Origin of the sequence: Bacillus sp. FJAT-29814 (genome assembly GCF_001510715.1) — a bacterium.
Taxonomy (GTDB): domain Bacteria; phylum Bacillota; class Bacilli; order Bacillales; family Cytobacillaceae; genus Neobacillus.
Window position 1 is genome coordinate 229,766 of the sequence record NZ_LMTJ01000002.1, and the last position, 115,343, is coordinate 345,108.

Annotated in this window: 113 protein-coding genes, 1 riboswitch and 1 other annotated feature (2 of these 115 running past the window's edge); of the genes, 34 read left to right on the forward strand and 79 right to left on the reverse strand. The window is 42.8% G+C overall.

What is annotated here, in order from left to right; all coding sequences use genetic code 11:
* A protein-coding gene (locus tag AR334_RS05050) for a long-chain fatty acid--CoA ligase (protein WP_066306202.1) crosses the window boundary here: on the reverse strand, nt 1-1,035 show its 5' portion. It extends 846 nt beyond the left edge of the window; 1,035 of the gene's 1,881 nt are visible here — the first part of the coding sequence; its start codon is at nt 1,033-1,035; its stop codon lies off the left edge, out of view.
* 60 nt (nt 1,036-1,095) lie between these two features.
* Nucleotides 1,096-1,461 (reverse strand): SCP2 sterol-binding domain-containing protein, encoded by a 366-nt coding sequence (locus AR334_RS05055; protein ID WP_066306205.1) that lies wholly within the window; start codon nt 1,459-1,461, stop codon nt 1,096-1,098.
* A gap of 255 nt (nt 1,462-1,716) precedes the next feature.
* On the opposite strand from AR334_RS05055, the gene AR334_RS05060 reads away from it, so the two are divergent.
* The gene (locus AR334_RS05060; RefSeq protein WP_066306208.1) at nt 1,717-2,319 is read left to right on the forward strand and encodes a TetR/AcrR family transcriptional regulator; all 603 of its coding nucleotides are present in this window, start codon (nt 1,717-1,719) and stop codon (nt 2,317-2,319) included.
* Nucleotides 2,320-2,374: 55 nt separating this feature from the next.
* Here the strand turns inward: AR334_RS05060 and AR334_RS05065 are convergent, their stop codons facing one another.
* Nucleotides 2,375-3,391 (reverse strand): 4Fe-4S binding protein, encoded by a 1,017-nt coding sequence (locus AR334_RS05065; protein ID WP_066306211.1) that lies wholly within the window; start codon nt 3,389-3,391, stop codon nt 2,375-2,377.
* A 252-nt stretch (nt 3,392-3,643) separates the two neighbouring features.
* Nucleotides 3,644-3,887: a binding site (T-box leader), on the forward strand.
* Nucleotides 3,888-3,942: 55 nt separating this feature from the next.
* Here AR334_RS05065 and brnQ point away from each other — a divergent pair.
* Entirely contained in the window at nt 3,943-5,277 is a 1,335-nt protein-coding gene (gene brnQ / locus AR334_RS05070) for a branched-chain amino acid transport system II carrier protein (RefSeq protein ID WP_066306218.1), read from the forward strand.
* Nucleotides 5,278-5,488: 211 nt separating this feature from the next.
* Entirely contained in the window at nt 5,489-7,144 is a 1,656-nt protein-coding gene (locus AR334_RS05075; protein ID WP_066306221.1) for a glutamine--tRNA ligase/YqeY domain fusion protein, read from the forward strand.
* 35 nt (nt 7,145-7,179) lie between these two features.
* Here AR334_RS05075 and AR334_RS05080 read toward each other — a convergent pair whose 3' ends face one another.
* From AR334_RS05080 to AR334_RS05170, 19 genes are all read right to left on the reverse strand, one after another.
* Entirely contained in the window at nt 7,180-8,199 is a 1,020-nt protein-coding gene (locus tag AR334_RS05080) for a sensor histidine kinase (RefSeq protein ID WP_066306228.1), read from the reverse strand.
* Between the two features lie 19 nt (nt 8,200-8,218).
* Nucleotides 8,219-8,668: a GAF domain-containing protein gene (locus AR334_RS05085; protein ID WP_066307664.1), complete on the reverse strand. Its 450-nt coding sequence runs from the start codon at nt 8,666-8,668 to the stop codon at nt 8,219-8,221.
* Between the two features lie 13 nt (nt 8,669-8,681).
* Complete coding sequence (locus AR334_RS05090; protein WP_066306231.1) at nt 8,682-9,335, reverse strand: response regulator transcription factor; 654 nt, start codon at nt 9,333-9,335, stop codon at nt 8,682-8,684.
* A gap of 21 nt (nt 9,336-9,356) precedes the next feature.
* A complete protein-coding gene (locus tag AR334_RS05095) occupies nt 9,357-10,004 on the reverse strand; it encodes a sensor histidine kinase (RefSeq protein ID WP_066306239.1) in 648 nt (215 codons plus the stop codon).
* 50 nt (nt 10,005-10,054) lie between these two features.
* Nucleotides 10,055-10,330 (reverse strand): hypothetical protein, encoded by a 276-nt coding sequence (locus AR334_RS05100; protein ID WP_253701185.1) that lies wholly within the window; start codon nt 10,328-10,330, stop codon nt 10,055-10,057.
* On the reverse strand, nt 10,317-10,628 hold the full coding sequence (locus AR334_RS05105; protein ID WP_066306242.1) for a hypothetical protein: 312 nt from the start codon (nt 10,626-10,628) through the stop codon (nt 10,317-10,319). The genes AR334_RS05100 and AR334_RS05105 overlap by 14 nt, the downstream gene beginning before the upstream one ends.
* The gene (locus AR334_RS05110) at nt 10,621-10,812 is read right to left on the reverse strand and encodes a hypothetical protein (protein WP_066306245.1); all 192 of its coding nucleotides are present in this window, start codon (nt 10,810-10,812) and stop codon (nt 10,621-10,623) included. The genes AR334_RS05105 and AR334_RS05110 overlap by 8 nt, the downstream gene beginning before the upstream one ends.
* Nucleotides 10,802-11,326, reverse strand: a complete 525-nt coding sequence (locus AR334_RS05115; protein ID WP_066306250.1) for a Rieske 2Fe-2S domain-containing protein — start codon at nt 11,324-11,326, stop codon at nt 10,802-10,804. Before AR334_RS05115 ends, AR334_RS05110 begins: the two co-directional genes overlap by 11 nt.
* Nucleotides 11,327-11,337: 11 nt before the next feature.
* Nucleotides 11,338-11,901 carry a 4Fe-4S dicluster domain-containing protein gene (locus AR334_RS05120; protein ID WP_066306252.1) on the reverse strand — a complete coding sequence of 188 codons (564 nt, stop codon included), beginning with the start codon at nt 11,899-11,901 and terminating at the stop codon, nt 11,338-11,340.
* Nucleotide 11,902: 1 nt separating this feature from the next.
* Nucleotides 11,903-14,092: a molybdopterin oxidoreductase family protein gene (locus AR334_RS05125; protein ID WP_066306254.1), complete on the reverse strand. Its 2,190-nt coding sequence runs from the start codon at nt 14,090-14,092 to the stop codon at nt 11,903-11,905.
* Nucleotides 14,079-15,155 carry a hypothetical protein gene (locus AR334_RS05130; RefSeq protein ID WP_066307670.1) on the reverse strand — a complete coding sequence of 359 codons (1,077 nt, stop codon included), beginning with the start codon at nt 15,153-15,155 and terminating at the stop codon, nt 14,079-14,081. Before AR334_RS05130 ends, AR334_RS05125 begins: the two co-directional genes overlap by 14 nt.
* 158 nt (nt 15,156-15,313) lie before the next feature.
* Nucleotides 15,314-16,501 (reverse strand): hypothetical protein, encoded by a 1,188-nt coding sequence (locus AR334_RS05135; RefSeq protein WP_066306256.1) that lies wholly within the window; start codon nt 16,499-16,501, stop codon nt 15,314-15,316.
* Nucleotides 16,502-16,631: 130 nt separating this feature from the next.
* Complete coding sequence (locus tag AR334_RS05140; RefSeq protein WP_066306263.1) at nt 16,632-17,804, reverse strand: HD-GYP domain-containing protein; 1,173 nt, start codon at nt 17,802-17,804, stop codon at nt 16,632-16,634.
* Nucleotides 17,805-17,969: 165 nt separating this feature from the next.
* A complete protein-coding gene (locus AR334_RS05145) occupies nt 17,970-19,211 on the reverse strand; it encodes an ATP-binding protein (protein WP_066306266.1) in 1,242 nt (413 codons plus the stop codon).
* 177 nt (nt 19,212-19,388) lie between these two features.
* Nucleotides 19,389-20,801, reverse strand: a complete 1,413-nt coding sequence (locus tag AR334_RS05150) for an amino acid permease (protein WP_066306269.1) — start codon at nt 20,799-20,801, stop codon at nt 19,389-19,391.
* Nucleotides 20,802-21,062: 261 nt separating this feature from the next.
* Nucleotides 21,063-22,331: an ATP-binding protein gene (locus tag AR334_RS05155; RefSeq protein ID WP_066306274.1), complete on the reverse strand. Its 1,269-nt coding sequence runs from the start codon at nt 22,329-22,331 to the stop codon at nt 21,063-21,065.
* 225 nt (nt 22,332-22,556) lie between these two features.
* The gene (locus AR334_RS05160; RefSeq protein ID WP_253701186.1) at nt 22,557-24,083 is read right to left on the reverse strand and encodes an amidase family protein; all 1,527 of its coding nucleotides are present in this window, start codon (nt 24,081-24,083) and stop codon (nt 22,557-22,559) included.
* Between the two features lie 416 nt (nt 24,084-24,499).
* Nucleotides 24,500-24,946: a threonine/serine exporter family protein gene (locus AR334_RS05165; protein WP_066306276.1), complete on the reverse strand. Its 447-nt coding sequence runs from the start codon at nt 24,944-24,946 to the stop codon at nt 24,500-24,502.
* 14 nt (nt 24,947-24,960) lie between these two features.
* Entirely contained in the window at nt 24,961-25,722 is a 762-nt protein-coding gene (locus AR334_RS05170; RefSeq protein ID WP_066306278.1) for a threonine/serine exporter family protein, read from the reverse strand.
* Between the two features lie 196 nt (nt 25,723-25,918).
* On the opposite strand from AR334_RS05170, the gene AR334_RS05175 reads away from it, so the two are divergent.
* Both AR334_RS05175 and AR334_RS05180 read left to right on the forward strand, forming a co-directional pair.
* Nucleotides 25,919-27,997: a carbon starvation CstA family protein gene (locus AR334_RS05175; protein ID WP_066306281.1), complete on the forward strand. Its 2,079-nt coding sequence runs from the start codon at nt 25,919-25,921 to the stop codon at nt 27,995-27,997.
* Nucleotides 27,987-28,190, forward strand: a complete 204-nt coding sequence (locus tag AR334_RS05180) for a YbdD/YjiX family protein (RefSeq protein WP_066306283.1) — start codon at nt 27,987-27,989, stop codon at nt 28,188-28,190. The genes AR334_RS05175 and AR334_RS05180 overlap by 11 nt, the downstream gene beginning before the upstream one ends.
* A gap of 43 nt (nt 28,191-28,233) precedes the next feature.
* Here the strand turns inward: AR334_RS05180 and AR334_RS05185 are convergent, their stop codons facing one another.
* The 7 genes from AR334_RS05185 to AR334_RS05215 all read right to left on the reverse strand — a co-directional run bounded on the left by AR334_RS05185 (nt 28,234) and on the right by AR334_RS05215 (nt 33,431).
* Nucleotides 28,234-28,572, reverse strand: coding sequence for a YrdB family protein (locus AR334_RS05185; protein ID WP_066306286.1), 339 nt, complete (start codon nt 28,570-28,572; stop codon nt 28,234-28,236).
* A 21-nt stretch (nt 28,573-28,593) separates the two neighbouring features.
* Nucleotides 28,594-30,324, reverse strand: a complete 1,731-nt coding sequence (locus AR334_RS05190) for an MFS transporter (RefSeq protein ID WP_066306293.1) — start codon at nt 30,322-30,324, stop codon at nt 28,594-28,596.
* A 3-nt stretch (nt 30,325-30,327) separates the two neighbouring features.
* Nucleotides 30,328-30,852 (reverse strand): PadR family transcriptional regulator, encoded by a 525-nt coding sequence (locus AR334_RS05195; protein WP_066306294.1) that lies wholly within the window; start codon nt 30,850-30,852, stop codon nt 30,328-30,330.
* A gap of 120 nt (nt 30,853-30,972) precedes the next feature.
* On the reverse strand, nt 30,973-31,626 hold the full coding sequence (locus AR334_RS05200) for a DUF2306 domain-containing protein (RefSeq protein WP_066306302.1): 654 nt from the start codon (nt 31,624-31,626) through the stop codon (nt 30,973-30,975).
* Nucleotides 31,627-31,644: 18 nt separating this feature from the next.
* Entirely contained in the window at nt 31,645-32,250 is a 606-nt protein-coding gene (locus AR334_RS05205; protein WP_066306305.1) for a TetR/AcrR family transcriptional regulator, read from the reverse strand.
* Nucleotides 32,251-32,395: 145 nt separating this feature from the next.
* Complete coding sequence (locus AR334_RS05210) at nt 32,396-32,626, reverse strand: hypothetical protein (protein WP_066306309.1); 231 nt, start codon at nt 32,624-32,626, stop codon at nt 32,396-32,398.
* 61 nt (nt 32,627-32,687) lie between these two features.
* Nucleotides 32,688-33,431, reverse strand: a complete 744-nt coding sequence (locus AR334_RS05215) for a carboxylesterase (RefSeq protein ID WP_066306313.1) — start codon at nt 33,429-33,431, stop codon at nt 32,688-32,690.
* Between the two features lie 229 nt (nt 33,432-33,660).
* Here AR334_RS05215 and AR334_RS05220 point away from each other — a divergent pair, with 229 nt between their 5' ends.
* Entirely contained in the window at nt 33,661-34,875 is a 1,215-nt protein-coding gene (locus AR334_RS05220) for an MFS transporter (protein WP_172799160.1), read from the forward strand.
* A 45-nt stretch (nt 34,876-34,920) separates the two neighbouring features.
* Here the strand turns inward: AR334_RS05220 and AR334_RS05225 are convergent, their stop codons facing one another.
* Nucleotides 34,921-35,844, reverse strand: a complete 924-nt coding sequence (locus tag AR334_RS05225) for a ketopantoate reductase family protein (protein ID WP_066306321.1) — start codon at nt 35,842-35,844, stop codon at nt 34,921-34,923.
* Between the two features lie 198 nt (nt 35,845-36,042).
* Between AR334_RS05225 and AR334_RS05230 the strand changes: the two genes are divergently transcribed.
* Nucleotides 36,043-36,855 (forward strand): formate/nitrite transporter family protein, encoded by an 813-nt coding sequence (locus tag AR334_RS05230; protein ID WP_066306325.1) that lies wholly within the window; start codon nt 36,043-36,045, stop codon nt 36,853-36,855.
* 96 nt (nt 36,856-36,951) lie between these two features.
* On the opposite strand, the gene AR334_RS05235 is transcribed toward AR334_RS05230, so the two are convergent.
* The 4 genes from AR334_RS05235 to AR334_RS05250 form a co-directional block, all read right to left on the reverse strand.
* A complete protein-coding gene (locus AR334_RS05235) occupies nt 36,952-38,586 on the reverse strand; it encodes a hypothetical protein (RefSeq protein ID WP_066306328.1) in 1,635 nt (544 codons plus the stop codon).
* 3 nt (nt 38,587-38,589) lie between these two features.
* Nucleotides 38,590-39,375 (reverse strand): ABC transporter ATP-binding protein, encoded by a 786-nt coding sequence (locus tag AR334_RS05240; protein ID WP_172799161.1) that lies wholly within the window; start codon nt 39,373-39,375, stop codon nt 38,590-38,592.
* A gap of 86 nt (nt 39,376-39,461) precedes the next feature.
* Complete coding sequence (gene recQ, locus AR334_RS05245; RefSeq protein WP_066306337.1) at nt 39,462-41,588, reverse strand: DNA helicase RecQ; 2,127 nt, start codon at nt 41,586-41,588, stop codon at nt 39,462-39,464.
* A 131-nt stretch (nt 41,589-41,719) separates the two neighbouring features.
* Nucleotides 41,720-42,730, reverse strand: a complete 1,011-nt coding sequence (locus AR334_RS05250; RefSeq protein WP_253701187.1) for an asparaginase — start codon at nt 42,728-42,730, stop codon at nt 41,720-41,722.
* A 164-nt stretch (nt 42,731-42,894) separates the two neighbouring features.
* Between AR334_RS05250 and AR334_RS05255 the strand changes: the two genes are divergently transcribed.
* Nucleotides 42,895-43,101, forward strand: a complete 207-nt coding sequence (locus AR334_RS05255; protein ID WP_066306342.1) for a zinc ribbon domain-containing protein — start codon at nt 42,895-42,897, stop codon at nt 43,099-43,101.
* A gap of 68 nt (nt 43,102-43,169) precedes the next feature.
* On the opposite strand, the gene AR334_RS05260 is transcribed toward AR334_RS05255, so the two are convergent.
* Nucleotides 43,170-44,744, reverse strand: coding sequence for a fatty acid--CoA ligase (locus AR334_RS05260; RefSeq protein WP_066306349.1), 1,575 nt, complete (start codon nt 44,742-44,744; stop codon nt 43,170-43,172).
* A gap of 88 nt (nt 44,745-44,832) precedes the next feature.
* Nucleotides 44,833-45,978, reverse strand: a complete 1,146-nt coding sequence (locus AR334_RS05265) for an acyl-CoA dehydrogenase family protein (protein WP_066306352.1) — start codon at nt 45,976-45,978, stop codon at nt 44,833-44,835.
* Nucleotides 45,979-46,172: 194 nt separating this feature from the next.
* On the opposite strand from AR334_RS05265, the gene AR334_RS05270 reads away from it, so the two are divergent.
* Nucleotides 46,173-47,135: a D-2-hydroxyacid dehydrogenase gene (locus AR334_RS05270; protein ID WP_156431181.1), complete on the forward strand. Its 963-nt coding sequence runs from the start codon at nt 46,173-46,175 to the stop codon at nt 47,133-47,135.
* 44 nt (nt 47,136-47,179) lie between these two features.
* On the opposite strand, the gene AR334_RS05275 is transcribed toward AR334_RS05270, so the two are convergent.
* From AR334_RS05275 to AR334_RS05290, 4 genes are all read right to left on the reverse strand, one after another.
* Nucleotides 47,180-47,872 carry an ABC transporter permease gene (locus tag AR334_RS05275; protein WP_066306361.1) on the reverse strand — a complete coding sequence of 231 codons (693 nt, stop codon included), beginning with the start codon at nt 47,870-47,872 and terminating at the stop codon, nt 47,180-47,182.
* Nucleotides 47,865-48,788 carry an ABC transporter ATP-binding protein gene (locus AR334_RS05280; RefSeq protein WP_066306365.1) on the reverse strand — a complete coding sequence of 308 codons (924 nt, stop codon included), beginning with the start codon at nt 48,786-48,788 and terminating at the stop codon, nt 47,865-47,867. The genes AR334_RS05275 and AR334_RS05280 overlap by 8 nt, the downstream gene beginning before the upstream one ends.
* A gap of 129 nt (nt 48,789-48,917) precedes the next feature.
* Complete coding sequence (locus tag AR334_RS05285; RefSeq protein ID WP_066306367.1) at nt 48,918-49,853, reverse strand: sensor histidine kinase KdpD; 936 nt, start codon at nt 49,851-49,853, stop codon at nt 48,918-48,920.
* A gap of 3 nt (nt 49,854-49,856) precedes the next feature.
* On the reverse strand, nt 49,857-50,549 hold the full coding sequence (locus AR334_RS05290) for a response regulator transcription factor (RefSeq protein ID WP_066306370.1): 693 nt from the start codon (nt 50,547-50,549) through the stop codon (nt 49,857-49,859).
* Nucleotides 50,550-50,812: 263 nt separating this feature from the next.
* On the opposite strand from AR334_RS05290, the gene AR334_RS05295 reads away from it, so the two are divergent.
* Complete coding sequence (locus tag AR334_RS05295; protein WP_066306373.1) at nt 50,813-51,235, forward strand: DUF1801 domain-containing protein; 423 nt, start codon at nt 50,813-50,815, stop codon at nt 51,233-51,235.
* 138 nt (nt 51,236-51,373) lie between these two features.
* Here AR334_RS05295 and AR334_RS05300 read toward each other — a convergent pair whose 3' ends face one another.
* The 3 genes from AR334_RS05300 to AR334_RS05310 form a co-directional block, all read right to left on the reverse strand.
* Nucleotides 51,374-52,600, reverse strand: coding sequence for an RtcB family protein (locus AR334_RS05300; protein ID WP_066306382.1), 1,227 nt, complete (start codon nt 52,598-52,600; stop codon nt 51,374-51,376).
* A gap of 874 nt (nt 52,601-53,474) precedes the next feature.
* Nucleotides 53,475-56,231 (reverse strand): dynamin family protein, encoded by a 2,757-nt coding sequence (locus AR334_RS05305; RefSeq protein ID WP_066306384.1) that lies wholly within the window; start codon nt 56,229-56,231, stop codon nt 53,475-53,477.
* Between the two features lie 219 nt (nt 56,232-56,450).
* Entirely contained in the window at nt 56,451-57,098 is a 648-nt protein-coding gene (locus AR334_RS05310; protein ID WP_066306386.1) for a hypothetical protein, read from the reverse strand.
* Between the two features lie 151 nt (nt 57,099-57,249).
* On the opposite strand from AR334_RS05310, the gene AR334_RS05315 reads away from it, so the two are divergent.
* Nucleotides 57,250-59,301, forward strand: a complete 2,052-nt coding sequence (locus AR334_RS05315; protein WP_066306397.1) for an ATP-binding protein — start codon at nt 57,250-57,252, stop codon at nt 59,299-59,301.
* A 26-nt stretch (nt 59,302-59,327) separates the two neighbouring features.
* Here the strand turns inward: AR334_RS05315 and AR334_RS05320 are convergent, their stop codons facing one another.
* From AR334_RS05320 to AR334_RS05330, 3 genes are all read right to left on the reverse strand, one after another.
* Nucleotides 59,328-60,050 carry an amino acid ABC transporter ATP-binding protein gene (locus AR334_RS05320; RefSeq protein WP_066306398.1) on the reverse strand — a complete coding sequence of 241 codons (723 nt, stop codon included), beginning with the start codon at nt 60,048-60,050 and terminating at the stop codon, nt 59,328-59,330.
* The gene (locus AR334_RS05325) at nt 60,047-60,703 is read right to left on the reverse strand and encodes an amino acid ABC transporter permease (protein ID WP_066306399.1); all 657 of its coding nucleotides are present in this window, start codon (nt 60,701-60,703) and stop codon (nt 60,047-60,049) included. The genes AR334_RS05320 and AR334_RS05325 overlap by 4 nt, the downstream gene beginning before the upstream one ends.
* Before the next feature lie 109 nt (nt 60,704-60,812).
* Nucleotides 60,813-61,616 (reverse strand): basic amino acid ABC transporter substrate-binding protein, encoded by an 804-nt coding sequence (locus tag AR334_RS05330; protein ID WP_066307682.1) that lies wholly within the window; start codon nt 61,614-61,616, stop codon nt 60,813-60,815.
* Nucleotides 61,617-61,930: 314 nt separating this feature from the next.
* Here AR334_RS05330 and AR334_RS05335 point away from each other — a divergent pair, with 314 nt between their 5' ends.
* From AR334_RS05335 to leuD, 14 genes are all read left to right on the forward strand, one after another.
* Nucleotides 61,931-62,266 carry a hypothetical protein gene (locus tag AR334_RS05335; protein WP_066306401.1) on the forward strand — a complete coding sequence of 112 codons (336 nt, stop codon included), beginning with the start codon at nt 61,931-61,933 and terminating at the stop codon, nt 62,264-62,266.
* Between the two features lie 171 nt (nt 62,267-62,437).
* A complete protein-coding gene (locus AR334_RS05340; protein ID WP_066306405.1) occupies nt 62,438-62,779 on the forward strand; it encodes a MerR family transcriptional regulator in 342 nt (113 codons plus the stop codon).
* A gap of 169 nt (nt 62,780-62,948) precedes the next feature.
* On the forward strand, nt 62,949-64,247 hold the full coding sequence (locus tag AR334_RS05345; RefSeq protein WP_066306408.1) for an ammonium transporter: 1,299 nt from the start codon (nt 62,949-62,951) through the stop codon (nt 64,245-64,247).
* Nucleotides 64,248-64,332: 85 nt separating this feature from the next.
* The gene (locus AR334_RS05350) at nt 64,333-65,319 is read left to right on the forward strand and encodes a DUF294 nucleotidyltransferase-like domain-containing protein (protein ID WP_066306412.1); all 987 of its coding nucleotides are present in this window, start codon (nt 64,333-64,335) and stop codon (nt 65,317-65,319) included.
* The gene (locus tag AR334_RS05355; protein WP_066306415.1) at nt 65,306-66,040 is read left to right on the forward strand and encodes an exonuclease domain-containing protein; all 735 of its coding nucleotides are present in this window, start codon (nt 65,306-65,308) and stop codon (nt 66,038-66,040) included. The genes AR334_RS05350 and AR334_RS05355 overlap by 14 nt, the downstream gene beginning before the upstream one ends.
* A gap of 383 nt (nt 66,041-66,423) precedes the next feature.
* On the forward strand, nt 66,424-67,332 hold the full coding sequence (gene ilvE, locus AR334_RS05360; RefSeq protein ID WP_066306417.1) for a branched-chain-amino-acid transaminase: 909 nt from the start codon (nt 66,424-66,426) through the stop codon (nt 67,330-67,332).
* 12 nt (nt 67,333-67,344) lie between these two features.
* Nucleotides 67,345-69,012: a dihydroxy-acid dehydratase gene (gene ilvD, locus AR334_RS05365; RefSeq protein WP_066306419.1), complete on the forward strand. Its 1,668-nt coding sequence runs from the start codon at nt 67,345-67,347 to the stop codon at nt 69,010-69,012.
* A gap of 450 nt (nt 69,013-69,462) precedes the next feature.
* A complete protein-coding gene (ilvB, locus tag AR334_RS05375; protein WP_066306427.1) occupies nt 69,463-71,190 on the forward strand; it encodes an acetolactate synthase large subunit in 1,728 nt (575 codons plus the stop codon).
* Nucleotides 71,187-71,708, forward strand: a complete 522-nt coding sequence (ilvN, locus tag AR334_RS05380; protein WP_066306430.1) for an acetolactate synthase small subunit — start codon at nt 71,187-71,189, stop codon at nt 71,706-71,708. The genes ilvB and ilvN overlap by 4 nt, the downstream gene beginning before the upstream one ends.
* 28 nt (nt 71,709-71,736) lie before the next feature.
* A complete protein-coding gene (gene ilvC / locus AR334_RS05385; RefSeq protein WP_066306433.1) occupies nt 71,737-72,768 on the forward strand; it encodes a ketol-acid reductoisomerase in 1,032 nt (343 codons plus the stop codon).
* The gene (locus tag AR334_RS05390) at nt 72,755-74,296 is read left to right on the forward strand and encodes a 2-isopropylmalate synthase (protein ID WP_066306436.1); all 1,542 of its coding nucleotides are present in this window, start codon (nt 72,755-72,757) and stop codon (nt 74,294-74,296) included. Before ilvC ends, AR334_RS05390 begins: the two co-directional genes overlap by 14 nt.
* A 33-nt stretch (nt 74,297-74,329) precedes the next feature.
* Nucleotides 74,330-75,436: a 3-isopropylmalate dehydrogenase gene (leuB, locus tag AR334_RS05395; protein ID WP_066306438.1), complete on the forward strand. Its 1,107-nt coding sequence runs from the start codon at nt 74,330-74,332 to the stop codon at nt 75,434-75,436.
* A gap of 98 nt (nt 75,437-75,534) precedes the next feature.
* Entirely contained in the window at nt 75,535-76,953 is a 1,419-nt protein-coding gene (gene leuC / locus AR334_RS05400) for a 3-isopropylmalate dehydratase large subunit (RefSeq protein ID WP_066306440.1), read from the forward strand.
* 3 nt (nt 76,954-76,956) lie between these two features.
* Nucleotides 76,957-77,541, forward strand: coding sequence for a 3-isopropylmalate dehydratase small subunit (gene leuD, locus AR334_RS05405; RefSeq protein ID WP_066306445.1), 585 nt, complete (start codon nt 76,957-76,959; stop codon nt 77,539-77,541).
* Between the two features lie 45 nt (nt 77,542-77,586).
* Here leuD and AR334_RS05410 read toward each other — a convergent pair whose 3' ends face one another.
* Together AR334_RS05410 and AR334_RS05415 are read right to left on the reverse strand one after the other, a co-directional pair.
* Nucleotides 77,587-78,165, reverse strand: coding sequence for an N-acetyltransferase (locus tag AR334_RS05410; RefSeq protein WP_066306449.1), 579 nt, complete (start codon nt 78,163-78,165; stop codon nt 77,587-77,589).
* 28 nt (nt 78,166-78,193) lie between these two features.
* Entirely contained in the window at nt 78,194-78,508 is a 315-nt protein-coding gene (locus AR334_RS05415; RefSeq protein ID WP_066306452.1) for a DUF3892 domain-containing protein, read from the reverse strand.
* Nucleotides 78,509-78,639: 131 nt separating this feature from the next.
* Here AR334_RS05415 and AR334_RS05420 point away from each other — a divergent pair, with 131 nt between their 5' ends.
* Nucleotides 78,640-79,383, forward strand: coding sequence for an RDD family protein (locus AR334_RS05420; RefSeq protein WP_066306457.1), 744 nt, complete (start codon nt 78,640-78,642; stop codon nt 79,381-79,383).
* 100 nt (nt 79,384-79,483) lie between these two features.
* On the opposite strand, the gene AR334_RS05425 is transcribed toward AR334_RS05420, so the two are convergent.
* Nucleotides 79,484-80,389: a hypothetical protein gene (locus tag AR334_RS05425; RefSeq protein ID WP_066306460.1), complete on the reverse strand. Its 906-nt coding sequence runs from the start codon at nt 80,387-80,389 to the stop codon at nt 79,484-79,486.
* 287 nt (nt 80,390-80,676) lie between these two features.
* Between AR334_RS05425 and AR334_RS05430 the strand changes: the two genes are divergently transcribed.
* Nucleotides 80,677-82,218: a glycosyl hydrolase family 28-related protein gene (locus AR334_RS05430; protein ID WP_066306463.1), complete on the forward strand. Its 1,542-nt coding sequence runs from the start codon at nt 80,677-80,679 to the stop codon at nt 82,216-82,218.
* A gap of 101 nt (nt 82,219-82,319) precedes the next feature.
* Here AR334_RS05430 and AR334_RS05435 read toward each other — a convergent pair whose 3' ends face one another.
* The 11 genes from AR334_RS05435 to AR334_RS05485 form a co-directional block, all read right to left on the reverse strand.
* Nucleotides 82,320-83,174 carry a MurR/RpiR family transcriptional regulator gene (locus AR334_RS05435; protein WP_066306470.1) on the reverse strand — a complete coding sequence of 285 codons (855 nt, stop codon included), beginning with the start codon at nt 83,172-83,174 and terminating at the stop codon, nt 82,320-82,322.
* A 12-nt stretch (nt 83,175-83,186) separates the two neighbouring features.
* Entirely contained in the window at nt 83,187-84,074 is an 888-nt protein-coding gene (locus AR334_RS05440; protein ID WP_066306473.1) for an ROK family protein, read from the reverse strand.
* A gap of 87 nt (nt 84,075-84,161) precedes the next feature.
* A complete protein-coding gene (locus AR334_RS05445; protein ID WP_066306476.1) occupies nt 84,162-84,851 on the reverse strand; it encodes an N-acetylmannosamine-6-phosphate 2-epimerase in 690 nt (229 codons plus the stop codon).
* Nucleotides 84,852-84,874: 23 nt separating this feature from the next.
* A complete protein-coding gene (locus AR334_RS05450) occupies nt 84,875-85,723 on the reverse strand; it encodes a carbohydrate ABC transporter permease (protein WP_066306477.1) in 849 nt (282 codons plus the stop codon).
* A gap of 11 nt (nt 85,724-85,734) precedes the next feature.
* The gene (locus AR334_RS05455) at nt 85,735-86,610 is read right to left on the reverse strand and encodes a carbohydrate ABC transporter permease (protein WP_066306480.1); all 876 of its coding nucleotides are present in this window, start codon (nt 86,608-86,610) and stop codon (nt 85,735-85,737) included.
* Between the two features lie 72 nt (nt 86,611-86,682).
* A complete protein-coding gene (locus AR334_RS05460; protein WP_066306484.1) occupies nt 86,683-88,074 on the reverse strand; it encodes an ABC transporter substrate-binding protein in 1,392 nt (463 codons plus the stop codon).
* The gene (locus AR334_RS05465) at nt 88,068-88,727 is read right to left on the reverse strand and encodes a GDSL-type esterase/lipase family protein (protein WP_066306494.1); all 660 of its coding nucleotides are present in this window, start codon (nt 88,725-88,727) and stop codon (nt 88,068-88,070) included. The genes AR334_RS05460 and AR334_RS05465 overlap by 7 nt, the downstream gene beginning before the upstream one ends.
* A gap of 4 nt (nt 88,728-88,731) precedes the next feature.
* A complete protein-coding gene (locus AR334_RS05470) occupies nt 88,732-89,643 on the reverse strand; it encodes a dihydrodipicolinate synthase family protein (protein ID WP_066306496.1) in 912 nt (303 codons plus the stop codon).
* 141 nt (nt 89,644-89,784) lie between these two features.
* A complete protein-coding gene (locus AR334_RS05475; RefSeq protein ID WP_066306497.1) occupies nt 89,785-91,455 on the reverse strand; it encodes an FAD-binding protein in 1,671 nt (556 codons plus the stop codon).
* Nucleotides 91,456-91,469: 14 nt separating this feature from the next.
* Entirely contained in the window at nt 91,470-91,922 is a 453-nt protein-coding gene (locus AR334_RS05480; RefSeq protein WP_066306499.1) for a YhcH/YjgK/YiaL family protein, read from the reverse strand.
* A 158-nt stretch (nt 91,923-92,080) separates the two neighbouring features.
* The gene (locus AR334_RS05485; RefSeq protein WP_066306500.1) at nt 92,081-92,671 is read right to left on the reverse strand and encodes a DUF1836 domain-containing protein; all 591 of its coding nucleotides are present in this window, start codon (nt 92,669-92,671) and stop codon (nt 92,081-92,083) included.
* 130 nt (nt 92,672-92,801) lie between these two features.
* Here AR334_RS05485 and AR334_RS05490 point away from each other — a divergent pair, with 130 nt between their 5' ends.
* Nucleotides 92,802-93,449: a hemolysin III family protein gene (locus AR334_RS05490; RefSeq protein WP_066306502.1), complete on the forward strand. Its 648-nt coding sequence runs from the start codon at nt 92,802-92,804 to the stop codon at nt 93,447-93,449.
* Between the two features lie 38 nt (nt 93,450-93,487).
* On the opposite strand, the gene modA is transcribed toward AR334_RS05490, so the two are convergent.
* From modA to AR334_RS05530, 8 genes are all read right to left on the reverse strand, one after another.
* A complete protein-coding gene (modA, locus tag AR334_RS05495; protein ID WP_066306504.1) occupies nt 93,488-94,267 on the reverse strand; it encodes a molybdate ABC transporter substrate-binding protein in 780 nt (259 codons plus the stop codon).
* Nucleotides 94,264-94,641 (reverse strand): DUF488 domain-containing protein, encoded by a 378-nt coding sequence (locus AR334_RS05500; protein ID WP_066306506.1) that lies wholly within the window; start codon nt 94,639-94,641, stop codon nt 94,264-94,266. The genes modA and AR334_RS05500 overlap by 4 nt, the downstream gene beginning before the upstream one ends.
* Before the next feature lie 133 nt (nt 94,642-94,774).
* Nucleotides 94,775-95,005 (reverse strand): excisionase family DNA-binding protein, encoded by a 231-nt coding sequence (locus tag AR334_RS05505; RefSeq protein ID WP_066306508.1) that lies wholly within the window; start codon nt 95,003-95,005, stop codon nt 94,775-94,777.
* 5 nt (nt 95,006-95,010) lie between these two features.
* Nucleotides 95,011-96,039 carry a P1 family peptidase gene (locus AR334_RS05510; protein WP_066306512.1) on the reverse strand — a complete coding sequence of 343 codons (1,029 nt, stop codon included), beginning with the start codon at nt 96,037-96,039 and terminating at the stop codon, nt 95,011-95,013.
* A complete protein-coding gene (locus AR334_RS05515; RefSeq protein ID WP_066306515.1) occupies nt 96,036-96,971 on the reverse strand; it encodes a dipeptidase in 936 nt (311 codons plus the stop codon). Before AR334_RS05515 ends, AR334_RS05510 begins: the two co-directional genes overlap by 4 nt.
* Nucleotides 96,972-97,042: 71 nt before the next feature.
* Nucleotides 97,043-97,399, reverse strand: a complete 357-nt coding sequence (locus tag AR334_RS05520; RefSeq protein WP_066306519.1) for a metalloregulator ArsR/SmtB family transcription factor — start codon at nt 97,397-97,399, stop codon at nt 97,043-97,045.
* Entirely contained in the window at nt 97,400-97,819 is a 420-nt protein-coding gene (locus tag AR334_RS05525) for an SRPBCC domain-containing protein (RefSeq protein WP_066306522.1), read from the reverse strand. It lies immediately after the preceding gene.
* A 135-nt stretch (nt 97,820-97,954) separates the two neighbouring features.
* On the reverse strand, nt 97,955-99,259 hold the full coding sequence (locus AR334_RS05530; protein WP_066306523.1) for a purine/pyrimidine permease: 1,305 nt from the start codon (nt 99,257-99,259) through the stop codon (nt 97,955-97,957).
* Between the two features lie 209 nt (nt 99,260-99,468).
* Between AR334_RS05530 and AR334_RS05535 the strand changes: the two genes are divergently transcribed.
* Both AR334_RS05535 and AR334_RS05540 read left to right on the forward strand, forming a co-directional pair.
* Nucleotides 99,469-100,332, forward strand: coding sequence for a DUF4097 family beta strand repeat-containing protein (locus tag AR334_RS05535; protein ID WP_066307683.1), 864 nt, complete (start codon nt 99,469-99,471; stop codon nt 100,330-100,332).
* A gap of 130 nt (nt 100,333-100,462) precedes the next feature.
* Nucleotides 100,463-100,852 carry a hypothetical protein gene (locus AR334_RS05540; protein ID WP_066306525.1) on the forward strand — a complete coding sequence of 130 codons (390 nt, stop codon included), beginning with the start codon at nt 100,463-100,465 and terminating at the stop codon, nt 100,850-100,852.
* Nucleotides 100,853-100,924: 72 nt separating this feature from the next.
* Here the strand turns inward: AR334_RS05540 and AR334_RS05545 are convergent, their stop codons facing one another.
* The 5 genes from AR334_RS05545 to AR334_RS05565 form a co-directional block, all read right to left on the reverse strand.
* Entirely contained in the window at nt 100,925-103,159 is a 2,235-nt protein-coding gene (locus AR334_RS05545) for a GGDEF and EAL domain-containing protein (protein ID WP_066306532.1), read from the reverse strand.
* Nucleotides 103,160-103,358: 199 nt separating this feature from the next.
* Entirely contained in the window at nt 103,359-105,029 is a 1,671-nt protein-coding gene (locus tag AR334_RS05550) for an alpha-glucosidase (RefSeq protein ID WP_066306535.1), read from the reverse strand.
* A 110-nt stretch (nt 105,030-105,139) separates the two neighbouring features.
* Nucleotides 105,140-105,976: a carbohydrate ABC transporter permease gene (locus AR334_RS05555; protein ID WP_066306539.1), complete on the reverse strand. Its 837-nt coding sequence runs from the start codon at nt 105,974-105,976 to the stop codon at nt 105,140-105,142.
* Nucleotides 105,976-106,857, reverse strand: coding sequence for a carbohydrate ABC transporter permease (locus tag AR334_RS05560; protein WP_066306541.1), 882 nt, complete (start codon nt 106,855-106,857; stop codon nt 105,976-105,978). The genes AR334_RS05555 and AR334_RS05560 overlap by 1 nt, the downstream gene beginning before the upstream one ends.
* Nucleotides 106,858-106,954: 97 nt before the next feature.
* Nucleotides 106,955-108,259 (reverse strand): ABC transporter substrate-binding protein, encoded by a 1,305-nt coding sequence (locus tag AR334_RS05565; protein WP_066306547.1) that lies wholly within the window; start codon nt 108,257-108,259, stop codon nt 106,955-106,957.
* A gap of 148 nt (nt 108,260-108,407) precedes the next feature.
* Here AR334_RS05565 and AR334_RS05570 point away from each other — a divergent pair, with 148 nt between their 5' ends.
* The gene (locus tag AR334_RS05570) at nt 108,408-109,427 is read left to right on the forward strand and encodes a LacI family DNA-binding transcriptional regulator (RefSeq protein WP_066306549.1); all 1,020 of its coding nucleotides are present in this window, start codon (nt 108,408-108,410) and stop codon (nt 109,425-109,427) included.
* Nucleotides 109,428-109,518: 91 nt separating this feature from the next.
* On the opposite strand, the gene AR334_RS05575 is transcribed toward AR334_RS05570, so the two are convergent.
* The 5 genes from AR334_RS05575 to AR334_RS05595 form a co-directional block, all read right to left on the reverse strand.
* On the reverse strand, nt 109,519-109,926 hold the full coding sequence (locus AR334_RS05575) for a globin (RefSeq protein WP_066306552.1): 408 nt from the start codon (nt 109,924-109,926) through the stop codon (nt 109,519-109,521).
* Nucleotides 109,927-110,245: 319 nt separating this feature from the next.
* Nucleotides 110,246-110,425, reverse strand: coding sequence for a hypothetical protein (locus AR334_RS05580; protein WP_066306554.1), 180 nt, complete (start codon nt 110,423-110,425; stop codon nt 110,246-110,248).
* Nucleotides 110,426-110,526: 101 nt separating this feature from the next.
* Nucleotides 110,527-111,219, reverse strand: coding sequence for a copper homeostasis protein CutC (locus AR334_RS05585; RefSeq protein WP_066306557.1), 693 nt, complete (start codon nt 111,217-111,219; stop codon nt 110,527-110,529).
* A 41-nt stretch (nt 111,220-111,260) separates the two neighbouring features.
* A complete protein-coding gene (locus AR334_RS05590) occupies nt 111,261-111,644 on the reverse strand; it encodes a VOC family protein (protein WP_066306569.1) in 384 nt (127 codons plus the stop codon).
* A 176-nt stretch (nt 111,645-111,820) separates the two neighbouring features.
* Entirely contained in the window at nt 111,821-112,009 is a 189-nt protein-coding gene (locus AR334_RS05595) for a DUF4177 domain-containing protein (RefSeq protein ID WP_066306572.1), read from the reverse strand.
* A gap of 123 nt (nt 112,010-112,132) precedes the next feature.
* Nucleotides 112,133-112,177, forward strand: a riboswitch (PreQ1 riboswitch).
* A 36-nt stretch (nt 112,178-112,213) separates the two neighbouring features.
* On the opposite strand from AR334_RS05595, the gene AR334_RS05600 reads away from it, so the two are divergent.
* Both AR334_RS05600 and AR334_RS05605 read left to right on the forward strand, forming a co-directional pair.
* Nucleotides 112,214-112,744, forward strand: coding sequence for a QueT transporter family protein (locus AR334_RS05600; RefSeq protein ID WP_066307687.1), 531 nt, complete (start codon nt 112,214-112,216; stop codon nt 112,742-112,744).
* 267 nt (nt 112,745-113,011) lie between these two features.
* A complete protein-coding gene (locus tag AR334_RS05605) occupies nt 113,012-113,536 on the forward strand; it encodes a DinB family protein (RefSeq protein WP_066307689.1) in 525 nt (174 codons plus the stop codon).
* Between the two features lie 107 nt (nt 113,537-113,643).
* On the opposite strand, the gene AR334_RS05610 is transcribed toward AR334_RS05605, so the two are convergent.
* Complete coding sequence (locus tag AR334_RS05610; protein WP_066306575.1) at nt 113,644-114,522, reverse strand: LysR family transcriptional regulator; 879 nt, start codon at nt 114,520-114,522, stop codon at nt 113,644-113,646.
* Nucleotides 114,523-114,629: 107 nt separating this feature from the next.
* Between AR334_RS05610 and AR334_RS05615 the strand changes: the two genes are divergently transcribed.
* A protein-coding gene (locus AR334_RS05615) for a citrate synthase/methylcitrate synthase (RefSeq protein WP_066306577.1) crosses the window boundary here: on the forward strand, nt 114,630-115,343 show its 5' portion. 381 nt of this gene lie beyond the right edge of the window; the window shows 714 of its 1,095 coding nt (coding positions 1-714); the start codon lies at nt 114,630-114,632; the stop codon falls past the right edge of the window.

The window sequence follows — 115,343 nt, forward strand, 5'->3', positions numbered from 1 at the left end:
GCCACCCAGCTTCTTTTTTACCTTGCTATAAACCAAGGCGTTGGCAATCTTCCAACTGCGGGTGATTTCCTTTGGGAGGAAACCGTTTTTCATCATCTCATCAAAGCTTTGGCTTAAATAGTACTCATATTTTTTCAAGCCGATATTAATGGCCCATTTAAAAATTTTCTTGCGCAACGGCGTCCCCGATTCGACCATTTGTTGAGCGGTAGCGTACACTTTTTCAAATAAGAGTGGCACGCTGACGAGCACGGTTGGCCTTACTTCCAAAAGATTTTCCTGGACTTTATCAATACCCTCTGCGTAAGCGATGGTACAACCAATGGACAATGGCATGAACTGTCCAGCCATCCGCTCAAAAACGTGGGACAACGGCAAATGTGAGAGCAGGATGTCGGAAGGTTTCGCTTCAAGGACCCAGAATTGAACCCCTTCCACGTTGGAGAGAATGTTTCCATGTGTCAGCATCGCACCTTTTGGGTTTCCGGTCGTCCCAGATGTGTGGATAATCGTCGCCAGTTCATCTCTTTTCAGATTGCTCCAATTATATTCCCAGTTTTCATATGGGAGATTGTAACCAAGAGAGGCAACATGCTGCAGTGACACAATCTGTTCTGTTTGGACGAAGTTATCAGGTGGAAAAATAATTGCGGTTGGCACTCGGTCAGCTTCGGGAATTTTATCAAGAAAAAAGTCATCCTGTACGAACATGAAGGTACATTCTGCATTTTTCAGTATATAGGTGACTTGATCTGGTGGCAGGGTGGAATGAATCGGTACGCTGACAGCACCCAAACTCATAATGGCCAGGTCGGCTGCCGGCCAGTAAGGGTTATTTTCAGAAAGTATAGCGACTTTGTCATTTCGCTTTACTCCCAAATAAGCTAAACCGGCCGCGAGATGCTTCACCTTGTTCCAAAAGGTTTCGTAGCTGATTCCATGCCAACCCCCTTCTAGTTTCCACAAGAAAGCGTCCTTACCGGCATGCTTCTGGGCAGTACGCGCTACTGCTTCCACTAAGTTATTTGCCTTCATAATCTCCCTCCAATCCATACCCAAGGAGGCTGAAGAAGAGGCTGCCTCCAGATTTCTTTTTTATAGGGCGTCTTTTACATTGTATTGCTTCAAAATCGATTCAATCTTTAGGGCTTTTCCAATATCGCCTTTAATTTTTAACTTTCCTGTCATGAACGCCATCGTTCCGTTCAGCTTCCCTAACATGAACAGATGGAAGCTTACCAGTGACATAACCAACATACAGTCAGCAGGATGCTCGCTCCCTTCCGTTACCGCCGCTTTACCGTCCTGAAAATGAAGCTGATATTCCCCGCCATCTTCTCCAGTAATGTCAAACTGGTAAATGGCATTAAACCCCTCAATCGGAACCGGGTTTTCGTTTACCGTTTCCGCAATTTTTTTCATCAGATCCGCTAATGAATACATTTCAATTTGCTTTCCCATCGTTGATCCTCCTTGAAAAATTACTGCACTTTCTTTCAAACGAGAGTATTCAAAATATTCCTATTATACTCATAATACCAATACGTATCCGTATTATATAGCAAAACCCTTCGCTAAATTTCGACTTTTTACTATAGCCACATTGTTTTCACAGGCTACGCCGCTAACAAGTTTAATTTCCTTGTTAAACCGCCAAATATCTTTTAAAATTAATACTAATTCGTACCGGTACTATACAGATTGGACTGATGAGTAATGCTTTTTGTGACTGAAATGCCGAAAGAGGCAAGGGATAAAATTCTCTATGCGAGCCTAGTGCTTTTTACCAATGAAAGCTACAAAAATACTTCTGTCTTGGACATTGTTGAGATGGCCCACGTATCCAAAACAACTTTCTATCAGCATTTTTCTAGCAAGGAAGAATTGATTGAAACACTCTTCAAAGAGGTATTTTTCGAGATTATTGAAGAAGTAAACTTGGCAATCAATAAAGAAAATCGAACAGCCTACAAGGCTTATGCCGGGATTCGCCGTTATATTGAAATTTGTTTTACAGACGTTAAAGTCGCCAATTTAATGTTGGTGGAATCAGTTGGGGTTTCCCAGGGGGTGGAAAAAGCCAGGAGTGAAGCCCACCGGCAATTTGCCCAGTTGATGTTTCAAACGGTTCAAGGCTTGCTTCCAGCAACCGTTTCTAAAACAGAGATTCGAATTGTTTCACAGGCAATGATCGGGGCAATCAATGAAGTGGTAGTACAAAACTATAACGAAACCGAAGACGGCCTCGTTCATTTTGATGAACTCGCCCGCCTTCTCAATCGAATCGTCGTTGCAGCATTCGTTAATTTATCCAATTAACGAATGCTTTTTTTTGCAAAAATATAAAGCAGCCCTCAGGCTGCCTATTAGATGATTAATGTCCTACATAATTTGCATCCGGAATCAAATTCATCCATTCCTCATACGTTATAATCGTATCCCAATGTCCAGTAAGTTTGGCCACAACCACAACGATGAAAAATAATGCAAGAAATCCAACTGGGATGAACCACTTGTTTACCTTTTTATTCACAACAGTCATATTCAACGTATCTTTAATCGGGCAAGCCTCCACACAAGACATACAGGCATTGCAATTTGGCGAGGCGACCACCTTTTTCGTATGGACCTTGATTCGCTGCGGGCAAACTTTTGTGCACATTTCGCAGTTGGTACAGGTATCCTCATTCCGGCGGACCTTTGAAATTCTGAATATCGAGCCCAGTCCGATTAGCGCGCCATACGGGCACAGGAACCGGCACCAGAAATTTCTGAAGAACAGCGATAACACGAAAATAACCAGAACCACTTTCAAAGCAAAACCGCCGATATTTAAGAAGAATAATAGCATTTTAACATCGGAAATTTTATTATACGGTTCATCCAGGAACGCCTTTGCCTGAAAAGTCGGCATCGCAATAATCATGCTGATAAAGAAATATAGCAAAATGTACTTAATCGGGGTTAATATCCATGTCAGCCATGTCGGAATTTCAAAATTCTTTTTAAAAATTTTCCGTCCCAGCCACGCCGTCATTTCGCTAACCGTTCCTACCGGACAAAACCAACTGCAAAACGATCTGCGGAAAATCAGTCCTGAAGCAATAAAAAATGCCAATAGGACGAGTCCTGCCGGGTGAATCACATCAAACTCGCCGCTCGTCAGCCACACCTTTAAGGCTACAAGAGCACTGATTGGCAAAAACCCCTCAACGGCTGACGGCCTCTCAACAAACGGTGTTTCTCCCAGCGTTTCAAAATGCATGTAAAATCGATAGAATTGCAGACCAACATATAATAAAAACAAGAGAAACACAGCCTGAACAACATATCTGGTAATCTGAACCGGCTTCCGTTTCAATTGTTTTTTATACCAGGCTTTTGATTTCATATAGAGTTCCCTCCATTCCTAATACTTTAACTATAGGTAACTGGTAAACTCAGGTATGTGATTTAAATCATCAAAACCATTCAATTCATAAAGCTGTCAAATTAGCGACGAAAATCCGTCAAAAAGTTTTTTATTATTGTTATATCAATAATGGTAACGATTTCATCGGAATTTTCCGAAAAAAAACCACTTGCAAAATTATTTGAAAATAATATAATAGCAATATCAAATATTAAATCTGACTTTTTAAAAACAAAATCGATGACGAGAAGAGTAACTTGTCTTTCTTGACCTCAGAGAGCCGGCGACTGGTGAAAGCCGGTGTCAGGACACAAGTGAAAATCATCTCCGAGATGCTAAGCTGAAGTTTTTAGTAAGCTTATGCCGGACTGCCTGCCGTTAAAAGAGGACACGTATGATGGTACGTTGATCGAGAGCCGCAAGTTTTTTATGTTTGCGGAAGTAGGGTGGTAACGCGAGCAAGCTCGTCCCTAAGCTTTAGGGGCGGGCTTTTTGTATTGTTTTAAGATGTCAGGAAGGAGAGAAATGTAATGAAAAAGAAAGACACGTTATTTGTAGGATTAATGCTATTTTCAATGTTTTTTGGGGCAGGCAACCTTATTTTCCCTCCATTCTTAGGTCTGGGTGCCGGAACCTCGTTTTGGCCGGCAATAACAGGATTTATTTTAACTGGGGTCGGACTACCGCTATTAGTATTGGTCGCGATTGTGCTTGTAAATGATGCTAATACACTTGGTAACCGGGTTCATCCATGGTTTGGCACAAGCTTTACCGTGTTAGTTTATCTATCAATTGGACCATTATTCGCGATTCCGCGTAACGCTAATGTTGCCTACGAAATGGGCGTCCAGCCGTTTTTGGGCCATTTATCCGTTAGCCAACCGCTGCTATTATTAGGTTTTTCTGTTGTTTTCTTTTTACTGGTATATTTATTAAGTTTAAATACTTCCAAAGTGGTCGACTATATGGGCCGATTTATTTCGCCGATCCTCTTATTATCAATCGTTGTTTTGTGTGTTGCCGGATTTTTTGTCCTTAATAAGCCGCTTGAGGCTCCGACTGACACTTATCAGTCCGCTTCATTATTTAAGGGATTTATTGATGGCTATTCAACAATGGACGCTCTTGCATCACTTGCATTCGGGATTGCCATCTTGACCGCCTTAAAGCAAAGAGGCGTAACAGATAAAAAACAGTTAACAGCCTATACGTTAAAAACCGGTCTTATTGCGGGTTCAGCGCTGGCCCTTGTGTATGTGATCATCGGGCTGTTGGGGGCAAAAATGGCCGGATACGGAACGTTTGACAACGGAACAGCTGTCCTATCATCAGCCGCCACACTTGTTTTAGGGAGCGGTGGCACTGTCCTGCTTGGCGTCATTTTTACCCTCGCCTGCTTTACAACTTGTGTCGGTTTGACAATCGCCTGCGGCCAATATTTTTCAAAATTAATGCCGAAGCTTAGTTACCGTATGGTCGTAACGGCGGTTACGGTTGTGAGCTTTTCACTCACCAACCTGGGCTTGAATCAAATTATCTCAGTATCGGTTCCATTCCTTGTAATGGCCTATCCGTTGTTAATCGTGCTCGTGACTCTGGCCTTTCTGCACCGTTTCTTCGGCGGGGCGCAGAAGGTATATGCCGGTGCGATGCTGCTGACCGGTCTTGTCAGTGTGTATGATGGCTTAAAAATGTTCGGACTAAAAATGCACGTCCTAGAAACTTTGATGGGCAGTCTTCCATTAGCATCAGTGGGCCTTGGCTGGGTCGTTCCGGCACTTGCCGGCGGCTTGGCGGGATTTGTTTTCGACAAACTGACCCGTCGTGAAGAAAGTGAACAGTATCAATTGGAAAAGGCCTCTTAATAGTCGATGCCAGTGGTTTATATCCGCTGGCATCTTTTTTATTAAAATGCAGTTTTTTGGATGAATTAATGGGAAGAATGGAAAAATATCAGCATTTATGATATGAATAGATAGTAGATAAATGAAAACTCGCCGACTGGCGAGTCCGTTAGGACGAAGACAGAGGCGTAGTTGATTTTCTTATTAGCCAAGATGAAAGAGGTTGAAACGGGTGGACAATAATACATCTAACTTTATAAAAGATATTATCATAAAAGATTTGGAATCGGGAAAGCATCAAAAAATCGTAACCCGCTTCCCGCCGGAGCCGAACGGTTACCTTCATATTGGCCATGCTAAATCCATCGTCCTGAATTTCGGCTTGGCGGATGATTTTAACGGACTGACAAACCTTCGGTTCGATGATACCAATCCGCTCAAGGAAGACATCGAGTACGTCAACTCGATTAAAGAGGATGTTAAGTGGCTCGGCTATGAATGGGACAATTTACAGTTCGCCTCCAATTATTTCGAGGAAATGTACAACCGGGCAGTTCTGTTAATTAATAAGGGACTTGCTTATGTTGATGACTTGAGTGCGGATCAAATCCGCGAATATCGGGGAACGCTGACAGAGCCTGGAAAGGAAAGTCCTTTCCGCAACCGCTCGATTGAAGAAAATCTCGAGCTGTTTGAAAAGATGCGGGCCGGCGAGTTTGTCAATGGCGAAAAAGTGCTGCGGGCTAAAATCGATATGGCATCTCCAAACATCAATTTGCGTGACCCGGTTATTTATCGAATCTCTCATGCGACTCACCATAACACCGGTGACAAATGGTGCATTTACCCGATGTACGCTTTTGCCCATCCGCTCGAGGATGCAATTGAAGGTGTGACCCACTCCATTTGTACAATAGAATTTGAGGATCAGCGCCCATTCTATAACTGGGTTGTCGAACAATGTGAAATGGAAAACACGCCCCAGCAAATCGAGTTTGGCCGCTTGAATCTGACCAATACGGTGATGAGCAAACGGAAGCTTAAGCAGCTTGTTGACGAAGGCTTTGTGGACGGATGGGATGACCCGCGGATGCCGACGATTTCCGGTATGCGCCGCAAGGGCTTTACCCCTGAGTCGATTCGGACATTTGTAAAAGAAACGGCCGTTTCGAAAAATAACGCTACGGTAGATTATCAAATGCTCGAGCACTTCGTTCGCGAGGATTTAAAACTAAAAGCGCCGCGGACAATGGCCGTGATTAACCCGTTAAAAGTCGTTATCACAAATTATCCTGAAGGGCAAATTGAGCTTTTGGATGCGGAAATCAACCCGGAAAATCCAGAAATGGGCATGCGGAAAATTCCTTTCTCCCGTGAGCTTTACATCGAGCAGGATGATTTCATGGAAAATCCGCCAAGCAAATACTTCCGCCTCTTCCCTGGGAACGAGGTCCGTCTCAAGCATGCATACTTCATTAAGTGCGAAGAAGTTGTCAAGGATGCGGACGGAAATGTGGTTGAATTACGCTGCACCTATGATCCGCAAACTAAGAGTGGTACTGGGTTTACCGGCAGAAAAGTAAAGGGAACAATTCACTGGGTGGAAGCAGCCCACGCCGTTCCTGCGGAGTTCCGGTTATATGAGCCACTGATTTTGGACGAATCCGAAGAAGATGCTGACGACGGCAAGACTTTCCTTGATAAGGTAAATCCAAATTCGCTTGAGATCCTGCAAGGCTTTGTCGAGCCAAACATGAAAGAGTCCATGCCGCATGATAAGTTCCAGTTCTTCAGACACGGCTATTTCAACGTTGACCCTAAGGTAACAACCGTAGATAAGCTAGTATTTAACCGAATTGTTTCGTTGAAGAGTTCATTTAAGATTTAATAAAAAAACCAAGTCTGCAGCAGACTTGGTTTTTTTTATTTATCTATCGTAACTGGCACCTCTAAAATAATTTTTGTCCCTTTACCTGGTGAACTAGTTATCGTCAGGTGCCCGCCAACCGACCGTGCCCGTTCGTCCATACTGAACAGGCCGACTCCAGAGGTCTGCGTCTCCATATTAAAGCCCTTCCCTTTGTCCTCTATCATCACGCGGACGGCATCATCCATTTCCCGGATGGTGACAGAAGCGTCCGAGACATCAGCATACTTCCAAATATTCGTTAATGCCTCCTGGATAATTCGATAAATTGTCAATTCAATGCTGATATCCAGACGTCGATTTAAAACACAATCAAAATAAACATCAATCTGATGATGGTCGGAGAACCGTGATAGATATGAACGGATTGCCGGAACTAGCCCAAGATCATCAAGGACAGAAGGTCTTAGTTCCCAAGATATTTGCCGAATTTCCTCGATTAATTGAGTAGCCTCCTCCTGCATTTGCTGCAGCAGTGGATGGTCCATTTCAGCGAGCATGCGATTAATCGTAATCAAATGACTATAAAGATTTTGGCCAATCCCATCATGAAGATTCCGCGACAACCTCCTGCGCTCTTCCTCCTGAACATCAATGATTCTCGTCATCATTCCTTGCAATTCCTGCTCTACCCGTTTTCTTTCCGTCACCTCATAGCGAATCGCTACATATTGATATGGCTTACCGTGATCATTCATAAACGGGACAATCGTGGTATCCACCCAATAGTAGGTGCCATCTTTGGCCCTATTGCGAATCTCGCCTTTCCAAACCTCTCCAGACCCGATGGTACGCCACATTTCCCGAAAGAATTCTTTCGTATGGTACCCCGAATTGACAACACGATGGTCCCGTCCCAGCAATTCCTCTCGTGAATACTGAGAAATATGGCAAAATTGATCATTTACATATGTAATAATCCCCCGTGAATCGGTGATGGCAACAATCGAAGATGCATCGAGGGCAAATTTGTAATCTAACAGTTCACTTTTTGCCTGACGTAAATCCCTGTCCATTTCATATCCATCCTCCGTATCATAGAATATGCCCCAAAAGTAGCTGTTCCAATAGAGAAGCAGAATCTTGCACGATTTCCTGCTCTTGCTCCGAAAAGACGTATTTCTCCCGTTTTCCGACAAGCAATACTCCTTTAGGAACGGCATTAAAAAATAAAGGGACCGCATAGGTGGAAACAAGTTTTTCAGCGAGATTGATGGGATAATCAGTTACTTTCCCTGTGATGTTGTTAGGAAATTCTTCTATCATCATCGAACTGCCGCTTGAAATGATCTTCCCCGCGATTCCTTTACCGAAACGGACGGTTATTCGTTTGTATTTATCATTCAAATTTCCGGAGGCATAATGCCATCTGACATCAGGACCTGCTTCATTCTGCATGGCAAGGCCAACAAAATCGCAGGAAATTTGCTCCCTCAATTGCTCGCAAACCTGTTTCACTGAGTCGAGTTCCCCTAGTTCTGACATGTCGTGCGTCTCCTTAAATGCCATAACCCAATAACCCCTTTTTCACGGCATATTCCACGAGCTCCGGCCGGGTTTTCATTTGCAGTTTTTCCATCAGGTTGCCTTTATGGGTTTCCACCGTTTTCACACTGATGACCAGCTGTTCGGCAATTTCCTTGTTGGAATACCCTTTGGCAATCAAAGTAAGCACTTCTTTTTCCCTGTCAGATAATAAATTATACGTATCACTTTCATCATGCTTGATACCTGATAAGTATTCTTCCATTAGCCGTTTTTGGGCCGAAGGGTGAAGATAAGCATCGCCTCTGGCCACCGATTCAATCGCCGACATTAATTCGTCATGCGGGGCACTTTTTAAGATACATCCGGATGCACCGCCTTGTATTGCTCGGAATAAATACTCTTCATCATCGTGCATCGTTAAAATCAAAATATTTACTTCAGGCATTAATTTCTTTAATTCTTGGGTTGCAGACAGCCCATCTTTCCCGTGCGGCATGCTTAAGTCCATGACAACCACATTCGGTTTTAGCTTCAGTGCCTTCTTAATGCCTTCATTGCCTTCTGAGGCCTCACCGACCACTTCGATTTCGGGATTCGTATTCAAGAGCATTTTCAGCCCGCTTCTTACGACAGCGTGATCATCTACCAATAGGATTTTTATCAAAAATAAACTCTCCTTTCATGTCTATTTGAGTGGAAGAGATATTTCTACGGATGTTCCTTCTCCTATTTTAGAGGATATCACACACTGTCCGCCAGCCAAAAGCATTCGTTCCTTCATCGCGGCTAGGCCGGATGAATCGCGATGGTCCATGGGTTGAAATCCCTTGCCAAAGTCATCAATCGTGATTTTCAATTCGTTCCTTTGCCAGAAAAGGTTAATTTTTACATTCGATGTATCTGCGTATTTGGCAATATTCATTAATGCCTCCTGGCAAACCCTGAACACGGCAATCCTGTCTTTCTCAGGTACCTGTTTCTCGATTCCGTCTGACTCCAACTCAACTAGAATCCCAAATGTGGAAGTATATAATTTAATATAGCTTTTCATCGCTGGCAGCAGCCCTAACGTTGTTAGGGCTGGCGGGTGCAATTCAACAGAAAGCAGCCTGATTTCCTGGATTGTTTTTTCAATCAGCATTTCCATTTCACGGACATAATTTTTCATCACCGGCTCTTGTGTCCCTGATTCGATAAATTGCAACCCGGTTAAAATACTATACAGGTTTTGGCCGACCCCTTCGTGAAGCTCCAATGCAATTCGCTTGATTTCCTCTTCCTGCGATTCGATAATATAGGAATTTATTTTCTGCTTCATTTTCAATGTATCCATGACTGCCCTCCAATCCCTCTTATTAAAAAAGTCAGGAACTCTTACAAGACCTAAACCTTTTTCACTGTATAGGTTAAACCGCTATCTGCGTCATACGCCGACCACAAGCGATCAGATTCGCTAACCTGACTGGATAATGGGACGGCGAGAAAATACATATGGTCAAAGTAAAGCCGGATATGTGTCCCATCAGGACAAAGCTGAACTTTTTGGATCGATTTTCGAACGGCCGGTGCCTGGTCTCCGCCCTCTTGGTCCAGAATCGCGATTTCCACCGATGCGCCGGAAAACCGTTCTTTTACTGCCTCAAGATTAATGGCCCCCACAGCTATTACATCCCTTCTTCACAGGGTAAATGAACATTTTATAGCCCTGCAGGTAATCCCAAAATTTGTCCTCGGCATGATCCTCAATGAATTGAATTGTTTCATCCTCTGACTCCCATGTACTCATGCCCTTAATTTCGGCGATGACCATTTCCGCCCCGTCAACGACCTTCTCCTCGAGATACCAATTTAAGCGCTTCTTGGCAAACAACTTTTGCAGCAATTCTTCGATTTCGCCGGAAAAATCCCCAGCCTGCTGACGGACAAAGCATAAATCGATATAGGTTTCGCTAGTCATTGACATTCACACCTTTTTTGTAAATCAGAAAAGCAACCGGGAATAGAATCACATTTACGACAGCGGCAATAATAGTATTAGTATAATTTTGATAAAAATATTGATGGACCATGTACTGGGTTGCAATAATATTCAACATTAAGACAGCGAGCAAAAGGGCAACCGGGATATAACTACGCTTCATACCGCTTCACCCCCACGGCATAAACAACGCCGTTTTCTACTTTTACATGGATTTCCGGAAGCGGTCGTCTTGGCGGTCCCGCAGTAGGTGCGCCTGTTTCCACATCAAACTTTCCATGGTGGCATGGGCAAAGCAAATCGCCTTCATCCTTTTGCCAGAACACTGGGCAGCGCAGGTGGGTACATGCATTTTGGTAAGCAACCAATTTCTTCTCTGATAATCTGATCAGGATGGCGCTGTCGTGTTCGCCAGGGAAGTGAAAATCGACCGCATCCCCAACGGCAACTGAGTTCAAATCAGCAATTTTTTGTTTCGGATATTTTTTGTCACCTAGGCCACCCAGTTCTTTAGCGGCCAGCACCCCCCATGGAAGGGAGGAAACGGCGAACACGCCGGCTGCCCCTACCAATGTCTTCATAAAGCCGCGGCGGTCAAGCTTTCGTTCATTGTTTCGATTTATATTATGGGTGTAATTATCTTCATTGAACGGGATTTTATTATTTTTATCGCTCATGGTAATCCCTCCTAGAACAGTTTAGTGACGCCCTGCAGGATTCCAGGGAGATTCACTCGTACGTTAGTTTCGCCTTCTAAATATGGCATGCTTGTTACCCACTTACCATTATCCAGGTTAAATTGCTTTTGTTTTGCTTCGATTTCTTCATCTGTTAACCACTGAAGTGTATTAGACGGACATACACTCGCGCACATTGGCGGAATACCATCCTTTGTGCGGTCAATGCAAAGGTCGCACTTATACATTAAATTCTGCTCTGTATCGAACTTCGGTATTCCATAAGGGCAGGCAATGGTACAGTTTTGGCAGCCGATACACTTTTCCACAAGAGCAGACAGGACAGCTCCTGTTTCGTGAATTTGGATCGCCTGGGCAGGACAGCTTCTTGCACATGCCGGATTCACACAGTGAAGGCACATTAATGGCATCGTTTGACGGTTAACAAGCGGGTTCACATCGTATACATAGTTGCGGTTACGCTCTTCGTGCCCTCCGCACTGCGTGCAGGCTGCTAAACAAGAACGGCACCCGATACAGTTTTCAAGTTCAAGATATAACCTCTTTTTTACCACTTTACTGCACCTTCTTCATTTCAAGTTTTTCAATCTGTGCGGCACAAGCCTTGAATTCCGGCATCCGAGAGATCGGATCAAGTGCACCAATGGTCAGTAGATTAATAGATTCATCATGTCCCCAGTGATACGGAACAAAAACGGTATCTTTGCGAATCGCTTCGGTGATTTTCACCTTGTAAACAGCCTCGCCTCTTCTTGTATATAAACGGACATTTTCTTCGTGATTGATATTATATTTTTCTGCTGTTTCCGGATGTACTTCTACAAATGGATCCGGACACATATCACGCAAAAATTGAATTCTTCTCGTTTGATTGCCCGACAAGTAGTGGTATACTACACGTCCAGAAGTTAAACGGAGCGGATATTCCTGATCCGGTTCCTCTGCTGGAGGTCTGTAAGGCAATGCAAAGATCTTTGCTCTACCATCTGGATGATAAAATTTCTTATCCAAGAATAAATGCGGTGTCCCAGGATCATTTTCCTCTTTACAAGGCCAGAATACGCCGTCTTGTTTTTCAATTTTTTCCCAAGTAACCCCGTAATAATCAGCTACTCCACCTTTAGAAGCAACACGCAGTTCATTAAAGATATCTTCGGCACTTTTTAAGTGCGAAAAATAGTTGCCGCGGCCCATGCGTTCAGCAATTTCAATTTGAATTTGCCAGTCAGGCTTTGCTTCACCAAGTGGTTTTTGAGCTTGGTTAATTTTGATGATACGGCCTTCGACATTAGTGGTTGTTCCTTCATCCTCCGCCCAAGTAGTGGTTGGCAGAATGACATCGGCAAACTCTGCAGATTCAGAAAGATAAAAATCAACACATACCATGAAATCTAAGTTTTTCATCTGTTCACGTACATAATTTAGATTAGGGGCCGAAACGGCAGGATTAGAGCATAAAAGGTATAAAGCACGGATGGTCTTTTGCTCCATTAACCCGAACATTTCATAAGCAGAAACACCCTCTTTTGGCATTTCTTCTGGCTGGATTCCCCACACCTTGGAGATATATTCCACATGCTCCGGATAAGCAATTTTGCGATAGCCTGGAAGCGCGTCTGCTTTTTGTCCATGTTCGCGGCCGCCTTGACCGTTTCCTTGTCCTGTAATCGTGGCAACCCCAGATTTAGAGCGGCCAATTTTCCCAGTTACAAGGGCCATATTCGTATAGGCAGAAACGTTGTCTACCCCTTTAACCTGCTGCTCAATCCCCCGTGCAAACATAACGATTGCATTTGGCGCTTTTCCGTAAATTTCTGCAGCACGGATAATTTTTTCAGGTGCCACACCCGTGATTTGACTTGTATACTCAGGTGTGAAATCTTCTACTACCTTCTTTGTTTCTTCAAAACCGTTAGTATGATTTGTTACGAACTCTTCATCCACATAACCATTTTTGATAAGCTGATTCAAAATACCATTTGCTAACGCCAAGTCTGTACCTGGTCTCAAATCAAGATGAAGATCCGCTCTTCTTGCGATCGGAGTTTCCCGCGGGTCTGCTACGATCACATAGCCCCCTCTTTCTTGAACCGCCCAAATACGGAACATCGAAGTTGGGTGACATTCTGCTGTATTACTGCCAGCCAAGAAGACACAGTCAGTTTCATGTACATCTGTCCAAGGAACTGTAGAACCACGGTCGATTCCAAGAGAACGGTTCAGTCCACCTGCCGCACTCGCCATGCAGAAACGTCCATTATAATCGATATACCGAGTTTGAAGACCAACGCGGGCAAACTTCCCTGTCAGGTAGCATTTTTCATTTGTCATGGACACTCCGCTATAGACGGAAATTGAATCTTTTCCATATTGCTCTTGCAGTCCTTTAAACTTGCTGACAATTAAGTCATAGGCCTCTTCCCAAGTGGCTTCACGGAATCCTTTGTTCGTGCCTTTTAATGATTTATCATCGCGAATTAGCGGTTTTAGGATACGATCCTGGTGGTTTACCTGCTGGTAAGCCGTAACGCCTTTTGGACACATTTTACCTAATGTAACCGGCCAATCGTAACGAGGCTCAACCCCAATAATCTTATTGGTTTTCGTATTCACTCTTAAGTTCATCCCGCACTGCATCGCGCAATAGCTGCAGTGGGTCTTGACTAACGTTTCATCTGGATGATTTACATTTTCTATCTCTTTAAAGAACCGGTCTCTCGCGTTTTTAAAATTAACCTCTTGCATTTTGGTTTGCCTCCTTGACCTTGACTTGGTGGGTCGGAATTCCCGAGAATCTTGCGATACGGTACTTTCTGCGGCATGGCAGGCAAAGTTCAGCAAGATTGAAACCATCTTCCATGTTAAATTCCATGCTATTGACGCCCAAGACATTGATAACGTCAGTTGATTGTTCTACTGAAACAAATTGCTCCCCACAAACCTTACATTCTTTCATATGCTGTTCCCCGTAGTGTTCACGGTAGTTTCTTGCCAGCACGCTCATTGGACGGAATGGGATATGGGCAAGCTTACCGAACGGCAAGTAGATTAGGGTCACAATGACTGAGAATTGGTGAATCAGTGACATTTGCGGCTGCATCCAGCCGTGTAAAAATACATTTTGAACAGTCAGTAACAGTCCAGTGACTGAAATCAATAACAACAAATAAAGCGGCAGGAAGTCGTACATAAATTTTTGTTCCGCTCTTGCCTGCATATTTTTCATCCGGCGGTAAAGTGCCATGCAGACACCGGTAATAACCATGATCGCTGAGATGTTTAATGCGTTATAGGAGAACCAAGCGATGATTCCATCAGCTTTGATATTGATCAAATTCATTCCCATTACAACCACCGTGTAGTAGCCGTTGTCTTCCATTGTGAAGTACATCCAGCTGAAAACCAGTGGGAAGGTTACTAAGCAGGCAAGCACGCAGCCCCAACCGATCAAAATGTGCTGCATCCAGCGATAGAAGCCCCGCTTTTTGATGAAGTCATAAATCGCCAAGTGATTAACAGCTGTTTTCGCTGTGCTTTTTCTAAAAAGCAGCTTTAGTCCTTTTTTAATTATGAGTTTGGTTGGCGGCCGTTCACCCCAGGAGATAAAGCGATAAAAGAACCCACCGAGGAAAGTAAGCGTTCCTACCATATATCCATAAAGATTCAAGTCGATATGGGTAAACATTCTTGTGCCGATAAACACTAAAATCGCTAGTCCAGTGACTGATAAAAACATTGATTTCGCAAATTTCGAAGCAAACGCATCATTAACTGTGCTCTTTGTATTCGCAGCTGCATTAACTTGCATTTTATTAGTTGCTTGCATTAGAGCTCCTCCTCCAAAAAAATAACACTTCCGTTTTCTTACTCTTATTGTAAGTAAAACGGAAGTGTTATCTTTATCGGGGAACTCCCCCATCCTTAGGGGAAAAAACCCTTAGATATTCAAAATTTGACATAGGTTTGTCACATTTGCCTTTTTGCGTACTTTTTTCGCCAGGAATATAGCAGAAGCAGCACCCCGATTAATAATTGAAGTGTTGACAAGGCTGCGTCCCAGAAATGATGGTTGGATGGTCCGTAGCCAAAACAATGATTGATCCTAGTCATCGCAAATACTAATTGGGGGATATAGTAGCCGAAAAACAGCAGGATTGTCAGCCCGACACCGATAAAATAAAAAATGGTATAGGTAAAAACAGTCCTTTGTTCTCCGGCAAATACTACCTCTGATTGATTGTCCGCTTTTAAAAATGTGAACTTGCTTCTGATTGCCTGATTGGCATTTTCCATCAGATTATAAGCGCCGGATACATTTTCATACACATAATACAAGTCTGTTTTCATATAAATGCAGAACTGATAGACCATCCGGATTAAGGTGTCTAATGCAGCAAGCTTCAGGAAACTAAGGAAAATCCCTGATTCCTCTGGAAAAATCAGCTGCCCAACCAAAGCAAGAAAAAGTATGGCGGAATCAAAGCAAAGCCCTGCAAGATATAAAATATTCCGATCCTTTGACTGTAGTCTCCAAGCCTGTGCCATGTCTGTTTCCAGTACAACCAGGATTAACCGGTGCCCAATCTCCAGCCTAGTCGGGAGATTAAAACTGCGCATCGCCAATATGTGGCCAAACTCGTGGATCATGACCAAAACAGCCGATAACACCATCCAAGCAGGGATATTAAATACCATCAAATCGAACACAAAAATATCCTTAAAATGAGGAAATAACTCCGGTTTTAAGATAAATAAGAGTATATTGATAGCAAATAACACAGCATAAAGCATCATTGTTACCTTATTAAAAAAGAATTTTCCCAACTTTGGTGAAATCCCCAAAAAGCCAAGACGGTCCTGCTGCTTTTCCCGAATCTCTACTTTGATCCCATCAACTTCGGCAACCAGTTGCAGTTCCAAAAGCTGATTGGCAAAATCAATAAGATCCACTTCTTCCTCAGGAAATTTCTCTTTCAGCTGCCGCTCGATATCTCCCAGACTAACACCATCTTCAATGAGGTGAATGGCATCAATACACACCTCAGGCATTTCATAGAACTCACCCGACGCAATATCCTCAACAATATAATGTTTTTTGTCCTTGCGAATTTCGAGAGGAATCAATCTTAGTTTTGATTCGAGTGTAATGTTCATGTTAACACCTTTTTTACGTTTATTTTTTTACATAAAGAAGGATGCTAGCAAAAGACTAGCATCCTAACTTTCCTATGGTCTGACTCCAACAAAAGGACACCACCAGCAAGTTGTTTTTACTTTCTTAAGTTTACGGATTTTCATGTGTCCACCTCCTTTTCATGTTCATTTCCTGTTGCCATGGATATGTTTGATGAAATTTGACCCAAGCTGGAAATACCTTTTTAAACTCTTCAACCAACATTGGATCAAATTGGGAACCCATTCCTTCGATAATGCGTTGATATGCTTCTTCAACTGGCAATGCAGCACGATAAGACCTTGAAGAGGTCATCGCATCAAAAGCATCTGCAATAGCAGTTACTCTTGCAAGTAATGGTATTTGGTTTCCCTTTAATTTATCTGGGTACCCATTACCATCCCAGCGTTCATGGTGGGATTGTATAACACAGATACTATCTTTTATTCCGTCCACATTTTTTACTGCATCCGCTCCGACAACAGGATGGAGCTTGATTATTTCAAATTCTTCTTTCGTAAGTTTCCCAGGCTTCATTAAGATCGAATCCGGAATATGAACCTTACCGATATCATGCAATAAGCAAGCATAATAAAAAGATTTTTGTTCTTCTTTTGATAGCTTACCTATTTCTTGTCCTAACATTAATGCATAATTAGCAACCCGTTCGCTGTGACCTCTTGTATAAGGGTCTTTTAATTCTAAAGTAGCAATAACCCCTTTTACAATCCCTTGTAACTGATTATCATAAGAATCACTAATTGCTTTGACATATCCTTGAAACCGAGAAAGGAGGAAATATGACATTGTAGATAATATTAAAAACAATATAATTGGTAATATCACATACGATGTTTGTAGTATTATACCAGTTAAAAGGTATTTTACAGTAACCCCCAGACTCACCAACCAAAAGTACCTTGTATTCAGGAAAAGAGGTAATGACAAAATTAAAAATACCTCTACAACATTCCCACTGAAATATTCATCTGCTGTTCCATAATATGTTATGATATCAACCGTAAAAGCAGTTAGTAAATAGCCGATAAAAAACACATATTTTATTAAAAACTGCTTATTTATCCTACTAATATACAACATTACTAAAATAAGCAATAATAATACAATATAATTAATATACCAATAATTGCCAGGTAAGCCAGGTTTTTCGTGCGAAATATAAATAGGTAAAAAGTAGTAATAAAAAATGTCATAGCCAAACAAAATAATATAGAAAGATATTAAAAACCATTTAACGGTTCGTTGCTCTTCATGTGGAATCATTTGACCCTCCGAGTGTAAAAAATACACATTTCCCTTTTAAATAGACGAAAGCTTTTTTCCTAAAGTTACAATTATCGTTGTTCCTCTACATTATATCTCATGTAGAAACCCCTTGAAACATTTTATTTTGAGGAATTTTGTATAATTGAAGAACAATTTTTTCCTCTATTTCCTTTGAGTGATTGGTAATGAAATGATGACCTTTGTTCCTTTTCCTTGTTCACTTGCTATCTTTAAGTCACCATTATGGTCTTTTGCAATTTGATGCGACACGATTAACCCTAATCCAGTACCATCCTTTTTAGTCGTGTAAAAAGGTTCAAATAAATTATTAATGCTTTCTTTAGAAATTCCGGGACCTTCATCCTCAATAGAAATTCCTAATTTTTTATTATCTAGAACCTGAATATAGATTCTGACCCTGCCTCCATCTGGCATTGCCTCGATTGCGTTTTTTATTAGATTAATAAATAACTGTTTTAGCCGACCTTCATCACAATCAACTATTGGGATTGGTTCTCTTTTGATCGTTTCAACAGTTACACCATTTTCAACAGCCTGATGATTTGTCAGTGATAACGTATAATTGATAATCTGTTCAATATTGGCTTTTTCATATTTGGGCTCTCTTGGTTTTCCAAGATACATCAAATCGTCAACGATCGCATTAATCCGGTCAATTTCTTGAATCATAATTGGATAATATTCATTAGCTACCGGATTCGCTTCCAATTGCAACTGGGTGAATCCCTTTAGCGATGCTAGCGGGTTGCGGATTTCATGTCCTACTGCTGCAGCCATTTGTCCGATAACCGCCAGTTTTTCTTTTTGATGCAGTTCCTCATAAACATTTGTTAATGATTTAATATAAGAAAAAAATCTAATTAAAAGGATGAATGCAATCCCGCATAAAATGATTATGCCTAGCATCGGCGACATAACATTTCCATCTTGTAGGATTAATCCTAATAACAAGTACCGGCCTAGTAGTCCAAAGGTTACAGACCAATAATATTGTTTATTTACAAATACAGGTGAAAAGAATACAAACAATAACTCGACAATATTTCCTGACGCAAACGATTGGGAAGACCCAAAATAAACTAAGAAGCTATTTATGCCGTCGAAAAGAATAAACCCAAATAGCAAAATATATTTAACTATATATGGGTTTCCTTTTTTAATAAATGTTAACGAAATAGGCAATAACATTATAATGAAAAAATAAAGCCAATATCCTAGCCCATCATTAAGTAAATGTGATGCACCATAGTCTGTATACTTAGGCAAGATAAAATACCAAAATATTTCATAGGTGAAATAAAACAAATAGAATAATGACAGTAATAATGTTATCGCCTTTTTTTCTTCGAAAATTAGCTTTGGACTGTTCTTACCTTCTTTCATGTTTGTAGCTCCTTAACCCTGGATACTTTTCACAACATTAAATTAGTTTTATGTTTCTCATACTATTCTACCATTTTTTTAAAAAACTGTTACATATTAATCGATTTTTTTCGACAAATATTTTATTGGGAAAAAAATAAGGAGCCCCTCCATATGGAGAAACTCCCTGTTTAGATGTTAGCTGGCTTTTTTCAATTGCTCTCCGGCCTGGTTCAATGTCGAATGCTTGCGTCCATATGTGAAGTAGACAACCAATCCAAACACTAGCCATACGCTGAAGCTGATCCATGTCAATGCCGGCAGCTGCAATGCCAAATACCCGCAGAATAAGAAGGCCAGAATCGGGATCCATGGAACTAACGGTACACGGAAGCCAGATTTTACAGTTTTATTTTTTCGCAAAAACAAAATGCCGATTGAAACAGTCATAAAGGCGAACAATGTACCAATGTTCACGAGTTCAGCCAATTTGTTCAGCGGCAGTACCCCGGCAAAAAACGCTACAAGCGCACAAGTGATCCAAGAGCCCACAACTGGTGTTTGCTTCTTTTTACTGACTTTCGTAAATACCTTGGGCAATAGTCCATCACGGCTGATCGCATAGAATAAACGGGATTGTCCGTAAACCAAAACTAGCAATACTGTCGTGATTCCGGTAATCGCGCCAATCGATATAAAGCCGGCAACCCAATCCTGATGAATATAGTTTAAGGCAAACGAAACCGGATTTTTTACATTAAGGTCAGTATAAGGAACAATTCCAGTTAAAATCGCTGAAACAACAATATATAAAATCGTACAAATTAATAATGATGCGATGATTCCGATTGGCATATCACGTTGAGGCCGTTTTACTTCTTCAGCGGCAGTGGCTACCGCATCAAAACCAATATAGGCAAAGAAAACAGTTGCCGCACCTGTTGCCACACCAGAAAAACCAAACGGCATAAACGGCGTCCAATTTGAAGGCTTCACGTACCAAACACCCACTCCGATAAAGAGCATGACTACGGCCAACTTTATGATAACCATGATGGCATTGAATCGGGCTGATTTTTTCACACCTTGCGTCAGCAGGAATGTAATAATCACCATAATAACGATGGCTGGAACATCGACGAAAGTCCCTTCAGTAGAATTGTATGCACTCGTGATTGCCTTGGGAAGGTGAATCCCAAACCCTGACAAGAGCCCCTGAAAATAGCCAGACCATCCGCTAGCCACCGCTGATGAAGCAAGTCCGTATTCAAGAATCAACACCCACCCCAGCATCCAGGCGATGATTTCACCGAAGACGGCATAGCTGTACGTATAGGCACTGCCCGAAACCGGAACGGTGGAGGCAAATTCCGCATAACAAAGGGCGGCAAAAATACAGGCTAATCCCGATAAGATAAACGAGATAATAAGGGCAGGCCCAGCGTGTTCAGCAGCCGCGACACCAGTGACAACGAATATTCCCGTTCCCACGATCGCGCCAATACCGAGCATTGTCAGGTCAAATGCCCCCAAATCCTTTTTTAATGTAATACCTTTATTTCCGGCCTCATGGATGAGGGCTTGGATTGTCTTTTTTCTAAATAGATTCATTTATTAAACCCCCATGTTTATAATATTCTGAAAAGAAAGTCTATACTGAAATTTATATCGAAATAATATAATCTTTTTATTAGAAAATCAATATATTTTTTATAATTAAATATTGGAAATAGAAAAATCATTAGAATTCTAACTAAAAAAACACTATTCTCACTTTGAAATCGAAATAAAATTATTATACAAAATATTATTAAATCAAAAATAAAAATGGTATTGGAGAAAACCAATACCATTTTTTAGACATTATTTAGGTTAGCCTGCCAATTCTTCTTTTTTTCCTGCAGGCAGCGTCAACGTTACCTTTGTTCCTACTCCAGGCTTGCTATCATAAGCTACCCTTCCGTTCATGGTTTCAATAATTCTTAAAGAAACCGATGTACCAAGGCCAGTACCTTTATCCTTAGTGGTATAAAACAACGTCCCGATCCTTGATAATTGTTCTGGTGTCATTCCTTTGCCGGTATCTGCAATCAATACAGATGCATGATATTGATTGGACGCCGTATGAATCATGACCATCCCGCCTTCTGGTGTTGCTTCAATGGCATTTTTGATAATGTTGACAAGTGCCTGTTTCAATTGATTACGATCCGTGTATAATGAAAAATCAGAACTGTCAAAAGAGCTCTCCAGTTGAACCCCTTGTTTTACCGCCAAAGGTTCCAGAAGCATTACAACTTCCGATAAAATATTCTTCAATTGAAATACTTCCAGTTTCTCAAATTGGGGTTTGGCAAAATTCAAGTAGTCATTAATAATGGATTCTGCTCTGCCTAACTCACTTAACACAAGAGATAGATACTCGTGATTTTTCTCATTTTCCTCCTGATGCATTAATTGCAGGAACCCCTTAACCACCGTTAATGGATTGCGAACCTCATGGGCAATCGATGCCGCAAGCTCTCCCAATGTATTTAACTTTTCCGCCCGCTGGATTTCCTTCCGTAATTCGCGTCTTTCGATTAGCCCTTCATTAAGCTTGGCAGCAAGGACTAAAGCTAACGTATAAATCAGGGCAAACAGAAGTAAATCCGGGATATGTATAAAAAATTTAAAAATATCGCCCTTTACATAATGATAAGCCGATAACGAAAAATAGCATAAAACCAACGACCAGCCCCCTGCTAATAACGTTAAAAACACCCGTTTATTGGAAGTCACATTCCAAAATTTTTTCCTAAGCAGGAAAGGAACAATGGCTGTAAGCAGACAGCCGACAATGGCAAAAACAACGGCTTCTCCGCCGATTAACAGACGCATTCCGATGATGGAGGCAATGACCATTGCACCGGCAACCGGACCCCCGTAGAAAATCGCCAATAGCAATGGTGCATAGCGAAGATCCCAGTTCTGACCATAGTTCGAATAAAGAAAAATCATGCAGGCCATCGCCGAAGCGCTATAGAATAAACCAAAATAAAAAGGGGTATTCCATTTTTGCTTATGGTCAGGTGAAGCACTGCAAAGCAGAACAGGTGCAAGTACAATTAATGATTGCAAAAGAAGTTTTTCTGCCAGCATGGTCATTCCTCCGAAGAAACAATCGTATTATCGATAATATACGACAAAAACTTCCCCTTTCCTTCATTGCTAAAAAAATAATGTTGGGAAATGTTTGTGCAATTTTCAACAAAACGTCTGAGCGATTGTTTCCGGTAAACTTGAATTCTACACCATTAGGGGATACCCAATTACTTTTCAAAGAATCCAGCAAGTCAAAAGGGGTACTTTGATATGCAGAGCTACCTAATACATCGGATTCCTCTCAACCGGCACCCATAAATCGCTTAGTTCCAGCTGTCCTGCCAATGAATATAGCAAATCCTCTCTGCCTCTTGCCGCCATGAATTGGACCCCCACTGGAAATCCGTCCGCTGTTAGATGCAACGGTACGGTCATCGCCGGTTGGCCAGTTAAATTCGCCAACTGGGTAAATGGCGTACGCATTAAGTTGTTTTCGGCCACCTGTTCGACAATCCCGACCTTTTTCAATAGACCGCCCATGGACAGTTTACCGGTGACCTGCATCGCCAGCTGTTCCGACTTCTTAGGCTCAAGCTCGCCAATTTTTGCCGGAAGAAACGCGGTAGTTGGTGTCATATAGAAGTCATAGGTTTCATGAAACGTCTCCATCACAATCGCGGCATAATCCCATTCGCGAATGCTTAAAACTACTTCCTCCGCCGACGTCGCCTTCCCGACCAGACCCAAAATCCAGGTAGTCTGCTCGACATCGTTCATTACGGCCTTTCTTCCCAATACCCCCTCTAATGAGGCAACCGCCGCCGCAACTTCGCCGAAGTACATCGTTAAATAGCTCTTGGCAATTTTCCTTCCGTCCACAGGTGCATCCACTTCCTCAACATGATGACCCATTGATTCCAGAAGCTGAGCTGTCTTGTAAACGGCCTCCATGCACTCTGCCTGGACTTCCGCGCGAAGCGGCGAACGAACTGAAAAGGCAATCTTTAGCTTTCTAATTGGTGGTGTCTGGGCCATTTCAAGATACGAACCTTCAAATGGCGGTGCGTGGAAGGCGGCAGCTTTTTCGAAAATCCTGATTTCATCCAGCATGGCTGCACTGTCGCGTACCGACCTTGACAAAATATGATCCACCGAAGCACCCTGCCAGTTTCTACCATATTTCGGTCCAACCGGTGTCCGCCCCCTTGTCGGCTTCATCCCGAACAGACCGCAGTAGGCTCCGGGTATCCGAATCGATCCGCCGCCATCATTCGCTCCTGCAATCGGAACCATACCACTGGCAACCGCTGCGGCAGAACCGCCGCTTGAGCCCCCGGGCGTGTGTTCCAAATTCCAGGGATTACGAGTTGGCCCGTAAACGGCAGGTTCCGTGATACCCATTAATGCAAACTCCGGTACATTGGTTTGACCGACAAACACTGCTCCTGTGTTTCGCACCCGTTTAACATATTCCGAATCGGACTGGGCCCGATATTTTTGAAACGCCTTCGACCCATAAGTAATTTTCTCCCCAGCAATTTCCTGTGCGATATCTTTTAAAAGCATCGGTACACCGGCAAAGGTCCCCGCTAACTCAATTGTCTCTGCCTGTTTTTCCGCTTTTTCGTAAAATTTATTAATGACCGCATTTAAAGATGGATTATGCTGTTCGATTGTTTTTATCGCTTCGCGGAGCACTTCCTTCGGCTGCAATTCTTTGTTTTTGATTAACTCAGCCAAACCGAGACCATCATAATATTTATAGATAAAGCCTTCCAATTTATCCCCCTCCATTTCTATTTCCTTCATGAACATATCTTCTATTCATTATTCGGATTTTCCTGTTAATAGAATTCCAAATATCTTTGTTGACATATTCAAAAATAAGGTGTATTATTATTAATTGTGCTTTACATTTTGGTAACTTGAAGATGATTATGGATTATAATGTAGGAATTTTTTTCTGGCTTTCCACTAATGTTTTTTCGGAAAGACTTATTCACACTGGAGCGGCCTCGGAGCCGTGAGGATGTAGGAGAGGTAGGGCTTACATCGTTTAGGTTTAAAACCTACAGTGGAAAAAATGTACCGCGGCTATTCGTTTAAAACGATATTTATAATTTTTACATTAAGAAAGCTTATGGAACTTGCAGCAACCAAGTTACCATCACACAAATAGATGAAAGCAAAGAAGGCAGAGGGACATCCCCTCTGCCTTCGCCAATTCATTGCCCCGCTTTCCGCTTCGCTATTTTTCGAATCACTTGATTAATAACTTCCGACAAGACCAGACCAAAGGCAATCGATCCAGCTAGCATCAGCACCTTTGCCGCTGAACCAAGGGCCGTGTTATATTCATTCTCCACGAAATTTCTCATGGTTTCATATGCCAGACCGCCTGGAACTAGCGGAATAATGCCGGCCACACTATAAATAATTACCGGGGTTTTAAAGCGCTTAGCCAATTCATGACTGAGAACAGCGATAAAAACGGTGGCAGCCAAAGTGGCCGTCACGGCGTCATTTAAGTAACCATTCAGAAGAAAGTAAATTAACCAACCGCCCATGCCAATCAAACCGCATTTTACCAAAGTTTCATTTGGCGCGTTAAACAGGATACCAAAGGCGCTGGTCGCGATAAAGCTAGTTATCGCTTGAGCCAAAACTTCCACTTTTCATCCCTCAATCACACAAAATTTAAAATCACTGCAATGCCCGCTCCGATGGCAAAAGCCGTTAAAAATGCCTCAGCCCCTTTTGACAATCCGGACACCAAGTGCCCGGCCATCAAATCCCGAATGGCATTGGTGAGCAATAAACCGGGAACGAGCGGCATCACCGACCCGATGATAATCTTATCCAGCTGCTGACCCAGGCCCGTTTTTACAAAAATTAAAGATACCAGTCCAATAACAAACGCTGCCAGAAATTCTGAAAAAAACTTGATTGGGACAAAGCGATGAAAGTAGATAAAGCTCATATAGCCTGCCCCGCCTGAAATCATTGCTGGAAAAAAATCTGCCCAAACACCTTTAAACATAATCATGAAGCAGCCGGTTGCCAGTGATGCCGCAGCGACCTGCAACATCAACGGAAAGGTAAGGTCCAGATCCTCAAGCTGTTTCAACTGCCTCTTTGCTTCAATAAGCCCGATCTCCCCGCTGGAGATTTTCCTTGATATGCTGTTGACCAATGCAACCTTCTCAAGGTCTGTTGACCGCTCCGAGATTCTGATTAATTTTGTCTTGGTTGGCTCCTCCCCTTCTGCGGAAAAAATAATCCCAGTCGGAGTCACATAGCTGTGGGAGTTTTCAATCCCCAGCGCTGCTGCCATCCGCATCATCGTATCCTCGACCCGGTACGTCTCCCCGCCGCTTTGCAGGATGATCTTCCCGGCCAGCAAACAGACCTCCATTATTTCATATGTATTATCCTTTGAAAACTCCATTCATCTCACCACTATTACATTGAACGTTTGATACCTAGTTTATAGTAAAACAAGCCCTTAGAGCAATGAGGAGACGACTTTCCCATTTTAATAAAAAACTTCGGAATATTTTCATAAATTAGTAAAAAATGCTGTTTGAATTTTCCGAATAATGAAATATAATATTGCCATACTATAATGAGAGGTGGGTATTTGTTTGAAAGCGTTAAAATCTATTCTACTGTGGGGAGTAATCTCCGCACTCGGCGCAGTTGGATTTGGAATCATGGCCTTAAACAGAGGCGAAAGCATCAATGCCATTTGGCTGTTAACAGCCGCTGTCTCCGTTTATGCCATCGCTTACCGTTTTTACAGCAAGTTTATCGCACAAAAAGTTTTTCAGTTAGATGATAAACGGAAAACACCAGCAGAAATACATAATGACGGGAAGGACTATGTTCCGACTAACAAATGGGTGTTGTTTGGCCACCATTTTGCCGCGATTGCCGGCGCCGGTCCATTAGTCGGCCCGATTTTGGCAGCGCAAATGGGCTATTTGCCAGGAACACTGTGGATTGTGGTCGGCGTGGTTTTGGCTGGGGCTGTTCAGGACTTTGTGATCCTGTTTGCCTCGATGCGCCGGAACGGTAAATCACTAGGTGAAATGATCAAAGATGAGATGGGCAAGGTAACCGGCATTATTGCGATGATTGGCATTTTAGGAATTATGATTATTTTATTAGCCGTTTTAGCACTTGTTGTTGTCAAAGCTCTCGTCGGAAGCCCTTGGGGAATGTTCACCATTGCGGCAACGATTCCGATTGCCATATTAATGGGAGTTTATATGCGGTTTATCCGCCCTGGCCGTGTTGGTGAGGCTTCGATTATCGGTATTGTTTTACTGGTTCTTTCCTTAATTTTTGGCCAAACCGTTGCAGAAAATCCAACATTGGCCGCAATGTTTACCTTCAAAGGTGAAGCAATTGCCATAATGATGATCATTTATGGGTTTGTTGCTTCCGTTTTACCTGTTTGGCTGTTGCTTGCACCGCGTGATTATTTAAGTACCTTCTTAAAAGTAGGGACCATTCTTGGGCTTGCGGTAGGAATTATCGTTGTCGCACCAAATCTAGAAATGCCTGCTGTAACAAAGTTTATTGATGGCACTGGTCCTGTATTTGCCGGGAACCTGTTCCCGTTCCTATTTATTACAATTGCCTGTGGTGCGGTTTCCGGATTCCACGCTCTCGTGTCTTCCGGTACTACACCGAAAATGATCGAAACTGAATCTCACGCCCGTCCGATTGGTTATGGGGCCATGCTAACTGAGTCTTTCGTTGCTGTCATGGCGATGATCGCAGCGTGTGTCCTGCATCCAGGAATTTACTTTGCCATCAACAGCCCAGCTGCATTAATCGGTACAGATGTTGCCCAAGCAGCTTCTGTTGTTTCAAGCTGGGGCTTTACGGTCACTCCCCAGGATTTATCAATGATTGCCAAGGATGTCGGTGAAGCGACCGTCCTGTCAAGAACGGGGGGTGCGCCGACACTTGCCATCGGGATGGCGGTTATTTTTTCAAGTGTGATTGGCGGCAAGGCACTGATGGCTTTCTGGTATCACTTTGCGATTCTGTTCGAAGCGCTGTTCATTCTGACAACGATTGATGCGGGTACTCGTGTCGGCCGCTTTATGATTCAGGATTTGATTGGTACTGTTTATAAGCCGTTTGCCAAAACCGAGGCGTTAATACCAAATATTATTGCGACTGCCCTATGCGTTTTATTTTGGGGTTACTTCCTGTATCAAGGGGTTATTGACCCGTTAGGCGGCATCAATACGCTATGGCCGCTGTTTGGAATCGCCAACCAAATGTTAGCGGGTATCGCCTTGCTATTTGGGACAACTGTTCTCTTTAAAATGGGCAAAAAAGCATACACTTGGGTTACTTTACTGCCAACCACTTGGTTGCTGATTGTAACATTGACCGCGGGCTGGCAAAAACTATTCCACGAGAACCCGAAGATCGGCTTCCTATCCCACGCCAAGATTTTCAAAGAGGCTTACGACGATGGAAAAGTTCTGGCACCGGCAACCTCTGCAGCGCAAATGAAGCAGGTTTTGATTAACGACTATGTCGATGCCGCTCTTACCGGCATTTTCATGATTGTTGTCATTGTCGTGTTAATCTCAGCTATACGCATTTGGTTTAAGGTATTAAAGGGCACCAAATTGTCATTGCACGAAACGCCATATGTACCGCGCACCGGAGAGGATTTGAAGAAATATGTTGGATAGGTTAAGAAAAATCAACTTCTACCGCAAGCAATTTCTAAGCTTGCTGGTGGGAGTACCAAGCTACGAAACTTACGTTGCCCATATGGAATCACATCATCCTGGAGAACCCGTTAAGTCCCGGAAGGAATTTTTCTGCGAGGCCCAGGATGCCCGATACAACGCAAAAGGCGGTAAGGTTTCGCGCTGCTGCTAAATAGAAAAAACAGCCCGGCATTCAATGCCTGGGCTGTTTTCTTTCATTGATGCCAAATCTTCATTAAAACGAGATTAATCACCGTGACCACCGCGTAGAGAATGGCCCATGTTTGTTTTCCGCTAAAGAACAAGGCAACTGCCGGCAAACCAAAAATAATGAGTTCAAACAGAAGATATGGGGTTCCGGTCAGGCCGTAGGGTGCCTTAGGGGAGCCAAACATTCCCCAGATAACCGCTACCAGCAAGGGAATGCCGATGCCTAAGAAGTATTTCATAACTGTTCCCTTAGAAACATGGAAACCCCAATATCCATAGATGACTAGTGCTAATATTTCTATTAGAAACCGCAGACCCAAATTTAATGCTTTTATTACCTCCATCCTTGCTCCCCCCTATTATACCTATTCGATAACCGGCGATTTTACCGGTTGAAGTACCTGTTTCGTCCTTCTTTCTCTAAAAATAAATCCCGTGAAAATGCACAACAATACAAATGGAATACTTGTTTTATAAAGTTCTGCAAAACTAGATGAAATCCTTTCTTGTGCAAATTTTTCCACTTGTTGGGTATAACCCCTAACAATCATTCCTGTATTGGCAATTTCTTGATTCACCTGTGATTCTACTTCTTTATGAATTTGTTCAGTAACCAGACTTCTTTGATCTTCTGGAATGGCGGCCATTGCTCTTTGAACATTCGCATCAACAAGCTGCTTACGCTCACTTTCAGTTATAAAAGATGGTGTGGCTTTTTGTGACTGACTCTCATCATTTATGGCTGTTTTTGTTTTCGTTAAGATATTCGTTTTCAATGCATCCGGTACCTCAAGCTTCTCGAGCTTTTGTGCGGCAAATTGAATGACATCTTGTTTTTTATCAGCAATATTGTTGGTCAGCCCGGCAACAAAGATGGCGACTGCCAAAACGACCCCGACTTGCCTCAGCATCGAGAAAACGCTCTGCGACGCGGTTAGCATTTCCCCTTCAAACGAAGAGGTGCTAGCTATTGTCGCTGATGCGATCACAAAACTAAATCCAAAACCGAGCAAGCTGCAGAGAAGGATAATCTCTTTTTCAGTGCTGTGAAGGCTTAAATTGTGTAATAGATAATAGGCGATTCCCATTATGGAAAAACCAAGCATCACCGGAATGGTGTAGCCTATTTTTTTCGTTAACAAACCGGCAAAGTTGGAAAAAACAAAGATGGCAGCAGATACTGGTGTGACGAGGAGTGCGGCTTGGAGCTCTGTCTTGTGCTGGAAGTTGGTTAGAAACTGTGGAAGCAAGACCATTACGCCAATCAGGAAGATAAACCCTGTAGTCACGATGACAACTGAACCTGTAAATAGACGATCTTTAAATAAAGTTAAGTTAACCATTGGCGCCTTCGATTTTTTCTCAGCAATGATAAAAAACACGATGGATGCGGCAGTCACCAGATAGCATACAAAGGCCTGGCTGCTGTCCCAGCCCCAGGTATTGCCTTTTATCAAAACGAGATTCAACGTAAAAATGGCTAAAACGGAAAATAGTAGACCGTACCAGTCAATCGATGATTTTACTCTGCTTTCGTTCCTTACTTTTAAAATTAGGAAGGATACAGCAATGGCCAATATACAGATTGGCACGTTTACATAAAATACCCAGTGCCAGCTAAGCTTTTCAGTAATGATTCCGCCCACTGTCGGGCCCAAGGCGGTTGATAATCCTTGTGTGGCTCCAAGCAGTGTTAACGGGAGCACCCTTTTTTCAATCGGCATCGCTGAAATCCCTATTACCATGCTGCATGGAATTAAAATGGCGGCACCCAAGCTTTGGACAAACCGGGCCGCAATCAGAAATTCTCCGCTGTTTGCCAGTCCGCATAACGCTGATCCCAATCCAAATATGAATAACCCGACGATGAAAAATTTATTTCTGCCATACATTTCGGCAAACCTTGCCAGCGGAATCGCCAAAACGGCAATCGTCATCGTATATACATTCAGCATCCACGAGCTGGTTTCCAACGTGGTATCGAGACTTTCCTGAATCGCCGGAAGTGTGATATTCATAATCGTGGAGTCAAGCATACAAACAAATATCCCCAAACACATTAACAATACAACCTTCATTCCACCCGTACCCTTCATACTCTATTCCCCTTGTTCGTTTAGATTTTTTAATTCATCATCAATCATGCTCATGACCATCTCCGCCTGGCGAATCCCAAACTCTAGTGTAAACCGCTTATAATGCTCCATATCTGTACTGCATGATTCGGCAATTCTTGTTAAATTGTCATACATCGCTTGATTTTTTTCACGTTCCTCCTCCAGCCATTCCACGATTTTTTCCTTAGTGGTGAACCGGCCAAAAAAGATGCGGATCAGGATATCCGACCTTGTAATGGTTGGATTAATCGGACTGTCCAGATATTGCTGAAACTGTTCCCTTCCGCTTTCGGTAATGGCAAATAAATTCTTATTAGGTTTACCTTCCTGCTGAATCACCTGTTTTTCAACGAGTCCCTCCTTTTCCATCTTTCTTAACGCCGGGTAAATTGCCCCGAATGATGCTTCGAAAAAATAGGAAACAGAATTCTCCATCATCTGCTTAATGTCGTAACCGCTCATTGGCTCCTCGTATAGAAAGCCGAGTATCACATCTTGTATATTCATTTCTCCACCTCAATATTATTGATGTTTATATTATCATTGTTAATATAATTATTGTCAATATTAATTTTGGATATTTTTTCAAATAAATACTCCCGCCTGAATACAAGCGGGAGTTTACCGTTATGCTTTTACAATAGTAGGGGTGATGTTAACCACTCCCCTCCGAATTTTCTTTAGATACCTTTCGATGAAATAAAGATTGATGATAATCGATAGAATAACTGTTACCGGAAAGCCAACAGCAAAGCCAAATAGGAAGACAAATAATCCTACTAGTATCCGAAAGGTAACAAAGACAAGCGTGACAGCATAACTGCGCATCATCCATTCCTGGTGACTTTGAATGTTTCGTTCTTTAATACGCTTCATACCGATGAAGGTCGTGACAAACCAGGCAACATCAAGAATTAAAAACGCGATGGTGCTGCCAATGCCTCCCGTCGCATAAAACGCCAGGTAGATTCCTGCCGGGACGCTGAGAAAAATCGATCCGACATAAATCTTGCCGATCGCGCGGTGCGTCTTGATTTTTTTACGGCTTTTCTTCAAAAACTGAAACGGTCCAAGAATTAGAGCGATAGCGCCTGTCGCGATATGAAAGTAGAAAAATAGCTTCCAAGTATCGAACGGAAAACTCGGATTTTCCAGTTTCCCTGCTACAATCCCGGCTTTCCGCGGATCGTTTATACCGTACATAAATACGATATACCCCATAAACGCAATAATGATAAAGTAACCAAGCCAAAGCTTCCAATTAATTTTTTGTTTGACCATTTTATAAATTTCCCCCTTTTAAGATACCCCTTTTATCATTGCTTCCACCTGAAATTTGACAAACACGTCACGTTCGCTCCAGCTAAAGTCCGGAAAGGTAATCAGTAATGCGGTAATTCCATGAAGTGACGCCCAAAGTGACTGAGACACCAATTGAACATCATTCTTTCTTAAAACGCCCGCATTCATCGCTCCCCCCACAAGCGCTGTTAACAGAAGAAACCCTTTAGTCCGATCGTCCTCTTCTATAATAATTTTTTGCAACAGATGGAGATTTTCGATGAAAATGAGGCGGTAGTAATCCGGATGGGTTAGTCCAAATTGAATATAGGCATGAAGTGAGGCCTTCAACCTCGAAGCAACATCCTGATTCTCACTCTTAGCTACACCTTCTTTTAAGCTGTTTAGAAATATTGCATAGCCGTTCATTAGCAGGTTTTTTAGAATTTCTTCTTTGCTGGCAAAATAGTTGTAAATAGCTGTGGGGGAATACTCAATTTTCTTGGCAATTTTCCTCATTGAGACATTTTCGTAGCCGTCTGATAAAAACAGCTGCACCGCCGCCTCAATAATTTCCTGCTTCATCTCCTTTATTTCTTTTTTGCGTCTTTCATTTGTGCTCATTTTTTAATATCCACTCTCCAGAACGATTAAAGTTAACACCGTTAATTTAATTTACAGTGTTAATTATAACCAGTATACAAATTTTGTAAATACTTTTTTTGTAATAAATAAAAAAGACGGGAATTCGTTCTCCCGTCATAATGTCTCATTCCCCAATATTGTTCTCAAACCATTCCTGCAGTTCTTTAAGCGAGGTAAATGTGAAGATTTCCTCACCATTTTGACCGTTATCAAAACCATTATTTCCTCTCAAGGTAATTTGGCCTTCATCCTCCGAAACCAAGATGGCATATGGGTGGTTTACGTTTATGTATCTCGCATCCAAATCATTATCAATCCAACTTTTGCTTCGCAAAAATGCGTCACAATGCTCCATCACATTCCCTCCTTCCACACTTATTGTTCCAAAAAAATAAAGGACAAAACAAATTTGTCCCTTAAAGATTTTTTTCGATAAATTGTAATGTCTTTTCAATAATCACCTGTTGGTCGTTATCCAATGTGGCGACATGATAGCTGTCTTTCATATGATGAAGTTCCTTCACCTCGGAACCGATTCCATCATAAATCATTTGCGAGTTGTCCGGCGGCACGACATGATCTTCTCCCGAAACAAAAATTAGCGCCGGGCAGTTTACCTTATGTAAATCTGCTTTTATCTGCTCCATGAATGTTAAAATTTCTTTGACTGACGCAACCGGTGTTTTTTCGTAGGCTAACTCCGTCACACCCGGCTTTTTAATATCCGAGCCGATGGCATCTAAAAACCGGACATCTTCCAACTGGCGGACCGGTGCCATGGCAGGGATATCGACTGCCGCATTAATCGGGATAATCGCACGGATTTCCGGGTAATTCTCAGCCATGTATAAAGTTAATGTACCGCCCATCGAAAGCCCTGTTACAAAAATCGTGTCACAGCGTTCCTTCAACCACTGATACCCCTCTTCTACAGATGCAATCCAATCCTGGTATGTCGTTTGTTCCATGTCCTCATAATGGGTTCCATGTCCTTTTAGGCGCGGACCGCACACGGTGTAGCCAGCTTTGGCATAGGCTTCTCCAAGCGGACGCATGCTCTGCGTCGAGCCGGTAAACCCATGTGAAACCAAAATGCCTACCCGATTTCCTTCAAAATAAAATGGTTCTGCACCTGCTAAAACGGGGTACTTTTCAGTCATTCCCATCCCTCCAACCTGGATTTTTTCTTAGTTAAAGTATTCGCCTTCATTTGTGATTAAACCTGCAAATTTTTAAATATATCAGCTAAAACTGGGGGTAATTTGATTGCAGCTTCGCCATTAAATTAAACTGTTTTTGCTCCATCAAATAGAATGTTTGAATTTCTCAAGAACTTAGATATTATAATATTTAGTAAACCGAAATATTAATAGGAAAGAAGTGTTAACCGTGAATCAGCAGGAATCTGCAAAACGGAATTTGGCGATTATGTGGTTTGCTAACTTCTTTGTAGCAGCAAGCATGACAATGGTTCTGCCGTTTATTTCTTTGTACATAAAATCATTAGGCAATTTTACGGAAAAATATGTCCAGCATTGGTCAGGATTGACTTTTGCCGTTACCTTTGTTTCTGCATTTATCTTCTCCCCTATTTGGGGTAAAATCGGCGACCGTTTTGGCAGGAAAAAAATCCTGATGATTTCGGCATTCGGGATGGCCCTTTCGATTTTATTAATCGGATTTGCGGAGTCGGTCTGGCAGTTGTTTATGCTGCGGTTTTTTATGGGCTTCTTCGCCGGTTTTATTCCGATGTCCCAAGCTTTTATTTCCACACAAACACCAAAGGAAATTGCCGGCCGGGTTCTGGGGACACTGCAAACTGGCAGCATCACCGGTTCGTTATTGGGTCCAATGCTGGGCGGTGTGCTGGCAGATACATTTGGGTATGCGGATACCTTCAAGTGGACGTCACTTTCTATTTTCCTTTCGGCAATCTTGGTCATCGCTACAAAGGAATTTCGAATCAAAGCAAAAAAGGGCTCGAAAACTCATTACTCCAGCAAGGAAGTTTTGTACCACATTATCCGAAATCCTGTAATGCTAACCGTCCTACTTATTTCGGCACTTGTGCAAATTGCCCATTTTAGTATTCAACCGATTCTATCATTATTTGTCAGTGAACTTCATGGACCGATCAATATCGCTTTTTATTCAGGGATTGCTTTTTCTGCAGCAGGCTTGGGAAATCTGCTGATGTCGCGCAGATGGGGGAAAATTGCTGATCAGTACGGCTATATTAAGGTATTAGTCATTCTGTTATTCCTTGCCGGGATTATTTACCTTCCTGGGGCTATCGTTACGAACCTGTGGCAACTGGTGGCCATCCGTTTTGTTCTCGGTGTTGCCATTGGCGGGATTATTCCGGTGCGGGTTGCTTATATTCGCCAAGAAGCACCGCTTGCGATGCAGGGAGAGGTTCTCGGGTACAACAACAGCCTTAGATTCCTTGGAAATATTATCGGACCAATGCTTGGCGGTTTTATTTCCGGCTATCTCGGATTCTCGGCAGTATTTATCAGTACAAGTGCCTTATTAATCATAAGCGGGGTGATTTTGCTGATATCGATGCGTCGCCATCCGAAGCTTGCAAAACACGCGGCTTAGATCAAAAGAGGGTGAGACCGCATGTGGTCCACCCTCTTTCATGTTTTACTGTGCTTGTAACTGCAACTCATAAACTTTAAGATTGCCATAAACGGCTTCCAAGACTGGAACAGATATTCCTTCTAGTTTAGCAATGTCCAACAAAAAACCTTGCAAGTGGTCAGCCTCAACCTGCGCCAGCTTTTCCATATCCCGTTGCATCGAGGATTTCATCTGATATGCCAACGAATCAATCTGAGTCATAATGTTTGCTTCGATATCGACAGGCAGTGGCGCACCGGACAGTTTTGCAAGTGAGGTAATCTCTTTTAACAGCAAAGTGAGTGTCGCACGGCTGCTTGGCACTTCACGAATGGGTCCAATCGGTGACCGCATTAATGTGGTAATCCCGGAAAGAGTAGCAATAAATAAATATTTATTCCAGTTATCCCGGTTAATATTGTCACTTAACCGATAGCCCGTGACTGTCCCGCTAAAGGCCTTTTCAATTTTTAAAATTCTTTCTGTCTCTTTACCGGAGCGTTCCCCAAATACAATGTCGTGCTTTGCGCTAGTATGGATGATTTTACCGTTCTTGTCTAAGGTTGATTCAATAAAGCACAACCCGCCAATAATGTGCTTTTCACCAAACTCATCTACCAGGCGATCAAAATGATACATTCCGTTCAACAGTGGAAGAATCGCTGTCTCCTCACTGACATATTGTTTAAAACTAGCAATCGCCCCTTCCAAATGGTAGGCTTTCACAGATAATATGATTAAATCAAACGGCCCAGCCTCCTCGCCGGCAACCAATGTTTTTGGGGTTAGGGTCACGTTTCCTTTAACACTCTCAATCATCAGACCCGTATCTTCAAGCTGCTTTTTACGTCCCGCTCTTACCAAAAAAGTGACGTCTTCACCCTTTTCTGCCAGCCGGCCCCCAAAATAGCCACCAACAGCACCAGCTCCAACTACTAAAATCCTCATTTCAGCTACGCCCCCCTATGTATTTAAACCTTCAATATATTTAGTATAATTCAAATTTTAATAAAGAGAAGAAAAAGAATATATGCGGAACTGAAAACCACTTAGTCAATTAAAAGGGGCATTTTTCTATCTGTATACATAGATAAGCGTCTTTTTATGAAGAATAAAAGGATAAGGAAGGAAATGGTGGTTTATTTTATGGAAATGCAGCCATTAAGCGAAGTTGAAAAGTTGGCATTTAAAAAGGTGAAAATCTTTAGGCAAAGCCTGTTGCGGTATATTTTGCGGTCGATGCTCGCCAGTATGTTTATCGGTTTCGGTGTGATTGTTGCCTTTAAAACCGGAAATTATTTTTATACAGAACATTCCCCATTGACCTACCCAATGGCGGCGATTACATTTGGCGCGGCCATCATTTTAATTGCCTACGGCGGCGGCGACTTATTTACCGGCAACACCTTTTATTATTCGTATGCAGCATTCCGCAGAAAAATGGCATGGCGGGAAGTAATCCAATTGTGGATCAGTAGTTATATCGGCAATATTTTAGGGGCAGCAGTGTTCGCATTCCTGATTTACACCACCGGTCTGTTTGCAGAATCCACGGTAAATGGGTTTTTATTGAGTGTGGTTGAAAAGAAGATGCAAGTTCCAACGGTTGAGTTGTTTTTTCGCGCCATCCTATGTAACTGGCTCGTCTGCCTGGCCTTCTTCCTTCCTTTAGGTCTAAAGGGAGATGGACCCAAAATGTTTGCGATGATGCTGTTTGTGTTTTGCTTTTTCATTTCCGGATACGAGCACAGCATTGCCAATATGTGCACCTTCGCCATTGCCTTAGTATTGAATCATCCCGGAACGATCTCATGGGGCGGAGTCATTCACAACCTGGTTCCTGTTACCATAGGTAACTTGTTTGGAGGCAGCCTGCTCATGGCCTGGATGTATTATTTTGTTAACAAGCCATTTTTGGATGATTATGAAGATGCTTCGAATCCACTTGAAAAAGGATAATCGACAAATTTCCAGGGAAATAGGTACAATACCTTCGCGATATCGACAATGAACGGTAAAAGGCTGTCATCGGGTCATTCCAATGACAGCTTTTTATTAAAAATTCCATATTGTCTTATAAGCTTTTCTCCAAGCAAAAACCGTAACCGCAAGGAGCAGGAATAAGTAAATAATTACTCCGAACGGAATAAACGTTACCACGAAATGGAGACCGATGAACACCCCAACCAAAAGCAGCGCCAGAAATATTTTCAGCCCGCCGCTTTGGGCGGCATCCTCGAAGGATTCGGAAAATGGAAGTGTCCCTTTTAAAAACAGTGAACAAACGACCGTGTACAGGATAGAGGCGATTAGAACCACCAGGAGGTCCGGAATTATTTTAAAACCAAACATCCCCACAAATATCACACTTAAAATGAAAAAGATGGGGAAAAACAGGTTCACGATAAATACCTTTAACACTGCACTATACAGTGATGCCAACTCCCTGATTGGCGCTGTTTGATAAATCCAAGCTCCTTTGTACTTCCCTGAATATCTCAGCATGGCAACAGCGTTTGGAATCATCACACTGCAAAAATAAATGGCAAGATACCATTTACTCGAAATCAGGTTGGCATACGAGTTCATTTGAATTTCGTTAAACATGAATATAAACGGAAAAACTAAGGCCATCCCTAAAGCCGGATACACCTTAAGACGGAATTCCCGCTCATTTCGCATCATATTGTCGGCAAAGCGAAAAAAGAGCCTCTCTTCTTTACTGCGGCAAATAACCCCTGCAAGCCAATTTTTCCATTTACGCTCTTTCCGCTTGCTCTCGCCGCTTTGATTGGCCAGCTTTTGCAAATTACTTTCAAATGAGGGCATCATCCTGCTGTAAATGATGATCGATAACAGCGGGATTAACACAGCCAGTAATGAAAATGCAATCAGATACAGGCTTGACTGCTGTCCCAGGATCAGTTCATATGGTGCGGCAAACCAAATGGGCGGAACAAAAAATTGCCACCAGCTTGGGGTAAAGGTGATATTCATATCCACAAAATTAAACGCCCTGACGACAACCTGATACCCTACTGCAATTGAGATCGACAGCCCAATTTGCACGTAATTGATGATATCTTTCAGCTTTTCCCCATCAAAGAACCGTAAAATGAAATAATAGATAATCGAAGTTAACACGACGATAAAAAGGTTAATGAGAATTAGCCCTGCCAAAGTTAAAAGCAAAAATAAAATTCCATGTCGTACCGTCCCAGCAATTAGCGGGGCTGTGGCAATCGCCGCGGTCAAAAAGAAAAGATAGATGGCGATATGGACCGTTTTTGCGGCAGTTATTGTCTTTTTCCCAATCGGTTTCGTCCCGAGGATTCCCTTATCACGAATATCGAGAAGCACGTTGGAAAAATCGGAAATCATCGAGGTCATTACGAGAAACATGATGACGCCAAAAAAAATGCTCATTTGATACATGTAATACTTGCCAAAGACAACCAAAGGAATGAGCATCACGCTAAGAAGCGCATACATTCCCAGCGACTTGATAAACCCATTTTCTTCAGGTTTATTCTTTTTCTTTGCCTGTTGATTAAAAATGGTCGGTGTCCTTCGCCCGTCCATCGTCAGTTTTACAGCAAGGATTTTCCTCATGACGGGATAATCAATGCCGGAGCGTTCAAATGCCCGGCGAAATAAGTCAAGAATCTTTAATGTTCGGAAGTCTTTCACGGCTTACACCTCTTGAACAATCGAGACAAATTCCTCAGCTATTGCCTTGTATTGATTAAAACCAGTTAACTGATTAAAAATTTGCTCTAATGTCCCTTCCTTGTTTTGCTCCTTTAATTCATTGAAGCTTCCGTCTGCGACAATTCTTCCATCATTGATCAGGATGATGCGGTTGCTTATTTTCTCGACCACGTCCATGATGTGCGACGAGTAGAAAATCGTTTTACCCTGAGCGGCCAACACCGCAAGGATTTCCTTAAATACCATGACACTGTTGGCATCTAGCCCGCTTAAAGGCTCATCAAGGAATAATAAATCCGGGTTATGTAATAAACTTGAGATGATCAGAACCTTCTGCCTCATCCCCTTTGAAAAAGAGGCAATCCGTGATTGATAGACCTCTCCTAGGCCAAAAGCCTCCATCAGTTTCTCGGCCTTATAATCTACATCGCGATGATCCAAACCGTACAGTTCGCCGACAAAGGTTAAATACTCCATCGCTGTGAGATTATCATAGAGTTCGGCAATTTCCGGTACATAGCCAATTCTTCGTTTATACTCCGTGTTATCGTCGGAGATTTTTTGACCAAAAATCTCAATCGAACCCGAATAGTCGCCTTCGAGGCCAAGGAGAATCTTGATGGTGGTGCTTTTACCGGCACCGTTTGGCCCGATATAGCCGATGATTTGGCCGCTTTCAACCGTTAAGTCGATTCCCTTTAAGACTTGTTTTACTCCGTAGCTCTTTTGTAAATCCTTTAAAACTAGTACATGGTCCTGGATTGTCATCACCTTCTAAATTGTTTTGATAGTTTTATAGTAGCATAATTTTCCTGTATTTTTACAAAAAAATGGCTGGTACTCACCCAGCCATTTTATTTCTTACTAAGATAATAGACATAAACTTTGATCATGAAATAACTGACTTCTTCGGGAAGCAGTTCCTTAATGGGCTTTAAACGCTCCCGGCCAGCGTCTGCGACTGCTTTTTCCAAAAGCGGCAGATATTCAGCTGGAATCAGCCTTGAAAAATCAACCTCCAGTCGTTGTTGGGCACACTGCAGTAAATGAGCTTCCACGGTACTTACAGCAAGTTCTCGTTTTTCGGCGATTTCCTGAATCGACAAATGCTGGTGATGCAGGCTTAATGTTTCTAGGTGTGAATCGGTTACGGCTTTTTTGGCTGGCTTTTTGGCTGCCGTCGGCTTGGGTTCAATTTCACTCTGATATTCCGGGTTGTTTTGCAAAAACTCCCTGACCGCCTGAATAAACTGGAGTCCGTATTTTTGCAGCTTATGTTCTCCTACTCCGCTAACTTGTAGAAATTCTTCGCTTGTCTTTGGCAGTTTGGCGCACATATCCTGGAGGGCCGCATCGGAGAAGATGACGAATGGCGGCACATTTTCAGTGTCGGCGATTTGTTTGCGTACTGTCCGCAGTTCTTCGAATAATGGATCGGATTTGGCGACTTGCTTCACCAGGACGGTTTCTCTACGTTGGACTGGCAATTTTCCTAATAACACTTCTTTTCCCTTTGGAGAAACATAGATGGTCGGGAAGGTTCCCTGCTCAATGGCCAGCAATTCCTGCGAGATTAGAAACTCAATAAAATCACTGACATCCTTGGCACTTTTGTCCTTCATGATTCCATAGGTTGATAGCTTGTCGAACTGGAGCTCGGTCACTTTTTTATTTTTCGAGCCAGTTAATACTTGGGCGGTTAAGTTTTTGCCAAAGCGCTGTCCCATCCGGATGACGCACGACAGGACCATCTGCGCCTCTTTTGTCACATCTATGCTCGTTCTTAAGTCAGTGCAATTTCCGCATCGGCCGCAATGTTCCGTTTCCGTTTCACCAAAATACTGCAGAATAAATTCCTGCAGACAGTTTTCTGTATGGCAGTAGTCAACCATTTGCTGTAGTTTTTCCAACTCTTGCTTGATGCGACCTGGGTCACTCGATTGGTCAATCAAAAAACGCTGAATCTGGACATCCTGCGGAGAGTACAGCACGATACATTCGCTGGCAAGTCCGTCACGGCCGGCACGACCTGCTTCCTGATAATAGCTTTCCATGTTTTTTGGAAGCTGCAGGTGAATACAGTAACGGATATTGGATTTGTCAATACCCATTCCGAAGGCAGAGGTGGCGACCATAACCGATGCCTGGTCTGTCAAAAACCGCTCTTGCTCACTGGCGCGATCGGCATCCCCCATACCAGCATGATAACGAGCAACGTTGATATTTGCTTTCCGAAGACGTTCATAAAGGGTGTCAACATTTTTCCTGGTCGCTGCGTAAATAATCCCGGCCTCTTTGTCGTTCTTTTTAAGATAATCGAGCAAATATTTAATCCGGTCCTGGCCTTTAATGACGGAGAATGATAAATTTTCTCGCTCAAACCCAGTGATAATCGTATTTTCATCGTCAATAGCGAGCAGGCTGCAGATGTCCTCACGTACTTTAGGGGTTGCTGTTGCCGTTAAGGCGAGGACATTCGGTGTCTGCGGCAGACTGTCGATCATTTTTTGGATATGTCTGTAGCTCGGACGGAAATCATGGCCCCATTGGGAAATACAGTGGGCTTCATCAACGGCAACGAGTGGAATGTCCATGTTTCTTAAGTCCTCGATAAAATCTGGCGATTCAAGGCGCTCCGGCGCTATGTATAGCAGTTTATATTCTCCTTGTTTGGCACCCTGGATCCGTTCATTTGCCTCGGAGTAGCTTAGCGAGCTATTGATAAAGGTTGCTGGTATACCTGCTTGAATGAGTGCATCAACTTGGTCCTTCATCAGTGAAATTAATGGGGAAATCACGATGGTGGTTCCCTGCAGGATGAGGGCAGGAATTTGGTAGCAAATCGATTTTCCGCCGCCGGTCGGCATGACACAAATGGTATTGTTTCCGGCAAGGACGGATTGGATTGCCTGCTCCTGGCCAGTTCGGAAGGAATTGTAGCCGAAGTAGGATTGCAGTAGTGGGAGTGCTTTTTCAAACAAGATGGTAATCCTCCTTTCAATTTATAGATGTACTACCCTATTATACCGTTTTAGTCTTGGGATTTAAAAAGAAAAAATAGAGAGGACAGTTCAGCATAAATTCTACCAAACTTGTCCCCGAATTTACTTATTTAGCCACGCTGCAGCTGAAAGTCTGCGACTAACTCGCCAATTACCTCTTTTCTAGCATTCCTTAATTGCGGTCGGTAGTGACTCATCAATTGCCCAATTTGGACCTCGGTTAATAGATTTAGCTGCTTTAGCACTTCGACAGCGGCTGGATATACAGCACGGCTATTTCCGTCTTCAATTTTGATGGCAATACCAAGCCCAGTTTCCAAATCTCCAATGGTATAGACAGCCTCCGCCCCTACTTTGCCAATGAATCGGCCCTGCCCAACTCGCATGAAATCGGAGCAAAAGCGGTCGGTTCCGCCAACCATTTCAGGTGCATTTACCATAGCTTTAGTAACGCGTTTAATCGCTTCACTTCGTTTTTCCGGCAGTGCCTTCGGACTAGCCAGCCTTGCATATCCATAAGCTATTTTTTCAAGCGGCAGTCCGTGGACCGGAACACCACATCCATCAATCCCGATTTCGATTTTTTCCTTCGGATATTCTGTCATCTCGCTCACAGCATCCAGAATCCGCTGCTGAACAGGGTGGTCCAGCTCGTAGTAGTTTTCGAGCGGTTCGTTCATGTGCTTTGCAGTCACGAGCATCCCGGTATGTTTCCCGGAGCAGTTGTTAAATAAAGGGGTCACTTCTTTCCCTTCACGGATCAACTCTATATATCTCTCTTCCCAGCGCGGTGGGTGGGTTCCGCATTTCAAACAGGTTTCTTCAAGCCCTGCCCGCGCAAGAATGGACAGCGCCCGGTCCGTATGCATTTTTTCGCCATTATGGGAAGCGCAGAATAATGACAGATCAGCGTCGCTGAATTTAAAATGTTCGGCAGCGCCAGTTTCGACTACTGGAATAGCCTGAATCGGCTTCATTGAAGATCGGGCAAATACCACTGCATCGGGATTCCCGGCATAATAAAGCAATTGTCCTTTGGCATCTACAACCGCAATATGTCCATAATGCACACTTTCAATCAAATTGCCTCTTGTTACATTTATTAAGCTGGTAGAATTCAAGTCTCTCATCCCTTAATTAAAATTCACAATCTTATAAATTATTATGGAATAAATTTACCCCAGAGACAATTCATTTTTCTATCTTAAAAATATCCATATATGAAACATTTTCCAAACAGAAACGTATTAATCAAAAGAAAGAGATATTTTTAGGGGGAGAGTATATGAGCGAAAAGGGTTGTATCAAGTGTGGCAGCAGGGATGCTGGAACAAAGGAAGTGGCTATGACAGGAACAGGACTTTCGAAGATGTTCGATGTTCAAAAAAATACGTTTACGGTTGTGTACTGCAAGAAATGCGGTTATTCGGAGTTTTACAATAAAAAAACATCTACTGCATCAAATGTCCTTGATTTCTTCTTTGGCGGTTGATGAAAAAAATGAAATAGGGGACGGCATACTAAGCCGTCCCCTTTTAGTTCTACACCTGATGTACCTTTCTACTTATTCGTCGACCCCGGGCTAAACAGCTCCTCCAGCTGTTTGCGAAGAATAAATTTCTGGATTTTTCCGCTCGCATTTCGCGGCAGGACTTCGCAGAACACATATTTGCGCGGACGCTTGTAGTTTGCCAGGCTGTCGCTGTTTTTGCAATACTCGTCTAGATCGTGCTCCGTAATATTAGGGTCTTTTTTCACGACAAACGCCGTTACGGTTTCACCCCAGCGGTCATCCGGCTGTCCGATAACAGCGACATCCAGGACACCCACATAGGCGTGCAAAACGTCCTCCACCTCGCGCGGATAAATATTTTCCCCACCGCTGATGATCATGTCATCGACCCGGTCATTGACAAACAGATACCCTTCGTCATCGAGGTAACCGATATCTCCGGAATGATACCAGCCTTTATACAATGCTTTCTCCGTCGCTTCTTCGCGGTTGTAATAACCGACAAGCATAGAAGGTCCCCTAACGATAATCTCGCCAGGTTCACCAACCGGCATAATGTCGTCCGGTTCCGATGGCCCGTCTTCCCTTGTGCGGACAACCCGAATTTCATGATTTAACCCGGCCTGCCCTGCCGAACCAACTTTTCGAAGCTGGTCTTTTTCCGACAAGAAAGTAATCGCCGGCCCCATCTCCGTCATTCCGTAAGCTTGAACCAAGCCAATCCCGAAGCGGTCATGCAGGGCTCGAACCAGCGCCGGTGCCATTGGGGCAGCTCCATACAAGCCAAGTTTCATACTTGATGTATCATATTGGCTTAAATCTTCCTGCAGTAGCATATTCCACATCGTCGGGGCAGCAAAGAACTTTGTAATTTTTTCTTGACCGATTAACGATAGGATTACCTTTGGATTAAATTGATGCAAAACAACATTTTTCGCTCCTACATTTACCCGCGGCAGGAAGGCGCAGTGCAGTTCTGCACAGTGGAACATCGGTGCTGTTACAAGACCGACATCTTCTTTTTCCAGCTTTTGCGCAGCGATGCATAACATACTCTGTTCGACCATATTGCGATGGGTATGCATGACCCCCTTCGGTCTTCCAGTCGTTCCACTTGTGTAAATAAACGCATAAAGATCTGTTTCACTCACATCGACAACAACATGATCAGATGGGGCGACGGCAAGTTTTTCTTGGTAGCTGGCGGCATAGGCTGGAGTTTCTTGGTCAATGAACCAAAACGAAGTTTTGTCGAATCGGCTTGCAATAGGCTCAATGACTTGCTCCAATGCTTTTTCAAAAATGACTACCTTCGGAGCGGCATCGGACAAAATAAAGGCGACTTCTTCAGACATGAGGCGGAAATTGATTGGATTAAAGATGGCGCCAATCTTGGCACAGGCAAAAAAGGCGGTTCCCAGTTCTTCGGTGTTAAACATAAACGTGGAAACGCGGTCGCCTTTTTTAACGCCTTCATTTTGAAGCGCATTGGCCAGCCGATTCACTTGTTCGCTCCACTCCTTATAGGTGTAGCGGACGTTTTTTCTTACATCATAGAGGGCTTCTTTGTTGGGGTACTTTTCCACTGTTAAATCAAAAATTTTACCGATTGTCGTTGTCATTAGATCGCCTCCGTAATTTATTGGGGAAGGCAATCGGCATAGTGACCGACTGCCTTAATTCCGCTATTCAACACATTTTTTCAGTTTTCTATAATCCTAGGTTCTTGGCAATGATCGTTTTCATGATTTCATTTGTACCGGCATAAATGGCGCCAACCTGAATGTCACGGAACCGTCTGGCAATCTCGTATTCTTCCATATAGCCATAGCCGCCGTGGAGCTGCATGCATTCAGAAGCAATTTTCTTGGCATTGTCGGTTAACTTCCATTTTGCCATCGACACCTTGGTCACCACGTTTTTGCCTTCGATATGCTCGGCAATCAATTGATCCAGGAAGGCACGGGTCATCTCAATGTCGGTAGCCATTTCAACAATTTTAAACTGGGTGTTTTGGAATTGGCTGACTGGCTTGCCGAATGCTTCACGGCTTTTCACGTATTCTATCGTCTTTTGCAGCATGACTTCAGAGGCGGTTTGTGCGCCAATCGCCACGAGAAGCCGTTCCTGCTGGAGCTTTTCCATCAAATAGAGGAAGCCTTTGCCTTCTTCGCCAAGCAGATTTTCCTTTGGCACCCGGCAGTCTTCAAAAATTAATTCGGCCGTGTCTTGGGAATGAAGCCCGACTTTATTCAATTTGCGGCCTCGTGAAAACCCAGGGGTATCCCGCTCAATAACGAGTAAGCTGACCCCTTTATGCTTCGGCACAGCCTGAAGGTCCGTTTTCACCGCGACTACAATCAGGTCCGATTGAATGCCGTTTGTAATAAACGTTTTTTGTCCATTGACGATATAATGGTCGCCATCGAGCTTGGCTGTCGTTTTGATGTTGGCCAGGTCCGACCCTGTGCCAGGTTCCGTCATCGCGATTGCCGTAATGATTTCTCCCGTCACACACTTTGGCAGCCAGCGCTGCTTCTGCTCCTCCGTTCCGTAGGCAGTAATATACGGAACAACGATATCATTATGTAGCCCAATTCCGATTGTTCCGGTCCCCACTTTTTCAAGTTCTTCATTGAGGACAACGGAAAATCCCCAATCTACGCCGCTGCCGCCATATTTCTCATCGATGTCCGGACACAGGAAGCCCTGTTCCCCCATCTTCATCCAAAACGACCGAGGAATCATTCGCTCCTCTTCCCATTGCTCATAGTAGGGATATGCTTCTTTTTCCAAAAACTTTCTCAATGACTGGCGAAAAATTTCGTGATCCTCGTTTAAATATGGGTGTTTCATATCTATAAACCCCTCTTTCCAATGAAACCGCTTACCGAATTGCGGATTATTTATGCCTTACGTCTATTCTATCAAAGGTATTGATTTTTTTGAATTTTTAAACTGTTTTTTCGAAAAAAATAGATACAGTTGTTACCATTTTTTTATAAATCAGCTATCATTAACTTAGACAGAGCTGAAAAGGAGTAATGAAGGTGCAAAGGAGAAAATTAGTTATTACCCATAATCTTGAACAAAACTTGCTTGAACAAATAAAAGAAATCATTCCCGACTGGGAAGTGATTGCCGGCAAAGACAAAGAGGTATGGCAGGACCATGTAAAGGATGCTGAAATTATCGCCGGCTGGAAAAAGGGTCTTGAGGAATATTGCTTGGCACCTGATGCCAAACTGAAGTGGCTGCAAAGCTGGAGCGCCGGCGTCAACGCCATGCCGCTAAACCAATTGGAATCGAAAGGCATTTTTTTAACAAGTGCCAATGGGGTTCATGCCTATCCGATTTCAGAAACGATTTTCGCCTTAATGCTCGGGCTGACGAGAAAAATTCATACATATGTAAAAAATCAGCAAGCTAAAACCTGGCACCATGCCAATATGAAGCTTGAAATCCATGAAAAGACCATTGGGATTATCGGCGTTGGAGCCATTGGAAAGGAAACCGCCAAAATTGCCAAGGCATTTGGAATGAGGGTGCTTGGTGTCAGGCATTCGGGCAAGCCTGCCGAAAATGTAGATGAAATGTATACAACTGCGCAATTGGATGAATTATTGCCACAGTGCGATTATGTGGCGTTAACACTGCCATTAACAAAGGATACCCGCCATTTGTTTGGTGCCAACCAGTTTCGGCAAATGAAACCGACTGCTTTCTTTATTAATATCGGCCGCGGGGAAATAGTGGTCGAACAAGAACTCATCGAGGCATTGCAGAATGGAACGATTGCCGGTGCCGGACTTGATGTGTTTGAAAGGGAGCCATTAAGTGCGGAAAGCCCACTATGGGATATGGAAAACGTCATCATCACACCGCACACCTCTGGATCTACCGAGCATTATAATCAGCGGGTGGTTGAAAACATCCTGATACCGAATCTAAAAACCTATCTTTCCGGAGAGGAGCCAGGGGTCAATCACGTGGATTACAAAAAAGGATATTAATAAAGAGGGGCTGCTTATCAATGAGCAGCCCCTTCTCTTTATATTTAGTTGACATCCACATTTTCAATATTTCTAAAAGAAAAGTAGGCGATAGCGCATCCGATTATCGCTAGGGCGATTGGTATAACGATAAATGTAACCAAGTTTACCCCATTAACAGTTGAATTGATTAATGATACCATCACAATCGCCGATACGATCGGGGCGACAGTCGATTTTTTCCGCATCCCAAAATACAGTGGAATCAGCGCCATGCCGGCAGAGGCAATCGCTTCTAGTGTCATCGTAATCAAACTGTCGGTTAACACCTTTCCTGTTAAAGCTTCTGGTACAAAATGCAAATAGGAATCGACGAGATAAAAGACACTGCCGATCAACAAATTCGATAAGATAATGGTTAAAAAGGTAAAGCTGGCCACAATTGCTAACTTGGCGATGATGATTTTTTTTCGATTAATCGGGTAAGTGAACATGAGTGAAATCGAATTGCTTTTGTATTCATCAATGATCAACTTAGAAATAAGCACAGCAGCAAAGATAATAAATACAGGTCTGATGATACTGCCGATTACGGCGAATGCCATTTCATAATTTTCATAGGCCACTACCCCTTCAACCTTTTCACCATAATAAACCAGGCAAAGCATTGCCATGATTGCGAAGTTGGCAATGGCCACACCTTTTAGATAAGAAAATAATTTATACTTCTTTATTTCAAGACTGATTAATTTACGCACTGATACCGCCCCCATTAATTAATGTTAAGAAATAATCTTCAAGCGAATGATTCTTCTTATTGATTTCCTCAATCATCACGCCATTCATAATAAACGTTTTGGAAATTTCGCCTTGTGTCACGCGGGAATCATAAATTCTCATCCGCGTTTCATCGATTACTTTATAATTGGTGATCTTTAGTATATCCTCAAGCACATAGACGGCCTTGTTCATATCACTAACCGCAAGTTCAATGTACTCTGTATTTTGCTCGCGAATTTCGTTCATCGAAACCTCTTTAATCAATTTCCCATCACTAATGACGCCAATCGTGTCGGCAATTTGCTCCATTTCACCAAGGATGTGCGTGGAAATGAGCATCGTAATCCCATACTCCCGGCTCAACATATGAAACAAATCACGCAGTTCCTTAATTCCAACCGGATCCAGACCGTTAATCGGTTCATCCAGTATCAACAGTTCCGGCTTGGTAATGATTGCACGGGCAATTCCGAGCCGCTGCTTCATCCCAAGAGAAAATTCCTTTACCGATTTATTTTCGATATTTTTCAATTTAACTAAATCCAATGCCTGGTCAATCGCTTTTTTATCGTAGTAGCCCATATACTCGCAGTGCAGCTCGAGGTTTTCGCGAGCAGTTAATTTGTCATAAAAAACGGGATATTCAATAATGCTGCCCATTCTTTTCAGGATTTCATATGAAGTATTTGTAAGCTTTTCACCAAAAATTTCAATTTCCCCGCTTGTCGGTTTCACGAGGTTGGTCAGCATCCGCATCAATGTTGTCTTCCCTGCTCCGTTTGGTCCAAGAAACCCGTAAATTTCGCCTTTTTTCACCTTCATATTGACGTTCGAAACAACTTCCTTGCCTTTATAGGACTTAGTCAATTGATTTGTTTGAATAATGTAACTCATTTTTTCCAGCTCCCTTTGTTCTTAACTGATTCTTATTCTAAACAGCAAAATTATCTTTTTTATTAATCAAATCTTACGAAATTCTTAAGAAAAAAAGGGGGGCTCCTATCGTCTGAACCCCCCTGACAGTTAGTATGTAATTCGATTGAGTTTCACGGTAAAGGTTGTTTTTTCATATGGTTTGCTGACAAGCAGGATTTCCCCGTCCATTTTTTCAACCAGCCTTTTGGTAATCGTCAGCCCGAGGCCACTGCCTTGATATTGCTTATTTCGTGAGTCCTCAAGTGTGTACATGCGTTCAAACACCAAATCCTTGTGGAGCTCGCTGATTCCTTTTCCCTTATCCGTAACATCTACATAAACGGAATTCTCATCACCTCTTAGCGTTAGGCCAAGGAATTTGCCACCCCCGCCATATTGGATTGCATTGGAAATCAAATTATTCAACACTCGGTCAAGCTCTTCCTCATTCCCAAGGGCATAGAGGTTTTCATCAGGGATATCAATCGCCACCTCAAAACCTTTTGTTGAAAGCACTTCGTAAAAACCTAAAATATTTTTGCGGCACACTTCATTCATGTTCACTCTTTTTAAAGGGATATCCTTATCACCCGATTCTAGCTTCGCCAGGTCAAAGAACCTGTTAATCAACTCGAGGACTTCTTGAGATTTTCCATGAACTTTGGACAGAAGCTCACGTGTCTCTTCGGAACCGCGCCCTGGATCATTAAGCATGATCTCGACATACCCCAGCACCACCGTAAGCGGTGTTTTTAAATCATGCGAGATATTGGAGAGCATCTTGCGCATCGACATCTCCGTCTTATTGTAGGTAGCCATAACTTTTTGATTTAGTTCCAGGAGCCGGTTGATTTCGATTAAGATTTTTTTCAATTGTTCTACATCCGTATGGACTAACAGTTTTTCATCGGTTTTTGCATCAATGATCTTTTTCAACTTTTCGTGGACATAGGTCAAATTTTCGGTATGGCCCTTTCTTGATTTATATTGAAAAAAATTAAGGCCGATTAGAGCCGCAATGATGATAGACAGAAAAATAACCATCGTTTAAAACTCCCCAAGCTTATAGCCGATACCCCATAAAGTTTTAATATATTGTGGTGACGAAGGATCGTCCTCAATTTTTTCTCTTAATCTTCTCATATGTACGTTAATCACATTTTCGTCACCATAATAGTCGTCTTCCCATACCAGGCTATAAATCTGCGCTTTTGTGTAAACCCGGTTTGGATGGGAGATAAATAGTTTAAGAATTTGAAATTCCTTGGCAGTCAGCTTGATATCCGCTCCGCGCTTTTGTGCCGAGAAATTGTCCAAATCAAGCGTCAAATCACCAACAGATAGAACTTTCGTTTCTTGCTCGGGACGAGAATAATGATTTGCTCTGCGGATGGCGGCTTTCACCCTGGCGACAAGTTCAATCATCGAAAATGGCTTTGCTATGTAATCATCGGCTCCAAAGCCCAGCCCTAACGCCTTGTCCAAATCCCCGTCTTTGGCAGACATAATCAATATCGGAATCATGCTTTTTTCCCGAATGATTTTTAAAAATTCCATTCCATCCAGCTTCGGCAGCATTAAATCGAGCAGAATCAAATCAAAGGATTCATTTGCAAATGTTTGCAGCGCTTGTTCACCGTCATATGCCGCCGTGATTTCAAATCCTTCTTTAATGAATTGGTTTTTCACCATATCACTTATGGCTGTATCATCTTCTACTAGTAAAATTTTGTGTTGCAAGAGATCCACACCTTCCGTCCTAAAGTCCTATAAATAAATTCCATATTCCCCATTAGAAATCCTTTAATTCTCCATAAAAAAGCGTCCAGTGATAATAATGATAATTGGGTAAAATTGTAAATTAACGAAAAGATTATACCATTTTATGTTAAAATATTTTTAGATTTTGCGTGTACAAACGGGAGTTCAGTTTAATTAGTGCACCTTAATTGGAAATAGCGGATGTATAAACTGAAAAAATATCAAGGGGTGACCAAATTATAATGACAAAAAATAAAAAAACAGGCAAAAGCAACAACTTGTCGGGTCCTGAACTGGTAGCAGAATTTCTAAACAACCTTGAACATCCACTTAAAGAAGAAATAGAAGCGGTTCGAAAGATCATTTTAAGCACTGATGATAAAATTACTGAACATATTAAATGGAATGCACCTAGTTTCTGTTATGAAGGTGAAGACCGAATGACATTTAATCTTCACGGAAAAGGTTATATTCGACTCGTATTTCATTGTGGTCCTAAGGTAAAGGACCGAAATACCATTGAACCTCTGATTGTAGATACTAGTGGAATATTAGAGTGGCAAGCAGTTGACAGAGCTATAATGAAATTTACTGACAAAAATGACGTTAAAGCCAAAGAAGAAAAACTGAGGGAAATAATAACTAAGTGGATAGAGGTTATTTAAAATGGATATGTGCCCATCCTCTCGCAGGATTTAATTTAATAGCACAATAACCTTAATATGACCTATGAGAGTTTAATAGCATACTTCTGCATTTCTTTCCTGGTATTTAAGCAAACAAGAGAGGCGCAGCCTCTCTCGTTACTTTTTATATCTCTTAGAGCTAAATTTTTCACTAGCTTTGAAGTTATAAACTGGCTTTATGAAGCTGGCAATCTTCACGGTTTCCTCCACTTTTTCGAGGATTTCATCCATCGGCTTATAGGCCATTGGTGCTTCATCTAGTGTTTCCTCAGACACAGATGTCGTCCAGATGCCTTTCATAGTATTATGGAAATCCTCCATGTTTAGGGTTTTCATTGCCTTCGTTCGGCTTAGGACGCGGCCCGCTCCATGCGGTGCCGAATAGTTCCAGTCCTCGTTTCCTTTACCCACGGCCAAAATCGAGCCGTCCCGCATATTGATTGGGATGATAAGGCGTTCGCCCTTTTGCGCTGAAACTGCGCCTTTTCGTAAAATAAGGTTATCAGTATCAATGTAATTGTGGACCGTATCGAAACGGTCAGCTACCTCAAACCCCATGTTTTCGGTGATCGCCCTTGCAATCTCTTCACGGTTTGCTTTGGCGAATGCTTGTGCCAGTTTCATATCATGGATATAGTCATGGAAATCTTCGCCTTCTAGGTAGGCAAGATCATCCGGAATGACAGGATTCTTATCTTTATAGCTTTGGATCATCGCCTGAATTTCTTTTTTGCGTCCCTCTGCTTTGAGCTGTTCAATTAATTCCGTTAAATCATGTTTTCGAAGCTTAGAGATTGCCAGTTTTTGATAGTACTGGGCAATCTTCGCTCCTACATAGCGGCTTCCAGTATGAATCGTCAGATAGTGATAGCCATCGGAATCAGTGGAGACTTCGATGAAATGGTTGCCCCCGCCAAGCGTTCCCAAGCTATATAAGCTTTTATCCTGGCTTAAAATATGGGCAGCTTTAAACTCTTCCTTGGACGGAAAACTCGTGTTAACGAAACCAACCGTCTCATCGCTATGAATCTCCTGTCCGCTAGGAACGTACGTCCTAATAACTTGATCTAGCTTATTAAAATCGAGCTGTTTTTCCTGAAGCTTGACAGTCAGAACACCGCAGCCGACATCGACCCCGACGAGATTCGGGACAACCTTATCCTTTAGCTGGATGGTGGTGCCGATGACACAGCCCTTTCCGGCGTGGTAGTCTGGCATAATACTAATCTTTGTTTCCTTTAAAAAAGCTTGATTGCACAGCTCTTGGATTTGTTCAAGCGCGGTTTCCTGCGGGTAATTGGAAAATACCTTTGCCTCTGTTTGTGTTCCCGTTATTTTAATCACGAGTTTTCCCTCCTTTTTACAGATATTATCAACAGGCTACCATCTTATCGTCGATTAAGGCAATGGTTTTTATACGACAATTCCCACTTTATGTTTCATGTGGACAGGTTGGGCTAGTTCTCTAGCAGTTTTATCCTTATAGAGCCTTCATGAGGACAGTTTCTTCGATTCTCACACTAGTTTTGTCCTCATAGAGCCCTCATGAGGACAGTTTCTTCTATTCTCTCACTGGTTTTGTCCTCATAGAGCCCTCATGAGGACAGTTTCATCGATTACCCCACTGGTTTTGTCCTCATAGAGCTCCCATGAGGACAGTTTCATGATTACCCCACTGGTTTTGTCCTCATAGAGCCCTCATGAGGACAGTTTCATCGATTACCCCACTGGTTTTGTCCTCATAGAGCCCTCATGAGGGCAGTTTCATCGATTCCCCCACTGGTTTTTTCTCAAGGAGCCTTATTGACGACACTTTTGCAATCTCTCAACCCACTTTTGTCGCCAAGGAGCCTTATTGACGACACTTTTACTATCTCTCAACCCACTTTTGTCGCCAAGGAACCTTATTGACGACACTTTTACTATCTCTCAACCTACTTTTGTCGCCAAGGAGCCTTATTGACGACACTTTTACGATCTCTCAACCCACTTTTGTCGCCAAGGAACCTTATTGACGACACTTTTACGATCTCTCAACCTACTTTTGTCGCCAAGGAACCTTATTGACGACACTTTTACAATCTCTCAACCTACTTTTGTCGCCAAGTAACCTTATTGACGACACTTTCACACTTTTTCAACCTGCTTTTCTCCTCAAGGCTACATTCAAAAGCCCCAAAAAAGAAGATGCCCCACTAAGGACATCTTCCCAACACCATCAATATACCGTCTGCATTCCCTTCCCGGCCACGGTTATCCATTCGAACTGGCGCAGGCGCAATTCGAACAGAGTCAGCGGGTCACGGAATAGCTCTGGATTGGTATTCAATTTTCGCAGGATTTCCTGATTGGTTTCGGCCTCTGAGCGGGTCTCAGCAACAGCACGATTCAAGACAGCCAACGGGCTCTTGAAGAACAAACCGATATCACGCTCCAACGATTTTTCAAACAGCTCAAACGGCTGGAAAAATTGGCGGCTAACCTCTTTGGCCACATCTAGGTAATCCTCGCCCTCGACAAACGATTTATACTTGTTGTAAACCATCGATTTATTTTGCGATAATGCCCCGAACAGCTTGCCGGCGCTTTTTAATAAAAATTGAGACGGGGTCCGCTTTAACAAAATATTGACGGACTCAAGCTGAAAGCGGCTGGTGAGCCTGTCGATATCACGACGCCAATCATCAAGCACCTTGAAATCACATTCGAGCTTTAAATACTCTTCCCCATACATTTGATTGAAGGCGTCACCGAGCTCCAATAAATTTTCTTGGCTTTCGGTGAATTCCGCTCGGCAGCTCTTAAGCCATTCCAAAAGCGAATGGTAGTACATTGGCATGACCTGCTGCTCTACATAATCCTGCAGCCTGTTGTTCATTTCATGATTTAAATTCAAATGAATTGTGCTAAAATTGCTATCCTCTTGGATGAGCGAAGAGCACTCCCGGAGCACTTTCGGTACAGACTCAAAAATTTCAGCTTCCATCTTTTCTTTAATTTCGTGGTAAATCTTAGAAACAGCCCTGGATTTTTGCACCACCGTGTCATTTAACTGATGGGCAGCACCATTTAGCTTCGTGTTCATTTCCTCATTCCAGCGCACTGTTTCAATCAATTGATTCTCTACAGTAAGCCTTTTTTGCAGCAATGTGGCAATTGTTGTCCGGATGAAATACAACAGCTTCGCCAATCGCTTATCAACAAGGTTTCTTGTATTCTTAATTGCGCCAATAAACTGTTGTACATCCTCGGGCCGCAAAGTTCGGTCGGATTGCGAAGAGCAGGCAAACACCAAGGCATCCGGTAAATGCTCTCGAATCGCCGACTTGGTTTCCTCTACCACCAATTGTGCCTCATGTTCATCGACAATAGTATCCATTTTAGTAAGCAGAAAATGAACCGGTATATCCGGCGCCAACACCTGGATCTGCTCCATAGCAACTCGCTCTTTGTCAGTAAAGGGTGCTTTGGCATCCATCACAAACAGAACCGTGTCGGCCACTTGAAGATATTTTAAAACGTCGTAGCTGTCCTGATGATTTCCTTTTAATCCCGGTGTATCAATAAAAGCAAGCTTATTGTTCTGCAAAAATTGATTTGGCTGTTTGAATTCGATGATGGATTCCAGTGCATTACGGAGCCGGTCCATTCGTTCTTGAAATTCACTAAACCCGGAAAGCTTGGTGATCTCTTCATCGGTAATTTCACTGATTTCCGTTTCCTCTGCATGCTTAAACAGCACCACGGAGGAGGTTGGGCTATCCTGCAAATCTTCACCTAGTACCGCATTGATAAATGATGATTTTCCGCTGCCGCCAAGTCCAGCAACTATCACATGCTGCGTGTCAAAATCGACAAGCTGGTCAACCACCCATTTCATCCGGTTGTTTTCGCCTAAATCATGGGAGGAAGCCCATTCAGTAATCGATTCAAAGAGTGTCAGACACTCCTCTAGTTCATCGATATCAGTCTCAGTCACACTGATTAGTCTTTCCGCCTCTTCAACAATCGTCATGCTTAAGCTTGCCGGAAACAGTTCGTTCCAAGATAGCACCGCAGCCGATGCCAATACCACATGGACAGGGGCAGCTAGCCGGACCCAGTTCGTCAATAAATCAGGAATGAAATCCTGCAGTTGTTTAATCAGATATCCGCCGTTAATATAGCTAAAATACGTTTCTTTATGAAGTCTTGAAAGCTCTAGCCATCTCCCGCCGCCCTTTTCCAGTTCCAAATTCATCAGAAGATGATTGATTTCCAGGAGCCACGTATAATAGGAATTTTCATTCCGATAGCTGTTCCATAATGAGGCTGCCAGTTCCTCAAATCTCTGTAAATCAAGGCTGAACAATGTCACCAAAGCCTGTGAAAAATAGCTCGGTGCGTGTCCCTTCGTTACACCCTCATTCACGTAGCTTTTCAGTGTCTCAAACCATTCAGGCGATCCGGTCCGTTTGGCTTCATTTACAGCCAATTCTATCGCATTTTCCCAGTCCCCGCGTTGCTCAAAAAACTCACGGGCAATTACAGTCAGATTTGGGTAATCTGGATTGGCGTCTATCGCTTTTTTAATTGTCGAAATTGCCGCTTCGATTTTCTCCCGCTTGAGATAAAGCGAAAATAACTTTAACGCCACCTCTGCGGACAACGTTGGATTATCGATTTCAATGGCTGTATAGATATCTTCTGCCGTTGATAACATCCCCAACTCGTAATAGGCATCGGCCGTATTTTTTCGGGCCCATGGCTCGAGTTCATTGATAATACTCTCCCATTTAAAAATGGCCGCTTCATAATCTTTATGATGAAAATATACTTCGCCCTGTGCGAAACGAATTCTTGTTAAGTCAGGCAGGTCTTTTTGCGCTTCTTCTTGAAACGCATCACCAAGCACCTGGATTGGGTGAATATCTTCATGTTCATTGATGAACATTTTATAAAAGGTTTTGTCCTTCAATTGCTGCTCGATCGTCATTACTTTCCCTCCATCGCATGCACTCTATGTCATTCATATGGAAAAGAGGCAAAATTATTCCTCATACCATTCGACGTGAGTTCCAGATTTTAGTCCCAATTATCCGATTCTAGCAAATGATTTTTATTAAATTGTATCATATGTATTTCAATAAAAAGACAAAGAGTAGTAATTTATATAAAAACGGAGGGGATTTCCCCTCCGTTTCCTTCATGAAGATTATTGGTTTAAATTAATTGTATCGAATTGCTCCAGACCGGTATCACCATGACCATGGATCGATAACACGCCATTGTTTTCTACCACCACGTATGGACAGCAATCATAGATGACCAACCCTCTAAGTGTGCCGTCTACCCGGTATGATTCGTGGAAGCCTTCACTCAAGTCATCATAGTTATTAGCCGTCATAACCGAAACTTCATTTCCTTCCTGGACGGCGTAATGGTGAGCAGTTTTGCTGACGATTTTGTCTTTTGCTTCATAAAAAATTCTACCGGAATCGTAAGCATCAATGCGATTGTCCTCATAGGTGCCGTCGTTGAACTTCCACCATAAATCGCTGAATACTTTTAATTCCTTCTGTCCGGGTGTTTCTACTACAATAAGCGGTGCTTCAACCGGGCTGTCTTTGAATATAACAAACAGGTCCTTTAATTTACCAAGCTGGGCGGGGCCCTTCGTTTCATATAACTGACCGCCAGGAGCGGAAACATAAACACGTTCACCTTTTTGGAGAGCTGTATATTTGCCCTGCGTTTGCGTTTGGATTCCATTTTCCTGTTCAGATGCACTTGCTGCTGCAGGCAATGCCAGCATTGCCGTCAAGGCCATTCCTGATAAAATTTTAAAGGTTTTGTTTTTCATTTTCCATTTCTCCTCTTATAATGTTATTAAGAACATTTCGTTCCACAAATGGAATTATAAAAAGAAAAAACTGTCACCTTCAATGTCAATTTACTCTCAAACTATCAAATTATAGCATCTAATTCTCCAATGAAAAGGTGGTGTACCGTCCATGCAAATCGGCAATCTTCTATTTAAATTGGAAAATCAATGGTTTGTCGGCAGGGAAAAGGAGCTTAGTGATATTGCCGAAGTTAGCCTTTTCAACCCTTCTTGGCGACTGCTTCATCTATTTGGGCCAACCGGGATTGGAAAAACCACTCTTTTGAAAAGATTTCAGGTTATACATAAGGGGTCTCTGTTTATCTATTTAAGCGGACTTGAAGGCTATGAGACGAAGGAGCAATTCCTTGCCGACCTCTGGGAGGAAATCCAGAAAGCAAATCTGAAAACTTCCCCTGCTTTGGTCCTGAATGAAAACACGCTTGCCCGCTACTTAAATGAACTTGCAGAGGAATCCGGCAAAGTCATCCTGCTCTTTGACTCGTTTGAACAGTGGAGTCCGTTACATAAATGGTTAAGGGAAAAGTGGATCCCATTAATTTCGCTTAACGTCAGGTTCGTTACCTCCTCAAGATTTCCATTCCCCCCTGATTGGCTGCGTTCGCCAGGTTGGATAGGACTTATTCAATCTATTGAATTAAAAGGCTTAAATAAGCAGAGTGTTCAGGAATATCTTGATATGCGGGGTATTATCGACAAAGAATCCCGCTACTGGGTTGAATTTTACTCCAAAGGGGTTCCACTTGCGCTCCGTGTTATTTGTGACATTGTTGAACTGAACGGGGGTGTGTTTTTAGAGGAAGATGAGGCTTTCCGATATTTTATTTACTCGCTCAGCCAGCAGCTGCTGTCCGCTTCAGCCGAAATCATCCACCATCAGGAATTATTAACGGTTACTTCCCTATTTTGGTGGTTTGATTTTGATTTGTTGGCTGATGTTAGTGATGGTACCATCTCGCCTGGACAATTCCATCAATTTTGCCAACTTCCATATATTGAGCTAAGTGAAAATGGCTGCTGGCGCGTCAACGATGCCATCAGACAATGGCTGAGCACCGAATTGTCGCTGCGAAATCCCGAGAAATATGAATTATTTTTAAAAAGAGCAACACATTCATTAAAGAAAAAAATGGATTCTGTCCCTGCCGGAAAAAAACTACCTTTTATCCTAAATACACTTCACGTTAACCAAAGCGGATATGTAAAAAGATTTGGCTTCAGTACAAGCAGCAGGGTATTCGCACATAGTCCGATTAAGGAAGTGGAAATACCCATTATTATGGATATGTTCCGTCAATATGTCTTATCTTTAAAGCCCTTTTTGCCAGACCCATGGCACCAAGAGCAGTACTTTCAGGATGTATGGAGAGTAAGTGCAGAATCGTTTGTCGGCTTCCGCTATCACGAGAAACTGGCTGGATTTTTAGTTTTTGTCCCGCTAAACGAGGAAACACGCCCCCTTTTTTTGAAAAACCCGGTGTTTCACGATTATATTAATCGGGGTACAGCCCAAGAGAAAGAATTTATTATTTGGGTCATTGCCGCCAATCCCGAGTTTGATCCAGATGTAACAGGGTTTATTTTGCGTTACATGTTTTCGAATCTAGCGGAGGATACATTGATTAATGTGGTGTCTCCGTTCCCTGACCTTACCGAGCTATTTTGTTCACTTGGCTTTCAAGCAGCCGACTGGTACAAGAAAAAATATAGCAACCAAATGCCTATGAAATTTTTACAACTCGACTTAAGGAATAAAGACTTATCTGCTGCCATAAAACAAACACTTGAACTGGCTGCGCCCAATAAAGGTATCAACGAGATGTCGGCACTTTTAAAGAAATTTTTTACCGCATATCATAAAGCGGAATCGGAAGAAAATATTCATGCCATATTTGTACACTTTCCACTGTTGGAGAGAGAGACTAGTGTAGCGGGGTTTCGAAGGTTTATCACTGAAGTCATATCCCAAATGGAGAAAGGTTCAGAGGAAGATCAAACATACGCATTCATCATTAAGAATTCCTATATAAAAAAGACAACAAATCACGAAGCCTTGGCCACCCGCCTGAATCTATCCTTAAGCACCTACTATCGATACCTAAAAAAGAGCATTGAAAGAGTCGCATATTTGCTGTTAGAGCAATGTTCGGAATATGACTAAAGGGGAGCAACCATGCCCCCCTTTCATTATAATACCTTGCTCAAAAACGCCTTGGTCCGCTCTTCCTTCGGATTTTCAAACAACTCCTTCGGAAGCCCCTCTTCCACAATAACGCCGCCGTCCATGAACAGAACCCGGTCACCCACTTCTCTGGCAAAGCCCATCTCGTGGGTCACGACCACCATTGTCATGCCTTCCCTTGCAAGCTGCTTCATAACCTCAAGCACCTCACCGACCATTTCCGGGTCAAGCGCCGAGGTGGGCTCATCAAACAGCATGATTTTCGGTTCCATCGCCAGCGCCCTGGCAATCGCCACCCGCTGCTTCTGCCCGCCGGACAAAGAGTCAGGATACGCGTCCGCTTTTTCAGCAAGACCTACTTTCCGTAACAGTTCCAGCCCCTTTTCTCTTGCTTTATCCGCTGAAACCTTCCTTACCTTCATTGGAGCAAGCATAATATTTTCTATCACCGATTTATGAGGAAACAAGTTAAATTGTTGAAACACCATGCCCACTTCGGTTCGGATTTCATTGATATTCGTGTTTTTATCAGTAATATCACTGCCTTCAATCCAGACATGACCGCCAGTAATGCACTCTAGCAAATTCAAACAGCGGAGGAAGGTTGACTTCCCCGAACCGGATGGCCCAATGACGACTACTACCTCTTGGGGCTTTACCGTCACATTGATATTCTTTAAAACTTCATTTTGACCAAAACTCTTCTTAAGATTTTTCACTTCAATCATTGTACCGCCAACCTTCTTTCAAGTCGTGATAACAGTAAGCTTAATGAGAAAGTTAACACGAGATAGATGACCGCAGCTGTTAGGTAAGGCTCCCACACGCGGTAGTACTGCCCTTGCATGGCTTGTCCCCAATACATGAGCTCCTTTGCTGCTATAATGCCCGCTAAGGAGGAGTCCTTGATTAAGACAATAAACTCATTTCCCAAAGGCGGGATCATTCTTTTAAAAGCTTGCGGCAGGATGACATTTCTCATGGCCTGCACATGATTCATCCCAAGCGAGCGGGCGGCTTCCATTTGTCCTTTATCAATGGATTGGATCCCTGCTCTAAATATCTCAGCGACATAGGCTGCAGAATTTAATGAGAGAGCTGTAATAGCCGCTACAATTGCATTTGTTTCTCCCATTATGAATGGAATAAGCCCAAAGTGAACCAATAATATTTGCACCAATAAAGGTGTCCCACGGAAAAACGTGATATAGACATTGAACGGAAAGGCAATCCACTTGTTATTAGACATCTTTCCCAGCCCTATGAACAGCCCAAGTACGCAGCCAATCAATATACTAACAATTGATAGTCCGATGGTCAGCAATGTTCCTTTTGCAAAAAATGGAGCATACTCAGCAAGTAAATCCCAACGAATATCCATCTCTGAAATCCCCCTAATCTTGAACCTAGCAGTCTGTCTAATTATTATTCTAGGAATAAAAATTGCGTAACTGCCGATTTGGAAGAGTTACGCAATTTTATGTTACGCATTATTTTTGCTGTTCTTTGATTTCCGTTACATCTGGATCTACCTTAAACCACTTTTTATAAATTTTCGCGTACTCCCCGTTTTCAAATACTTCTTTTACAGCTTTATCGAATTCTGCCTTTAACTTGCTGTCCTTAGCAAACAACAATCCATAGAATTCTTTATCAAAAGCCCCTTCATCCTCAATGATAACGAAATTCTCATTTGGATTATTTTTAACATACTCCTCGATTACGGTGTTATCAGCGACTACAGCATCTGCTCCCCCGCCTTTTAGCTCCATAATCGCTAGATTGTTATCTTTAAATTTCTTTAGGTTTTTATTTTCTGCCCCAAGAAGCTTCTCAACCGCTTCTTGCCCTGTTGTTCCATTTTGCACAGCCACCACTTTGTCTTTTAAATCTGCAGCGCTTTTAATCGGGCTATCTTTCGGAACCATGATTTTATTGGTAGATAGGAAGTATGGAACCGAAAAATCATAGGTTTGTTTACGGTCATCATTGATGGTAATAGCAGAAATACCGATATCTGCAGTTTTTCCTTTAATTTCAACAAATAATGGATCCCAGCCAACGTGTTTAACGTTTACTTCATATCCTGCTTCCTTTGCTACCGCCTTGATGAAATCAATATCAAACCCAACAACTTCTCCTTTATCCTGATATTCAAATGGTGCATATGCGGCATCCGTTACTACTTTAAGCGTCTTATCTTCTCCCCCGCCGGTCTTGCTTGTACCACAAGCCGAGAGGATCAACACAAACGCCGCCACTACTACTGTTAGTGACAATTTGAACTTTTTCATTTTCATTAGAACTTCGTACCCCCCTAAGATATTTTAGTAAAACTATTTTTTATAATTTTGATAATATTTAGAATACATAAAATTATAACCGTTTTCGGTTCTATATTCAATAGTTTTATTTTTTACTATAGTAAAGCGCTAGATCTTCGTAATATAGATATTATTCCAGTGAAACTGGGCCATTTTTACCATCATACGCTGAAGTAGTTTAAAACATACCCTCCTCTTTCATTTTTATTTGGGCATTCGCCGTTTCCTTACGATCACCCCAGAATAATTTATAGGGTATTTATCACATAAGGAGAGATGCCCTGATGAATCCGTATGGCCAATACCAGCTGCCACATACGCCGCTGGAATACCATTACCATTCCTATGTTCCTGTTGATCAACTAAATCCCCATTTGCCTCAAGAGCAATTGAACCCATTTGCTCCCCAGGAGCAATTTGACCCTAACCGGCAGCCACAGCAGCTTGAGCGCAGAGTAAGTCAGCTTGAAAGAGAACATAATCGCCAGCAAAGAGAATTGGAACGACTTGAACGTGACGTAGTCCAATTACAGCGGAGACTGCAGCGCGTGAATCAGCGTCTTCGTGCCGTTGAAAGACGATTTAACTTTCCATTTACTCCTTTTGATGGAGAATATTAATTTAAAAAAGATGGATCGGGTCCTGCCCGATTTTTTTGTTTTTTCTTGGTTAAAAAACATGATTTTTTAAGGAGACCGCAAATTACTTGTAAGAAAATCTGACATAGTTGGTGTGATTTTTATTTATTTCTATTAAACTAAAAGAAAATAAAAAAAGTGGTGAGGACCGGAATGGGAAGTGATTCATCTTATAAAGATAAAAAGGTCATTACAATCGGGATTGTCAGAGAGCTTACCGGTCTGTCCGAAAGACAAATCCGCTATTATGAAGAACGGAAACTGATTTTCCCGGATCGAACACCAGGTGGAAGCCGGAAATACTCCTTTGCAGATGTTGAATTACTCGTAGAAATTGCCAATAAAATCGAGGACGGTGTCCAAACGCACGAGATTAGAAAAGAAATGCTGCGTGAGCAAAAGAAACAAAATCCTGAGAATATTAGAAGAAAAATGATTCAAGGACAATTAAATGCACAATTTGGAATACGTAATGGCCCTTATCCTAATCGATAAAGGCCTTCTTTTTTTGTGAAAACCCATTGGTTCAAAAGCCTTCATTTTTCCCTTTTTAAAAACTACGTGAGCTTTCCTTACATAATTGTAGAATAAAATCTGACATAAATGTGAAAATACAATTATTCCGATTGTTAAAAAATTTCACAACATAAAGGAGGAAGATGAAATGGATACTACATTTTTAATGAACAGTCTTTGGGTTATGATCAGCGCCGTTCTTGTAATCTTGATGATAGGGGGATTCATTCTTCTAGAGACTGGTTCAACCAGAATGAAAAACGCGGGTCATATTGCCGGAAAAACCATCCTGACTTTTGCGATCGGATCGATTATGTTTTGGATCGTGGGATATGGATTAATTTTTGGCGAAGGAAATTCATTGATTGGCCTTTCAGACTTCTTTTACTCAGGCTATGACGTTGAGGGTTTAGGGCTTTCAGGAGCAGTTTTCTTCTTATTCCAATTAGCCTTTTCTGGGATATCATTAACCATTGCTTTTGGTGGATTTGCCGAACGGGCAAAACTTGGCGCTTATCTAGTGTTTGCTGTACTATTTTCCATTATCGTATATCCCCCGATTGCCCACTGGATTTGGGGCGGCGGCTGGCTGGCGGAGCATGGCAAGCAAGACTTCGCAGGTTCTACCGTCGTTCACCTGACTGGAGCGATGGCTGCATTTGCTGCTACCATCATCCTTAAACCTCGGATTGGCAAATATAATAAAGATGGTTCCGCTAATAATTTGGCTGGGCATAATCAAGTATTCACCGCATTAAGTGTCCTTTTACTTTGGATAGGCTGGTTCGGTTTTAATGCCGGTAGCACCATCTCCGTTGATAACGCGTTTTTTGGATTTGTAGCAGTAAATACAAATCTAGCTGCGGGAGCCGGTGTCATTGCGGCGCTGATTATCTCCTGGATTGCTCTTGGAAAAGCAGATGTCCCGATGATGCTGAACGGCGCTTTAGCCGGATTGGTGGCCATCACTGCCTCTTGTGCCTTCGTTGAGACTTGGGCTGCTGTTGTAATTGGTTTCATCGCTGGAATTCTAGTATTCTATAGCATTCGATTCTTTGAAAAAATGAAGATCGATGATCCCATCGCCGCTCTTTCCGTACACGGTACAGCAGGGATATGGGGGACATTATCCACAGGCTTCTTCGCAACACCGGAATTAGCTTCTGTTGGCCAGCCGGGATTATTCTACGGCGGTGGTTTACATCAGCTTGGCGTTCAAGCCTTAGGAGTGTTTGTTTGTGGAGTATTTGCCTTTCTCGTTTCGTTTATTCTATTAAAAATCATGAAAGCTGCCATGAATGGATTACGGGTTACCGAAGAAGAAGAAATTATCGGTCTTGATATGAGCGAGCATGGAAGTTATGGCTATCCAGAAATCGTAAAGGCAGAAGGTGCAGCAGGAAAAAGAGAGAATTTACTGCATCCTGAGCCAAAACTAAACACTTAAACCCTGGAAGCCTAAACACAAACCACTCCATCCCCTTCCTAATCAACGGGGATGGAGCACATGTCTAATGAAGGAGGGGGTACAAATGACTGCAGCCAGCTATGAAGAAATCCTGCGTTACCGAAAGAAACATATTAGGTTGGCCTCAACAGACCACTTTATGTTAAATCTGCTGCATGACGAAATCCTGAAGCAGGTTGTCGGGCTGGCTATCTCCATTTCAATCAAAAGGGACGGTCCCCCTCCCTGTCCTTTTTCTTTTTTTGTCATGGGAAGCGCGGGACGATTTGAACAGTCAGTATGGAGCGACCAGGATCACGGGATTGTTTATTTCGAAAAAAATGAACAGGCAATGACCTATTTTCTGGGGCTGGGAAAAGAGATTTCAGATGGTCTTTATCAAACTGGATACAATTATTGCGACGGAGGCGTCATGTCAAATAATCCGTTATGGTGCAAATCCTTGTATGAATGGCAGCAGCAGCTGACAGATTGGATTCACGAATCCTCTTGGGAAAGTGTTCGGCAATTATTAATTTTTATTGATAGCCGTACACTTTATGGAGAAGAAATTTATATTAAACAATTAAAATCATTCGTTTATCAATTTGCGCAAAAGGCACATCTTCTAAAAAAGATGCTCAACAATACGATGTTTCGAAAAAAAGGAATTGGCGTCCTGGGTCAATTTCTGACCGAAACACATGGACTTCACGCAGGGACATTAAACATTAAAGAGACGGCACTGTTTCCTATTGTAAATTCGGTGCGGCTGATGGCTATTAAAGGAAGCATTGTCTCATCCTCTACCCTAACACGGTTGAGCCAGCTGCCAGAACGATGGATTCCTGCTTACAAAAAACAACTTTATCAATCTCATTTATTATCACTGCTTGATTTCCGTTTAAAACATGGCAATCACATCAATTATGATAATGGTCACTATTTGCCTATGGATACCTTGTCCAAAGAAGAAAAAATAAAAATGAAGGAAATTATTAAAACAGGGTCAGCCTTGCACCGGTATGTAAAAGAGGTCATTGAAAAGGAAGAGAATAATGGCGATGAATGACATGATCCAGTTTTTTCGACAGTTGTCCGGAAAGCTTGGGTCCAATATATATGCAGGCGTCCACGGTCAAACCAACCCTCAGCATATTTCCTTCATTAGACAGCTACAAAAGGAAATGCAAAAAGATCACAGCCTGACCACCCCATTCCTTGACTTAAAAGTCGTCGTATTCGATGTAGAAACCACCGGCTTTTACCCCGAAAGGGGCGACCGGGTAATCTCTATTGGGGCTGTCAAGATGACCGGGCCGCGCATTCATGAAAATGAAACATTTTATTCCCTAGTGAAGACCGACATCCCTTTGTCGGATGCTGTTTCAGTACTAACGGATATTAGGAATGAGGACTTGCAGAATGCTCCAGAGGCGCCGGAGGTATTAATCAGATTTTTTAAATTTATTCATCATCATGTACTTGTTGCACACCATGCCAAGCACGAACAAGTCTTTATGAAAAAGATGACCCATGACTTAGTAAAAAGAAAATTTGACCACCGCATCATTGATACATCCTTCCTAACTCGGATCACCCTACCAGCTAGAAAACCGTTATCACTCGAAGAAGTTTGCAAAGAATGTAATATTGAAATAAAAGGACGCCACCACGCCCTTGGTGATGCAATGCTAACGGCGCAGATTTGGAGTCACTATATTCAATTGGTTCAGTCTATGGGAATGGAAAATTTACGCGAACTTTATCAATACCTCACTACATTAGAATAGTAAATTCATTCCTTCTTCCCTTTTCCTTCTGTAAAATAATCATCCCCCCATTAGCAGTAAGCTTCTATACTACTAGTTTTCCCCTCTATTACCTCTCTGAAAAGGGACAGAATTGCCACGCAAAAAAAATTTTTCAAAAAACTAAAATTCCTCTTAACCTTATCAAAACAAGGTTGTAAACGCTACCAATTTGTTCAATTAGTTTGAATTGTCAGATTTTTGTGTTGACCCTGTCTGAAAATGGGTGTAAGATTATCGAAAATAGTTTCTAATCTGGTAAGTCCTTAGTTCCTCAGCCTATATATATCGCTGGGTCGGGGCTCTTATTTTCATATTTTATTTTATTCAATTAATGCGTTTTATCATTAAAAGGAGTGGTAATGTTGGGAAGTCAATGGATATTCCTTGGCGGACAATTCGTCAAGAAAGAGGATGCTGTTGTATCAGTTTTTGATCATGGTTTTTTATATGGCGACGGAGTTTTTGAAGGCATTCGTGTTTATAACGGCAACGTCTTCAGGCTCGATGCCCATCTTAAAAGACTGTTTGAATCAGCACAATCCATTATGCTGAGGATTCCGTATACACAGGAGGAAATGACGCAACTGATTGTTGACACCGTTAGAAAAAATGAACTTGAAAGTGCATATATTCGCGTCGTCGTATCCCGCGGTAAAGGAAATCTCGGACTTGACCCATCTTCCTGTGCCAATCCAAATGTGATCATCATTGCTGAGGAATTAACGATGTATCCGAAGGAATTTTACGAAAACGGCATCAAAATTGCATCCGTTCCAAGTAGAAGAAATCGTCCGGATGTGTTAAGCCCACAGATTAAATCGTTGAATTACTTAAACAATATCCTTGTTAAACTCGAAGCGAGCCAGGCGGGCGTACAGGAAGCCTTAATGCTCAATGACCAAGGCTATGTAACCGAAGGCTCGGCTGACAATATCTTCATTGTAAAAAATGGCGTCATTAAAACTCCTCCGGTTTACTTGGGGGCATTGGAAGGAATTACACGAAACGCGATTATCGATGTCGCAAGAGCGAAGGGCTACGAGGTACAGGAAGCCCCATTCGGAAGACATGATGTTTATGTGGCCGATGAAGTATTTTTAACAGGGACAGCAGTTGAGGTCATTGCCGCCATTAATGTTGACGGCCGTACAATTAATGACGGAAAACCAGGACCTGTGACGAACGACCTTTTGGCAGAGTTTAGAAAAATAGTAACTACCGATGGAGTGGCTTGCTACCCTGAAAGAGCAAACCAGGCTATTGTCAGTTAGGAGATTATAAAGATGCGAAGCGATATGATAAAAAAGGGGATTGATCGTGCCCCCCACCGGAGCCTTTTATATGCAACCGGAGTTAAAACAAGTGACTTAGACAAACCGTTTATCGGCGTCTGCAACTCCTATATCGATATTATTCCAGGGCATAAGCACCTGAACAAATTCGGTGAGATTGTCAAGGAAGCCATCCGCGAAGCCGGCGGTATCCCATTCGAATTTAACACAATCGGTGTTGATGACGGAATTGCCATGGGCCATATTGGGATGCGCTACTCGCTGCCAAGCCGAGAGATTATCGCCGACAGCGCAGAAACCGTAATTAATGCCCACTGGTTCGACGGAGTTTTCTACATTCCAAACTGTGACAAAATCACGCCGGGCATGTTAATGGCGGCGGTAAGAACCAATGTCCCGTCCGTATTTGTCTCGGGCGGCCCGATGGAGGCCGGTGTTTCTTCTACCGGTAAGCAGCTGTCCCTCACCTCTGTATTTGAGGGAGTAGGCGCCTACCACAGCGGGAAGATGTCCGCCCAGCAGCTGTTGGAAATCGAAACAAGCGCCTGCCCAACATGCGGTTCTTGTTCGGGAATGTTTACCGCTAACTCGATGAACTGCCTAATGGAAGTCCTCGGAATGACGGTGCCTGGGAACGGAACAATCGTAGCCACTTCCGAGGAACGGCATGAATTAATCCGCCAGGCGGCACGACATCTGATTGAATTAGTAAAAAAAGATATTCGTCCACGCGATATGGTTACAAGAGAAGCGATTGATAATGCTTTTGCACTTGATATGGCCATGGGCGGCTCCACGAATACGGTGCTACATACACTGGCCATCGCCCATGAAGCAGAAATCGAATACGATTTACGTGACATTAACAAAATTGCCGAACGAGTCCCTTATCTGGCAAAAATTATGCCGGCATCCGATTATTCCATGGATGATGTCCATCGTGCCGGCGGCGTCAGCGCGATTCTCAACGAACTTTTTAAAGTGGAAGGTGCCTTGCATAAGGGCTGCTTGACAATTACCGGCAAAACGCTCGAAGAAAATGTGAAGGATGCAACAATAACAAACGAAACTGTCATTCGGACAAAAGACAATCCGTACAGCCCTGTTGGTGGCCTATCCATCCTGTACGGAAATATTGCTCCAGATGGCGGGGTCATCAAGGTTGGTGCTGTTGATCCATCCATCAAAACCTTCCTTGGTGAAGCGATTGTTTTTGAATCTCAGGAAGAAGCACAAGAAAACATTAATAATGGTACTGTAAAGCCAGGCCATGTCGTGGTGATTCGCTACGAAGGCCCGAAAGGCGGACCAGGAATGCCGGAGATGCTTGCACCTACCTCCGCCATCGCCGGACGCGGACTTGATAAAGAAGTCGCCTTGATTACCGATGGCCGCTTCTCAGGCGCCAGCCGGGGAATCTCGATTGGCCATATTTCTCCAGAAGCAGCAGAAGGCGGACCAATTGCCTTAGTCGAAAATGGCGACAAAATCTTGATTGACCTTGAAGTACGATCGATTGAGCTGCTCGTTGATGACGAGGTTTTAGCCGAGAGACGCGCGAATTGGATAAAGCCAGAGCCAAAGATCAAGACTGGCTATCTGGCAAAATATGCAAAGCTTGTTACATCTGCCAATACCGGCGGAATTATGAAAATCTAGTTTTTTATGGGGTTCGAGGTTACCTCTCTCCCCTTTTTGAAAAATTCATAGAAAAATCGATGACGGGAATAAAGGTTTAGGAATTCGTATTTTCAGAGAGCTGGGGTTGCTGGAAGCCCAGTAATACCTCCTAATCCGACATCATCCCTGAGTGTTAATCTGAACGGTTTTAAACTCAGTAGGTTTAACCGGGTGTTCTTGGACACCTGTTACAAAAAGAAGCGTTATAAGATTCGTTTTCGCTTCATAAGGCAGCATTCGTAAGGATGCTGTAAAACCGGGTGGTACCGAGAAATGAAAGACCTTTTCTCCCCGAACATTCTGCTTTTGATGTATTTGACTGCAGCAATTCGGGGGGTAATAGGTCTTTTTTATTTGTTGTTTAAGCAAAACACAGCCATACGCTGAGTTTTTCAAATATTCAATCACTCTTAAGGAGGGAATTACGACGTGAAAGTAGAAGCAAAGCTGGAGTTCCAAACCAGTACCGCACCAAAAACAGGTGCAGACCTTCTGATTGACCTATTAATCAAAGAAGGTGTTGAGACAATTTTCGGGTATCCCGGAGGTGCCGTCCTGCCGATTTATGATGCGATTTATCGGGCACGGGGCTCCATCAACCACGTTCTCTTCCGCCACGAGCAAGGCATGATTCACGCTGCGGAGGGCTATGCCAGAATTACGGGGAAACCGGGAGTCGTCATTGGAACTTCAGGACCTGGAGCAACGAACTTGGTAACCGGAATTACAGATGCAATGATGGATTCCTTGCCGCTCGTCGTATTTACCGGTCAGGTTGCACGGTCGGTAATCGGAACGGATGCCTTTCAAGAGGCGGATGTCATGGCGATTACCACACCGATTACAAAGCATAATTATCAGGTACAATCTGTTGCCGACCTACCAAGAATCGTGAAGGAAGCTTTTCACATCGCTTCTACAGGACGGCCGGGGCCAGTCCTCGTCGATGTACCAAAGGATATATCTTCGGAAGTCTTATCCATGGTGCCGGAGGAGGTTAGCATTCATTTGCCAGGCTACCAGCCAACCTATAAACCAAATCCATTGCAGATCAGAAAACTGGCAGACGCCCTTCCAAAGGCGAAAAAGCCGGTGATCCTGGCCGGTGCCGGTGTGCTTCACAGCCAAGCATCTGACGAATTAACCACTTTTGCCGAAAAGCATAACATTCCAGTTGCCACCACCCTGCTTGGACTCGGCACCTTCCCTGCCGACAGCCCTCTCTCCCTTGGAATGGGCGGCATGCACGGAACCTATGCGGCAAACATGGCCTTATATGAAAGTGATTTATTAATCAATTTCGGTGCCCGCTTCGATGACCGGTTAACTGGTAACTTGAAGCACTTTGCGCCATTTGCCAAGGTCGCCCACATTGATATCGATCCGGCGGAAATCGGCAAAAATGTACCGACGCAAATTCCGATTGTTGCCGATGCCAAGGTAGCTTTGACAATGCTTCTCAATGAGGCGGATCAGTCGCCTGAGTGTGGAGAATGGCGTGAAAAGCTGGCTCAATATAAAAAGGACTTCCCGCTTTGGTATAATCTCGATCCAAACGGCATGAGCCCGCAATGGCTTATTGAAGCGATTCATAAGGTTACGGAAGGTGAAGCGATTGTTGCTACCGACGTCGGACAGCACCAAATGTGGGCAGCCCAATACTACACTTTTAACAAACCACACCGCTGGATCACATCGGGTGGACTTGGCACAATGGGCTTCGGCTTCCCAGCTGCAATTGGCGCACAAATGGCTGCCCCTGACGCTACCGTCGTGGCCATTGTCGGTGACGCCGGGTTTCAAATGACATTGCAAGAGCTTTCGGTCATTTATGAACGAAACCTGCCTGTCAAAATTATTATCGTCAACAACGGCGCACTTGGAATGGTCCGCCAGTGGCAGGAGCTGCAATATGATAATCGCATCTCGGAGTCCATACTCCAGACACAGCCTGATTTCGTTAAACTTGCGGAAAGCTATGGCATCCGCGGGGCAAAAATCGATAATCAGGAAGACCTGGTTGCCTCCCTGCCAGAATTGATAGCCTACGATGGCCCTGTACTGATTGATTGCCGCGTCCTTCAGAAGGAAAAAGTTTTTCCAATGATCGCGCCTGGCAAAGGGCTTCATGAAATGATTGGGGTGAAACCGCAATGAAACGGATAATCTCACTAACCGTCCAGGACCGCAGCGGCGTCCTGAACCGGGTTACCGGGGTCCTGCAACGGCGCCAATTCAATATCGCCAGCATCTCGGTCGGCCCGACTGAAACAGAAGGTGTCTCGAAAATGACGCTTGTTGTCGATGTTGAAGATGAACAGCGGCTTGAGCAGGTTACCAAACAATTAAACAAGCAAATTGACGTATTAAAGGTTTCTGATATTACTGATAAAGCGATTGTCGTCCGCGAGCTTGCCTTAATCAAAGTGGCCAGCAGCGCCCAGCTCCGCGGCGAAATTAACGGGATTATCGACCCATTCCGGGCCCTGATTATTGACGTCAGCAAAGACAGCCTTGCCGTGCAAATCACCGGCCGCCCGGATAAAATCGATGCCTTGATTGAATTGCTTCGCCCATATGGAATTAAAGAGATTGCCAGAACCGGCCTGACTGCCTTCCAACGCGGGCATCAGCCGCAAGGAAATGAACTATCTGCTACTTACCTACTAAAATAAAACGCTAATTTTTGAAAGGATGATTATAATGGCTAAAGTATTATATAACGGAGATATTCAAGAGGAAGTTTTACAAGGGAAAAAGATTGCGATCATCGGATATGGCTCACAGGGCCATGCTCACGCTCTTAACTTAAAGGAAAGCGGCTTTGATGTTGTTGTAGGCTTGCGTCCTGGAAAGTCCTGGGATAAAGCCGTGGAAGATGGTGTTGAGGTTACGACTGTAGCTGAAGCAACTGCACAAGCAGATGTTGTTATGGTGCTTTTACCGGACGAAATGCAACCGAAGGTTTATGAAGAAAGCATTAAACCTAATCTCAAAGCGGGTAACGCATTAGTGTTTGCCCATGGATTTAACATTCACTTTAGCCAGGTTGTCCCTCCTGCTGATGTTGACGTCTTCCTGGTAGCACCAAAAGGTCCAGGACACTTGGTTCGCCGTACTTATACCGAAGGTGCTGGGGTTCCTGCCCTTTATGCAGTATATCAAGACTACACAGGCCAAGCGCGCGATGTTGCCCTTGCATATGCAAAAGGGATCGGTGCAGCCCGTGCTGGAGTCCTAGAAACGACATTCCAAGAGGAAACTGAAACAGATCTATTCGGTGAGCAAGCGGTTCTTTGCGGCGGTACTACTGCATTGATCAAAGCTGGCTTCGAAACGTTGGTGGAAGCAGGTTACCAGCCAGAAGTTGCCTACTTCGAATGTTTGCATGAATTGAAATTAATCGTTGACCTGTTATATGAAGGTGGCTTAGAGAACATGCGCTACTCCATCTCCGACACTGCCCAGTGGGGAGACTTTGTTTCTGGACCGCGTGTTGTCAATGAAGATACAAAAGCCCGCATGAAAGAAGTATTAAAGGACATCCAAACAGGCGCATTTGCTAAAGGCTGGATTTTGGAAAACCAAGCCAACCGTCCGCAATTCAACGCGATTAACCGTGCCGAAAATAACCACCCAATTGAAGTCGTCGGCCGCGAGCTTCGCGCTTTAATGCCCTTTATTAAAAAGCCTGTAAACCAGAAGAAGGAAGTGGTGGTACATGGTTCACGTTAACATCTTTGATACAACCTTACGCGATGGTGAGCAGTCCCCTGGTGTAAATTTAAACCAGCTTGAAAAATTGGAAATTGCCAGACAGCTAGAGCGGCTTGGCGTTGATATTATGGAGGCCGGTTTTCCGGCTTCCTCTCAAGGAGATTTCGAAGCGGTCAGAGCGATTGCCCAGACAATCAAGAATTCTTCGGTTACCGGCCTGGCCCGCGCCACTAAATCGGACATTGACATTGCGTGGGATGCGTTAAAAGATGCAGCAGAACCAAGGTTGCATGTGTTCATTGCCACCTCCCCTATCCATATGCAATATAAGTTGTTGAAAACACCTGACGAAGTCGTGCAGACAGCAGTAGATATGGTCTCGTATGCAAAAAAGAAGTTTACCCATGTGGAATGGTCAGCGGAGGATGCCTCCCGATCCGACTTGGATTTTCTGGTACGTATCATTACAAAAGTCATTGATGCAGGTGCAACAGTGATTAACTTGCCGGATACAGTAGGCTATACAACACCTGCCGAATATGGCCGGATGTTCCGCTATATCCGCGAGAACGTGCCAAATATTCATAAGGCCGCCCTCTCCTGTCATTGCCATGACGATTTGGGAATGGCCGTTGCCAACTCGCTAGCGGCAATCGAAAACGGAGTGACCCAAGTCGAAGGCACGATTAACGGCATCGGTGAACGCGCCGGTAATGCTTCTTTAGAAGAAATCGCTGTTGCATTAAATATTCGCAAGGATTTCTATCCGTACACAACCAATATGGTTTTAAAAGAAATCAAACGTACCAGTGACTTGGTAAGCCGATTCACCGGCATGAAGGTTCCCGGCAATAAGGCTGTTGTCGGCAAGAATGCCTTTGCCCATGAATCTGGGATACACCAGGATGGCGTGCTGAAGAATGCATTAACCTATGAAATAATTACTCCTTCGATGGTAGGCGTTGGCTCGAATGATCTTGTTCTTGGCAAACACTCCGGACGCCATGCTTTTAAAGACAAAATCGAGCATATGGGCTTTACGCTTTCTCAAGAAAAGCTGAATGAAGCATTCCAGTCGTTTAAGCAATTGACTGACCGCAAGAAGGAAATTACCGACGAAGATTTATTTACAATTTTAACTGATATTCAAACGGCAACTGTTGATGTGAAAAAATATGAGCTACTTGCCTTCCAAGTTCAGTATGGGTCAGCCAACCTGCCGACTGCGACTGTGGCTTTAATGACCCCTGAGGGTGAGCGTGTGGAAACCGCCCGTACCGGCGGCGGAAGCGTCGAAGCTTTATACAATACGTTAGAGTCCCTCGTGAGCGAGGAAATCCATCTAACCGATTTTAATTTAAGCTCCGTTGGACGCGGTCGCGATGCTCTCGCCGAAGTCCACGTCAAAATGACTGTAAACGGAACAAACGTCAGCGGCCGAGGCTCCTCTCAAGACGTCTTGGAAGCTTCGGCAAAAGCATTCATTAACGCTGTTAACCGTGTATTTTTTACAAATGGAGCAGTCATTAAGGAACCGGCGCTATAAAGAAATTTTTAAAAAATAAGGAGGTTGCTTCTAATGAAGAAACGAATTGTTTTACTTCCCGGTGATGGAATCGGCAAGGAAGTTATGAGTTCCGCAAAAGAAGTGTTAACTGCAATTGCTGAAGAGTATAATCACTCCTTCAGCTTCGAAAGCCATGAAATCGGAGGAGCAGCCATTGACCAATACGGTACTCCTCTTCCGGAAACCACTGTAGATGCCTGCAAGCAGGCGGATGCCGTATTGCTTGGAGCGGTCGGCGGGCCGAAGTGGGATAACAACCCTTCCCACCTCCGTCCTGAGCGAGGGTTGCTCGGAATTCGCAAGGCCCTTGATTTATTTGCGAACCTGCGCCCGATTAAAGGTTTCAAAAACCTGCTCCATGCATCGCCATTAAAGGAAGAAATCGTTGCCGGCAGCGACCTCCTTATTGTCCGTGAACTTACTGGCGGAATCTACTTTGGTTCCCCAAGCGAACGGCGGGATAATGGCCAGTCGGTTGTTGATACACTTGCCTATACCCGTTACGAGATTGAAAGAATCGTAGACAAAGCGTTCCAGGCCGCCCGCGGACGCCGCGGACGCCTTACTTCGGTTGATAAAGCCAACGTGCTAGAGTCGAGCAAAATGTGGCGCGAGGTTGTCGAGGAAAAGAAGGCGGAGTACCCGGATGTTGCCGTTGAGCATGTGCTGGTCGATGCCGCTGCGATGAAGTTGATCACAAACCCGTCTCACTTTGATGTGGTTGTGACGGAGAACATGTTTGGCGACATCTTAAGCGATGAGGCCTCCGTGTTAACTGGGTCCCTTGGAATGCTCCCTTCTGCTTCGTTGAATGAAGCGGGTGTCGGCCTTTATGAACCGGTTCACGGATCCGCGCCGGACATCGCCGGAAAAGGCATTGCCAATCCGGTTGCGATGATTCTATCAACGGCACTGATGCTCCGTTATTCCTTCGGATTAGAAGAAGAAGCGAAAATCATCGAGGCCGCTGTTCAATCGGTTCTGGATGCTGGCTACCATACAGCCGACCTTCAGGTTCCAAATGGCCGAAAAGTCGGAACTGAAGAGATGACAAAGTTGATTGTTGACTTTATCAGGACACAAAACGCCTCTAAGTGTATTGCGAGCTGTTATTATTAATAAATGATTCGGTGACCGCCAGGCTGGGCAGGAATGGCCTGGCGGTTTACTCTAAAAACAATAAAAGCAAAAAATCTATAAACGTGAGGAAGGAAGCTATGCAAAATCCAAAGAATATTATCCAAAAAATTTGGGAACAGCATGTGGTCCATCAAGAAGAAGGAAAGCCGGATTTACTTTATATTGATTTGCACCTCGTTCATGAAGTAACCTCTCCTCAGGCTTTCGAGGGCTTACGACTGAACGGCCGCAAAGTCCGCCGGCCGGAACTTACTTTTGCAACAATGGATCATAACATTCCAACCCGGCAACGCCAAGTCATCAATGACCCGATTTCAAAAAAGCAAGTTGATACTTTGCAGCAGAACTGTGAGGAGTTCGGAATTACCCTTGCAGATATCCACCATCCCGATAACGGCATCGTTCACGTCATTGGCCCTGAGTTAGGACTGACACAGCCCGGAAAAACCATTGTATGCGGCGACAGCCATACCTCTACACATGGAGCATTCGGTGCACTCGCTTTCGGGATCGGAACAAGCGAGGTGGAACACGTTCTTGCCACGCAAACGGTTTGGCAGGCACCTCCAAAAACGATGAATGTAAAAGTGAACGGTAAGCTTGGGACAGGCGTTACCGCCAAGGACTTAATCCTTGCGATTATCGGAAAGTTCGGCGTCAGATTTGGAACAGGCTATGTCATTGAATATACCGGGGAAGCGATCCGTGGATTTTCAATGGAAGAACGGATGACCGTCTGCAACATGTCCATTGAAGGCGGGGCACGGGCCGGGCTCATTTCCCCTGATGAAACAACAGTGGAGTATTTGCGTGGCAGAAAACATGTTCCGCAGGGAGAAGCATTTGAGGAAGCCGCAGACCGTTGGAAGGCGCTTGCCACCGATGAAGGTGCCACCTACGATACAGTCGTAGAGATCGATGCAGCTGAAGTAGAGCCGCAGGTAACGTGGGGAACGAATCCCGGCATGTGTATCCCGGTAACGGCAAATGTGCCAAGTCCAGACGATACAGATAAGCCTTCTGAAAAAGATGAAATCGTACGTGCCCTAGAATACATGGGACTTCAAGCGGGTCAGCCCATTTCCAATGTTAAAATTGATCATGTATTCATTGGTTCCTGCACCAACTCCCGGTTAAGTGACTTACGGAAGGCTGCCGAGATTATTCGCGGCAAGAAGGTCAACCCTTCAGTAACAGCGATTGTTGTCCCAGGTTCCTTCAGCGTCAAGCTTTCAGCAGAAAAAGAAGGATTGGACCAGGTCTTTAAAGAGGCAGGGTTCGAATGGCGCGATGCCGGATGCAGCATGTGTCTTGGCATGAATGATGATATCATTCCATCCGGGGAACGTTGTGCTTCAACATCGAACCGTAACTTTGAAGGACGTCAAGGAAAAGGCGCGCGCACCCATCTGGTCAGCCCTGAAATGGCAGCCGCTGCGGCCATTGCCGGCCATTTTGTCGATGTCCGAAAGTTTACAGCTCAGGAGGTTGGTTAATCCATGGAACCGTTACGTACGCTTCAGGGCCTTGTTTGCCCATTAAATAGAACGAATGTTGATACTGACCAAATTATTCCGAAGCAATTTTTAAAGAGAATTGAACGCAGCGGGTTTGGACAATTCCTGTTCTATAACTGGCGGTTTGATGACGCTGGAAATCCCAATCCTGACTTTCCATTAAATCAACCGCAATACAAAGGGGCATCCATCTTGGTTGCCGGCGAAAACTTTGGCTGCGGCTCCTCCCGTGAGCATGCGCCATGGGCGATTCAGGACTTTGGCTTTAAGGTCATTATCGCTCCAAGCTACGCCGATATTTTTAAAAATAACACAGTGAAAAACGGCATCCTTGCCATCCAAGCCAGTGATGAGCAAGTGCAAACCATCATGAAAAAAGCGGAAAGCGAGGGGTATTCCCTGACAGTAAACCTCGAAGAACAAAAGGTTTATGACAACGAGGGCTTCCAATTCCAATTCGATATCGCTCCATATCCGAAGGAAATGCTGTTAAATGGCTGGGACGAAATCGGCGTTACCTTAACGTATGAAGATAAAATTACGCGATATGAGCTTGCACAAAAGTAATATAAATGAGCCTGGGACGAATCCAGGCTCATTTTTTATAGGAAATTATTCAAGATTATCCAGTATATTTGAACTTTCATGCTCATCGTTAAAGGTCAACACCTCATCTGCAGGTTCATAGGACTCTCCGTAGAAGTGTTGGTCCTTATAGGTATGAATTAGGTTGTATGTCTTTTTCATGGCTTCAAAAATTAATTCTTCCGATTCATGATGGGGCGCCCAATAGAGGATTTCCATCTTGTTGATTTCATTAGTTACCAAAGACCGGCGTTCATATCCAATCGATTTTGCATGTTCAAACCCTTCGCGTTTGTAAAAGCGCAGTCTTTTCTCAGTATCGCTGTCTTCATAATTGACCGGTTCAACTTCAAGGATAATAGGCTTTCCCTTTTGTTTCATTTTTTCTAAAAGCTTATGGCCGAGACCTTGACCGCGGGCATTTTTCGAAACAAACAAGTAATCAATAAACAGAAAGTTGTCGAATTCGGCATACATCAATACATGGTTTGGACCCTCGTCCTTGTTATAAATGTCAGAACGTTCCTTGAGCAGAGTCTCCATATGCTCACGGGATTTCATTTCTTCAATCGGAAAGTACTGATTTAACTTTTCGTACCAATGCATATGAATCTCCTTCATTTAGTTTCAGGACTTAAAACTCTGGCAGTCGATCAAGGTTATTTTCTTTAATACCGTCGGGCTCGCTGCGAATGATATCCCGGCCATACTTGTGAAATACATCGACATGGGCGATGTTTCCGGCTTTAGCTTCATCCAATGCTGTCAGGTAATCCAGTTCCCTACCGGTATTGGTTTTGAAGGCAATAATATCCCCATCATCATTCTTCTTAACGGCGACAAACTCTTCTTTGCCATCGGGATTTTGTGAACCTGCCTCCATTTGTGCCTGCTGCTCGCTTTGCTGCCGATATTGCTGATAAATTTTTTCAAAGTCCTTTTGTTCCAAAAACTCCACCTCCGAACATTTGTTAGTATTTTTATTTTTCGAGAAAATATGCATGATAAAGTGTCAAAAAACGTTCAAAAAATGGTTGTTTTTTCCTGTGTTATACTTTACCTATAATTGGGGGCGATTGAATGGAAATACAGGAGGGAAATACCTGGTTTTACATCCGCGATCATCAACAGCAAGGACCAGTTGGCCTATTTGAGCTAAAAAAGCTATTGGAACAGGGAATTTTAACAGGGGACAGTTTTGTTTGGAACAAAGATTTGGACTGTTGGCATCCGGCTAAAACGCTTGAAATACTGCCAGAGTCAGACTCCCTGGATGAATCGAGGGAATTGATCAACTACGCTGCAGGATGGGTGGAAATCGAAAAGGATACCTATCCCAACGGAAGGCCCATTGTGCGTTATTTGGCCAGATTCTTTGACCTCTCATTATTTTCGTTATTTGTCATTACTTTCGTCTCGATTTTTAAGCCGCGGTTTGTCCTGGATTCGTCTGCAATCTTTATTTTTATGCTGAGCCTGATCCTCTATATTTTAGTAGAAGCTGTAATCCTATCAATCTTTGGGAATACGCTGGGAAAGTTGTTATTAAACGCTCGTTTGAAAACGATTACAGGAGAACCGATTGATTTCTCTACTGCTCTTAAACGAAGTATTTTTGTAAATGCAGCCGGGATGGGATTCGGAGTTCCTTTTCTCAATATTATTTGTTTCCTTTACTCCTATCGGGATTTAAAGGAACATGGCATCGCTACCTGGGACAAACATATGGGGACAGTAGTCTTATACGGCAGAGTCAGTACAGCGCGCCTTGTTGTCGTTAGCCTATTTCCAATTGCCCTGCTCATCACTGGAATCGTCATCTAGATTTTCCTTTTCCAATTTTTTGTGAATCACTGAACAAAAAGAAGCCCCTCCTTACAGCATGGAAGGGGCTTTTAGTATTATTCCAAGGTTCTTTGGCTACTCAATGTCCACCCCAGGTGGACATTTGTCCACGAACGGTGCCTGACACCTCTTTTACGTTTTTCATAGTTAAAAACAGGATATATATGATGATGCTGTTAAGTACTAGGACTAGTATAAGAACGGCGGAGCTGACTGTGATGCCGTTGGCGAGTTGCAGGATGACCATTGCTGACATGGCTGTGAGCAAGGTGATTTCTTTGATGATGAGTATGGGTGCCAGGAGGTATCCAAATGGTTGTTTCCGGATGATGAGGATTCCCGCCATGATTCCCGCCGGAACGATAAAACCGAGATCGAGTGCTTGAATGACCAATGTGGTATAGTGCTCAAGCCCTTCAGGGGGTGTTTGATTAAAAAGCGGCGGGATGATTTTGCCAAGCCACATGATTCCAAACACGATGGATGTGAACAACAAAAACCCGCCAATAAATTTAACGGGAAGCTTTTCTGAGAAAGCCCCGGGCAATCGTTGGATATCAAATGACATCATCGCCATCGTGAACGCAAAGAAGGATGCTGACATCAGCAGTACATAGACGAGAAACAACGGGTTATACATCGAAAGAAGTGAATACGAGGCATAGGTGTAGAAAAAATAGCCCAATGTCCCGGTTAGCAGTAATCTTCCCTTAAGCGAGTTCCTTCTCGCCCAAAAAAGTGAAAGCACCAGTAGTGGTACACCTAAAATCAAGGTGACAAAATCCTGGGCAATCGCCTGTGAAGCCATCGCAACGGAATCATGCTGATAAAGCCCTTTTCCGTAAATGCTGACAGTTTCTTTGAAAATAGTTTGGTGTTGGAATTCCCCTGGTCCCTTATTGGACAAAATGGCAATTGCCGTCGCCGCAACAGATAAAACAGAAATAATCAGGACAAGGATACTGACTGTTTTTTGATTTCTCATGACAAAAACCTCTCTTCAAAAAGTTTGAATGTCATCTTTTCTGTCTTTCTAACCTTATCCTAACCCATTACATGAAAATTCCCTATTACAGAAAACACTGTTCACAAAAGATTCAGAATTCGAACCGAACAGGACCGAAAACTGTACCGGTCCTGTTAATCTTTTGCTTTTGTCCTCAGGATTTTCTTATTCTTGCTGGTAATCATGATTTCGTATCGGTCATTTAAAAAAGTTATGCAATAAAGTTATAATACTGTTATTAGGGAACTGGTTTGGGGTGAAAAACAATGCTGGATTTAAAGAAAACACACGATCCAAGAAAAAATACGAACCTGCTTTCGCAAATTACCGGGAAACAATTAGACCTTAAAGCGGCAGTCCGGGAAGCGGAGCAGATTTTTGAGAAATGCCGTTCGAAAGAAACTCCCCCTTTGCTAGGCAGCCGAACCGCGAAACTTCCTGTTAAGGAAAAATTAGCAGAAAGACTGTTTCGGCTTTTGGCACAACCTTCAAAGGTCTTGGAACCAACCAGGATCTCCGTAGATTCTGCCGGCACTGTGCATCCAGACTGGAAGGCACGGCTTGATCGGGAATTTCACCTCCTTACCACCGAGATTGCTAAAGAAGTCAATGTCGTAGATTTCGGTGCAGTCGGCGACGGAAAAACAGATTGTACCGCAGCTTTTAAAAAAGCGATCGGAAACGGCAGGGTAAAAGTACTTGTCCCCCAAGGTGTTTATGTTGTGAAAGAAATCCTGCTCCCATCGTGGACTCAACTTGTCGGTGCCGGAAAAGGAGTTACCACCATAAGACTGCATGACCAGGCACCGAAGGGAACAAGACTCGTTACCAACGCGAGCCATTGGCGCGGAAACCACCATATTCTTGTCAAAGGACTTAGTCTTAACTGGAATGTCGAGAGGCTCGGTAATGAGGCTAAAACAAGTACCTGGGGCAATCATTCCAGTTGTCTTACCTATGCGAACGTTACTTATGGCTGGGTAAAGGATGTCGAAGCGATCAACCCGGGGTTGCACGGTTTTGACATCACATCGACGCTGTACAATTATGCAGGTGACGGCTATCGTGCCCGCGGCAGCAGCAAGTACGTTTTGCTCGATAACCTGACTAGCTATGGTTTTGGTGACGACGGGATTACCACCCATCATAGCGATTATATCCTGATATCCAACTGCCACATGTGCGACCCGAGCGGCCGTGCTCATAAAAAAGGTTTTTCAAATTCGAACGGGATTGAGGTCGATGATGGCTCTAGGAATGTGGTGCTCGTCGATAATTCAACGGCCAGATGCTTTGGCGGTGTAGAGATCAAGGCCCATCAAAATTCATCGGCTGCCTCTAACGTAATCATTGTCGGGCATATTTCTGTGAACGATAACCGTTCATACAACTTTCGCCATATCGGCCACCACAAGAGCATCGATGCCGAATCAAAGTCGGCTTACAATATCATGGCGGTAAACCTGGCCTCGATTGCACCAATTTTTACAGACCTTTATAAAGGGTCGACACCGCGGGGCCTGGTGCTTTCCGCCTATAAAAATGTCGTCATCAACCATTTTACCTTGATTGGCGACCCGAATTATGATTACAAAGGCAACCCGGTGGCGGCAATACAATATCAGGCCCGAAAGGTTGTGTTGCAGAATGTTTCTATGAAAAATTTTAAAACTGCCGGAGCTGGAATTAAAGTGTTCGGAGGTCAAAATAAGGCTGATTATGTAAAACTGAAAAACATTGCAATGGATCATTCCAAGTCTGCAAAATCCTTAGTAGGCGACGGGGTTCAAAATATGGAAATCGATTAAATTCACCAGCTAGTTTCTTAGATGTATATCAAGAAAAAGGAGCCTGCTCCTGCAATCTTAGTTAATTAGATGGCAGGAGCAGGCTCCTTTCATGATTCTGATTAAAGCATTTTTTCAATAACGGAATTGGCCGTCAATTCTTTGTTATGTGCCGATTCATTGAAGGATCTTTTAAAATACTCCACATATAGAAGGTCCAGAAGGTAAAGCTGTGAAATTTTTGCTGTTAAACTTCCGCCTTGCAGCGGACCTTCATTGGCGCCACAGAGCAGGGTGATGTCCGAATAACTGGTTAATGGCGACTTGGCGAACCGTGTGATAGAAATGATTTTGGCTCCCCGTTCTTTAACGACCTTTGCGACATCAATGGTATCTTTCGTTGATCCTGAATAAGAAATTAACACCGCAACATCCTTCGGCGTCATCAGCGCAGCCGACATGATCTGGAGATGCGAATCGAGCGAGCATTCAGTTTTATTGGTAATCCTTATAAATTTATTCTTGGCTTCCATAGCGGTCATAAGCGATGCTCCGACTCCGAAAAAGTGAATTCTATCTGCTGCAATCATATAATCGATTGCCTTCGAGATATCCTTTTCATTTAATAGGTTACGGGTCTCCGTTAAGGCACTGACCGTTGTGGTTAAAATCTTCGAAGACAGTTCCTCGATAGAATCCTGCATCGTAATCTCCCCTGAAAGCTGAGGAGTTCCTTCACCTTGTGAAATGCTGTGGGCCAAAACAATTTTAAATTCCTGATACCCTTTTAGATTCATAGTTTTACAAAACCTAAACACACTCGACTCACCCACATTGCAGGCATCCGCAAGGTCGGTAATCGACATATATAGAACATCCTTTGTATGTTCCAGGATATACTCTGCAACTTTTTTTTCTGTATTCGTAAATGCATTATATCTTGAACGAATGAGTGAAAAAATATCTACATTTGCCATGTTGCACCCCTTCTATTTTTCACTTCGCAAATGAAGTGAAACTGCCCCTAACATTCCAGCTTTGTTTCCTAACGAAGCTTTCATTATTTTCACATCAGAAAAGCTTTCCATAATGTATTCCTTCACTTTAGCAGAAACCTTTTCTACTAGAAAATCTTGCTCCATGACCCCGCCGCCCACAATAATTGCAGGAGGGTTAAAAATGTGAATTAATGAAGCCAACCCAAGCGCTGCTTCCTCTACCCATGCGTTAAGCACGTTTAATAAAGAGGTATTCCCTTGTTTAATTTTCTCAAAAATAACCTTGCCATTTGTACATTCCGGGTCAATTTCTAATGCCTTTCTTACCAGGGCAGTTGTAGAAGCATATGTTTCATAACAGCCTCGCCCGCCGCAATTGCAGTCATTACCTTGGGGATGGGTGATGATATGGCCGAATTCTCCGGCAACCCCCTTAGCTCCTTTGTAAACCTTTGAATCAACGATAATTGCTCCGCCAATCCCAGTTCCATATGTCAAGCAAAGAAAATCGGTAAACTCCCGGCCGGCACCAAAATACTTTTCACCCAACGCCGCTGCATTGACATCATTTTCCACTTTAACAGGAACATGAAATTTTTCCTCAAAAATCGCTTTTAATCTTGTCCCGGTATAGTCAGGGATATTTTCATTGGCATAAATGATATACCCTTTATCGCTGTCAACCTGACCGGCGGTGCTGATCCCAATCGCATCATAGCCTCTAAAATCTGATATAATCTCAATCAGCTTTTCTACTATATATGGCCCGCCCTTTTTACTTTCAGTATCATATTCTTTAAATACATCGATTTTTCCTGCTTCATTGGAAAGGCAAAGCTTAATTGAAGTCCCTCCAATATCGACGGCTAATACTTTCACTTTTTTCACCCACTTCTTTTACACGTTAGTAGAACTAAATCCCACGAGTCACTCGAGGGATTTCAGTTCTGAAAAAAATTTTCTCCATTATTGGATAGCGTTGACAAATCTTTTCGTAATTTCCATAGGTCTTGTAATCGCCGTACCTACCACAGCTGTATGAACGCCTAGGTCGAAAACAGTCTTTAATGCTTCAGGAGTCCAAATACCGCCCTCGGCAATAACCGGTACCGGAAGTTCACTAACTAATTTACTAAGCATATCGGTATCTGGCAATGCTTTCCCTTTTGTGTATGCCGTATAACCGCTCAGCGTTGACCCCACACAGTCAAAGCCAAGTTCATAGGCCTTCTTTCCTTCTTCAAAAGTGGAACAATCGGCCATAAAGAGTTGATCTTTATATTTTTCTCTTATTAACGGAAAGACTTCTTCGATTGTCTTACCGTCAGGCCTGATTCTATTGGTTGCATCTAGCGCAATGATATCGACACCTTCTCGATAAAGAAGATCAATTTCCTCCATTGTAGGTGTGATAAACACATCAGATCCTTCATAGACACGCTTAATGATTCCAATTATCGGCAAATCAACCGTCTTCTTGATTTCCCTTATGTCTTCAACACTATTGGCACGAATGCCGCTTGCCCCTCCAAGTTTGGCCGCATACGCCATTCTTCCCATAATATATGGGCTGTGCAGCGGCTCCTCAGGAAGTGCCTGGCACGAAACAATTAACTTTCCTCTAAGCTGTTCGAAAATTTTATCCTTATTATCCATTTAAAGCATCTCCAAGTTAAATTTTATCCCTTTTCTGCCCCAATTGCTAAGCCTTTTGTAAAGTATTTTTGGAAGCAGATAAATATTACGAGCATCGGAATGGCTGCAACAGTAGCTCCTGCCATCTTATAGGCAAAGTTTGGATTTAAGTCCTGCATTAACGATGCAATACCAACCATTAATGTTTTGGATTCTTCACTCTGTCCAACAACTAGCTGCCATAGGTAATCATTCCATACCTGAACAAAGTTTAGAATAAACAATGCACCAATACCTGGTTTTACAATTGGCATAATAATTTTATAGAAGGTATAAAACTCCCCTGCACCATCCATTTTGGCAGCTTCCCGTAAAGAATCAGGGATTGAATCGAAGAACCCTTTAAGCAAGAATACTCCAAAAGCAGTTGCCACGTTCGGCCAAATCATACCATTTAGAGAATTGACCATACCCAAGTCTTGAATAATTCTGAACAAAGGAACAATCATAACCTCTTTTGGGATCATTAAACTAGAAATAAAGATAATATAGATTACATTTTTTCCTTTAAAATGAAGCTTTGAAAAAGCATAGGCTGCCATGGAACTGAATACGATAACCGCAACAGTTGAAACAAGTGATACAATAATACTATTAAATGTCCACTGCAATGCCGGCTGGTTTTGGAACACATCGACATAGTTGTCGAAGGATATCGTTTTTGGGAACCAATCCGGCGGCATTTTGATAACATCCGAACTGTTTTTTAATGAACTGGTAAATAGCCAGTAAAGCGGAAATAGGTTTAAGATTGCAAAGAAAAGAATAATCACGTTTGCAACTACGTCAACCGTTTCTCTTTTTCTTTTATTTTTATTTTTATTTTTAGACATGCTATGTCACCTCAATCCTTTTTAAACATTGCTCTTAATTGTGGAACCGATAGCACTAATGTAATTAAGAACATAATGACACCAACAGCAGAAGCAATACCAAGCTGATTAAACTTAAAGGCGTTATTATATAAGAAGTACATAAGTGTTGTTGATGCATTGTTTGGTCCGCCGCCAGTTAAGAGTTGGATAACAACGAATATTTTTAATACAGCAATAATATTCATAATGATGATATAAATGGTTGTAGGCTTTACCAAAGGGATTAATATTTTGAAGATGATGGTCGTACGGCTGGCGCCATCGACTTCTGCCGCTTCAAATAATTCCTTCGGAACCCCAATCATTGACGCTATATAAAGTATGATCGCTTGACCAACGTTAGTGGCAAAAGTTACAAAAATGATGACAGGTAAAACCGTTTTGGGATTACCTAGGAAGTTGACAGATGACATTTCCATTTGTTTGGCGATAAAAGGAATGAGACCATTGGCCGGGTTCAATAAAAAGCTCCAAACCATACTCATTACAACCATCGAAACCATTACTGGGATGTAATAGCTTCCTCTAATAAACGAGACATATTTCGCGTTTTTATCAAACACAGCTGCAGATACGAACATGGCAAATGCAACCGTTAAGGCCACGATAAAAACAACAAAGACAACTGTATTAATAGTGGATTTTACAAAGACCGGGTTTTGGAATAATTTTTGATAGTTTTCAAATCCGACAAAGACTTCATTTGTATAATTAATCCTGTATAAGCTTAAACGGATTCCTTCAATTATCGGATAAACGAGGAATACCAAGAACAGGATGAGCTGTGGAGCAATAAACAGGTACCCTGTCATATTCTCTTTTAAAGCATGTTTGTTAAACTTCATAAGAATCCTTAACCTTTCTAAAATTAAAGCCCCAATGCCGGGGCTTTAATTTTGATGTTTTAACGCTAAAGGCTATTTAATCACAGAGTTTTCTTTTGCCTCTTTGATGATTTGGTTACCATTCTTCTGATAATCTTTCATCGCCTGTTCAGGTGATTTTTGACCTGTAAAAATAGCTTGTAGTTCAGGGTACAGAACCTGTCTTAATTGGCTGTAACCAGGAACACTACCTGTAAAGTTAAACAAATATGGAGCATTTTTGTCATAAGCTTCGAATAATGGGTTATCTGCCTTGAACTCGTCCGCTACGGAAGTTCTTACAGGGACACCATTTTTTGATGCTTTAACTAACTCAGGGTCAGTGGAGAAGAACTTTACGAAATCCTTACTTACTTTGATTCTAGTTTCGTCTTGAGTGTTAAATACTGCTGCGCCGGAAACATAAGTGAATGTTAACGGGTCGCCGCTCTCAGATGGAATGTTCGCAAGTCTAATATCAAACTTTGGTGCTTTTCCTTCATTCATTTCCGCTTTCGTGTTGTTGAATAAAACAGAGTTCGTGAAAGCGATCGCAATCTTTTGGTTCTTAAACATAGCTAGCACATCATTAGAAGAAACAGATTCAGCACCTGGATTTGTTAAGCCGGCATCATACGTTTTCTTTAACCATTCAGCCGCTTTAGCACCCTTTGCATCATCAAGCACGATATTGCCTTTTTTATCAAAGAATTTATTGCCAAACATTCTTAAATAAGCAAGGTTCCAAGTGTCACCTTGGTTATTAAGGGCATAAAGTCCCATTGGATAAGCATTTGAATATTTGTCTTTTGGTAAATCGTTCTTAAGCTTGTTTAAGATTGTTTCATATTCATCTAATGTCCAAGTCTTGATTTCATTCTCGCCGCCAATATACTCTTCAAGACCAGCAGCCTTGAACATTTCCGCATTATAAGCTAATGTTCCTGGCATATGAGAGAATGGGTAGAAGTAAATGTCCTTCCCGAAAGTGACACTTTCCCAATAATTTTGATCAATATCTTTCTTGGCAGTATCATCCACAATATCATTTAATGGAACTAAAGCACCGCGATGTGCGTAGTCACCCATAGCAAATGTATTTTCAAAGAAGATATCCGGAGGAGTGCCGCCGTTTAATTTAACGTTTAACAGCTCATCACGTTGGTCACTGGCGATGACTTCAACATTAACCTTTACATCATAGTCCTTATATTGCTTTGAGAATTTCTCTGCAGCATATTTGAAGAAGCTATCATAGTCAGCCCCTTTTTCATTTGCATCCATAACACCTTTCCACTGTGGTGTTAACATCAGGGATAATTCTACAGTTTTGTCTTTGGAACCTGCTGCAGGTTTACCTGAATCTTTATCTGAACATCCAGCTAATAAAGCTGATAGTGCCAGAACACCGGTTAAAGCGGTTGATAGAAAACGCTTTTTTAACATACGTTTCTCTCCCTTGATAAAATATTTTTTATTTTATTGAAGACAAGCTCGCTAAGAAGCCTGTGACCTTCCTCATCAAGATGCATATAATCAATCGTATTCATCGGGACAATTCCCTTGGTATCAAGGAATTCCGTATTTTGTATTTGCATTAAGCCTTTCAAGTGTGTTGATAGCTCCGCTGACTTAAGATCACAATCTTTTCCCATTGATTTTCCCACTTCGGTTTCAAAGTACTCTTTGCCGATTGGAGGCGGGGCAACCACTAAAACTATTGGACTAGCTCCCTTTATGCCTGCGGTTGTGGCCTTTGCTTTTTGCGAGATTCTGGCGATCCCTTGTGCAATGTTATACGAAGTTAAATGAAACCTTTCCTTCGTATCATTTGTACCAAGCATGATAATGACCAGTTCGAGCGGCGCATGGCTCATTAAACAGGGATGAATATAATTCAATCCATTTAACCCTTCAAATAAAGGGTCATCCACTACAGCAGTCCGGCCTGAAAGCCCCTCTTCCACGACTTGAAACTCTTCACCCAATCGCTCAGCCAGGAGGCTTGTCCATCTGACACCTTCCGGAAATCTCTCCAATGTTTTGGCATCGAAACCCCATGTATTAGAATCTCCGAAACAAACGATTCTTTTTTTCATAGTGTTACATCCCGTATTTGCGAATGGCGTTATCAATCATATCCTTAATTTCTTTTACCTTATCCAGGTCGTTGCCTGTCACAGGCTCAAGCGGCCCTCTTACACTTCCGATATTGACGCCGCGTAATTTGAGAAGTTCCTTAATCGTAGAATACATATGGCCGTTCAAAGAGCATAAAGCAATAATAATATCGTTAATATCTCTTTGAATGTTTCTTGCTAGTTCAAAATTACCGGTTGCCACAAACTCTTCCGCTTTTAAAAGCAGTTCCGGCATAGCTGCATATGTCCCGCCAATCCCGCTGTCAGCACCGATTAATCTTCCAGAGACATACTGTTCATCCGGACCATTAAAGACAATAAAATCTTCTCCGGCCGCTGCCTTAAACCGTTCAATATCCATAACTGGCATTGAAGAGTTCTTAACGCCGATTACTTTCTTATTCTCAATTAACTTCTTAAAAGTCGAAAGCGACAGATTGTATCCTGTTGTCTGCGGGATATTGTATATAATAAATGGCAATTCTGTTGAATCCATGATTTCCGTCCAATACTTGATTACTGAGCTGTCCGGAAGCTTAAAGTAGATTGGAGGAATGGCAGATAATGCATCATATCCCAACTCTGCTGCATGCTTGGCTAAAATAACGCTTTCTCTCGTAGATGGCGCACCCACATGAGCAATTAACGTAAGCTTGCCTTTAACCGCTTCGGCAACATATTTTAACGTTGCTTTTCTTTCCTCAAGGTTTTGGTAAATACATTCACCTGAGCTTCCACCTACATAAAGACCCTTTACCCCTTTTTCGTAAAGGTAGTTACAAAGATCCTTTGTTCTGACTTCTGATACTTCTCCTGCATCATCATAGCAAGCATAAAATGCCGGAATAATACCTTTAAATTTTTCTAGATTCATATGTCTTCCCCACCTGAGTGATAGTAATGTTACCGTTTACAATCAAAATATATCATAGTAATCTAATTCTGTAAATAATTTTCTTCTTTATTTGACTTTCTGAAAAAATTCTCCACCTTTTTCCGGCAATTCCTAGCCCATTTACCTTGCTTCAAAATCAAGATTCATTTCCCCATTACGTAGTGAAATGAATAATCTTCTGTTATAAAATTCATTCTCGCCTGGATAGTCTTCACGGTAATGTGCCCCCCTGCTTTCCCTTCTTTCTTGCATGGCCTTAAGCAACAGGTTTGAAAGGATCAGAAAGTTTCTTGCCTTGAAGGCACTTTTTCTTTCTTTGACATTATTTATGAAAAACTCCATGTTAAAAGATGACTTCAATCTCTCTATTTTTTCCAAAGCAGCCTGAAGATTTTTTTCATCACGAATGACATTGCCATTGAACCACATTATTTCTCTTACCGCATCCAGTACTTCATGTGGTGTTATGGAATCATTGGTTTGTACCGAAAAGGATTGAATCGCTTGAGACAATGTTGCAGTCTCTTTCTGTGAATTGATTTTTTCCAGATTGACTCCCTCTAGGTATTCGAGACAATCCTGTGCCGCTCTTTTTCCAAATACCATACACGCCCCGGTAGAATTTCCTCCGAGTCGGTTAGCCCCCTCAATACCTCCAGCCAATTCCCCGATTGCATAAAGCCCCGGGACACCTGTCCGGCCATAGCTGTCCACTTTGACGCCGCCGTTGCTGGCATGGGCAAACGGGGCAATTTTCATTGTATCCCTGATCAGGTTGATTCCTCGTTCATCTAGCCAATTTAAATAAATGGTATAGAAATCGCTGTTATTCTGATAGATTTCAGAATCATAGATCAGCTCGAAGCCATCTTCGCTATTCGTTCTGAAAATTTCTTTCATCATCGCGATATCAAAATATTTAGAGGGCAAGGAGTTTGTGAATGGCCCATGGGTGCTGCGGACCTTAAAGCAGTCCTCCTTCGACATCCCTTCCGGAAGCACTTTATCCAATATGCTGTTTCCTTTGTCATCGACAAAGTCATTGCAATAATTTAAAGTATGCTCGCCCCATAATGTCTTATATTTTGGCGAGGTAAAGCCGGGTATGAACTGAATGAACTCCATATTCACCAGGCTAGCTCCTGCTTCAAGCGCAAGAATATGCCCGGAACCATCGACATCATTTGGGTTCAGATTGTGCTTGTAAATATTCCCAAATCCACCAGTAGCAAGGACAACTGCTTTACAGTTAATCATGATGAAATCATTATCCCGATTCAAAAGGATGGCACCGCATATTCTCTCATTCTCTTTAAGTAGAGAAACGACCGCCGTTCTTTCCATTAAGGAAATATTAGGGTAGTTTTCCATTATTTCCGTCACATTTGCCCTGATTTTGTCCCAGTCCTTCAGCATGTATATCGTTCTGCCATGATTGGCAAAACAGGCTTTGCGGTCATCGGAAAGCTTATAGGGCTCAATCCCGATTTCGGGATACTCCTCAACCCTGTCCTGTATCTCATCAATGTAGATTTTCGCCATTTCTCGGTCTTGCATATTATGACTGACGGCGTCAATATCCTCTAAAAACACGGCTTTATCTGCTTCATTTTTAGTAACTTGTGTTCCCAATGATGCCTTTAACGGAAAAAAACTTGAACCGGAACACAGTTGTGTTTTGGTTGACATAATGATGTTTTTTCCGGCCTTGGCCAGTTCCATGCTCACTTTAAGACCGGCAATACCGCTGCCAACAACCAATACATCTGTTGTTATGATGTCTTTAATCATTTGTACTGCACATCCTAAATAAGTATTTTAAAAACCACTTTTCTAACCTTTTCCGGAACGTCTACTTTGATGCCTGTCATATGAACATCATCCGGAAACAACAGCATAAAGTCGCCTTGGCCTAGCTTTACCTTGGATTGCACCTTGCCTTCAAGCAGGTAATAGTCGTCCTGTTCATCGTATTCCTTTGTTACAGTCATTTTTTCAAATTGCTCACGGGCAATAAATTCGGAACCCTCTAGAATATAGTGAAGATCGAGGTATTTTTTGTGTGATTCCCAGAAACGTTCTTCCGGCTCTTTTGTTACATACTCGATTAAATTGAAGAAAATTTCATCTCCTTCCACTCCATGCATACCTGTTTGGAGTCCTGTAAAATCGTGGTTCTGAATGTATTGAACCGCACGATCAACTCTATCGATTATTCCTTTATATAGTTCAAAATTGCTTATATGATCTGCTATCATTTTCCTTTGCTCCTTAACTGAATAAGTTGTCATTTTGTTAAACGCTTTCAAACAGAATATATCACAATTAATTGATAACGTAAATTATTTCCCCCTTAATCAATAATTTTGGAAAAAATTTTCACCTTTTTCATTTAAAAAAAGCGTCATAGACTATATCATCTATGGCGCTTTTCTTCTTTTTCAATGATGATTTCATCAACAAGCCGCTCCGCTACTTTCCGATACAAATTCCCCATATGGACAAGTGAGGCAATCATCAGCACCTGCTCCAGATATGAAGACTGGGAATCTACGCTATCAACAATTTCTTCCTTCACTTCCTCCACCCGTCTTTTCATATCTTCCTTAAAATCTGCGGCATTTTTTTCAGTAATATTTAAGTAGCCTTGATAAAAAGAATCCAAGTCAATCTCTTCTTTAATAATTCTTTTATTCAACCCATCAAGCGTCGTTTTAATATCATTAATAGAAAGAGAGCCTTTCAGCTGATAGATTAAGCTGATTAACATCAGATGTTCCCTCGAGTATTTTTTATTTCTTATTGGAAACATCAGCTTTCCCTTTGCGTAGTTGTTAATCATTGTTTTGGTCAGGACCTTTTCCTCATCATTTCGTCTTGATTCAGCAAACTTACTTTCAAACAACTGAATGACTTGGTCCATATATAGATCTATTTTCGGGATATCCTCAACTGCCAAATTCGCACCCAGGTTTAATTGCTCTATAATTTGGTTGATTTTTTCCATATGTGTGGCTCCGTTCATATTCTTTATATTTTTCATTATATCTTAATGAAAGGTCATTGACTAGATAGAGAAACACTTGTATCATTATATGTAGTTATCAAAACTACATGTTGCTATAGGAGGATTATAAATGAACGCTTATATCCGCGAACCGATCAATGGGCTCACACATTTAATCGGGGCGATTTTGTCCTTTGTCGGCCTATTGGCAATGGTCATCAAAACATCCATGGCCACGCCCTCACCACTGGCTATAACTGCTGTGATTATCTTTGGTGTGAGCATGATGCTGCTTTATTCAGCATCGGCCACCTATCACATGGTCATGGCCAAGGATAAGGTGATTGCTTTTTTACGGCGGCTTGATCATTCCATGATTTTTATCCTGATAGCCGGCACCTATACTCCGTTTTGCTTCATCAGTTTGAATGGAAAAACAGGAGCTATCCTATTTTCGGTCATTTCTGGGATTGCCATCTGCGGAGTGGTGTTTAAAATGGTTTGGTTCCATTGCCCGCGCTGGATTTCCACCGCCCTTTATATCGCCATGGGCTGGATGGTGGTGTTCGTGTTCTCGCCGCTCGCAGGCAGCTTGAATCCAGTCGGCTTGTTCCTTTTGGTACTGGGGGGAATCTTCTATACCGTTGGTGGTGTAATTTACGGGGCAAAACCGAAGTTTTTAAAATTTAAGCATTGGGGATTCCATGAAATTTTCCATATCTTCATCATGCTTGGCAGCCTGGCGCATTTCTTATGTGTGTTTTTATATGTGATATAGGAAAGAGCCTTCCCGATTTTTTACGGGCAAGGCTCTTTTTAAATTTCTTTAAAACCATACTTTTTTAAAATCGCCATAGACTTTTCATTTTGCAGGTAATCAAAAAATAGTTGTGCTTCCTTTGGACGGGCAGATTCTTTTATCACACCAACTGGATAAATGATCGGTTCATGGGTGTTCTCCCCGGCAGTTGCGACCAACTCCACTTTTTTGGACATAAGCGCATCCGTTTTATAAACGATTCCAGCATCGACGTTTCCCGTTTCCACATAGGTCAGCACCTGGCGGACATCCTTGGCATAGATTACTTTTGATTCAATCGTTTCCCAGACCTTTAAGTTCTCCAATGTTTGTTTTGCGTATTTTCCCGCGGGGACCGATTCTGGGGTTCCAAGTGAAATCTTGTCTACCTTGGTGATGTCTGCAAGTGTCTTGATCCCTTTCGTCGAACCCTTCGGTACCACGAGAACGAGTTCATTGCCTACAAGATCAACACCATTCTCCTTGTCAATTAGGCCGTCTCGCACCAGTTGGTCAAATTTATCCTCTGCCGCGGAAAAGAATAAGTCGACAGGCGCACCTTGGGCTATTTGTTGCTGCAGGGCACCGGACGCGCCAAAATTATAGTTAATTTTTATATTGGGATGTTCCTTTTCGAAGTCAACTTTTATTTCATTCAGCGCTTCCTGTAAACTGGCCGCAGCCGAAATTGTTAATTCTACTTTTTCTACTGCAGGTTTTTCCGCATTGTGGGTGCATCCCGTAATAACCAGCAGCAATAGCAGTGCCATCGAAAATATGTAATAAACCTTTTTCACAGGCTTTCTCCGTTAATTTGATTCATCAGCTCTTCATGCAAAACGACAGCATGATTATACACCGGATCCTTTGCCCCGTATAAAAGCGTTACCTGCTCATTTGCTGCAGTTTCGAGGACTTGTCTCATCAGGTTTTGCTTTTGATCGTCGGATCGGAGTTCGTCAAGATAGCGACTGCGAAATTCTGGGAACAGTTCAGGCTTATGACAGAACCATTTCCTCAAGTCCGGGCTTGGAGCAATGTCCTTAAACCAATACTGCAGCTTGGCAGACTCCTTCGAAATGCCCCGTGGCCACACACGATCCACCAAAATCCTGCATCCATCCATCTCATCATACGGCTCATAAATTCGCTTTAAAAAAATATCGCTCATACAATCACCTATTTCTTGGAAAATAAAGATTGGTGTCAGGCACCACAAAAAGACAAATTACCGAAATTGTCCACTCCAGATGGACAATCTGTAAAACTTTGTATGAACTATGTGTTTCTTATCCTCTTGGCAATTAATCTTCGTCTTTCACATCGAGGTCTTCCGGGATTGGTTCGTTCAGGATTTCTTCGACGAGTTGTTTGTATTTTTCCATTTGTCTTAGATGGGTGTTAAATTGATCTTTATAAATTAAATACTCGATACCGTCGTAAAGAGCGCGGATTTTCTTCTGCTGAATTAGTTTTTCTACTGTCGCTTCTGGAATATTAAGATATTCCGCTGTTTCTTTTAGTGTTAAATACATAGTCCTTATCTCGCTTTCGTAAAATCAAGGGCGTTAACTACCCGCCCCGCCCTTCCTTTGGTAGTGACCGCCTGTGATAGTGAATTAAGAATCGCTTCCTCGGCCGCTTCTGCCGCCGCCGCAAATAATTCATTCATAAGCGGGTGGTCTTCACGCAGCTGGGTCCTCGGTTCCGTCATCTCCTCAGAAAAATGGACGATTCTATGGGCCGTTGAAAAAGAAATGACAATATCGCCGCTGCCGTGGCCAAAATGGCTTCCAGTTCTGCCAAGACCAATGCCGCAGCGTTTGGCAACTCGAAGCAGTTGCCTGTCACTTAACGGAGCATCTGTTGCCAACACAATGATAATCGAACCGTCTGACGTTTCCGAGAGCCCCCCCTCGCCTTCATATTGAAACGCCCGAAACTCTTCCTGTTTCCCAAAATTGCTTAAAACAAGACAGCCCATTGTGTAACCTTCCACCACACGTGATGAAGAGCCGATGCCGCCTTTATAACCAAAACAAACCATCCCTTTACCGGCCCCGACCGCTCCTTCTTCTGCTTGCCCGTTCGTGGCCTTATTAATGGCTTCAATCGCATGTTCCGGCTTGACCGGAAACAAGCGAATAGAATTGAGGTAGCCGTCATTGCATTCGCCGACCACCACATTGATGGTTCCCGTCGTATCGCCAATTTCCGTATTCTGTTCAAGCATGTAAGCCAATGTCCCTTGGGTTACCGCAGGCACGCCAAACGTATTGGTCAGCATGATTGGCGACTCTAGGACTCCCAATTCGTTAACTTGAACGAGACCGGTTGTTTTTCCAAAGCCATTAATGACATAGCTTGCCGCTGTCACCTTTTCTTTAAATATATTGCCGTTATGCGGAAGGATGGCCGTCACACCCGTGCAAGCATAGTCTTCACCCGTTTCACCTATCGGATAATCCAGCGTCACATGACCGACCATCACACCGCGAACATCGGTAATGCAATTTTTCACCCCAACCGGCAGCCTTCCGACTTTGATCCCCAATTCTCTCGCCTTCATCGCTTCACCCCCGTCCTGTGATAAAGGAAGTTTTCAGAAGCAAAGCCTCTAACTTCATCCTCGGAGTAGTATTTTAAAAGCTCATTGATGAGATTTTGCGTTTTTGACGCATCCTCCAGGTTAATGACAAATTGGGAAATCCCATCAAAATCTGATCCCAAGCCAATCTGCTTCACCCCACCCAAAGAACAAAAGTGGTCAATATGCTTCACGAGGTCAGTAATGGTTACTTCCCCGGATTCTTTAATAAACGGTGGATGATAGACAACATGAATCATCCCGCCTTTTTTAAACATCGCTTTTGCCATTTCATCGGTTAAATTACGTGGACTGTTGCAGAGTGCCCTGGCGTTTGAATGGCTGGCAATCGGGTATTGTGCAAGTTCCATTACATCCCAAAACGCCTTGTCACTCAAGTGTGAAACATCAGTCAGGACCTGATACTTGTTATTTAATTTAACGACTTCTTTTCCAAACAGAGTCAGTCCGCCGCCGCGCGGCTCGCCAGCACCGTCTGCCGCCAAGTTGGCGAAATTCCAAGTCAGCCCGACCAATCGAACTCCAAGGCGATACAGTGTTTCAAGCTTCGTTAAATCATTGCCGATGGCATCCACACCTTCGAGCGTTAAAACCGCACCGATCTGGCCAATTTTAAGGTTATCAATATCCGACCAATCCTTGATATGTACCATGTCGGGATTTCCCCCAAGAACTTCCTTGTAAAAATAATCAACCTGCTCCAGCGCCACCTGGAATTTTTGTTCTGAATTGAGATATGGCTCGATAAAAATGGCAAAGAATTGGACTTTAACATTTCCCGATTGCAATCTGATCTTATTCGCCTGTAGTTCCGGCGCATCGGCAAACCGCAACTCCCCTTTGGCCTCCCAAAGCTTTAGAAGTGCATCACAATGCAAGTCTATAATATTCAAAGATGTCGACCCCTTTTTACTAAAAAGTGTATCATAAATCCCATCAAAAAAGGACCACCATGTGGCCCTCGTTAATCTTGACTTTTCTCTGATTCGATTACTTTCAAGCTGGATTCCCCCGGATTTTCCATGATATGTTTCAACACGGACAGCCTGTTGGTCCAGAACTGGTCGTAGAATTGTTTCAATTCCTTTAACGGTTCCAGCTGAAGCTGATAGATTTTTTCCCTGCCCTGTTTGCGGCCGCGGACCAATTCCGCTTCAGAGAGTACTTGCAGATGCTTAGCGATGGCCGTGCGGCTAATCGAGAAATGCGAAGTGATTTCAGAAATCGGCAGTTCTTTTTCGGCAAGAAGCTTTAATACCTCTCGCCGTGTTGGGTCGGCAATCGCTTGAAAAACATCATGTTTTTGAGCTGACGCTGACACTTAGCCCTCCACGATCCGCTTTAATTTTTGCACGATGCCTTCCCAGCCGCCTGACATTGTTTCCCGAATGACAGAGGACTTCTGCCCGGCTTTGCCGATGATTTCATCAGCTGCTTTCCAGCCTCCGTGGATCAAAGTGAATTCGGTCTTGCCGCCCAGGTCTTTTAAAATAAACGAAGCAAACCAGCCTTCGGTATCCCACTTAAATGAAAGTTTATTGGGCGGGTCCAATTCCGTTACCTTGCATGGGGATGGACCAAATGGTGACTGCAAATGAAATTCATAGCCGACTTCCGGTTTGAAATCATTTGGCATGAACCATGCGGCAATCCCTTCGGCGGTGGAAACCTGGTCCCATACTTTTTGGATGGGTGCCTCGATGACAACAGATTTTTTGATATCTTCCAATGTATTTACCATGTGTTCTCCTACTTTCCTATTTAAAAATACAAAACCTTTTGGTTTCACATCTGAATTATATAAAACCATTTGGTTTCATGTCAATATATTAGTTTCCTCTAATCCACACTTTCTATGCAAAAAAATCTCTCCACATCATTGTGAAGAGATTTTTTTGCGAAAAATGACATGTTCAAGCAGAAGACACAGCACCAAGCCAACGATTAAGCCATTAGCCACGATATTGCGCAGCCATGGCGCCACCGATTCAAAGCTTTCCGGAGGCAGGAACATCAGGCCGATGCCAACCATCAATGAAAGGCCGATGACCAATAAGTTGCGTTGGGAAGGCTCCTGTCCCATTAAATCGCGTATACCGAAGCCAAGCATTTGGGAAAAAGGAATAAACAAGGACGCATAGGCAACTTCTAATGGCATGACAGCCAAAAATCCGGCAATATACGGGAAAAAGGCAATTATAATCATCATCAGCGCTCCAATGATCACTGGGCGTTTCGCTTTAATCCCGGTTGTCGTAATAAATCCTGCCGATACGGACAAGGGAACAACCCCAACAACCGAAAACAACCCGGATAAAACCAAGTTGACTCCATTGCCGAAAATCCCCTTTTGGTATTGAACCGGCTTAATTTCTTTTTCCAGTGCGATTCCGACCACCAAGATACTGGCTATAACATTTGAAATCAGCACAATCGAGGTGATGATCGAGGTCAGAATGATTCCCGCATCAAACTCCGGCATACCCCAGCTAAGCGGCTTTGGTACCGAAAACCAGCTTGATGGCTCGTAAGTTTTTCCGGGATTAATGAGTCCCAGCCAATGGAACAACAGCCAGCCAACAATAATGCCAAAAAAGGGGCCCATGCTTTTTAATAGGCCATTGGCCTTTAAAGAGATTACTAGGATGATCAAGATTTCAACTAAACAAATCAACGCAATCTTTCCATTCAACTGGCCAGTCGCAGTCACACCGAGAATGCTTTTGAAAAATGAACCGCTCAGCTGACTGACAAGTAAAATTAAATAAACACCTGTCACGATTGGAGTAAACAGATTGCGGACTTTTTCAATAATCGGCAAAAAGCCGAGGACAGCCAGAAAGATTCCGGAAATGATAAGCCCCATTTCCAATTGCTGCAGCAGTTGTCCGTGTTCTCCAGGGGCGCTCATGGTCCCAAGCAGGATAAAAATCGCCCACCACATCCCGGCGGCACCCTCAACTACTTGAAGGCGATGGCCAAAGAAGATTTGAATTAATGTAGCTGCACCTGAAATCAGCAGCATTCTTTCCATGAAGCCAGCAATTTCCGCTGGGGACATTTGAAAGGCGGCGCCCACTACCACCGGGACCGCAATCACATTGGTTAACATAAAAATGGCCCATTGGATTCCCTGTATCCCCGATAAAGCGGAACTGCCTCTTTGTTCCATTTCGTTCATTGGAATTCCTTCTTTCCAAAATAACCTAAATACTACACTAAAAAGATATCACAACTTTCCAGGCAATTATAGTTAAACTGTTTACGCACGGAAGAGCATAAATACATCTCAAGCCTTAGTCAAAATTAATCCCCTGGTACATCGCGAAAAAACAAAGGATTTCTTATTCTAAATATAGAAGATGTAAGGAAGAAAAGGGGATGGGGAAAATGAAGCGAATTTTAATTCTTTTATTAGTCATTACTGGACTATATATTGTCTTTAATCAATCCAATGTGCTGGATGTATTTCGTGGAAACGGAATTAAAAATGATGAAGCGGCCATTACCAATAATACAGAAGTAATCAAGGTGGATGTGGGGAGTGTCAGCACTACGATCATTCCAGAAGACCGGAAGAATTTACGGGCAGAATATGAAGGAAAGCAAAAGCTAACAGTTAAAGAAAACGGTGACGAAGTAGAGGTTCGCTTAAAAAGCAAATGGTTTAATTGGTTTAACTGGGGCAGCCAAAAAAGCAATCTGAAAATATACATTCCGGAAGATTATGATCAGGATATGTGGATTGACCTTGGCTCAGGGAATTTGAATTTTTCCGGTGCCTCCAAAAATAAACCAATGAAATTAGAAAAATTAACTTTAGATATAGGTTCAGGTAATATGAATCTTCGCAATCTTGAGGTGAAAGAGCTTTATCAGGACGTTTCATCTGGTAATGTCAACATGAATTCTATTAAAACAGAAAAAGGTATCTTTGATGTCAGCTCGGGGAATCTTGATATCGACCACTATTCAGGCGGAATTACAGCCGATGTCAGTTCCGGAAGGTTAGCGGTTCAAGTTGAGCAGTTGACCGACAGCATTAAAATGGATATTAGCTCTGGGCTTGTTGATTTGGATTTGCCAGACGATGCTGATTTCACCTTAAATGGTGAAGTGAGCAGCGGTAAGATCTCCTGCGACCTGCCGCTGGAGGATAAAGTGCAGAATAGAGAAATGATCCATGGAAAACATGGGTCAGGAAAGCATACTATCAACCTGGATGTCTCAAGCGGGATTATAAATATTAATTAGTTATACAGGGGCGGTTCTGTGCGTAAAAACATGTACAGAACTGTCCCTGTTTCACTTTCGGTACCAAATATCCTGGAAATACATACCGTATATTGCGGTGTGTTTTTTTATTAATGGAAGGAGCGTTCTTATGTATTATACCCCTCATTACCCGGTACTTCCTCCCAGCCAGTTTTACCCCGTTTATACCATAGGCCCATATGTCCCGCCGCGGGTTTATCCGCCAGTCGATATTAAAATATTTGAAAGCTCCGTGAAATCATTTCGTCTGTTAATGGCGCAAGGGAGTTTATTGTTAGATCGACTGGGAGATGTTTCATTCGCAAGAAGAATCATGACCGCTGCCCAGCAAGGAAATAATGCGGAAGTCGACCGCTTGATAAAAACTATCGGCCTAAAAATTCCGGTCATAACCCAATTTACGCCCACAGGGGTAAACTTTATTCTTGGCACACAAACAACTCAAGCACATCCAAACAACTGTTGTACCTTAACCATCAACATGAAATGGGGTCAATGAAACAAATGGCAAAATCGCCGATGTGTTCCACAGGGACTCCGCGAAGGATAAAGAAAAAAATTGGTATCCCATTCAGCTCGGGATACCAGTTTTTTGTTTTTCCAGAATTGCCCCCACTTCATCGGCAGGCAGCGGCCTACTAAAGAAATAGCCTTGTCCTGTATCACATGCGTTTTTCTTTAAAAACTCAAGTTGTTGCTCTGTTTCAATCCCTTCAGCCACCACACCAAAGTTCAGATTTAAACCCATATCAATGATGGTCTTGACCAAGGCCCCTTGGCTGGCGCGATTGGATATTTCATTCACAAACGATTTATCAATTTTTATTTTATTAATCGGCAAGTGGTTTAGGTAACTTAACGAGGAATACCCTGTACCGAAATCATCAATTGACAGTAGGATGCCAAGTTCCTTCAATTGATTAAGGATAACGAAGGATCTCTCCAGGTTTTGCATAATACTTTCTGTAATCTCCAATTCCAGCATACTGGCATCAAGTGTAAATTCATTTAAAACACTAGAGATATAGTGAATAAAATCTTCATCTTCAAATTGACGGACAGAGACATTGACCGCGATTGGAAAGTCAGGAATCCCAGCATCGCTCCATGCTTTCCTTTGTTTACATGCCTCACGCAAAACCCATTTTCCAATAGGAACAATCAAACCTGTTTCCTCGGCAAGCGGAATGAATTCTGCCGGTGAAATAAAACCGCTTTCCGGTTGCTGCCAGCGAATCAGCGCCTCAATGCCGACGATTTCCCCTGTTTTGAGGGACACCTGGGGCTGATAATGAAGCAAAAATTGGTTTTTCTCCAAAGCTTTCCTTAAGCGGGTTTCCAACTCCATTTTACGGACCGACACCCCATTTAAATTGGAGGAATAAAATTGATAATTATTTTTCCCCCGCTCTTTTGCCTGGTACATGGCGGTATCTGCATATTTAATTAATGATTCTTCATCCATCGCATCATCCGGATAGAGGCTGATGCCAATGCTGGTTGTCACAAAAAATTCCTGGACATCCACTTCAAAAGGCTTCGCAAACTGATTTAAAATCTGGCAGCATATATCCCTTACTTTTTCCTTGCTTGTGTCATCTAGTAAAATAATAAACTCATCGCCGCCCTGCCGAGAGACGAACCCGTCATTTCGAATAGCCAGTTCCAGACGATGGGCTACCTTTTGAAGAATAAGATCTCCTACGGTATGTCCTTTCGTATCATTGATAATTTTAAATCTATCCAAGTCTAAAAATAGAACGGCAAGCATTTTATCTTTTTGAAAGGTCAAGACATCATTTAAGTGCTTTTTAAAGCTGTTGCGATTGGGCAAACCTGTAAGGGTATCGTAGTAGGCCATCGTTTTAATTGTTTTTTCCGCTTCTTTTCGATCGGTGATGTCCCTTCCGACAATTTGCACCGCAAATCTGCCTTCATAAAGGATGGGTGTCGAGGCCATCTCCACATCAATCGTTTTACCATCGAGCCGTTTCACTTGAAATTCAATACTGACTCTTTCTTGTCTGGGATTATCTAAGGTTCCCACCTTGGTGCGGATTTTGTGGACGATTCGCAATGGTACAAACCTTAACGGAGATTGTCCGATTATTTCCTTAGGGGAGGTGGCCCCCATTAGCTTCCAGCCCGCTTCGTTAATATACTCTACCTTCTGCAGGCTGACGACTGCAATAATATCTGGTGACATTTCTACTAAACTTCGATATCGGCCTTCACTCTCTTTTCGATCCGTATTATCAAACAAAACACTATTAAAAAACACCATTTTGCCATTGTCATCCATGGTCGGAAAACCGCGGTCCAGAATCCAGCGCACCTCGCCGCCAGGCCGTATAATCCGGTACTCACTGGTGACAGCTTCGCCCTCGGCTAGGCGTTCTTCTCTTTCAGCAATCACTTGCATGTCATCAGGGTAAATAACTTTTTTCCACAGTGTTTTGTCGTGATAAAAATCCTCCGACGAGTACCCGTATAATTTTTCAATTCCCTGTGTAATGAATAGCGCATTTGTCTTCATATCATGTGACCAAATGGCAACATCGAGGGTGTCATAAATATTTCTTAATCTTTGCTTGTCATGTTTATGCGCCTCTTCTTTTATATTTAAGTCTTTTAAGGCGTAAACCAAAATTGGAATCGTTATGAAAAGGATCATTAAGGTAATGAAATTTAAATATGGTACAGTAGGAAAGAGACGGGTTCCCACTATACCCAATATTTCTGAAAAAAAGAGCAGACAAAATATGAGGATTGGCAGTTCCCGGTAGTTTGTAAAAGTCCTTCTCATCCTATTTCTCCGTTCCCCTTATGGATTTGTAGAGTTAATTTTTTATTTAAAGATATCAGAAACCGATGAATTCGACAATTAGCTGAAAAAAACTTTTAGAAAGCGTTCGCATTCCAGTTGAATATGATAAATATTGGAGAAGTTTATCGTTTATCCGATTCACCAAAAAGACGATTCGGGATTCCCGAATCGTCTTTTCTTATTTCAGAAGATATACTCTTGTTTCATAAGGCTTCAGCGTAAATTCTTTTCTTAATTTCCGATCCTTAACATCATAGTTGTTAAGAATGAGTTCAGAAGCAGAAAAGGTTACACAAGATGGCACCTTGAATCTTGCTGGCTTTTTGCTGAAGTTATTGATGACAATCGCCTTTTTACCACCCATTGTCCGGGTATACACGAAAAGCCTTGGATGATTAGGCAATAGCAATTCGTATGTACCATAGACAAACAGCGGATTTTCTTTGCGCAGGCGAATCAATTTTTTATAAAAGGATAAGATCGAATCTGGGTCGTTTAATTGTGCTGCTACATTAATTTCCCGATAATTAGGATTCACTTTCATCCAAGTACGATCGGCCGTTGTAAATCCGGCCATATTTCCAGCATCCCATTGCATCGGAGTGCGGGAATTATCACGTCCCGATTCCCAGATCACCTTCATCACTTCTTCGTGCGGACGACCTTTCGCCGTTTCAATCTTATAGTAATTAATCATGCCAACATCATTGTAATCCTCAATTGATGGGAATTGAACGTTGGTCATCCCGATTTCCTGGCCCTGATAAATAAATGGCGTTCCTTTCATCAGGAAGTAAAGGGCTCCGAGCATTTTGGCACTTTCCTTCCAAAACTCCTGGTCATCCCCCCAACTCGACACCCGGCGTGTCTGGTCATGATTCTCAATATAGAGTGCATTCCAGCCTCTGCCTTCAAGCCCAAGCTGCCATTTCGTCAAATTCTTTTTAAGCTTGGTGATATCGACTGTACCCTCGCCATCCTTTTCCCAAAGTTTAAGGAATTCAAATTGAAAAATCATATTAAAATAGCCGTTGTCCTCATTAACCCATTTATCAACATCATCAATGCCGACTCCGTTCGCTTCCCCGACCGTCATCACATCACGCTGCTTGAAGGTCTTTTCAGAAAGCTCCGTTAAGTAATCATCAATGCCGCCCACATTCATCATGTAAGGAAAACAAGGAACATAATCAAGGCCCTCCGGGTTCGGCATGTCCGGGATGCCCGGTTCCTTTTTAATATGAGAAATGGCATCAACACGGAACCCGTCAATCCCCTTATCGAGCCACCAATTGACCATATCATACAAGGCATTCCTTACCTCAGGATTTTCCCAATTCAAATCGGGCTGTTTCGCGGAAAAAATATGCATGAAATATTGATCTGTCTCTTCATCATATTTCCAAGCAGGACCGTTAAAAATCGATTCCCAGTTGTTCGGTTCTTTGCCATTTTTTCCATCCCGCCAAATATACCAATCGCGCTTTGGGTTGTCTTTGGAAGAACGCGACTCAATAAACCACTGATGTTCATCACTCGTATGATTGATGACAAGGTCGAGGATTATTTTCATCCCACGTTTATGAACTTCCTGAAGCAGTTCATCAAAATCTGCCATCGTCCCGAATTCATCCATAATATCTTGATAGTCGGAAATGTCGTAGCCATTATCATCGTTAGGTGATTTATACATTGGAGATAACCAGATGACGTCGATCCCCAATTCTTTTAGATAATCTAATTTGCTCGTTACCCCTTTTAAATCCCCGATGCCATCCCCATTACTATCCATAAAACTGCGGGGATACACTTGATAGGCGACCGCTTCTTTCCACCATTTTTTTGTCATACCGCACCTCTCATTAACTTTTTTGCACTTAACACAACCCATTAAAAATCCAGCATACGGTTTAAACTGAACATCTGTATTACCGGCTTCTTCTTTATCCTACTATCCTATTATTTGATTGAACCTTGCATAACACCCTTAATAATTTGTTTTTGACCAATCATGTACATAATTAAGATTGGAACGATCGTCATTAAAATAGCTGGAATTAACAATTCCCAGTTGTTCATATAAGTTCCGTTAAAAACCTTCATTTGAACAGGCATTGTATATACACTTTCATTATTCAGTACTAAGGAAGGAAGCAAGTAATCATTCCAGATCCATAAGACATTTAGAATCGCAATCGTAACGGTTATTGGCTTGAGCATTGGAAGAACAATCAGGAAAAACGTTTGTAATGTATTGCATCCATCAATCCTGGCCGCTTCTTCAATCTCAAGCGGGATCGATTTAATAAACCCATGAAACATAAAAATCGAAAGCGCACTGCCAAAACCAATATAAAAGGCAATTAACAAAGGAATCGGTATGACATCAATCACCTGAAGCTTTGCCCCATAAATATGCATAAGCGGAATCATTAACGATTGGAACGGAATGACCATGGAGGCAACTAATATGGTGAAAAATAATTTATTATATTTGGATGGTTTTCTTACAAGGTGATAAGCCGACATTGCGGAAAAAAATACAATTAAAATCGTACTGATTGTTGTAATTAGGAATGTGTTTTTAAATGTAACGGCAAAATTCATCTTCTCAATGACATCAGCAAATTGCGAGAAATCCCAACTTGTCGGTAAAGAAAACGGAGAGACTAAGATTTCCCCATTACTTTTAAACGAGTTAATGATCAGCAAATAGAAGGGAAATATAAAGCAAATTAAGGCTATGATCGCAATGACGTAGGTGAGGATGGAAGTCATTATTTTCCGTTTTGCCATTATGCCTCTACCTCCATTTTCTTGCTGGAATAAACCTGAAAACCGGTAACAACAGCAACTATGACGAATAAAATGATGGCCTCAGCTTGCCCAGTGCCATAATTCGATTCAACAAAGGCCTTATTTACCACGTGCATCGAGACCATCTTGGTGCTGTCGAACGGACCGCCTTTTGTCAGGGCAAAGTTCAAGTCATAAACCATAAATGCATTTTTCAGTGATAAGAAGACGGTGACAACAAAGGATGGCACCATTAACGGAAGCGTTACATTAAACAGTCTTCTTAAAGGTCCTGCGCCATCAATGGTGGATGCTTCGATTAGGTCCTTCGGAATACTAATTAATCCGGCAATGAAAATAATCATCATATAGCCGGAGGTTTGCCAAATCGTAACGATGACAAGTGCCCAGAAAGCCATATCCGGATCACCCAGCCAACCAAGCTCCAGCCATCTAATCCCCATTTTTTCCCCGATTGCCGGTAAGGATTGAACAAATATAAATTGCCAGATATAACCTAGCAGCAATCCACCGATTAAGTTTGGAGTAAAATAGGCAGTTCTTAGTGAGTTTTGAATTTTCATACCCGAAGTAACCAGGTAAGCCAATCCAAATCCCACCATATTCACAAAAAAGACAGTGGCAAATACGAACTTAAGCGTGAGCCAAAGTGATTCCCAGAAATCCTTATCATTCATCGCATTAAGATAGTTATATATTCCAGAAAACACCATTGGGTCAGTAGGGTTATCCATTTTGAAAAGCGTCAGGTAAATTCCATACAGGAAAGGAATGATGACTGTCATCGCAAAAAATAACGTTGTCGGTCCCAGGAATAACAGAGAATTGCCCCAGTCGGCCAATTTGCTTCCACGCTTCATTTATTTCACATCCTGTCCTCAAATTAAAAACAAGTGGGCGAGATCCTCACTCCCCGCCCACTCTAGTGGTTTTCTACTGTTAAAATCAGTTTAGGAATTACTTTTGCTTCTTAAAGTTTTCCTCAACGAATTTTGCCAAATCGGCTCTCTTAGATTCTTTTGCAATTAATTTTTGAACTTCAGGTCCGACTGTTGTAGACCACTCGGAAGCATTGATATAGTTAGTAGTGAACGGCATTGTCTTGCCTTCCTCAATTGCGTTACCAATTGCAACACCAAGCGGATTTGTCACTTTGTTTGGATTGTTCTTGAATGCAGAAATGATTTGTGCCTTATTCACGACGAAATCTTGTCCTGCTTCATCATATACAAGCCATTCAAGGAATTTCTCAGCTGCTTCCTGTTGCTCTTTTGATGCCTTTTTATTGATCACAAATACTTGAGTAGGACCAGCAGCGATTTTATTGTTCAGTTCATTGTCCGCATTGTTGTCAACTGGAACTGGCATAAATCCGAACTTGGAGCCTTCAAGGGCCTTCAGTGAGTCAAACGCCCAGTTACCGTTGAATAGGATAGCAGATTCGCCTTTACCAACAGCTACGTGTGCTGCATCATAGTATTGGCCGATCGGGCGGTCGCCAAATTTGTTATATTCTTTGGAAGCTAATAGTTCCATAGTGTCATAGTAGCCATTCCATACATCATTCTTGGCAAGATCCTCTTTGCCGGCAGCTAATTTATCAGCAAGAGTAGTAGGATTTTCAGACTGATTTAAGAATAATGAACTATAGTGGTTACCTACAGACCATGCTTCTGTCTGATAAGCGACAGGGTACTCAACACCGGATGCTTTAATCTTATCTAATAGATCTTTAAATTTATCTCTTGTATTAATCGAGAATGGGTCAAAGTTTCCACCCACTGCTTTTTCCACTACTTTTTGATTGTATACTAATCCCATGCCTTCCACTGCAAATGGGAAGCCAACCACTTTGCCATCGGCATCTTTAAGTGCTACGTCTGTTTCTTCATTCCATTTCTTGTCTGAAAGGTCGATGCCGACATCTTTGTATTTATGTAAGGCAGCATACGGTTCAAACATGGCCAATGTAACCGTTTTCCCAGAAGACGTCAGTTTATCGAAAACATTCAGTGTATCCCCAACGGCAGTCGAGTTTACTTCAATTTTAACTTCTGGATTCGCTTTCATAAAATCCTTTGCTGCTTGTTTAAACTGCGCGTCAATCTCACCTTTAGCATTTGTTACGATGATATTAACCTTGCCATCTTTTGAACCTGTTGATTCATTACTTGATTTTCCGCTACATGCAGCCAATGAAAGTGTTAAAGCGGCCGCAACGCCAATAGCTGCTGATTTCTTCATAAATCCTTTGATCCCCATTTACTCATCTCCTTTTTAAAAAAGCGTTTCCATTTGGGAAAAGTTCTTGCTTACAAGCAGATTATATGACAGAATATTTCCTAGGTCAATATATTTATTTTTTTAAAGTTTACTACTTTTACTCTAGTTTTTATAAGGAAGTGTCTCTATGAAAATTACGCTTAAGGAAATTGCCAAAATGGCGGGTGTATCCACATCAACCGTCTCAAGGGTACTTAATAATAGCAAGCCTGTTAACGAGGAAATCCGCAAGCGGGTATTGGATGTTCTAAAGGAAACAAATTATCTTCCCTTTGTTGCCCAGAACCTGGCTTTGCAACAAGAACGGCTTTTAATCGGGGTGATTTGTCCGCAGCACAGCAATACAGTGCTTGATGATTTAATTTTAGGAATTAACCGTGTTTGCAAAATTTACGGATATGACACTGTGATTGGATTGACCGACAGTACTCGGGAAAATGAGATGCATTATATAGATTTATTCAGCAATGTCTTATCTGTTCAAGGCATCATTTTTATGGGAAATCAATGGGATGAACAATATACAGAGATTACCAGGAAAAATATTATCCCAGTTGTGCTTGCTGGGCAAATTTCTTCCATCCCTTCGATTCCATCTGTACATGTTGACAACCTTACTGCCTCTTATGAAGCAGTAACATATCTAATTTTAAATGGACATAGGCAAATTGCCATGATTCGAGGAACAAATGGCAAATCTATTAGAGAGGATCGATTTACGGGGTACAAGAATGCATTGGCGGATGCCGGTATACCATTCGATGAACGGTTAGTTGCAGATAGTGATTTTTCAATAGAAGGTGGAGGGAAAGCAATGGCATCCCTCTTGGAGCAAAATACTTTACCGACTGCAGTTTTTTGTTCGACAGATTCGATGGCAATCGGGGCCATCAACTATCTGAGCGACAACGGCTATCGAGTTCCGGAAGATATCTCGGTATTTGGTTTTGACGGTCTTGAAATAACGAAGTTGGTACGCCCTTCGTTGTCGACTGTTGAATATTCTGCAGTTGAGATCGGGATGACAGCAACAAGAAATCTGATTAAACTTTGCAAAGGTGAGGAGCACATTGCCCCCCATATCAATGTGATTCATCATCTGGTTCCACGTGAAAGCACTCAATCTCTCAATCTTGTAAAAAAATAACCAGAGTCCGGACCTTTTCATTTAAAGACGAGGTCCTTTTTTTGCCCTAGATAAGAAAAGGACCCATCTCGTTTGAGATGGGTCCCGCATTTTAATCTTCTTTATCAGGACTATTTACCATAATTCCGGCTACTTGGGTTAGACGGTCATAGAACGCCAAACCGGCCGGAGTCTGGTCAAGACCGATTTCTTGAAATGCTTCTTTCATGCAGCGAAGCCAGCACTGGGCTCTTCGTGGCGTAACTTCAAATGGCAAATGACGCTGCTGCATTGCCGGCGGTCCAAATTCCTGGCTGTACAGTGCCGGGCCGCCCAAGAATTGCGGCAGGAACATTCGCTGCTTACGTTTTATTTCTTCCATATCCCCTTCAAATAACGGAGCCAATTCAGGATCCGCATAGACGCGCGGGTAAAAGGCGTCGACCAGTTTATTTATCGTTTCCTGTCCGCCAATTTCTGTATAAAGTGATTTAAATGGAAAGTCCAAATTGCTCACCATCCCTTGTTTATTTTCCCCTGTAATAAAATTATTATAAAGATTTGTCAGATGGTGTTTTGTGATATAAATCACGCTTATTGTTGAATTACACAAATTCCCATGGATCTGGGGTAATTAAATTGGTTTCTTCAGGGAGTCGAATAACCTAAGTCTGTTTATAAGTGTTCTGCTGATTATTATTGGGATTATTGGGCTTTAGGACGTTGATGTGACGGGTATTTCTTTGGATTGACGACACTTTTATCGATTCCCAAATCAGTTTTGTCGTCAATAGCCCTTATTGGCGACACTTTTGCTGGTGCCTCATTCAGTTTTGTCGTCAATAGCCTTTATTGACGACACTTTTGACGCTTCCCCAATCAATTTTGTCGGCAATTGCCCTTATTGGCGACACTTTTGACGCTTCCCCAAATAAGTTTTGTCGCCAATGGCCCTTATTGGCGACACTTTTGATGATTCCCCAATAAGTTTTGTCGCCAATGGCCCTTATTGGCGACACTTTTGACGTTCCTCCACATCAATTTTGTCGCCAACGGCTCTTGTTGGCGACACTTTTGATGATTCCCCAAATAAGTTTTGTCGCCAATCACCTTCGAAAGTTTAATGGACTACACGCTTTATTTTTTCAATTACCTTTCCATTAATGGGCTTAAGGAAACTTCCTTCGAACCGGACCGCCGAGCCAAAATGATATTCTAAGGCTTGTAGATCCTTATGTAACTCAACAATATTTTCGACTGTCAATCCCGAACCAGGCATAATAATTGGCGCATGAGCACTTGCCGCTCCAATCTGCATCATGTTTTTAATAGTATCAGCACCCTCAATTGCAGTCGGCCTTCCCCCTGATGTTAACACCCGATCCACCCGAAAAGGCCCCTCACATAAAGAACGGTAAATCGCTTGCGTGTTTCCCGCATCAATCGCACGATGAAACGTGACCGACATGCCTTTGCTTTCCTCGAGCACCATGCCAAGCAGGTCACTATCCAGCGTACCCGTTTCCATGGTTGCACCGAAAACGATTCCTGCAGCCCCAAGTTCCCGGGCAATTTTGATATCCTCACGTAACGCAGCCCACTCTTGTTCCCGATATGTAAAAGAATAACTATGCGGCCGGATCATCACCATTACCGGAATCTTGACGCTCTTTACAACGGTTTTGATGATACCGTAGCTTGGAGTGAGCCCTCCTTCTCCGATTGCCGAAACCAGTTCAAGCCTGTCCGCCCCATGCGCTTCCGCCGCACGTGCATCCTCGTCATTTAAAACAATAATTTCAACTAAACTCATGCAGATTTCTCCTTCCTTTTACTTTAAGATGCTTATATTTTTCACGGTGCCACCAACTCGATCTTTATTCGGTCGGGGTCTTCAAAAAATACGGCATAATGATGCTCACCGCCTGCATACGGGTGTTTGTCTGGATAGAGAATACGCACGCCCTTTTCCTTTAATTTTTCAGTCATTGCGTCAACCTGTACCCTTGATTTTGCATGAAAGGCAAGATGATTTAACCCAACCCTCCGGCGGTGGTATGGAGGGTCCATGAACCGTTCCTCTGCTTGTACAAAAACAAGATAGGTCTCACCGTACTTCCAACTGATGCCGAAATCCCACTTTTGGTATTGCTGGTAACCCAATTCAGTTAAGAACCATTCCCAGAATTCAATTGTCTTACGAAGATTAGAAACATTGATTTCAAGATGATGAAGCATGACAACCCCTCCTCTTACTTCAATGTAACATGAACGAATGATTTTAAAAAATTGCAACAATCCGAAACATGGATGGCGTTTTTCAAAGACACTGAAGACAACGTTCATGCGTTAATGAGCGAGGTTCATAATTAATAGAAGTTGAGGCTGTTTTTTTCAGCCTCACCTTCTTGTATTTAGTCAATTCTTTTTTCAAAAATGGCTTCGTAGTAAGCGGCGGAACCGTAAGCCCCGATCCCAGGCGCAAAGATTTGCACCAGCCTCCAGCCTTTCCTCGCATTCTGTTGAATGATTTCATGATAGCTTTCCTTCGGTTTCCCACTTAACTTACTTAATTCTATTTTTTCAAATTTGTACTCGTACATCTGCCCGCCCCCTGTTATTTTTCTATTATATACGTTAGCATGGTAGCGTGAGTTTCAATATTTTTCAAAAAAGTGTCATTGACCAAGCTGGCCGTTTATATTAATATATTAGTTTGAAAGTATTAATGAGTGGTTCGAGAACCTCCCACTATAAAAAACTAAGGAGAAGTGAATATGGAAAACACAACAAAGCCGCTGGTGCAAATGGGTGCCGGCAAAGGTGTTGCCGCCGCCGGGCAATCGGGCAGCAGAGTCAAGGAAATTGTTGTAAACGGAATCGTGGCCGCCTTGTACATCGCCGTTTCGGCGTTAATCCAGCCGTTCGGGTTTACACAGGTACAGTTCCGTGTTTCGGAAATGTTCAACCACTTGATCGTTTTCAACAAAAAGTATCTTTACGGGATTATTTTAGGGGTATTTTTAACCAATTTATTCTTTTCGCCAATGAAGGCCTATGACCTTATCTTTGGTGTCGGCCAGTCGTTAATTGCCTTATTGATAACGATGATGAGTGCCAAATTTATTAAGGGTCTTTGGGCTCGGATGATTGTGAACACAGTAGTATTTACATTTACAATGTTCTTGATTGCGCTTGAACTGCATTTGGCCTTTGACCTGCCATTTATGTTTACATGGCTTACAACCGCTGCGGGTGAGTTCGTGGTAATGGCTATCGGTATGCCAGTGATGTACTTTATTAACAAGCGTGTTGGTTTTGATAGAATGTTTAAATAGTTTTTCAAAAGCTGTTGCTTGGGTCTTTGAACCGGGCAGCAGCTTTTTTATCCCACATTAACGGGCAGTAAGCCCCACCTAAATATGCAAAAAACCAAGAAGTATAGGTAGGACTAACTGCCCGTAAATGTCCGATTGGTTCAACTAACAATCAGTGGGGAAAAAACCCCACTGATTGAAGTTTCACTTTATTGGTATTTAGAGGAAAAAGATACTAGAATTGAAATAGTATTAATAGTAAAAAAAGATTGGAAGGGAGTTTTTAGCATGCTGCAGCGTCCGAATAACAATGAGTTTCCAGATTATTATGTTCCATATGTCGGGTTGGTTCCTGAAGGGGATATTTTATCGATTCTAAAAGGAAACCTGGAAAAGGTGATTTCGTTGTTCGAAGGGATATCCGAGCCAGACGAACATTTTCGCTATGAACCTGGCAAATGGAGCATGAAAGAAGTTCTTTGCCACATGGCGGATACCGAGAGAATTATGAGCTATCGCCTGCTTCGAATCGGCCGCGGCGACAAGACTCCGTTAGCTGGCTTTGATGAAAATGAATATATCGCCGGAGCACACATGAGTGACTTGCCATTGAAAAACGTCCTTGCCGATTTCATCGCCGTCAGAAAAGCAACCATAACATTAATCGAAAATATGCCTGAGGCAGCATGGGCCAACGTCGGGAACGCAAACAACCTTGAGGTCACCGCCCGCGCCATCGCCTACATCATCGCTGGCCACGAAATCCACCACCGCAACATCGTAACCGAAAGATACCTAACAAAATTGAAATAAAATTGTTTTGGTTCAGGCACCGACCGCTGAAAGTGTCCACCCCACACGGACATTTGTCCACGGGTGGTGCCTGACACCATTAATGACACCATTGATGACTCCATTGATTAAATCCGATAGTTTGAGATAAATTCGAGAAATTCTTTTTGTTTGGTGTGGTCGTATTTCATGATGGCGTAGGTGTTGGCTTCGGGCAATTGAATCGTATGGCAATCTACCTCCAATAGCCTTCCTTCCAGCAGCTCTCTTCTGACAGTTGATGTCGGTAGAAACGAGACTCCCAAACCCTCGACAATGAATCTTTTCGTGATGTGAACTTGGGATACTTTCATCATTCGCACACTAGGGTATTTACTTTTTACGGCGTGGCAAAGGCCATCCCAGTAACCTGGATGATTATGTGTTAATAGGTAGTTAGATGTTAATACCTCTTCTTCATCCAACGGCGGGGCCGTTTCAGAATCGCGTCCATCGTGCGGCGCAATCAGGATCACCCGGTCATTGTATAATAGTCTGCTAATCAATTCTGGATCAGTGCTGTTTAAGCAAGATAGCCCAATATCGACTTCTTCTTCCAATACTGCTTGTTCAATTCCCACGGATTCAATAATTTTTATCGAAATTTCGACTTCTGGATGCTGATTCGTATAGCTTCTTAGGACATATGGCAGAATCGTATCCGCGATTAACGGTGAAATGGCAATCGAAAATTGCGTTGTATACCCCTGACTAAATGACTGAATGTCCTCAAGCCCGCTCTGATAGACCTCTAGCAGTTTTTTTGCATGGACCAGGTACCTCCTTCCTGCCTCGGTCAGTTTTACTTTTTTCCCATCCCGGTCAAACAAAAGAATCCCAAGCTCTTGTTCCAATTGTTTAATATGGACGGTGACAGATGGCTGTGAAATATAAAGGATTTCCGCCGTCCTGCGGAAATTCCCGCAACTGGCAGCAGTAATAAACGTGTTAAGCCATTGGAACTCCATAATCTCCTCCTTATTAAAAATAGTAATCAATCAATTTAAAATAATTTAATTTTCTTAATTACATTTATTTTATAAACTATTACTAAATAAGGAAAGGGGAGATTTTTATGATTCAAAAGGGGTTAAAGGGAATTGTTGCTGCCGAAACGTTAATCAGCCATATTGATGGTGAAAATGGACAGCTAATATATCGGGGATATGATGTCGGAAGTCTCACCAAAAGCCTTTCTTTTGAAGAGGTTACCTATCTTCTCTGGTTTGGCTATTTACCGGATGAGCTACAGTTAAGTTCCCTGAAAGCAGAGTTAAAGAGTCACAGGCATCTTTCGGATTATATGAAAAAATTAATCGACCTACTCCCTCATGCCATGGACCTAATGAGTGTCCTAAGAACAGCCATTTCAGCAGAAGCCGGAAACTTTGACTCCGACTATGGCTGGAAGCCGACAGTTTCACAAGCGATTCGAATCACTGCCCTCGCCCCTACCATTATCGCCTATCGGAAAAGACAGTTGGAAGGAAAAGAGTTTATCCAGCCTTCGGATGAGTTGGACCATGTCGCCAATTACCTTTATATGCTTAACGGCACCACCCCATTGACAGCACATGTGGAAGCTCTAGAAACGTACATGATCCTGACTCTTGAACACGGAATGAACGCCTCCACCTTTTCCGCACGGGTGACCGCATCGACTGAATCCGATATGGTTTCTGCCGTCACTTCGGCGATTGGAACCATGAAAGGGCCGCTTCATGGAGGAGCTCCTTCAGGAGTAATTGAACTGTTGGATGAGGTTGCGGCAGTCGGCGACGCCGAAATG

What these genes read in the sequence shown, in the direction of transcription:
- AR334_RS05115 (WP_066306250.1), bottom strand. Translation starts at nt 11,326, where the DNA reads ATGAGCGATAAAAATAATAAAATCCCGTTCAATGAAGATAATTACACC.
- AR334_RS05340 (WP_066306405.1), top strand. Translation starts at nt 62,438, where the DNA reads ATGGGAAGTGATTCATCTTATAAAGATAAAAAGGTCATTACAATCGGG.
- AR334_RS05500 (WP_066306506.1), bottom strand. Translation starts at nt 94,641, where the DNA reads ATGAGCGATATTTTTTTAAAGCGAATTTATGAGCCGTATGATGAGATG.
- AR334_RS05470 (WP_066306496.1), bottom strand. Translation starts at nt 89,643, where the DNA reads ATGAATCTAGAAAAATTTAAAGGTATTATTCCGGCATTTTATGCTTGC.
- AR334_RS05260 (WP_066306349.1), bottom strand. Translation starts at nt 44,744, where the DNA reads ATGACAACGACAATCGGTAAAATTTTTGATTTAACAGTGGAAAAGTAC.
- AR334_RS05095 (WP_066306239.1), bottom strand. Translation starts at nt 10,004, where the DNA reads ATGGATACATTGAAAATGAAGCAGAAAATAAATTCCTATATTATCGAA.
- ilvN (WP_066306430.1), top strand. Translation starts at nt 71,187, where the DNA reads ATGAAACGGATAATCTCACTAACCGTCCAGGACCGCAGCGGCGTCCTG.
- AR334_RS05605 (WP_066307689.1), top strand. Translation starts at nt 113,012, where the DNA reads ATGCTGCAGCGTCCGAATAACAATGAGTTTCCAGATTATTATGTTCCA.
- AR334_RS05335 (WP_066306401.1), top strand. Translation starts at nt 61,931, where the DNA reads ATGAATCCGTATGGCCAATACCAGCTGCCACATACGCCGCTGGAATAC.
- AR334_RS05610 (WP_066306575.1), bottom strand. Translation starts at nt 114,522, where the DNA reads ATGGAGTTCCAATGGCTTAACACGTTTATTACTGCTGCCAGTTGCGGG.
- AR334_RS05350 (WP_066306412.1), top strand. Translation starts at nt 64,333, where the DNA reads ATGACTGCAGCCAGCTATGAAGAAATCCTGCGTTACCGAAAGAAACAT.
- AR334_RS05080 (WP_066306228.1), bottom strand. Translation starts at nt 8,199, where the DNA reads ATGGACAGGGATTTACGTCAGGCAAAAAGTGAACTGTTAGATTACAAA.
- AR334_RS05305 (WP_066306384.1), bottom strand. Translation starts at nt 56,231, where the DNA reads ATGACGATCGAGCAGCAATTGAAGGACAAAACCTTTTATAAAATGTTC.
- AR334_RS05265 (WP_066306352.1), bottom strand. Translation starts at nt 45,978, where the DNA reads ATGAAACACCCATATTTAAACGAGGATCACGAAATTTTTCGCCAGTCA.
- AR334_RS05535 (WP_066307683.1), top strand. Translation starts at nt 99,469, where the DNA reads ATGAAGCGAATTTTAATTCTTTTATTAGTCATTACTGGACTATATATT.
- AR334_RS05545 (WP_066306532.1), bottom strand. Translation starts at nt 103,159, where the DNA reads ATGAGAAGGACTTTTACAAACTACCGGGAACTGCCAATCCTCATATTT.
- AR334_RS05110 (WP_066306245.1), bottom strand. Translation starts at nt 10,812, where the DNA reads ATGAAGCGTAGTTATATCCCGGTTGCCCTTTTGCTCGCTGTCTTAATG.
- AR334_RS05525 (WP_066306522.1), bottom strand. Translation starts at nt 97,819, where the DNA reads ATGGTAAATACATTGGAAGATATCAAAAAATCTGTTGTCATCGAGGCA.
- AR334_RS05455 (WP_066306480.1), bottom strand. Translation starts at nt 86,610, where the DNA reads ATGAAGTTTAACAAACATGCTTTAAAAGAGAATATGACAGGGTACCTG.
- AR334_RS05135 (WP_066306256.1), bottom strand. Translation starts at nt 16,501, where the DNA reads ATGAACATTACACTCGAATCAAAACTAAGATTGATTCCTCTCGAAATT.
- AR334_RS05575 (WP_066306552.1), bottom strand. Translation starts at nt 109,926, where the DNA reads ATGGTGAGCAATTTGGACTTTCCATTTAAATCACTTTATACAGAAATT.
- leuB (WP_066306438.1), top strand. Translation starts at nt 74,330, where the DNA reads ATGAAGAAACGAATTGTTTTACTTCCCGGTGATGGAATCGGCAAGGAA.
- AR334_RS05560 (WP_066306541.1), bottom strand. Translation starts at nt 106,857, where the DNA reads ATGAAGCGTGGAAGCAAATTGGCCGACTGGGGCAATTCTCTGTTATTC.
- AR334_RS05190 (WP_066306293.1), bottom strand. Translation starts at nt 30,324, where the DNA reads ATGAAGGGTACGGGTGGAATGAAGGTTGTATTGTTAATGTGTTTGGGG.
- AR334_RS05540 (WP_066306525.1), top strand. Translation starts at nt 100,463, where the DNA reads ATGTATTATACCCCTCATTACCCGGTACTTCCTCCCAGCCAGTTTTAC.
- AR334_RS05570 (WP_066306549.1), top strand. Translation starts at nt 108,408, where the DNA reads ATGAAAATTACGCTTAAGGAAATTGCCAAAATGGCGGGTGTATCCACA.
- AR334_RS05205 (WP_066306305.1), bottom strand. Translation starts at nt 32,250, where the DNA reads ATGAGCACAAATGAAAGACGCAAAAAAGAAATAAAGGAGATGAAGCAG.
- brnQ (WP_066306218.1), top strand. Translation starts at nt 3,943, where the DNA reads ATGAAAAAGAAAGACACGTTATTTGTAGGATTAATGCTATTTTCAATG.
- AR334_RS05210 (WP_066306309.1), bottom strand. Translation starts at nt 32,626, where the DNA reads ATGGAGCATTGTGACGCATTTTTGCGAAGCAAAAGTTGGATTGATAAT.
- AR334_RS05060 (WP_066306208.1), top strand. Translation starts at nt 1,717, where the DNA reads ATGCTTTTTGTGACTGAAATGCCGAAAGAGGCAAGGGATAAAATTCTC.
- AR334_RS05240 (WP_172799161.1), bottom strand. Translation starts at nt 39,375, where the DNA reads ATGACAATCCAGGACCATGTACTAGTTTTAAAGGATTTACAAAAGAGC.
- AR334_RS05490 (WP_066306502.1), top strand. Translation starts at nt 92,802, where the DNA reads ATGAACGCTTATATCCGCGAACCGATCAATGGGCTCACACATTTAATC.
- AR334_RS05130 (WP_066307670.1), bottom strand. Translation starts at nt 15,155, where the DNA reads ATGCAAGTTAATGCAGCTGCGAATACAAAGAGCACAGTTAATGATGCG.
- AR334_RS05555 (WP_066306539.1), bottom strand. Translation starts at nt 105,976, where the DNA reads ATGGCAAAACGGAAAATAATGACTTCCATCCTCACCTACGTCATTGCG.
- AR334_RS05585 (WP_066306557.1), bottom strand. Translation starts at nt 111,219, where the DNA reads ATGAGTTTAGTTGAAATTATTGTTTTAAATGACGAGGATGCACGTGCG.
- ilvD (WP_066306419.1), top strand. Translation starts at nt 67,345, where the DNA reads ATGCGAAGCGATATGATAAAAAAGGGGATTGATCGTGCCCCCCACCGG.
- AR334_RS05255 (WP_066306342.1), top strand. Translation starts at nt 42,895, where the DNA reads ATGAGCGAAAAGGGTTGTATCAAGTGTGGCAGCAGGGATGCTGGAACA.
- AR334_RS05420 (WP_066306457.1), top strand. Translation starts at nt 78,640, where the DNA reads ATGGAAATACAGGAGGGAAATACCTGGTTTTACATCCGCGATCATCAA.
- AR334_RS05480 (WP_066306499.1), bottom strand. Translation starts at nt 91,922, where the DNA reads ATGATAGCAGATCATATAAGCAATTTTGAACTATATAAAGGAATAATC.
- AR334_RS05225 (WP_066306321.1), bottom strand. Translation starts at nt 35,844, where the DNA reads ATGAGGATTTTAGTAGTTGGAGCTGGTGCTGTTGGTGGCTATTTTGGG.
- AR334_RS05215 (WP_066306313.1), bottom strand. Translation starts at nt 33,431, where the DNA reads ATGACTGAAAAGTACCCCGTTTTAGCAGGTGCAGAACCATTTTATTTT.
- AR334_RS05155 (WP_066306274.1), bottom strand. Translation starts at nt 22,331, where the DNA reads ATGCTGGCAGAAAAACTTCTTTTGCAATCATTAATTGTACTTGCACCT.
- AR334_RS05280 (WP_066306365.1), bottom strand. Translation starts at nt 48,788, where the DNA reads ATGAGTTACATTATTCAAACAAATCAATTGACTAAGTCCTATAAAGGC.
- AR334_RS05450 (WP_066306477.1), bottom strand. Translation starts at nt 85,723, where the DNA reads ATGTCTAAAAATAAAAATAAAAATAAAAGAAAAAGAGAAACGGTTGAC.
- AR334_RS05170 (WP_066306278.1), bottom strand. Translation starts at nt 25,722, where the DNA reads ATGGAGTTTTCAAAGGATAATACATATGAAATAATGGAGGTCTGTTTG.
- AR334_RS05600 (WP_066307687.1), top strand. Translation starts at nt 112,214, where the DNA reads ATGGGTGCCGGCAAAGGTGTTGCCGCCGCCGGGCAATCGGGCAGCAGA.
- AR334_RS05140 (WP_066306263.1), bottom strand. Translation starts at nt 17,804, where the DNA reads ATGATTCCACATGAAGAGCAACGAACCGTTAAATGGTTTTTAATATCT.
- AR334_RS05145 (WP_066306266.1), bottom strand. Translation starts at nt 19,211, where the DNA reads ATGAAAGAAGGTAAGAACAGTCCAAAGCTAATTTTCGAAGAAAAAAAG.
- AR334_RS05390 (WP_066306436.1), top strand. Translation starts at nt 72,755, where the DNA reads ATGGTTCACGTTAACATCTTTGATACAACCTTACGCGATGGTGAGCAG.
- AR334_RS05510 (WP_066306512.1), bottom strand. Translation starts at nt 96,039, where the DNA reads ATGAAGGCGAGAGAATTGGGGATCAAAGTCGGAAGGCTGCCGGTTGGG.
- AR334_RS05465 (WP_066306494.1), bottom strand. Translation starts at nt 88,727, where the DNA reads ATGAAAAAAAGAATCGTTTGTTTCGGAGATTCTAATACATGGGGTTTC.
- AR334_RS05285 (WP_066306367.1), bottom strand. Translation starts at nt 49,853, where the DNA reads ATGGTTATTTTTCTGTCTATCATCATTGCGGCTCTAATCGGCCTTAAT.
- AR334_RS05310 (WP_066306386.1), bottom strand. Translation starts at nt 57,098, where the DNA reads ATGAAAAACAAAACCTTTAAAATTTTATCAGGAATGGCCTTGACGGCA.
- AR334_RS05505 (WP_066306508.1), bottom strand. Translation starts at nt 95,005, where the DNA reads ATGTATTTAACACTAAAAGAAACAGCGGAATATCTTAATATTCCAGAA.
- AR334_RS05055 (WP_066306205.1), bottom strand. Translation starts at nt 1,461, where the DNA reads ATGGGAAAGCAAATTGAAATGTATTCATTAGCGGATCTGATGAAAAAA.
- AR334_RS05595 (WP_066306572.1), bottom strand. Translation starts at nt 112,009, where the DNA reads ATGTACGAGTACAAATTTGAAAAAATAGAATTAAGTAAGTTAAGTGGG.
- AR334_RS05230 (WP_066306325.1), top strand. Translation starts at nt 36,043, where the DNA reads ATGGAAATGCAGCCATTAAGCGAAGTTGAAAAGTTGGCATTTAAAAAG.
- AR334_RS05105 (WP_066306242.1), bottom strand. Translation starts at nt 10,628, where the DNA reads ATGACTAGCGAAACCTATATCGATTTATGCTTTGTCCGTCAGCAGGCT.
- AR334_RS05590 (WP_066306569.1), bottom strand. Translation starts at nt 111,644, where the DNA reads ATGCTTCATCATCTTGAAATCAATGTTTCTAATCTTCGTAAGACAATT.
- AR334_RS05330 (WP_066307682.1), bottom strand. Translation starts at nt 61,616, where the DNA reads ATGAAAAAGTTCAAATTGTCACTAACAGTAGTAGTGGCGGCGTTTGTG.
- AR334_RS05125 (WP_066306254.1), bottom strand. Translation starts at nt 14,092, where the DNA reads ATGCAAGAGGTTAATTTTAAAAACGCGAGAGACCGGTTCTTTAAAGAG.
- AR334_RS05355 (WP_066306415.1), top strand. Translation starts at nt 65,306, where the DNA reads ATGGCGATGAATGACATGATCCAGTTTTTTCGACAGTTGTCCGGAAAG.
- AR334_RS05320 (WP_066306398.1), bottom strand. Translation starts at nt 60,050, where the DNA reads ATGATTGAAGTGAAAAATCTTAAGAAGAGTTTTGGTCAAAATGAAGTT.
- AR334_RS05530 (WP_066306523.1), bottom strand. Translation starts at nt 99,259, where the DNA reads ATGAACGAAATGGAACAAAGAGGCAGTTCCGCTTTATCGGGGATACAG.
- leuC (WP_066306440.1), top strand. Translation starts at nt 75,535, where the DNA reads ATGCAAAATCCAAAGAATATTATCCAAAAAATTTGGGAACAGCATGTG.
- AR334_RS05485 (WP_066306500.1), bottom strand. Translation starts at nt 92,671, where the DNA reads ATGGAAAAAATCAACCAAATTATAGAGCAATTAAACCTGGGTGCGAAT.
- AR334_RS05410 (WP_066306449.1), bottom strand. Translation starts at nt 78,165, where the DNA reads ATGCATTGGTACGAAAAGTTAAATCAGTACTTTCCGATTGAAGAAATG.
- AR334_RS05195 (WP_066306294.1), bottom strand. Translation starts at nt 30,852, where the DNA reads ATGAATATACAAGATGTGATACTCGGCTTTCTATACGAGGAGCCAATG.
- AR334_RS05185 (WP_066306286.1), bottom strand. Translation starts at nt 28,572, where the DNA reads ATGGAGGTAATAAAAGCATTAAATTTGGGTCTGCGGTTTCTAATAGAA.
- AR334_RS05550 (WP_066306535.1), bottom strand. Translation starts at nt 105,029, where the DNA reads ATGACAAAAAAATGGTGGAAAGAAGCGGTCGCCTATCAAGTGTATCCC.
- AR334_RS05430 (WP_066306463.1), top strand. Translation starts at nt 80,677, where the DNA reads ATGCTGGATTTAAAGAAAACACACGATCCAAGAAAAAATACGAACCTG.
- AR334_RS05325 (WP_066306399.1), bottom strand. Translation starts at nt 60,703, where the DNA reads ATGGATATTCGTTGGGATTTACTTGCTGAGTATGCTCCATTTTTTGCA.
- AR334_RS05345 (WP_066306408.1), top strand. Translation starts at nt 62,949, where the DNA reads ATGGATACTACATTTTTAATGAACAGTCTTTGGGTTATGATCAGCGCC.
- AR334_RS05315 (WP_066306397.1), top strand. Translation starts at nt 57,250, where the DNA reads ATGCAAATCGGCAATCTTCTATTTAAATTGGAAAATCAATGGTTTGTC.
- AR334_RS05565 (WP_066306547.1), bottom strand. Translation starts at nt 108,259, where the DNA reads ATGGGGATCAAAGGATTTATGAAGAAATCAGCAGCTATTGGCGTTGCG.
- AR334_RS05460 (WP_066306484.1), bottom strand. Translation starts at nt 88,074, where the DNA reads ATGTTAAAAAAGCGTTTTCTATCAACCGCTTTAACCGGTGTTCTGGCA.
- AR334_RS05085 (WP_066307664.1), bottom strand. Translation starts at nt 8,668, where the DNA reads ATGTCAGAACTAGGGGAACTCGACTCAGTGAAACAGGTTTGCGAGCAA.
- AR334_RS05160 (WP_253701186.1), bottom strand. Translation starts at nt 24,083, where the DNA reads ATGAAGGAAATAGAAATGGAGGGGGATAAATTGGAAGGCTTTATCTAT.
- AR334_RS05475 (WP_066306497.1), bottom strand. Translation starts at nt 91,455, where the DNA reads ATGATTAAAGACATCATAACAACAGATGTATTGGTTGTTGGCAGCGGT.
- ilvC (WP_066306433.1), top strand. Translation starts at nt 71,737, where the DNA reads ATGGCTAAAGTATTATATAACGGAGATATTCAAGAGGAAGTTTTACAA.
- AR334_RS05200 (WP_066306302.1), bottom strand. Translation starts at nt 31,626, where the DNA reads ATGGTCAAACAAAAAATTAATTGGAAGCTTTGGCTTGGTTACTTTATC.
- AR334_RS05425 (WP_066306460.1), bottom strand. Translation starts at nt 80,389, where the DNA reads ATGAGAAATCAAAAAACAGTCAGTATCCTTGTCCTGATTATTTCTGTT.
- AR334_RS05065 (WP_066306211.1), bottom strand. Translation starts at nt 3,391, where the DNA reads ATGAAATCAAAAGCCTGGTATAAAAAACAATTGAAACGGAAGCCGGTT.
- AR334_RS05150 (WP_066306269.1), bottom strand. Translation starts at nt 20,801, where the DNA reads ATGAATCTATTTAGAAAAAAGACAATCCAAGCCCTCATCCATGAGGCC.
- AR334_RS05295 (WP_066306373.1), top strand. Translation starts at nt 50,813, where the DNA reads ATGACAAAAAATAAAAAAACAGGCAAAAGCAACAACTTGTCGGGTCCT.
- AR334_RS05435 (WP_066306470.1), bottom strand. Translation starts at nt 83,174, where the DNA reads ATGGCAAATGTAGATATTTTTTCACTCATTCGTTCAAGATATAATGCA.
- AR334_RS05180 (WP_066306283.1), top strand. Translation starts at nt 27,987, where the DNA reads ATGTTGGATAGGTTAAGAAAAATCAACTTCTACCGCAAGCAATTTCTA.
- leuD (WP_066306445.1), top strand. Translation starts at nt 76,957, where the DNA reads ATGGAACCGTTACGTACGCTTCAGGGCCTTGTTTGCCCATTAAATAGA.
- AR334_RS05445 (WP_066306476.1), bottom strand. Translation starts at nt 84,851, where the DNA reads ATGGATAATAAGGATAAAATTTTCGAACAGCTTAGAGGAAAGTTAATT.